Origin of the sequence: Paenibacillus sp. GCM10027630 (assembly GCF_042676305.1) — a bacterium.
Taxonomy (GTDB): domain Bacteria; phylum Bacillota; class Bacilli; order Paenibacillales; family NBRC-103111; genus Paenibacillus_S.
In genome coordinates, this window is the sequence record NZ_JBHTGY010000037.1 from 1 (window position 1) to 115,343 (window position 115,343).

Annotated in this window: 100 protein-coding genes and 4 pseudogenes; 21 read left to right on the top strand and 83 right to left on the bottom strand. The window is 43.7% G+C overall.

All coding sequences use genetic code 11. The annotated features are described in order from the left end of the window. Positions 1 to 700 precede the first annotated feature (700 nt). The 11 genes from ACFQ0C_RS19095 to ACFQ0C_RS19145 all read right to left on the bottom strand — a co-directional run bounded on the left by ACFQ0C_RS19095 (position 701) and on the right by ACFQ0C_RS19145 (position 11,984). A complete protein-coding gene (locus ACFQ0C_RS19095; protein ID WP_379368599.1) occupies positions 701 to 2,239 on the bottom strand; it encodes an alpha-N-arabinofuranosidase in 1,539 nt (512 codons plus the stop codon). Positions 2,240 to 2,255: 16 nt separating this feature from the next. Continuing rightward, the gene (locus ACFQ0C_RS19100) at positions 2,256 to 2,519 is read right to left on the bottom strand and encodes a DUF6171 family protein (RefSeq protein ID WP_379368600.1); all 264 of its coding nucleotides are present in this window, start codon (positions 2,517 to 2,519) and stop codon (positions 2,256 to 2,258) included. A gap of 19 nt (positions 2,520 to 2,538) precedes the next feature. Further along, on the bottom strand, positions 2,539 to 4,071 hold the full coding sequence (locus ACFQ0C_RS19105; protein WP_379368601.1) for an alpha-N-arabinofuranosidase: 1,533 nt from the start codon (positions 4,069 to 4,071) through the stop codon (positions 2,539 to 2,541). A 36-nt stretch (positions 4,072 to 4,107) separates the two neighbouring features. Beyond that, positions 4,108 to 4,953 (bottom strand): carbohydrate ABC transporter permease, encoded by an 846-nt coding sequence (locus ACFQ0C_RS19110; protein WP_379368602.1) that lies wholly within the window; start codon positions 4,951 to 4,953, stop codon positions 4,108 to 4,110. 2 nt (positions 4,954 to 4,955) lie between these two features. After that, a complete protein-coding gene (locus ACFQ0C_RS19115; protein ID WP_379368835.1) occupies positions 4,956 to 5,915 on the bottom strand; it encodes a carbohydrate ABC transporter permease in 960 nt (319 codons plus the stop codon). Between the two features lie 75 nt (positions 5,916 to 5,990). Then, complete coding sequence (locus ACFQ0C_RS19120) at positions 5,991 to 7,307, bottom strand: ABC transporter substrate-binding protein (RefSeq protein ID WP_379368603.1); 1,317 nt, start codon at positions 7,305 to 7,307, stop codon at positions 5,991 to 5,993. A 157-nt stretch (positions 7,308 to 7,464) separates the two neighbouring features. Beyond that, positions 7,465 to 9,102 (bottom strand): response regulator, encoded by a 1,638-nt coding sequence (locus ACFQ0C_RS19125; protein WP_379368604.1) that lies wholly within the window; start codon positions 9,100 to 9,102, stop codon positions 7,465 to 7,467. Next, on the bottom strand, positions 9,071 to 10,933 hold the full coding sequence (locus ACFQ0C_RS19130; RefSeq protein WP_379368605.1) for a sensor histidine kinase: 1,863 nt from the start codon (positions 10,931 to 10,933) through the stop codon (positions 9,071 to 9,073). Before ACFQ0C_RS19130 ends, ACFQ0C_RS19125 begins: the two co-directional genes overlap by 32 nt. 120 nt (positions 10,934 to 11,053) lie before the next feature. After that, positions 11,054 to 11,326: a hypothetical protein gene (locus ACFQ0C_RS19135; RefSeq protein WP_379368606.1), complete on the bottom strand. Its 273-nt coding sequence runs from the start codon at positions 11,324 to 11,326 to the stop codon at positions 11,054 to 11,056. Positions 11,327 to 11,521: 195 nt separating this feature from the next. Further along, entirely contained in the window at positions 11,522 to 11,593 is a 72-nt protein-coding gene (locus tag ACFQ0C_RS19140; protein ID WP_379368837.1) for a hypothetical protein, read from the bottom strand. A gap of 259 nt (positions 11,594 to 11,852) precedes the next feature. Further along, a complete protein-coding gene (locus ACFQ0C_RS19145; protein ID WP_379368607.1) occupies positions 11,853 to 11,984 on the bottom strand; it encodes a hypothetical protein in 132 nt (43 codons plus the stop codon). Positions 11,985 to 12,438: 454 nt separating this feature from the next. On the opposite strand from ACFQ0C_RS19145, the gene ACFQ0C_RS19150 reads away from it, so the two are divergent. Next, on the top strand, positions 12,439 to 12,798 hold the full coding sequence (locus ACFQ0C_RS19150) for a winged helix-turn-helix transcriptional regulator (RefSeq protein ID WP_076235745.1): 360 nt from the start codon (positions 12,439 to 12,441) through the stop codon (positions 12,796 to 12,798). Between the two features lie 87 nt (positions 12,799 to 12,885). Here ACFQ0C_RS19150 and ACFQ0C_RS19155 read toward each other — a convergent pair whose 3' ends face one another. After that, positions 12,886 to 13,449, bottom strand: a complete 564-nt coding sequence (locus ACFQ0C_RS19155; protein ID WP_379368608.1) for an NAD(P)H-dependent oxidoreductase — start codon at positions 13,447 to 13,449, stop codon at positions 12,886 to 12,888. 260 nt (positions 13,450 to 13,709) lie between these two features. On the opposite strand from ACFQ0C_RS19155, the gene ACFQ0C_RS19160 reads away from it, so the two are divergent. Then, entirely contained in the window at positions 13,710 to 14,225 is a 516-nt protein-coding gene (locus ACFQ0C_RS19160; protein ID WP_379368609.1) for a hypothetical protein, read from the top strand. A gap of 71 nt (positions 14,226 to 14,296) precedes the next feature. Here ACFQ0C_RS19160 and ACFQ0C_RS19165 read toward each other — a convergent pair whose 3' ends face one another. From ACFQ0C_RS19165 to ACFQ0C_RS19190, 6 genes are all read right to left on the bottom strand, one after another. Next, positions 14,297 to 14,560, bottom strand: coding sequence for a hypothetical protein (locus ACFQ0C_RS19165; RefSeq protein WP_379368610.1), 264 nt, complete (start codon positions 14,558 to 14,560; stop codon positions 14,297 to 14,299). A 6-nt stretch (positions 14,561 to 14,566) separates the two neighbouring features. Continuing rightward, on the bottom strand, positions 14,567 to 14,890 hold the full coding sequence (locus tag ACFQ0C_RS19170) for a hypothetical protein (protein WP_379368611.1): 324 nt from the start codon (positions 14,888 to 14,890) through the stop codon (positions 14,567 to 14,569). Between the two features lie 350 nt (positions 14,891 to 15,240). After that, complete coding sequence (locus tag ACFQ0C_RS19175; protein WP_379368612.1) at positions 15,241 to 16,416, bottom strand: MFS transporter; 1,176 nt, start codon at positions 16,414 to 16,416, stop codon at positions 15,241 to 15,243. 473 nt (positions 16,417 to 16,889) lie between these two features. Then, positions 16,890 to 17,153 (bottom strand): hypothetical protein, encoded by a 264-nt coding sequence (locus ACFQ0C_RS19180; protein ID WP_379368613.1) that lies wholly within the window; start codon positions 17,151 to 17,153, stop codon positions 16,890 to 16,892. 118 nt (positions 17,154 to 17,271) lie between these two features. Next, positions 17,272 to 17,742, bottom strand: coding sequence for a peptide-methionine (S)-S-oxide reductase (locus tag ACFQ0C_RS19185; protein ID WP_379368614.1), 471 nt, complete (start codon positions 17,740 to 17,742; stop codon positions 17,272 to 17,274). A 217-nt stretch (positions 17,743 to 17,959) separates the two neighbouring features. Next, positions 17,960 to 18,355: a DUF5071 domain-containing protein gene (locus ACFQ0C_RS19190; RefSeq protein WP_379368615.1), complete on the bottom strand. Its 396-nt coding sequence runs from the start codon at positions 18,353 to 18,355 to the stop codon at positions 17,960 to 17,962. A 336-nt stretch (positions 18,356 to 18,691) separates the two neighbouring features. Here ACFQ0C_RS19190 and ACFQ0C_RS19195 point away from each other — a divergent pair, with 336 nt between their 5' ends. Beyond that, the gene (locus tag ACFQ0C_RS19195; protein ID WP_379368616.1) at positions 18,692 to 18,961 is read left to right on the top strand and encodes a hypothetical protein; all 270 of its coding nucleotides are present in this window, start codon (positions 18,692 to 18,694) and stop codon (positions 18,959 to 18,961) included. Between the two features lie 95 nt (positions 18,962 to 19,056). Here the strand turns inward: ACFQ0C_RS19195 and ACFQ0C_RS19200 are convergent, their stop codons facing one another. The 6 genes from ACFQ0C_RS19200 to ACFQ0C_RS19225 all read right to left on the bottom strand — a co-directional run bounded on the left by ACFQ0C_RS19200 (position 19,057) and on the right by ACFQ0C_RS19225 (position 24,683). Next, the gene (locus ACFQ0C_RS19200; RefSeq protein ID WP_379368617.1) at positions 19,057 to 19,635 is read right to left on the bottom strand and encodes a hypothetical protein; all 579 of its coding nucleotides are present in this window, start codon (positions 19,633 to 19,635) and stop codon (positions 19,057 to 19,059) included. Positions 19,636 to 19,786: 151 nt separating this feature from the next. Then, positions 19,787 to 20,653, bottom strand: a complete 867-nt coding sequence (locus ACFQ0C_RS19205) for a hypothetical protein (RefSeq protein ID WP_379368618.1) — start codon at positions 20,651 to 20,653, stop codon at positions 19,787 to 19,789. A gap of 148 nt (positions 20,654 to 20,801) precedes the next feature. Next, on the bottom strand, positions 20,802 to 21,032 hold the full coding sequence (locus ACFQ0C_RS19210) for a hypothetical protein (RefSeq protein WP_379368619.1): 231 nt from the start codon (positions 21,030 to 21,032) through the stop codon (positions 20,802 to 20,804). A gap of 294 nt (positions 21,033 to 21,326) precedes the next feature. After that, entirely contained in the window at positions 21,327 to 22,508 is a 1,182-nt protein-coding gene (locus tag ACFQ0C_RS19215) for an ABC transporter substrate-binding protein (protein WP_379368620.1), read from the bottom strand. 443 nt (positions 22,509 to 22,951) lie between these two features. Beyond that, positions 22,952 to 23,128: a hypothetical protein gene (locus ACFQ0C_RS19220; protein ID WP_379368621.1), complete on the bottom strand. Its 177-nt coding sequence runs from the start codon at positions 23,126 to 23,128 to the stop codon at positions 22,952 to 22,954. Positions 23,129 to 23,735: 607 nt separating this feature from the next. Beyond that, positions 23,736 to 24,683, bottom strand: coding sequence for an AraC family transcriptional regulator (locus ACFQ0C_RS19225; protein ID WP_379368622.1), 948 nt, complete (start codon positions 24,681 to 24,683; stop codon positions 23,736 to 23,738). Between the two features lie 325 nt (positions 24,684 to 25,008). Between ACFQ0C_RS19225 and ACFQ0C_RS19230 the strand changes: the two genes are divergently transcribed. Both ACFQ0C_RS19230 and garR read left to right on the top strand, forming a co-directional pair. Next, positions 25,009 to 25,899: a dihydrodipicolinate synthase family protein gene (locus ACFQ0C_RS19230; RefSeq protein WP_379368623.1), complete on the top strand. Its 891-nt coding sequence runs from the start codon at positions 25,009 to 25,011 to the stop codon at positions 25,897 to 25,899. A gap of 52 nt (positions 25,900 to 25,951) precedes the next feature. Beyond that, entirely contained in the window at positions 25,952 to 26,836 is an 885-nt protein-coding gene (gene garR, locus ACFQ0C_RS19235) for a 2-hydroxy-3-oxopropionate reductase (RefSeq protein WP_379368624.1), read from the top strand. A gap of 138 nt (positions 26,837 to 26,974) precedes the next feature. On the opposite strand, the gene ACFQ0C_RS19240 is transcribed toward garR, so the two are convergent. From ACFQ0C_RS19240 to ACFQ0C_RS19285, 9 genes are all read right to left on the bottom strand, one after another. Then, the gene (locus ACFQ0C_RS19240; protein WP_379368625.1) at positions 26,975 to 28,363 is read right to left on the bottom strand and encodes an amidase; all 1,389 of its coding nucleotides are present in this window, start codon (positions 28,361 to 28,363) and stop codon (positions 26,975 to 26,977) included. Beyond that, positions 28,360 to 28,554: a hypothetical protein gene (locus ACFQ0C_RS19245; protein WP_379368626.1), complete on the bottom strand. Its 195-nt coding sequence runs from the start codon at positions 28,552 to 28,554 to the stop codon at positions 28,360 to 28,362. Before ACFQ0C_RS19245 ends, ACFQ0C_RS19240 begins: the two co-directional genes overlap by 4 nt. Positions 28,555 to 28,569: 15 nt before the next feature. After that, a complete protein-coding gene (locus ACFQ0C_RS19250; RefSeq protein ID WP_379368627.1) occupies positions 28,570 to 29,334 on the bottom strand; it encodes an HpcH/HpaI aldolase family protein in 765 nt (254 codons plus the stop codon). A gap of 24 nt (positions 29,335 to 29,358) precedes the next feature. Further along, on the bottom strand, positions 29,359 to 30,177 hold the full coding sequence (locus ACFQ0C_RS19255) for a carbohydrate ABC transporter permease (protein WP_379368628.1): 819 nt from the start codon (positions 30,175 to 30,177) through the stop codon (positions 29,359 to 29,361). A gap of 20 nt (positions 30,178 to 30,197) precedes the next feature. Beyond that, the gene (locus ACFQ0C_RS19260; RefSeq protein ID WP_379368629.1) at positions 30,198 to 31,061 is read right to left on the bottom strand and encodes a carbohydrate ABC transporter permease; all 864 of its coding nucleotides are present in this window, start codon (positions 31,059 to 31,061) and stop codon (positions 30,198 to 30,200) included. 31 nt (positions 31,062 to 31,092) lie between these two features. Next, positions 31,093 to 32,445 (bottom strand): ABC transporter substrate-binding protein, encoded by a 1,353-nt coding sequence (locus ACFQ0C_RS19265; protein WP_379368630.1) that lies wholly within the window; start codon positions 32,443 to 32,445, stop codon positions 31,093 to 31,095. A gap of 161 nt (positions 32,446 to 32,606) precedes the next feature. After that, positions 32,607 to 33,797, bottom strand: a complete 1,191-nt coding sequence (locus ACFQ0C_RS19270) for a response regulator transcription factor (RefSeq protein ID WP_379368631.1) — start codon at positions 33,795 to 33,797, stop codon at positions 32,607 to 32,609. Then, positions 33,775 to 35,556, bottom strand: coding sequence for a sensor histidine kinase (locus tag ACFQ0C_RS19275; protein ID WP_379368632.1), 1,782 nt, complete (start codon positions 35,554 to 35,556; stop codon positions 33,775 to 33,777). Before ACFQ0C_RS19275 ends, ACFQ0C_RS19270 begins: the two co-directional genes overlap by 23 nt. A 963-nt stretch (positions 35,557 to 36,519) precedes the next feature. Beyond that, positions 36,520 to 37,122 carry a TetR/AcrR family transcriptional regulator gene (locus tag ACFQ0C_RS19285; protein WP_379368634.1) on the bottom strand — a complete coding sequence of 201 codons (603 nt, stop codon included), beginning with the start codon at positions 37,120 to 37,122 and terminating at the stop codon, positions 36,520 to 36,522. 98 nt (positions 37,123 to 37,220) lie between these two features. Here ACFQ0C_RS19285 and ACFQ0C_RS19290 point away from each other — a divergent pair, with 98 nt between their 5' ends. Both ACFQ0C_RS19290 and ACFQ0C_RS19295 read left to right on the top strand, forming a co-directional pair. Continuing rightward, the gene (locus ACFQ0C_RS19290) at positions 37,221 to 38,237 is read left to right on the top strand and encodes an alpha/beta fold hydrolase (RefSeq protein WP_379368635.1); all 1,017 of its coding nucleotides are present in this window, start codon (positions 37,221 to 37,223) and stop codon (positions 38,235 to 38,237) included. A gap of 141 nt (positions 38,238 to 38,378) precedes the next feature. Then, positions 38,379 to 39,881 carry a serine hydrolase domain-containing protein gene (locus tag ACFQ0C_RS19295; RefSeq protein WP_379368636.1) on the top strand — a complete coding sequence of 501 codons (1,503 nt, stop codon included), beginning with the start codon at positions 38,379 to 38,381 and terminating at the stop codon, positions 39,879 to 39,881. A gap of 73 nt (positions 39,882 to 39,954) precedes the next feature. Here the strand turns inward: ACFQ0C_RS19295 and ACFQ0C_RS19300 are convergent, their stop codons facing one another. From ACFQ0C_RS19300 to ACFQ0C_RS19320, 5 genes and pseudogenes are all read right to left on the bottom strand, one after another. After that, a complete protein-coding gene (locus ACFQ0C_RS19300) occupies positions 39,955 to 40,047 on the bottom strand; it encodes a CPCC family cysteine-rich protein (RefSeq protein ID WP_379368839.1) in 93 nt (30 codons plus the stop codon). A 330-nt stretch (positions 40,048 to 40,377) separates the two neighbouring features. Beyond that, positions 40,378 to 40,748, bottom strand: a pseudogene (locus ACFQ0C_RS19305) (DMT family transporter). Between the two features lie 70 nt (positions 40,749 to 40,818). Beyond that, on the bottom strand, positions 40,819 to 41,343 hold the full coding sequence (locus ACFQ0C_RS19310) for a DDE-type integrase/transposase/recombinase (protein WP_379368637.1): 525 nt from the start codon (positions 41,341 to 41,343) through the stop codon (positions 40,819 to 40,821). 138 nt (positions 41,344 to 41,481) lie between these two features. Then, positions 41,482 to 41,721, bottom strand: a complete 240-nt coding sequence (locus tag ACFQ0C_RS19315) for a hypothetical protein (protein ID WP_379368638.1) — start codon at positions 41,719 to 41,721, stop codon at positions 41,482 to 41,484. Positions 41,722 to 41,724: 3 nt separating this feature from the next. Further along, positions 41,725 to 42,150 (bottom strand): DUF3102 domain-containing protein, encoded by a 426-nt coding sequence (locus tag ACFQ0C_RS19320; RefSeq protein WP_379368639.1) that lies wholly within the window; start codon positions 42,148 to 42,150, stop codon positions 41,725 to 41,727. Positions 42,151 to 42,565: 415 nt separating this feature from the next. On the opposite strand from ACFQ0C_RS19320, the gene ACFQ0C_RS19325 reads away from it, so the two are divergent. From ACFQ0C_RS19325 to ACFQ0C_RS19345, 5 genes are read left to right on the top strand one after another with little or no spacing between them, the layout of a single operon-like run. Further along, positions 42,566 to 43,114, top strand: a complete 549-nt coding sequence (locus ACFQ0C_RS19325) for an RNA polymerase sigma factor (protein ID WP_379368640.1) — start codon at positions 42,566 to 42,568, stop codon at positions 43,112 to 43,114. Further along, positions 43,107 to 43,814 carry a hypothetical protein gene (locus ACFQ0C_RS19330; RefSeq protein WP_379368641.1) on the top strand — a complete coding sequence of 236 codons (708 nt, stop codon included), beginning with the start codon at positions 43,107 to 43,109 and terminating at the stop codon, positions 43,812 to 43,814. Before ACFQ0C_RS19325 ends, ACFQ0C_RS19330 begins: the two co-directional genes overlap by 8 nt. Continuing rightward, on the top strand, positions 43,801 to 44,655 hold the full coding sequence (locus ACFQ0C_RS19335; RefSeq protein ID WP_379368642.1) for an ABC transporter ATP-binding protein: 855 nt from the start codon (positions 43,801 to 43,803) through the stop codon (positions 44,653 to 44,655). The genes ACFQ0C_RS19330 and ACFQ0C_RS19335 overlap by 14 nt, the downstream gene beginning before the upstream one ends. Before the next feature lie 10 nt (positions 44,656 to 44,665). Continuing rightward, positions 44,666 to 45,688, top strand: coding sequence for an ABC transporter permease subunit (locus ACFQ0C_RS19340; RefSeq protein WP_483875017.1), 1,023 nt, complete (start codon positions 44,666 to 44,668; stop codon positions 45,686 to 45,688). After that, positions 45,685 to 46,926 carry a hypothetical protein gene (locus tag ACFQ0C_RS19345; protein ID WP_379368644.1) on the top strand — a complete coding sequence of 414 codons (1,242 nt, stop codon included), beginning with the start codon at positions 45,685 to 45,687 and terminating at the stop codon, positions 46,924 to 46,926. Before ACFQ0C_RS19340 ends, ACFQ0C_RS19345 begins: the two co-directional genes overlap by 4 nt. Positions 46,927 to 47,143: 217 nt before the next feature. Here ACFQ0C_RS19345 and ACFQ0C_RS19350 read toward each other — a convergent pair whose 3' ends face one another. After that, positions 47,144 to 47,689, bottom strand: a complete 546-nt coding sequence (locus tag ACFQ0C_RS19350; protein WP_379368645.1) for a TetR/AcrR family transcriptional regulator — start codon at positions 47,687 to 47,689, stop codon at positions 47,144 to 47,146. A gap of 319 nt (positions 47,690 to 48,008) precedes the next feature. Here ACFQ0C_RS19350 and ACFQ0C_RS19355 point away from each other — a divergent pair, with 319 nt between their 5' ends. The 3 genes from ACFQ0C_RS19355 (at position 48,009) to ACFQ0C_RS19365 (ending at position 49,834) form a co-directional block, all read left to right on the top strand. After that, complete coding sequence (locus ACFQ0C_RS19355; RefSeq protein WP_379368646.1) at positions 48,009 to 48,845, top strand: SDR family NAD(P)-dependent oxidoreductase; 837 nt, start codon at positions 48,009 to 48,011, stop codon at positions 48,843 to 48,845. 278 nt (positions 48,846 to 49,123) lie between these two features. Beyond that, positions 49,124 to 49,537: a cupin domain-containing protein gene (locus ACFQ0C_RS19360; protein ID WP_379368647.1), complete on the top strand. Its 414-nt coding sequence runs from the start codon at positions 49,124 to 49,126 to the stop codon at positions 49,535 to 49,537. A gap of 24 nt (positions 49,538 to 49,561) precedes the next feature. Then, entirely contained in the window at positions 49,562 to 49,834 is a 273-nt protein-coding gene (locus tag ACFQ0C_RS19365) for a carboxymuconolactone decarboxylase family protein (protein ID WP_379368648.1), read from the top strand. A 40-nt stretch (positions 49,835 to 49,874) separates the two neighbouring features. Here the strand turns inward: ACFQ0C_RS19365 and ACFQ0C_RS19370 are convergent, their stop codons facing one another. The 4 genes from ACFQ0C_RS19370 to ACFQ0C_RS19385 form a co-directional block, all read right to left on the bottom strand. Next, the gene (locus ACFQ0C_RS19370) at positions 49,875 to 51,161 is read right to left on the bottom strand and encodes an IS110 family RNA-guided transposase (RefSeq protein WP_379368649.1); all 1,287 of its coding nucleotides are present in this window, start codon (positions 51,159 to 51,161) and stop codon (positions 49,875 to 49,877) included. A gap of 320 nt (positions 51,162 to 51,481) precedes the next feature. Continuing rightward, complete coding sequence (locus tag ACFQ0C_RS19375) at positions 51,482 to 51,610, bottom strand: hypothetical protein (protein WP_379368650.1); 129 nt, start codon at positions 51,608 to 51,610, stop codon at positions 51,482 to 51,484. Next, positions 51,607 to 51,771 carry a hypothetical protein gene (locus tag ACFQ0C_RS19380; protein ID WP_379368651.1) on the bottom strand — a complete coding sequence of 55 codons (165 nt, stop codon included), beginning with the start codon at positions 51,769 to 51,771 and terminating at the stop codon, positions 51,607 to 51,609. The genes ACFQ0C_RS19375 and ACFQ0C_RS19380 overlap by 4 nt, the downstream gene beginning before the upstream one ends. Next, a complete protein-coding gene (locus ACFQ0C_RS19385) occupies positions 51,758 to 52,462 on the bottom strand; it encodes an epoxide hydrolase family protein (protein ID WP_379368652.1) in 705 nt (234 codons plus the stop codon). Before ACFQ0C_RS19385 ends, ACFQ0C_RS19380 begins: the two co-directional genes overlap by 14 nt. Positions 52,463 to 52,686: 224 nt before the next feature. Between ACFQ0C_RS19385 and ACFQ0C_RS19390 the strand changes: the two genes are divergently transcribed. Then, positions 52,687 to 53,490, top strand: a complete 804-nt coding sequence (locus ACFQ0C_RS19390) for a LysR family transcriptional regulator (RefSeq protein WP_379368653.1) — start codon at positions 52,687 to 52,689, stop codon at positions 53,488 to 53,490. Between the two features lie 1,420 nt (positions 53,491 to 54,910). On the opposite strand, the gene ACFQ0C_RS19395 is transcribed toward ACFQ0C_RS19390, so the two are convergent. From ACFQ0C_RS19395 to ACFQ0C_RS19425, 7 genes are all read right to left on the bottom strand, one after another. Continuing rightward, positions 54,911 to 55,081: an SDR family NAD(P)-dependent oxidoreductase gene (locus tag ACFQ0C_RS19395; protein ID WP_379368841.1), complete on the bottom strand. Its 171-nt coding sequence runs from the start codon at positions 55,079 to 55,081 to the stop codon at positions 54,911 to 54,913. A gap of 7 nt (positions 55,082 to 55,088) precedes the next feature. Continuing rightward, entirely contained in the window at positions 55,089 to 55,970 is an 882-nt protein-coding gene (locus ACFQ0C_RS19400; protein ID WP_379368654.1) for a carbohydrate ABC transporter permease, read from the bottom strand. 12 nt (positions 55,971 to 55,982) lie between these two features. Then, on the bottom strand, positions 55,983 to 56,924 hold the full coding sequence (locus tag ACFQ0C_RS19405; protein WP_379368843.1) for an ABC transporter permease: 942 nt from the start codon (positions 56,922 to 56,924) through the stop codon (positions 55,983 to 55,985). 72 nt (positions 56,925 to 56,996) lie between these two features. After that, positions 56,997 to 58,685, bottom strand: a complete 1,689-nt coding sequence (locus ACFQ0C_RS19410) for an extracellular solute-binding protein (RefSeq protein WP_379368655.1) — start codon at positions 58,683 to 58,685, stop codon at positions 56,997 to 56,999. A 388-nt stretch (positions 58,686 to 59,073) separates the two neighbouring features. After that, a complete protein-coding gene (locus ACFQ0C_RS19415) occupies positions 59,074 to 62,499 on the bottom strand; it encodes a family 43 glycosylhydrolase (protein WP_379368656.1) in 3,426 nt (1,141 codons plus the stop codon). A 78-nt stretch (positions 62,500 to 62,577) separates the two neighbouring features. Then, complete coding sequence (locus ACFQ0C_RS19420) at positions 62,578 to 63,258, bottom strand: S-layer homology domain-containing protein (RefSeq protein WP_379368657.1); 681 nt, start codon at positions 63,256 to 63,258, stop codon at positions 62,578 to 62,580. 33 nt (positions 63,259 to 63,291) lie between these two features. Further along, positions 63,292 to 66,498 carry a carbohydrate-binding protein gene (locus tag ACFQ0C_RS19425; protein ID WP_379368658.1) on the bottom strand — a complete coding sequence of 1,069 codons (3,207 nt, stop codon included), beginning with the start codon at positions 66,496 to 66,498 and terminating at the stop codon, positions 63,292 to 63,294. Positions 66,499 to 67,031: 533 nt separating this feature from the next. Between ACFQ0C_RS19425 and ACFQ0C_RS19430 the strand changes: the two genes are divergently transcribed. Together ACFQ0C_RS19430 and ACFQ0C_RS19435 are read left to right on the top strand one after the other, a co-directional pair. Beyond that, complete coding sequence (locus ACFQ0C_RS19430) at positions 67,032 to 69,323, top strand: helix-turn-helix domain-containing protein (protein ID WP_379368659.1); 2,292 nt, start codon at positions 67,032 to 67,034, stop codon at positions 69,321 to 69,323. A gap of 164 nt (positions 69,324 to 69,487) precedes the next feature. Then, positions 69,488 to 69,922, top strand: coding sequence for a DUF2752 domain-containing protein (locus ACFQ0C_RS19435; protein WP_379368660.1), 435 nt, complete (start codon positions 69,488 to 69,490; stop codon positions 69,920 to 69,922). A 92-nt stretch (positions 69,923 to 70,014) separates the two neighbouring features. Here the strand turns inward: ACFQ0C_RS19435 and ACFQ0C_RS19440 are convergent. The 10 genes and pseudogenes from ACFQ0C_RS19440 to ACFQ0C_RS19485 all read right to left on the bottom strand — a co-directional run. Beyond that, positions 70,015 to 70,418 (bottom strand): annotated as a pseudogene (locus ACFQ0C_RS19440) (transposase); the annotation flags it as partial. 454 nt (positions 70,419 to 70,872) lie between these two features. Then, positions 70,873 to 72,639 carry a glycoside hydrolase family 2 protein gene (locus tag ACFQ0C_RS19445; RefSeq protein ID WP_379368661.1) on the bottom strand — a complete coding sequence of 589 codons (1,767 nt, stop codon included), beginning with the start codon at positions 72,637 to 72,639 and terminating at the stop codon, positions 70,873 to 70,875. A gap of 116 nt (positions 72,640 to 72,755) precedes the next feature. Further along, positions 72,756 to 74,294 (bottom strand): sulfatase family protein, encoded by a 1,539-nt coding sequence (locus tag ACFQ0C_RS19450; RefSeq protein ID WP_379368662.1) that lies wholly within the window; start codon positions 74,292 to 74,294, stop codon positions 72,756 to 72,758. 37 nt (positions 74,295 to 74,331) lie between these two features. Next, positions 74,332 to 75,240 carry a carbohydrate ABC transporter permease gene (locus tag ACFQ0C_RS19455; protein WP_379368663.1) on the bottom strand — a complete coding sequence of 303 codons (909 nt, stop codon included), beginning with the start codon at positions 75,238 to 75,240 and terminating at the stop codon, positions 74,332 to 74,334. A gap of 10 nt (positions 75,241 to 75,250) precedes the next feature. Then, positions 75,251 to 76,231, bottom strand: a complete 981-nt coding sequence (locus tag ACFQ0C_RS19460) for an ABC transporter permease (protein WP_379368664.1) — start codon at positions 76,229 to 76,231, stop codon at positions 75,251 to 75,253. A gap of 39 nt (positions 76,232 to 76,270) precedes the next feature. Next, positions 76,271 to 77,866 (bottom strand): extracellular solute-binding protein, encoded by a 1,596-nt coding sequence (locus tag ACFQ0C_RS19465; protein ID WP_379368665.1) that lies wholly within the window; start codon positions 77,864 to 77,866, stop codon positions 76,271 to 76,273. A 144-nt stretch (positions 77,867 to 78,010) separates the two neighbouring features. Continuing rightward, entirely contained in the window at positions 78,011 to 79,621 is a 1,611-nt protein-coding gene (locus tag ACFQ0C_RS19470) for a response regulator transcription factor (RefSeq protein WP_379368666.1), read from the bottom strand. 2 nt (positions 79,622 to 79,623) lie between these two features. Next, positions 79,624 to 81,366: a cache domain-containing sensor histidine kinase gene (locus ACFQ0C_RS19475; RefSeq protein ID WP_379368667.1), complete on the bottom strand. Its 1,743-nt coding sequence runs from the start codon at positions 81,364 to 81,366 to the stop codon at positions 79,624 to 79,626. Between the two features lie 1,660 nt (positions 81,367 to 83,026). After that, on the bottom strand, positions 83,027 to 83,179 hold the full coding sequence (locus tag ACFQ0C_RS19480; protein ID WP_379368668.1) for a hypothetical protein: 153 nt from the start codon (positions 83,177 to 83,179) through the stop codon (positions 83,027 to 83,029). Positions 83,180 to 83,721: 542 nt separating this feature from the next. Further along, positions 83,722 to 84,600, bottom strand: a complete 879-nt coding sequence (locus ACFQ0C_RS19485) for an SDR family NAD(P)-dependent oxidoreductase (protein ID WP_379368669.1) — start codon at positions 84,598 to 84,600, stop codon at positions 83,722 to 83,724. A gap of 193 nt (positions 84,601 to 84,793) precedes the next feature. Between ACFQ0C_RS19485 and ACFQ0C_RS19490 the strand changes: the two genes are divergently transcribed. Beyond that, a complete protein-coding gene (locus ACFQ0C_RS19490) occupies positions 84,794 to 85,258 on the top strand; it encodes a MarR family winged helix-turn-helix transcriptional regulator (protein WP_379368670.1) in 465 nt (154 codons plus the stop codon). 792 nt (positions 85,259 to 86,050) lie between these two features. On the opposite strand, the pseudogene ACFQ0C_RS19495 reads toward ACFQ0C_RS19490, so the two are convergent. From ACFQ0C_RS19495 to ACFQ0C_RS19545, 11 genes and pseudogenes are all read right to left on the bottom strand, one after another. Continuing rightward, a pseudogene (locus ACFQ0C_RS19495) lies at positions 86,051 to 86,217 on the bottom strand (RHS repeat-associated core domain-containing protein); the annotation flags it as partial. Between the two features lie 207 nt (positions 86,218 to 86,424). Next, positions 86,425 to 87,033 carry an aldo/keto reductase gene (locus ACFQ0C_RS19500; RefSeq protein WP_379368671.1) on the bottom strand — a complete coding sequence of 203 codons (609 nt, stop codon included), beginning with the start codon at positions 87,031 to 87,033 and terminating at the stop codon, positions 86,425 to 86,427. A gap of 272 nt (positions 87,034 to 87,305) precedes the next feature. Then, positions 87,306 to 87,656, bottom strand: a complete 351-nt coding sequence (locus tag ACFQ0C_RS19505; protein ID WP_379368672.1) for an RHS repeat-associated core domain-containing protein — start codon at positions 87,654 to 87,656, stop codon at positions 87,306 to 87,308. Positions 87,657 to 88,465: 809 nt separating this feature from the next. Next, entirely contained in the window at positions 88,466 to 88,954 is a 489-nt protein-coding gene (locus tag ACFQ0C_RS19510) for a transposase (RefSeq protein ID WP_379368673.1), read from the bottom strand. Continuing rightward, the gene (locus ACFQ0C_RS19515; protein WP_379368674.1) at positions 88,905 to 89,102 is read right to left on the bottom strand and encodes a hypothetical protein; all 198 of its coding nucleotides are present in this window, start codon (positions 89,100 to 89,102) and stop codon (positions 88,905 to 88,907) included. The genes ACFQ0C_RS19510 and ACFQ0C_RS19515 overlap by 50 nt, the downstream gene beginning before the upstream one ends. A 695-nt stretch (positions 89,103 to 89,797) precedes the next feature. Further along, positions 89,798 to 90,088: a hypothetical protein gene (locus ACFQ0C_RS19520; protein WP_379368675.1), complete on the bottom strand. Its 291-nt coding sequence runs from the start codon at positions 90,086 to 90,088 to the stop codon at positions 89,798 to 89,800. Positions 90,089 to 90,687: 599 nt separating this feature from the next. Beyond that, on the bottom strand, positions 90,688 to 93,345 hold the full coding sequence (locus ACFQ0C_RS19525) for a 3-keto-alpha-glucoside-1,2-lyase-like domain-containing protein (RefSeq protein WP_379368676.1): 2,658 nt from the start codon (positions 93,343 to 93,345) through the stop codon (positions 90,688 to 90,690). Positions 93,346 to 93,645: 300 nt separating this feature from the next. Then, positions 93,646 to 95,193: an extracellular solute-binding protein gene (locus ACFQ0C_RS19530; protein ID WP_379368677.1), complete on the bottom strand. Its 1,548-nt coding sequence runs from the start codon at positions 95,191 to 95,193 to the stop codon at positions 93,646 to 93,648. Positions 95,194 to 95,259: 66 nt separating this feature from the next. Next, positions 95,260 to 96,135 carry a carbohydrate ABC transporter permease gene (locus tag ACFQ0C_RS19535; RefSeq protein WP_379368678.1) on the bottom strand — a complete coding sequence of 292 codons (876 nt, stop codon included), beginning with the start codon at positions 96,133 to 96,135 and terminating at the stop codon, positions 95,260 to 95,262. An 11-nt stretch (positions 96,136 to 96,146) separates the two neighbouring features. Beyond that, a complete protein-coding gene (locus ACFQ0C_RS19540) occupies positions 96,147 to 97,103 on the bottom strand; it encodes an ABC transporter permease (protein WP_379368679.1) in 957 nt (318 codons plus the stop codon). Between the two features lie 329 nt (positions 97,104 to 97,432). Continuing rightward, positions 97,433 to 98,668, bottom strand: coding sequence for a glycoside hydrolase family 130 protein (locus ACFQ0C_RS19545; protein ID WP_379368680.1), 1,236 nt, complete (start codon positions 98,666 to 98,668; stop codon positions 97,433 to 97,435). An 88-nt stretch (positions 98,669 to 98,756) separates the two neighbouring features. Here ACFQ0C_RS19545 and ACFQ0C_RS19550 point away from each other — a divergent pair, with 88 nt between their 5' ends. Then, positions 98,757 to 99,587 (top strand): helix-turn-helix domain-containing protein, encoded by an 831-nt coding sequence (locus tag ACFQ0C_RS19550; RefSeq protein WP_379368681.1) that lies wholly within the window; start codon positions 98,757 to 98,759, stop codon positions 99,585 to 99,587. On the opposite strand, the gene ACFQ0C_RS19555 is transcribed toward ACFQ0C_RS19550, so the two are convergent. From ACFQ0C_RS19555 to ACFQ0C_RS19610, 12 genes and pseudogenes are all read right to left on the bottom strand, one after another. Beyond that, a complete protein-coding gene (locus ACFQ0C_RS19555) occupies positions 99,581 to 101,101 on the bottom strand; it encodes an FAD-dependent oxidoreductase (protein WP_379368682.1) in 1,521 nt (506 codons plus the stop codon). The two genes, ACFQ0C_RS19550 and ACFQ0C_RS19555, sit on opposite strands and share 7 nt — an antisense overlap. A 430-nt stretch (positions 101,102 to 101,531) precedes the next feature. Next, positions 101,532 to 102,716, bottom strand: a pseudogene (locus ACFQ0C_RS19560) (IS4 family transposase). A gap of 264 nt (positions 102,717 to 102,980) precedes the next feature. Further along, entirely contained in the window at positions 102,981 to 104,216 is a 1,236-nt protein-coding gene (locus ACFQ0C_RS19565; RefSeq protein WP_379368683.1) for an enolase C-terminal domain-like protein, read from the bottom strand. Positions 104,217 to 104,254: 38 nt separating this feature from the next. After that, a complete protein-coding gene (locus tag ACFQ0C_RS19570; protein WP_379368685.1) occupies positions 104,255 to 105,508 on the bottom strand; it encodes an enolase C-terminal domain-like protein in 1,254 nt (417 codons plus the stop codon). 46 nt (positions 105,509 to 105,554) lie between these two features. Then, positions 105,555 to 106,334, bottom strand: coding sequence for an NAD-dependent epimerase/dehydratase family protein (locus ACFQ0C_RS19575; protein ID WP_379368687.1), 780 nt, complete (start codon positions 106,332 to 106,334; stop codon positions 105,555 to 105,557). Positions 106,335 to 106,364: 30 nt separating this feature from the next. Beyond that, positions 106,365 to 107,363: a 3-dehydro-L-gulonate 2-dehydrogenase gene (gene yiaK, locus ACFQ0C_RS19580; RefSeq protein WP_379368689.1), complete on the bottom strand. Its 999-nt coding sequence runs from the start codon at positions 107,361 to 107,363 to the stop codon at positions 106,365 to 106,367. Positions 107,364 to 107,457: 94 nt separating this feature from the next. Further along, entirely contained in the window at positions 107,458 to 108,870 is a 1,413-nt protein-coding gene (locus ACFQ0C_RS19585) for an ABC transporter substrate-binding protein (RefSeq protein ID WP_379368691.1), read from the bottom strand. Positions 108,871 to 108,883: 13 nt separating this feature from the next. Continuing rightward, positions 108,884 to 109,945, bottom strand: a complete 1,062-nt coding sequence (locus ACFQ0C_RS19590; RefSeq protein ID WP_379368693.1) for an Ldh family oxidoreductase — start codon at positions 109,943 to 109,945, stop codon at positions 108,884 to 108,886. A 138-nt stretch (positions 109,946 to 110,083) separates the two neighbouring features. Then, positions 110,084 to 110,824, bottom strand: a complete 741-nt coding sequence (locus ACFQ0C_RS19595) for a response regulator transcription factor (protein ID WP_379368695.1) — start codon at positions 110,822 to 110,824, stop codon at positions 110,084 to 110,086. Between the two features lie 28 nt (positions 110,825 to 110,852). Further along, a complete protein-coding gene (locus ACFQ0C_RS19600) occupies positions 110,853 to 111,707 on the bottom strand; it encodes a carbohydrate ABC transporter permease (RefSeq protein ID WP_379368697.1) in 855 nt (284 codons plus the stop codon). Next, on the bottom strand, positions 111,704 to 112,594 hold the full coding sequence (locus tag ACFQ0C_RS19605; protein ID WP_379368699.1) for a carbohydrate ABC transporter permease: 891 nt from the start codon (positions 112,592 to 112,594) through the stop codon (positions 111,704 to 111,706). The genes ACFQ0C_RS19600 and ACFQ0C_RS19605 overlap by 4 nt, the downstream gene beginning before the upstream one ends. Positions 112,595 to 112,751: 157 nt before the next feature. Beyond that, positions 112,752 to 114,467 (bottom strand): cache domain-containing sensor histidine kinase, encoded by a 1,716-nt coding sequence (locus tag ACFQ0C_RS19610; protein WP_379368701.1) that lies wholly within the window; start codon positions 114,465 to 114,467, stop codon positions 112,752 to 112,754. Between the two features lie 140 nt (positions 114,468 to 114,607). Between ACFQ0C_RS19610 and ACFQ0C_RS19615 the strand changes: the two genes are divergently transcribed. After that, a complete protein-coding gene (locus ACFQ0C_RS19615; RefSeq protein ID WP_379368703.1) occupies positions 114,608 to 114,913 on the top strand; it encodes a recombinase zinc beta ribbon domain-containing protein in 306 nt (101 codons plus the stop codon). The last annotated feature ends 430 nt before the right edge of the window (positions 114,914 to 115,343 follow it).

Genomic DNA, 115,343 nt, shown 5'->3' on the forward strand with positions numbered 1-115,343 from the left:
CTCGCCTGTTTCATACACCATTTTCGCTTTCTCCAGAGCCTGGTTCTCCTTGTCCATGTTCGACACGTTCTCCTGCCTCCCTTTGTTTTAGGAAATTTTGTTTCCCTCTTACTATATTACGTCTGTCTGTCCTCAACACAATTCTAATCTATTTCAACTACCCTTACAGAACGGCTGCTAAGTTACAACAACATCCTGTTTTGGGTTAAACTGCCAGTTAGCTTAACGCGACCGTTAAATCATATCGGAAATCGGATCAAGTTCTTGACATTGCCGATTGACACTGCTGAGAACACACCCATAGAAAAACTCACATGCAAATATGCAATATTGGTGAAGAACTGAGACTAACTAACTCTGGAAAAAAACAATGTATTAGGCTGGATGTGTTGATCCCACGCGAGTTTTCGAATTAAAAATCTCATCAGATTTCGTAAATTAAGTATTAAGAAAAGCGCATATTTCTAATAGAGATCTACAATAGCTTATGTCATCTCCCATGACCCATTTGTCAAGCTTGCTAGGATCAATTAACGAAAATCCTAAAAAAAGCGATGCTCGACATCCCCGACAACCACATTTACCGACGCACGCTCAGGATCTACGTGCGTCGGTAAATGGAACAGCAGGATCGCTTGGAAGATGAAATATGAGAAGCAGAGATGCTGCGCTCCCTTTAGACCAAACATGGCTTATAGATTTACATTAACTGCTCGGCTGAAACGTCTAGCCTGACCAAAGCTACTGACGCCTTAGGAATTGTCACCGTAAGCTCCGAGCCTGCTGCCGATAAAGGCTGTTCCATCGGCGTAACCTTGTATGGCTCATCAAAGCTGTTGCCATCCTTGTGGCTGGATGAAGACAATACGACCATTGTCCCTGTGCCTGCATACTGGCCACCGTGCAGATTAAGCTTAACCTCCTGATCCTCCTCGACGGCTAAGTTCGCAAGTGTAACCGCCAGTATGCCGTCTTTGACCGATGCCGAGCAGGAGATGCTTGGAACGTAATGCGTCTCACTTTCTATTGTATAGGTGATGTCACTGCAATCGACTGCCGTTTTAAGGCTCATTCCATTCTGGTGAATTTTATACATATCGAACACGTAGTAGCTTGTAGTGGCCACACATTTGTCACCCTTGGCAAGAAACAGGGAATGGATACAGTTTACAAGTTGCGCCACGTTGGCCATGACAACCTTATCGCAGTGATTGTTGAAAATGTTCAAGGAAAGTGCCGCCAGAACCGCTTCTCGCATCGTACTCGGCTGCTCAAACAAGTATTTGCCCGGTAGTGGATGCCTGCCGTTCTGCAAATGCCACACCCCCCACTCATCGACGATGAGTCCAATGGATGCTCCGGGCATTGCAGCTTGAATCATGTCAAACTGGGATTGGATAAACGGCTCCATCTCCAGCCCGACACGCATCATTTCATACCACTGTGCATCGGTATATTCCAACTCCGAGCCCATTTTTCCCGTATTGGTCACATAGTAGTGAAGAGAATATCCAAACATGGGAGAAACCCGCCCCACTGTATACATCTCCTTATACTTGTCAAAAAACTTTTCCGTCCACTCCGGAATATTTTCGTACGGCCCGCATGCTATGTAATGAAGCTCCGGTCCGACACTTTTGCTGATAATACCGTACTTTCGGTAAATATGGCAGTAATCCTCGGGTGTCATGCAGCCGCCACCACCCCAATTTTCGTTGCCTAGCCCCCAGTATTTGACGTTGAACGGCTCCGGGCTTCCGTTCTTTTCACGTTCCATCGCTAGTGTGGTTGTTCCCCTCGGCATATTGCAGTATTCAATCCAGTTTCTGGCTTCCAATACAGTTGTTGTCGTAGCGTTTACCGCAAAATACGGCTCAGCATTCACAAGCCTACAAAACTCGATAAACTCATGAGTGCCGATCTGGTTCGATTCGAACTTTCCGTCGTTCATATACCACCAATTCACGGTTGTCGGACGCTGCTCTTTCGGACCGATCCCGTCTCTCCAGTTGTACGTCTCCGCAAAGCAGCCACCCGGCCAGCGGATAACAGAAGGTTGTATGGCCTTCAATTTCTCAATAAGCTCTTTTCTGAAGCCTTGGATATGAGCGACTTCGGAGTTCTCGCCTACCCAGATTCCATCGTATACGACTCCGCCTAAATGCTCTACGAAGTGTCCGTAAATGTCGGGATTAATGAGCCCTATCTCTTCTCCCAGCCTAATGTCAATTTTAGTCATCCTCATTCTCCTGCCCTTACCATTTGGGAGTCAAAGGATAGGGGCATCCCCTATCCTTTATTTTAGTCCGAATTTGCACAAAACAGCCGCAATATTTGCACGTCCCTCCGAGTGTATAACCTGTGCAACTGACACATTGAGCAAGGCGCCTGGTGCTTGTTTCCTCGTCGGCAAGCTCTACATGCCGAGAATCGCTCAGCATTTGCAGCATAGCCTTTATTTTCTCCGGTGTGACATGTATCGTTTCCGAACAATCCTTGCATGGCCCCTGTCTTGTCATCGGGGTACCTCCCTCGCGATTAAGAGATCGTCAGCACGACAACAGACATCGGTGGAATATCCGCATGGAATCCTTCTTCGTTCAACTGTACGCCCGTGAACAGCTCCGGCTTGACATCATTCGGATGTTCAAACGTATTATGGCTGTTCATCTTGGATGAGACCAGTATTCTACCCGTAACCTGCTTGCCGACGAATCCTTCCGTATAGCAATCCAGCGGCGCTGCCTGTTTTGGGTCCGTATTGCAGATGGTTATATTTAGCTTGCCTGCCGCATCCATGGAAGCGGACACGCTTAGCTGCGGTAGTTCTTCCCCATTGAACGTGTAGGTACCGCACTGAATCTCGATCGGCTGCATAACGGCATCCATGTGTACCTTAAACATTTCAAACACATGATAGGTAGGGGTCAGGATCATTTTTTCCCCTTCCGTTAAAATAACGGCCTGCAGCACATTGATCGTCTGAGCAATATTCGCCATTCTTACACGGTCACAGTGATTGTTGAAAATATTCAGGCTAATCGCCGCAGAAACCGCGTCTCTCATCGTATTTTGCTGATACAGAAAGCCGGGATTCGTGCCTGGTTCAACGTCGAACCATGTACCCCATTCGTCGATGATCAGCGCCACCTTCTTCTCGGGATCATATTTATCCATGATTGCCGAGTGCTTCACCACAAGCTCCTCTGTAAAATAGGCCGCCTTCATTATGCCAAACCATTCGCTTTCGTCGAAGTCGACGGCTTGTCCTCTCACCGCATCCGGTTTTTTCAAATAAATTCGGTTGCCGTCGGGATTTTCGATAACGATGCTGTGATCTCTTAACCTCGTGTAATAATGGAGCGCCAGTCCGTCCATGAAAGGTCCCGCTTCCCGCATGAGCACCTCCGTCCAGTGGTAATTGTCCCCCCTCGGACCAGCAGCGATTTTATAGATGGCATTATCTCCATAATCCCTTACATACGTGCTGTATTGCCGGTAAAGATCCGCATAATATTCCGCTCTCATTCGGCCGCCACAGCCCCAGTTTTCGTTGCCTATACCGAAATATGTCAGCTTCCAAGGCTTTTCTCTTCCGTTTGCTTGCCGCAGGTTCGCCATCGGCGATTCACCGTCGAAGGTCATATATTCGACCCACTGTTGCATCTCATAAACCGTTCCGCTTCCGACATTCCCGCAAATATACGGCTCGGTCTCCAGCAATTCGCACAAATCGAAAAATTCGTGGGTACCGAAATGGTTATTCTCAACGACGCCACCCCAATGGTTGTTAATCATTCGAGCTCTCGATTCCTGAGGCCCAATGCCTTCCTTCCAATGATATTCATCGGCGAAACACCCACCCGGCCAACGCAGCATCGGAATGTTCAAACCCTTCAAAGCCTGAACAACATCATTTCGGATTCCTCGCGTATTGGGAATACCGGAATCCTCGCCGACCCAAATCCCCTCATATATACAACGTCCCAGATGCTCGGCAAAGTGTCCGTAAATGTTTCGATCTATTTTGTGAACCGCCGCTTGCGTATTGATTTTAATGCTGCTTTTCATATTGTCAGCCTCCTGATTGAAATAATTTATGGTGGTTTAGCCTTTAACGCCGCCAGTGGACAAGCCTGAAATAAAAGCCTTCTGATTTAACAGGAACAAAATAATAATAGGAATGATCGCGAGCACGGCTCCGGCAATCAGCATGTCATAATTGTTGCCGTAAGGCGACATCAGTGAAGCAAGACCTATTGGAATCGTAAACATCGTATTGGTACGGAGCACGATCAAAGGCCATATAAAGCTGTTCCAGTTCTGCATTGCCAGCAGTATTCCCATTGCACCGAACGCTGGTTGCATCAAGGGAGCCATAATTCGGAAAAATATACCGAACTCCGAGCATCCATCGATCCTTCCCGCATCCATAAAGTCCTTGGAAATGCCCGTTACGTACTGCCGGAAGAAAAAGATCGCCATAGGCGAAACGACAAACGGCAAGATAACTCCATAATACGTATTGATTATGCCCATCTTCACCGTGAGCTTATAGAGAGGCAGCATCAAAATTTCAAGTGGTACCATCATAACAAACAGCACCAGCATAAAAATCAAGTTTTTCCCCTTGAAGTTATATGCCCCTAAGCCGTAGCCAACCAATGAGGAAAGCAACAGAGAGAATACGGTATGAAGAGCAGTTATGCCAAGACTATTTCTGTACCAGTACAAATAAACGCTACCCTTGCCTGAGAATAAAAGCTTATAGTTGTCAAGATTCATCAGGCTCGGGATAATCCTGAAATCCATACCGCTTCGGAATAGCTCCTTGGAGCTCTTAAAAGATGCCATAAACATGTAGTAGAGAGGAAATAGGACAATAAAGCATACGATGAGGAAGAAAGTAATCATTAATACCATTAACAACTTCCTTCTAGTATTAGTATTCACCGTCATTCACTCTCCTTCTTAAACAGTCCGAACATTTTCAACTGTACCAAATTAACCGTCAGTACGATCAGGAGCAAGGTAATGCCAATTGCGGACCCCATCCCCATATCATTTCGTTGAAATGCTTGCTGGTAAATAAACCTGACGATGGTAAGCCCGATATCTCCCGGCATGCCTTCGTTCCAGAACACATAGCTTTCTCCGAACATTCTGTATCCTTCAAAGATGCCTATCGTCAAGGTGTAGATGATAATGGGCTTTAAGAGCGGTAGCGTTATCCAGTAAAACTTGGAAAACACACTGGCTCCGTCCATTTCAGCCGATTCGTATAATTCCTCAGGGATGCTTTGAAGACCGGCCAGGTAATATACCATATTAATACCGGCAGTTCTCCATGTATTGAGAATGACCATCAGCATCATTCCCGTACTATAGTTAAGAATCCAATTTTGGGGAGAAATACCGAACTTGGCGATAACGGAATTAATGAATGCCGTATCTGCTTCACCAAACATAAGCCTGAAGGAAACACCGGCTACGATTACGGAGGTTAATGCCGGGATGAAAATGATCGACTTAAACAATGTTTTTCCTTTGGTCAATTTGGAATTCAGAAAAACGGCGAACACAATCGGGATCGGGATTAATAACAGAAGCGATAAAATCGTGTAGATCGTATTCGTTTTCAAAGCATTGAAAAAATGCTCGTCAAACATTCTTCGGTAGTTATCGAGACCTATAAATTTGCTGCTGTTAAGCCCGTGCACCTCTTGAAAGCTCATGCTGATCGTAGACGCTGTAGGGTACAAAAAAAAGATGAGAAACGATAAAAGAAATGGCGCTACAAAGAGATAAGGGGCAAACTTTTCCGAAAAAAATATTCTTTTCAAACTGAATGCTTTGTTTGACCTGGGCTTTTGGCCATAAACCTGTCGAACGGCTTCTTTATTCAAATACTTCATCTCCATAAGCATGACGGCTGTTGAAAGCGATTGCAAACTTCCGTTTCTGCAGCCGTCAGCAATATAATCTGCCTGCTACTTCTTCTGTTTGCGGAGCTCGGCTGCAGCAGCTTTTAATGCCTGTTCGGGAGTTTGTGATTGATCCTTCAACGACTTGAACATGACATTGGAATTGACCAAGTCCTGGGAAGCGGAGCTTAGCTCGCTCATATTCGGCGATTTGATCTCATCCTTCATGCCCAGAAGTACATTGAATATGACCTCATTGCTGAAATAGGGGTCGGGCTTCTGCAACTCCGGATTATTCCAGACATCCCATCTGATCGGATCGAACTTCAACTCCTGCCAAATCCTCACATTCGATTCCTTGGTCAGCTTCGCATACGCAAGGAACTTTGTGGCTGCGTCCTGGTTTTTGCTCTGCTTCGTAACGGCCGTGCCGGTTCCTCCCATACCTGCGGATCTTACGTTGCCATTTTCCCAAACAGGCATCGGTCGAACCAAAATTTTCCCCTTCAAATCAGGCATGTATTCCAAAAATCTGCTCATGTACCACATCGGCATGATCAGAGAAGCCGCTCCTCCCTTGTTCATAAATGTAAAAAATTCCTCCGCTCCAGTATTGCCACCCGGCATCGGGACTGCGATTTTGTCCTTATCTATCATATCCTTCATCGCCTGCAGCGTCTTGATATTGATTTCGTTGTCAAGCGTAACATCGCCCTTTTTATCCAAATAGTCGGATCCTCGCTGAATGATCATAGGCCAGAATGGTCTTTGACCTGTTACCTCGAAGGAGGTCATCGGCTTGCCGGTTGCAACCAGCACCTTTTTGCCGGCTTCGATATAATCGTTCCAGGTTTTTATGGTATCCGCATTTACGCCAGCCTTATCCAGAAGCTCCTTGTTGTAATACACGACTGTAGCGCCGACATGGAAATCGATCCCGTAATACTTTCCGTTTTTACTGTAAATATCGAATCGGGATTGAATGAACTTATCTTTCTCAGGCTCGATAATGTTGTTCAATTCTACCAGCTGGATATCGCCTTTAAGAAAGTTTTGAAAATAGTTAATGTTGATATCGCTAATGTCCGGTGCTCCTACTCCGGATTGAAGGGCGATGAGCAGCTTATTGTGCATTTCCGCATTGGGATACGTGTCAATCGTCAGTTCAATCGGCTGATTGGGATTACTTTTATTCCAAAGCTCCGCCGTTTTTTCATAATACTTCTTATGAAGCTCCTGGAAGGTCCACAATGACAGCTTAACCGGTTTCGGCGCACCCGGATTACTGTCCTTGGCCTGATTGGCCCCGTCACTGCTGCAGCCCGACAGAATGGTTGTCAACAGAACTGCGGATACAGCTGCAATAGAAGTTGCTTTTCTCATAGAATCGTTCCCCCTTAAAAAAGATGTTGTTAAGTAAACGAAATACGTTTGTTTACCTGTAACTAATTATAAAAACAAACATCACTTTGCCGAACTCCATTTTTTTATAAAAAACTATAAATTTTTGATAAATGAATCGATCCCGTCTATTTCTGCTTCACTTCCTACAGCTCTGCTCATATTCAAGGGGTGTCATGCCCGTTACTTCCCTAAACACTTTAAAGAAATAATTATAGTTATTAAACCCGACACTGCTGACAATTTCCTTTAGCTTAAGCTCGCCGTTCTCGATGCACTGTTTAGCATACTCTACCCTGACATGATTCAAATATTCAGCAAAGCCTATTCGGCATTCTTCCTTAAACAGTCTGCTGATATAGGAGCTGCTTGCACCCGCGAAATCAGCGACATCCTTCAAGGAAAAGTCGCTGCTGTAGTTGCGATGTATATACTCGACAGCTTTCTTCGTTATATTGCTTAGTCCACTCTCTAATTTCATTAGCCTTAGCATCGATATCAGTTTATCGTATAAATTCACGACCCAAGCTTTAATATCCATAAGGGTTTCGTACTTCTGTATCAGATTGTAAGGAATGTCCTCTGCCGTATACAGCCTGGCTATCTCGATTCCCGTGTCCTTGCAAATTTTGTTTACAATATTGATCAATTCGGCACATATCATCTGGGTAGATTTGCTACCCAGCCTCATACTCGAGATCTTGCCAAAAATGTCATCCAACCTGCTTTTCACCTCCTTCTCATCTTGGTTTTTTAAGGCTGCATATATGGCTTTTTCATCTTTTATATCCAAACAGAAAAAGCTTTCGTCCTTTTTATGAGGGGTACTCTCGATAAAAATACTGTTTTTTCCTTTGTAAAACTTGTCCCTCAATACGGTCTCCGCGTGGTTGTAAGCCTGAGGCAGTTTGGTCAATTCCGTGCAAACCTTGCTTACGCCGAAACATGCCGTTATATTCAAATATTTTTTAATTTCCGATCTCACTCGGTTTAGAATCGTATACAAGGTATTGTAGATATACATCGTGCTCTTCAACGGACCTAATGAGAAAATAATCGCAAACTTTCCTTTTGCCATATGCACGATGACGGATTTTTCCCAATCCTTTAGAATTTCCTTCGATATCTCCATGAAGGTGTGGAGAACTACGTCCACTTCTTGAGAAGAAAATTTTTCTTCAAGCAATCGAAAATCATCAATTTCGGCTATCGTCACCATTAAGTTTTCCGTCTCCAGCTTCACATCAAGAGCATGCAGCCTCCCTGTGATTTCCTCCACATCCGACAAGCTCCCCTCCAGCAGCTTCTGGATAAACGTTTGACGCAAAACAGCCTTGCTGGTCGTCAGCTCCTTATCGATATTGCTCTGTCTGTCGCGTTCATTCCAATACGAATGAATAGAGTTCCGAGCCGTATTCAAAATATTCAATAAAAATGACGCATCCAAACGATGCTTTAGCACGTAGTCCATAGCGCCATTCTTCATGCTTTGTCGTACATAATCGAAATCGTCATAAGCACTCAGTGCAATAATACTGATCTGCGGGAAGTTTTTTTCCAAATATTCGATCAATCCGATGCCGTTTAATCCAGGCATATTGATATCGGTAATGATAATATCGGGAGTTTCTTTCTCAATAAGCTGGATGGCATGGTTTCCGTTATGGGCATCCTCCATTATATAAAACCCCGCGCTCTCCCAATGAATCATCGTCTTCAAAACGGTTCTGGAAACCGCATCGTCATCAACTATGAGCACCTTCAGCATCTTTGACATCGTCTTCGCCTCCTGCGGTAGGAATTGTTATTTCAACAGTCGTAAACAGATTTGGCACGCAATGAATCGATAGTCCGAATTTTTCACCGAAGTACAGCTTTATTCTTTCGTCAACATTCCGAATCCCTATACCGCTGAATCTAGATTGATTAATCGTTGTTGTTTGCTGCAGCAGACTATTTAACGTATGTTCGTCCATCCCGACACCATTATCGGTAATCGTAATTTTTAATTCATTTTGAACCCGGTAACCTTTTATAATAATCAAGCCCTGTCCTTCCATAGGCTCAATTCCATGCAGCAGGCAATTTTCCACAATCGGCTGCAAAGCGAACTTCAAAATATGACAATCCAGAATATCCTCCTCAATCTCAAAATGCACCATGAACTTGTCATAATACCGGTAAGCCATAATGTTTAAATAGTTTTTGACATATTCGATCTCCTCTCTAATACTGATCAGCTCGCTACCTTTTCCCATACATCCGTGCAGCAAGCTGATCAAGGAAGTGATGAGGTTGGATATGTTGTTGGCCTTCTGTACATTAGCCAGCCATCTGACGGTATTCAAGGAATTCGATAAAAAATGCGGATTGATCTGTGCTTGTAACGATTTTAGTTCTGCAAGCCTTTTCAATTTTTCCTTCATTTTGACTTCATCAATCAAATATTGCAGCTCACTGACCATTTGATTGAAGTTTGTCGTTACTTTCCCCAATTCATCGCTGCTTCTATCGTCAATCTGGACGACTAAATTGCCCAACTTCACGTTATTCATCGAATCGATAAGACACTTTAGAGGAGAGGAGATGCTCTTGGATACGTAATAAGACAGAAGCAGCGCGAGCACAAAACAACTAATACCGAGTACCAATATATAAAAACTTATTTTTACCGATTCATGATCCAAATAAGAAAAGGGTATGGTGCTTACTACATACCAATCGGCACGTGGTATATATGTATACGCGATCAAATGACGCTTACCGGCAATCGTGGTGTTGAATGAGTATGTCTCGGTAACCCTATTCTGTTTAAGCTCATCAATCAGCGTGTCATCGGGGTAAGGCGTGGCGACCTTATGCTGCGGATTTTGACTCGATATAACGGTTCCTTTCCCGTTCACTATAAAAATATGGGAACCCGCTCCCAGAGTAATGTCTCTGAACTTATTGAATATATACTTCACGTCAATTCTCATGATCATATACCCAATTGGAAGTCCTTCAAACGACTTAAAGCTTCTGGACAACAAAATCCCCGCTTCCCCGTAATTACTGAAACGGGAGCTTGTATTCCGTGCAAGCTCTTCATTATCCTGATTTTGAATTGACCAGACGGGAACGCCATTTTTAATTATCGTTTCTTCAAATAGTTCGTTTAGATAATCGGATTTCAAATTAAATTTGAAGCTAATATCCCCGTAGGCAATCACTTTCTCCTTGTTTCTTGTATAAACTTGAACATCAGACACACTGTGAAAAAAAGAAAATCGTTTAGCCAACATTTCCTGGATCTTGATTTGCGCCACATTCTTTTCCCATTCGCTCATTGTATTGAAGCCACCCATTATTTGTTGAACGAGATCGGAGAATGCAATGTCAACGCTGTCATTTTCAAGCTTTATAAGTTCATTTACTATATTTTCGCTGACTTGGTACATCAGTTGGATGGAGGCCGTGCTAATTTTCGTTCTTATTGCATCGCTTGATATGTAATAAGAAAATATTCCAATTATGAGCATGGGGAGCAAGGAAAGAACAGCAAAGGAGATGAGCAGCCTGTTTTGAATCTTGATCTTACGGATTAGTTGGTTGATGTTAAATGTCATAGTCTCAGTCATCCTTATGTTTAGTAGATGGGGACGGCATTACATAAGCTGAAATAACCGCTTAACGGGAACTCATTCAGGAATAACTACAGAATAGCCTGCAGCAAAACGATATGACCATCAACGGTTTAAAAAGTTTCTATCGAATTTAGCTCCCCATCTTAATAATCGCCGAACAATTACAGGGGCGTCAACTATAAGTTGTTTTAATGTCTTCTCTTGCACTTTTGCACGTTGTAGGGAAATATTGTACATAAACAGCGCCAGCAAATTTGTCTGAACCAGTTTCTCTGTCAGTTGTACGTATATCAAAAATGTGAGAAAAATGCGTAATATTTCCCTTACTAAAATAGAAGCAGATAGCGCTTTCACATTATGCTTTTTTAGTTTCATGTACATCCCCCCGATACCCAGTTTTTAAAATATCAACATAGTGGTGCTGTATATGTTTCATTATAGGAGCCGCGCAGGAGTCAAACAATGTGCAGCTCTTTACTTTACTTACCAATTGTTGTCATAAAGTAAGCGTTATCAATGTGAAGGGCCGTACCAAAAAGTAGTTAATTACTTTTGGTACGGCCTTATTTTTCAAGCCTTTCTCATCCTGATGCCCATATATTGCTTACCCGGTAGCTCAATCTTGAACATACTTTTATAAATGCCCTCTAGCTAAACTGCCCTTCATCGAAATCAAAAAAAGAGCTGCATCAAATCAGCTCTGCATAATATGTAGATCCCCTTATATTAATAAATTTACCTTAAACTAAGGTCTTGATAATTTTTAATCTAAAACTTAATTATTTGAGGACACCGGGCTTTTAGTTAACATGGACGCCGACCTTTGTCCGTAAAACGACACGATTTTATCCTCGTAGCAATCTGCTACCGGGGGCATCAAAACGCAGAGGGCCTCTTACTTTTAAGCCATACTTGCCAGATGCTCCTCAAGAGATCCACCGCTACATGTAATGGAGTCCATGATGAAATAATTAACGAGACAGTGGGATAGTGCATCTTCTTGCTCCCAGAACTTTTTACTTGACCAGTCCAAGCAGATCCCCCCTAAAAATGTCAAATCATCATCAAATCTTTAACCTCTTTCTAGCAAAAATGGAATTCACTTATGAGCTAGTTAATTATGCTGTCATAGTTAAAAAACTATTTAGTTAAGGGAAGGTCGGCTTATTTGGAAATGGAAAGGACAGTTAAACCCAGTTCAGACATTGTCATAGAGGGTTATTTAGATACATTCTCCATTGTGAATCGAATATCTGAAGAAGTAACAAAAAGGTTATCTTTACTCAACTAACCGTTTCCTGTTTTGGCCAACACTCGCCCTCCGCGTTCGCGCTACCATCGTGTCCCATTCCGTTTCTAAAATTTATTCAAATTTAGGATATATCAAATTTTATAGCGATTTACATCCTTTCAATAAGATTGCATAATGATGTATTATAAAGTATGCATATTTATATCATATACTTACCAAAAGGAGAGTGTAACTTGTGCGCGAAACCTATATTCCAACTGGCGTGAAACTAAAAGAAACTGGCTTTGGATACACGTTGTCCTTAATAGGCGGTAAATATAAAATGATCATTATGTATTGGCTGTCTGAAAATAAGGTAATGCGGTTTAATGAGCTGAAGCGATGTATCGGTACCATTTCCTTTAAAACGCAAAGCATCATGTTAAAAGAGCTGGAGGCAGATGGGCTTATCATACGCAAGGAATTTCCCCAAATACCTCCAAAAGTTGAATATTCATTATCTGAACGTGGTCTTTCTCTCATTCCATTGTTAAATATGATGTGCGAGTGGGGAGAGAAAAACAGTTCGCCAGCTCTGGAGGCTGTACAGCGGTAGGCATAGTTGTTATGTTTATATTACAAAGAAGTATCTCCTGAACAGGGAAATACTTCTTTTTTATAGCAGTCTTAATAAAGCTAACTACTACAGATTGTCAAGAAAACTCAAATAATTTAGTGTGCTTTTTTCCAATTCGCTTATAGACGGCTCATTTTCTGTATCAGGCACATTTTCACCAGGCTCGTTTTCCGTACCATAATACGCAAAAAACGAACGATAATTTGCATTGCAGTATAGGAAGGTAGTTTCAAAAGGAGATAATAAATAATCAAGTACATAGTGATATCTTCCATCTTCACTATAATCTTCTTTTTTACTTCCGGCAGATACAGCTAAAGCAGCTTTGCGATTCTTTAATTTATCTCCTCCATTTGAACCATGAGCCCACCCATAAGTTAAAACATCGTCAAGCCATTTTTTAAGGAGAGGCGGACAATTAAACCAATATATAGGGAACTGCAAAACAAGATTACCATGTGATTCAACCAATTTTTGTTCTTTTTTCACGTCTATGCTTCCATCAGGGTAAGCCTTATGCAATTCGTGAACAGTATACTTTTCAGGATATTTTTTGAGTTCTTCTACCCATCGCTTATTAATTACGGATGTTTCTATGCTTGGGTGTGTCACGACAACAAGAGTTTTCAAAGATTTGTCCTCCTTATTTCTTATATAGCCTCTCGGCATTCGCCGAGGCAGACGGTGCAAGGGTTTCCTTGAACCGTTAAACTTGCTTCCCTCCTACTTTTCAGTAGGAGTTTTTTATTTTTCAGCTCAATGAACTGGGAAATAAAAATCACAATTTCGTACTTTAAAACACAAAAATTCACTTGACTTTTCTAAAGTGCCCAAGAAATTGCACCAGAAGGGGCTTTCCTTCCCTTACTACCAATAGATAGGTGATTCAATTGAAACCAGCGGTAATTTCTCACAGAGCGTTTCAGAAACAGGCCTTGTCTTTACTCAAAAAATGTTATGCTCCACCGACTGCCATCCTCGTTAAAGCAGATTGGCATCTCATCTACAAATTTCTCATTACCGACCTTTCCTATGCCACGACCATGCTCATGGATTCCTACAGTCCGAAAGGTCCTAAACCTCGTGCCCCCGCCTCTAAGCTACGTTCTTACTTGCTCTTCCTTATGACCAAGCCGGAAGTCGGCATCACCGAATGGATCAATGAAATGAAGCGATATCTGCTCTACGCTATTCTTAGTGGTTTTGATCCCGGTGATGTTCCCGGTGTCGGTACGTTTCATGATTTTCTTTCTCGATTCTGGGCTGCCGACGATAACAATCTCAAACCTAAGGTCTTACCCCGCAAGCACAAACCCAAGAAAGGAAAAAAGAAAGGCGAGAAAGCCCAACCACCTCTCCTGGCAAGGTACAACGACTCGTTGACCGGATTCTTAAGCAAGGTATGACGGCCAAAATCCAGCCTATGGATCGATTGTTTGAATTCTTCCAGTCCCAGTTTCTTGCTGTTTCTACAAGCTTAGGCTTGCTGGGGGACACAGCCGGATTCGATGTGGCTGGCGACGGCACTCCGGTCGAAACGGCCGCCTGGCCCCACAGCAAACCAACTTGTGATTGCCATGCCCGCGGCCTTACGAAATGCAACCATCCACGCGCTTATTCTCAACCAGATTGCAACTCTGGTTGGGATAGCTCTCGCGAAAAGTACTACAACGGATACCATCTGTACATGCTTACCGCTGCAAACAGCAAACATGATCTGCCACTGTATCCTAGGCTTCAACCCGCGTCACGCCATGATTCGGTCAGCTTTGTCGTCAGTACGGTCGAATTCTCGCAACGTTTTACCTTGGGCACGGTAGAAAAAATGCTTGCAGGCAAGAAAATGTAACCCTACGGCTTCGACCATGCCCAGAAGCGGCATAAGTGGATCTGCCCAATGATGCAAAACAGAACGACAAACACTTTCTTTACACCTTGCTCTGATGCCAAATACGGCCGAACCTTCCATACCTGCAAGATGTGGTACATCCGTCTTTACGGCATTATGATGTGCCAGCACATGGATGCTTGGTATCTTCATAAGCGTGAGGAACTTGAGACCAAACAGCACGATTTATTGCCTCAAATAGCTTAACTCGCATAGCCTCCCGGCAAATCTGCGACGGGCTTTTTTAACCTACGCGGAAGGTCGCATTGGAGGCGAGCAAGGTTTCCTTCAACATTAAGCGCCGTACTACTTTCAAAAAAGCACCGTTTTCTGGTATTGCAACGGGCTCAACGAAGTGACGAGCTTGAAATGTTTATGAAACGCCGACGTGCTTATGTTTACGGACTTTGCAAGCTGCCCGATCACGAGCGGACGGTCGTATTGCTTGTTAATCAACTGGATTGCTTGAATGATTTTGTGCGCGTTGACTTTTGCAGTTGGTTAAGCACCAATCTTTTAGATATTAGTTTCTTCTATATCTTTCTAAGTTCTGCTGGAGTTTTAGAGCGGGTTACTCGTAAATATACCATAACGGTTGTTGCAGCGATGGCAACAACCGCAGCTCCAATCCAACTAATCAAAGCTAAGGAAGCTTGTTCCACGACAACGCCTCCAATTCCTGCACCAGCACCCATAGCAAGCTGTAAAACTGAAGTATTCATACTAACCATAATGCCTGAAGCCGCCGGAGCAAGCGTCATTAAGTGATATTGCTGAGTTGGACTTGTTGACCAAGCGGAGAGAGCCCAAAATATGAGCACAAGGAAAGCGATAGCAGGCCATTGGGCTGATAATGACAGTAGAACTAAGGCTACTGCATGCAGTACCATACTGACAAATAAAGTACGAGGGAATCCCCATTTATCTGTACTATAGCCGCCAAACTTTGAGCCGAATAAGCTGGCAATCCCGAAAGCGAATAAAGCAATGATGACTGTTTTACTGTTCATCCCTGTAACCGACAGTAGGAAGGGAGAAATGTAGGTGTAGACAATAGAATAACCAGAAATCCATAAGAAAGTGATCATTAGGGCTGCCATTATTTTCGGTTGCTTAATTAAAGCAAGCTGTTTGCGCAAGGGAACCGATTCATCGCCATTTGAGCGTGGGATGACTAAGAGTATAACGATCATCGCAAGAATACTAAGTGCACCGATTCCTCCGAAGATTAATCTCCAATCATAAACGGAAGCAATAACTCTGCCTAGCGGAACACCGATAATCAACGAGGTGCTAAAGCCCATAAGGAGCGTTGCAATTGCACTTCCTTGTTTATCAGGTGGAGTCATCTTGGTAGCGACAGTAAAGGAGGTTACAACGAATACTCCCATGCTTAGTGCAAGAATAACGCGTGAGACTATAAGAAATCCAAAGCCAGGTAAAACCACGGCGATAATATTTCCAATCACAAATACGCCAAGTGAATAAACTAAAAGCTTGCGCTGCTCCATTCGTGCTGTAAATGCGATAAGGAAAGGTGTTCCAAAAGCATAGGCGAGTGAAAAAACAGTAATGAGCTGACCAGCAGCAGCGACGGAGACATTAACGTCTCTTGCAACTGTGTCAAGAATCCCTGCTATGATATACTCGGATGTTCCAACCAAAAAGCTAACAGCGGCTAATAAGTAAACTTTCCAGACATTTGACATATAATTATCCCTCTTTCTTAAGTTTCAATATTTCTAGGTGTATAGAAATTATTTATTTCATTCTTTGAGTATAAAGATTGTACTATAAATATGTAAGTACGCACTTTTAGTACAGGTACTGTCATAAAGGTGAGTGTTACCCTGAGCATATTAAATTTTGTTAACACCGTATTATGATTATTAAACTCCCTCGGGGAACTATAGTTCAACAATCGAAAGGGCTGCCGCGTGCAGCCCTTCGCTCAGCTAACAGGCAGCATAGTTTATTAATCTAAGATTGTTGTTGAAGTGATAAAAGTTCTTACCTAAGCACTGACGGTTGCTGTCCCGGCATACCGATTGCTGAATCCATACTTTATGAATCTCAAAACCAATGAAAAGGGATCCCGGTTCAAAATTGATTTATTCGCGACAAAAAAACGTGGACACTCATGAGGTGTCCACGTTTCTCATTGGAAATTTTAAAGCACGGATTACTTGGTACTTGGGGTTGATGACTTCAGTTGGTCGATTTGAAGTTGGCCTTTCCAGCTTCCCTTAGTCCCACCGATGCGATTCACATTGACTTGCAATACCATCTCTTGCGGCAGCTTATGACCAACCGTCATGAACGCGATTACCCCCTCTGGCTCGCCTTGATCTGCGACCCCTGTATCCAATTTATTACCTTTGGAATCCGTAAGGTAGAACGGCAGATTATCAGCGTTAGGAGTACCAAAATTTATGAACGTGCACAAGCCATACAAGCTTCCTTACAAAGATGCTTGAGTAAAAAAAGAGCCTAATTTACTTCAATGTGTTGTCAGAATATTAAGCAAAATTGAAGAATTAAAACCTAGTTATACAGATTCTCCCTTACTTATACCTACTTAATATTTCTTCTGGAATATGACAATAATCATTTGGACATCTAGCTAATCTAGCTTGATGTTCTTCTGCACTTCTCACGTAGTTTGTGAGAGGTAATACTTCAACAACTATAAGGTCATAATCATTTCTCTCACTAAGAAACGCCCTCGCCTCTTTTAAGTGTTCAGGCTTTTCACTGTACACTCCTGTTCTGTATTTCTCGCCAACATCCTGTCCTTGTTTATTTAAACTGTATGGATCAATGATTTCAAATAAATACCCCATTAATTCCCTGATCGTTACAACTGTCGGATCAAATCCTGTTTTTACACATTCGGCGTACCCATCATAATCACCCTCAAGTGTGTGACTTGTTCCATTAGCTCTTCCTGCTTCTGTAAACTTAACTCCAGGTAAAGTTTTTATAAAAGCTTGTACTCCCCATAAACATCCACCTGCAAAATATACTACTTCCATATTGACTCTCCTCTTCGTTTAAAAAACCAAAAAATTCATTCGGATCCTTGGCTATACTATACAAAAAATGAAAGTACTAAAGGAAGCAGTGACTTCCTGTGTAAGTACATTTTAACTATCGTGTCCGTTAGTTTAATCCTGAAATTTCTCTGCTAGACCGAGAGCAGAATGGCCTTAATCGTGAATCATCATATGATTGCCAACAATGATTAATAATTCAAACGCTCTGTAATCTCTGCAATACCTCTAGTGCTGTTAGGTGTACTTCTTCAAGTACTTCCCCTTTTGTAGGTTCGAAAGCAATTCTTCTAGTCTCTTCTTCAAAGTTCTTAATCAAATCTAGTGGTAATTCTAATACAAAAAAACGTAAACACCATTCTTTCCATATGTCATCGTGACCTCTCAGCACTCCAAATACATAGGGTATTGTTTGATGTGGAACTGTTAAAAGCAATTTTGAAATGGCTTCAGCAATTGGCCAGTTCATATCCTGTAACCACTCCAAGAGATCAGGTATGATTTTTTCTAGCTCTTTCTTATCCAAAACTTCTAGAGCATTTACTCTTTCAAAATCATGTTTATCTCGTGGTAGAAGATCATTTGAATTTTTCATTTATCTTCGTCCTTTTTATAGTTCTGCAATCATTCCTGGTAACGATGATGTTAGTAATTAATCCATCTCAAAATGTATTCGAGAAACGATTGAGCAATCCTGCCCATTGCCCATTACTTCAACGAGAGCGGCTGCCGATCGTTTGGCCGGCTGCCGTCATGTCTGATTGAAATTCTTATTTGTTGCTTATTAGAGGTATTTATACGATAATTTATTTGTATTTCACAGAGCTTTTCTAAGGAGAGGATTTCATGCAAAATCCAAATACATTCTTCCGTTAGTTGCGATGGTGACATGGTGCAAACCATAATCTAGCCCCACGCAACGGGGAAGAAAATGTTTGATAAAGAAGAAATCATGGCTTGGGAATGCGAAATTGCAAGTAAAAAAAATTTTATCAAGAAAAAACGCTATAAGGACCCTCGAGCTGAGAAACTAAAAGAGGTTCGAAAAGGGCTCAAAGCCTTTCACTACGATAAAGAAATAAAATCCTGTCGTAAAGATCATTACAGGATTTACAGAAACAAAATGACTCAATTAGTCCGTTCTGAGAAATTCGATAAGATTGTCGGTTACAAAAGAACAAGCGGATGGCTGACATGGTAATACTTACGTAACAACGAACCCGGCGTGAATGCCGGGTTTTCTTTTAATTCATTGTGCAGTTAAAGCTATAGAGTCCCAGTTAGATTAATCAATTGTCAACCAAGGTTCAGTCCTCCAGATAGACTTCCTGGCATGAACATTTCAGTAGGACAATCCTTATATGTATGAGACAAAAATTCAGGCAGAATGGCTGCATCAAATTCCCATATGTCTTCTTTTTCCCCAGATATTAATGCCTCCCAAGGTCTTCCATCTGAAACTTCGTTTGTGAAAAACACTCCGCTTTCTGTAAACTCTTTTGAGAACTTTTCCATCATTGCCCATACGAGGGGTTTGTGTTCATCTTTTATCTGTCCAATTCGATTTTCAATTTCTACTGTCAAGAACAGTAAACTAACTTCTATCCAAGTGTCTTGGAGTTCTTTTATTTCCTGTGGGGTCCATGCCGTCATATATGGGCGAATATGAAGTTGGGATCCATCATTATTAAATAACTGTTCTTCAGCGTCACCACCAACCAACAGAGTGTGTAAGAGTTCCGATTCCTGATCAGTTGTGAAGTATTTAGAATCAAGTCCCAAAGAGTTTAGCACTTCTGCAAATTGCTTTACAACGTCCTTGAAATTTTCCGGGTTACTTTTGATATAAGTTTGTATCTGAGAATATTCGGACATTAGACCACCTCTTGTCTGGTTATTAATACCCCATCATTTAGTATGTTATTTCCGGGTAATCACTAAGCTATGCTGACCATTAACGTGGAAAAGGCACCCGATCAGTCTGGCCGGCTGCCTTAGTATCTTTAATTCAGTTATCGTTCTCCGTTCAACGAATCGCACTTTTTAATGATCGCAATAAGGCATTTGAATTTATGGAGTAACCCCATCTCTTTTCGATTTGTTCAATTGAGACCTTTGTTCTCCATAACCCTTCAATTGTATCAGCGGATTCATACGTAGTTGTACAATCACGAACGATATTTGTCATATATCCAAAAGAGTGCATATTGTTTATTCCGTAATCGCTATGCATTACACACTCATCTGTTTCAAATCCCATATAAAAGAGGACTCGGATCCCACTATTACGAAGAATACGGTGGAACTGTCCTTTTGAATAAATTAACATGTCTTGGCCTTGGGGCCCTACTTCTTTGGGAATCTTTATTTGTGAGTACACTTCTGCCTGTTGGCTTGACCAGGGAAGGTTAAAGACATCATCCGAATGTCTTGCCATCCAACTTTTTCTCCATTCTAAATCGGGGAATGTACTACTTTCTCCAACCTCTACATTTTCTCCTATCACAATTGGATTGAGTGCATTCTTCCGTTCTTCCTCCGTTGTAGAACCAATCCATTGGGGATAATCCATTAAAAATGTAGCATGGTTACAATAGAATATTTGAATACCTAATTGTCGCAATTCATTTATGGTAGGAGCAATTTGCTTTATGATTATCTCTTTCTTCCTAAGAGCATGGGAAATTCCTCTTTCTGTACTTAATTCCCAATCTAAAGAGGCTGCCACTGGACCGTCTTTCCAGCCAAAATTCCACAAATCTACAAGTACGATACCTATCTCATTTGATTGAAATGAATAATTTGAAGAGGATCTTACAAAGCTTGATTCGGTATATGGAAATCCATTACGTGGCGACCTGAGGGTATACTCTAAATCAATTGTAAATTCCAACTAAAACACCTCCCACATGAGGTTTCGCCATTTAGAGATTGAATCCTTCTTTTTGACCACGCAAACCTGCCCATTAGCTTAACGCCCGGCAGTACATATGTATCAAATATCCTATTTGAAGAAGTAATCATCTTCATTCATTTATTAATCAACGTGGCCAAATTTGAAGTCTGGAGCCATTAGCAAGTACTGCAGCCTCTACATAACGTTTTTCATCGAGTCGAATCTCAATGCCGCCTCTTGTAAATTCAACAATTATAAATTTATCGGATTCTTGTTCAACACCTATGACAAAATCACCAATTAAGGAGCACAATGAATCTCGAAATCCCGGCTTATCAATACAGAGAGGTATTCCGTTTACAATTACAGTAGGCATTATTAATGCCGTCAGTATTGGGCCATTAAAATGCAACTGTAAATAATCTTGCACAAACTCAACAGAGAATAATTCCGTATTGACTAGACAATTTATCATGTTTCGTCCCTATATCCTTCCATTAATATAAGGTATATTTTACCATTAATAGAAATATATGAACTGTTTTTTGACATATGTAACAAATACCCTATTTTGAGAAGATGTAAAAAGGAGCTGCCATGGCAGCTCCTTGAGCGTGTTTGTATTGAGTCCTTTATTGAACCAACGTTCCCAGTTAGCTTAATAAAGCCATCAAAAATCTGCGTGCATTTCAGTGCTTAATTTCTCAAGAATTCGTGTTTCCATTATCTCAATTGCCTCGTCCCATTGGATTTTTTTCCTCACAGCTCGTTCCATTTCACTTCTAACAATATTTCCAGCCATATCCTCATATGGGCTTTGCGGATTTGCCCAACCTGCTTTTAGTCCTTGAAACACCCATTCTATGTTAGTTCCTGAGAAATTCGGATTATCCTGTCCATAATCCGCCTCGTATTTTCTGTCTGATAAGGAAGAAAATCGGCCAATTCTAGAAAGATAAAGTTGAATTTCTTCCGACACTAAATAAGATATAACCTCAAACGCCTCTTCCCTATGTTCTGAGCTAGGATGTAAGGTCAAAAACCATCCATAATCACTTAATGAAGGAACTATAAGATTATTATTAATCTGAGGGAAACTTACGGCTCCTAACTTAAATGAAAGCTTTTTGCTGAACATCTCAGGGGAGTCTATGGACATTGCAACAGTTCCATTTCGACGGAATGCCCTTCCGTATACGAATATACGTTCATCGGTATCTTGAACATTCCCCGGTATCCCATAGGCAGCTTTTATAATGTGGAAATATTCCATACAGTCACTTTCCCGAAGTTTTGGTCGGTGCGTTTCAGGATCAAGAAACCTAATTCCCAGCTGCATTTTTAATAAAGAATAATCCCCTATGTCCAATCCGTAATAAGGTATACCATCGATTGTCCCGGTTACTTTTGCTGCTAAAGTTATTACATCGTCCCACGTCATTTCATGTTCGGGGACTGGGACATTAAACTTCGCAAATATATTGTCATTATAAAAGAGTGCGTGCGTATAATTTGTTCCTGCACCAAAGGGTAGACCATATATTCGTTCTTCATTGGAAACCGACTTAAGTAAAGTTGGTATAAAGGATTGAAGTTTGACGTCAGATTTATTCAGGAAAGGTGTTAGTTCATAATCCTTTTTCTTAAAAGCCGGTTCATCACTAATATCCATTCGAATATCAAGACCTGTACTATTTTCCCAAGCTTCCCAGGCTTCCAAAGAAGTATGTCCTCTCGAGTCCTGTACATGAGAAAACATGACTTCTGGAAACTTCGACCTCAGCTTCGAAGCGATCATTGATTCAAACTCATGGTCAAACCATTTGGAACTAAAAGTAATTGTTTTCTTCAAATCAATACCTCCTATAAATTGGAAATGACATCGCCTCCATATTTTAGAACATACGTTCCTGATTGTATATAGGGTGTTATTACCTTATACCATTAAACTCTACTGCCCGTTACTTCAACGAGGCTGCTGTCGGTTGACAAGAACCTGATGTCATAAATGATAAGAACTTTATCTCATTCCCGACATTTCTAATAAAAAAAACATCGCCCCCCTGGCGATTTTAAATAGTCAACCTTTAATTCCCATGGCTACACTTAGAGGTGTGAACGATCTCATTTTTCGTAACGATTTCTTCATGCTTTTTGATCGAATTTTGCACTGAATGTCATTGATATTTATCATTCTTGCTTCTTTCTGTAAAATCACTTCTATGACTTGTTTCTTACGAACATCTGAATTGTGTTTGAAAATTACTTTGGGGTATACTCTTTTCAATCATTATCCTAACTTGATTCCAATTCGGAACACTTATCTGCTTCCCTCAGGATGTCTTTCTGATAAATCTTGTCGTAGAGTGCATGAAACCTGCGCTTCGGATTTTCCTTGGCGGCCAGATATAGCTTGTTTTGAAGTTCTTGAGCTTTTACTTTGGCGTAGTTAGCAGGTTGGACTGCATTCACTCACTCTTACCTCCTTCACTTGCTTGAACAAAGTAGGGGTTCTTCCCTCCATGAGGTTTTGTTGTCCTCACTTCATTGGTAGTACAACCCCCTCCGACTCCCTTCCCGCAGCTCGCCACTTCACCTTTTGGGCTTATAGGTCCGCTCCTTACGAAAAAAATTCCTTCGTGCGGGTTAGGGTCTCCCTAGTTCCAGGCACAACTTTCACAACATGCCGATCCCCATACACCGGAGAGTTCTTCCGCGCTGCACTTCCAAGGACTTCACGCGTTCCATGGTCTTCTCCTAACAAATCGAGGCTTGACTCTCTCTTGTCCCTTTCAGGTTCTTTTTGACGATGCGGTAGGATTCACTTCATGTTACGGCCTGCTGTTTTACTCGCTCCCCTCTCAGGGATACTTTGTCACAGGGCTCCAACCTTAGGATTTCTCCACCAGTAAGCCGCTCCTTCGGGCGCTGGCTGATCGGTATGCTCACGAGAATCGCCCATGCATTTCCACAGGCTTACGCCGTTCCTTTGATGATCTGTAATTCCCAGGTTCCTACAAAGTGGAGAAACCGCAGTGATCATCCTCCACAGATTATTATACAAACTAAAAATGCACACTTAATTCCTTCCGTTTGTCAGACATAAATATTGATGCATAGTCGCTGCTTCCAATTTATTTCCAACTACCATTTTACGAAATTTGCCGGGTGTGATTCTTAGAACTTCAACGAATACCTTACTGAAATAATGCACCGTTTCGTATCCGGACGCCTCCGCCACATCTTGCAACGTCATATCTGTAAAAGCCAGGAGATAGGCCGCCCGTTTGATTCGCTCCGAACGAACCAAAGAAGGAAAGCTTTGCCCCAACTCTACCGACAGAAGCCTGGAAAGCTGTCGATCCGATAAATGAATCGCCTGCCCTACTTCTTTTAAGGTAAGCTTATCGGAAAGATGAGCTACTATATAAGCTTTTGCGTTTTTTACCGGACTGGAAATAAAACCTACATCCGGTTCTGGTGACGTTGTTATAATTCCGCTATGCTGAGAAAATAGGGAAATCAACGAGAGTAAGAGGGCATGGGATAAACCAAATATCAATTGCGGAAATGGAATCAACCTTTCTGCTGCTTGAAGCACCAGAGATTTCCAGAGAAGTACTGGTGGCGTTTGTTCGGCATCAGGAATAAACAAATGATGATAATTCGTCAGCTTGTCTAACAGCTGAAAGACTTCACCGCACGTATCCTCTTCTATTATTTCAAAAGCAACAAACAACACCAGCATCCCTGCCTCACTTTGCAGTTGATGCATACCGCCAGGCTTGGAGCAATACAAGGTACCTCGTTGCAGCGAATAAGTCACCCCTTTATTCGTATAGCGGCCTTCCCCTTCTGCCACATAACAAATCTCGAAAAAAGGGTGCGAATGCATAACATTGCCGTGATGCTGGGGTTTACCTCCCCAATAGTGGACATAAAATGCAGCGGAATCAGCATGTAGCTTTGTCACATGCTGATTAAGATACATGCTGCTTTTTTGACAAATCTGCGGTGTCAGTTGCACTGGCTTCCCACCTCTTTAGCGAACTTCTTTCCTTTCAGCCATGTCTTAGGACCTCACCTCATTATAACCTAGAAAAACCCTACGGAATATTGTAAAAACATGACGGTTATTTATAAAGACCATCACCATGCCCTTGGGTACAATGGAATCACAGGGATGAAAACGTGTACTTCCTAATAAAGCTGCGAAGGAGGCGGATTACCGACCGGGAGAACAGTTCGCAATCCGCTGGAAAAAAGAGTTTTACCTAATTAGAACCCCCTAAACGAGTGTCGGAACTGTATACGGGAAGGCTTCGGACAAGGGCATAAAAGGAGATAAAAATATGGATACAAGTTTTATTCACGGAGTGGTTCCCCCGGTTATTACACCTGTCGATGCCAATGAGTGCGTGGAAGAACAGGGCTTGCGACGAGTTGTTGAGCATGTTATTGAAGGAGGGGTACACGGCGTTCTCGCGCTTGGAAGCAATGGGGAGTTTTTTGGGTTAGATCATGAAGAACAGCAGCGGGCCGTCACTATTATAATCGATCAGATCAAAGGACGAGTTCCCGTCTATGTAGGAATTGGGGCCATTACCACCAAAGAATGCATCAAATTGGCTAGACTTGCGGAACATCTAAAAGCACAGGCTATCACTATCCTGCCGCCCATGTTCCTTAGTCTCAATGAAGACGAGTTGTACCAGCATTTCCTTAAGATTTCCGAATCGACCTCTTTGCCGGTCCTTCTTTACAACAACCCTGATCGTGTCGGCAACAATATCTCAGCGAACTTATTAGAACGGCTGACCGACATTCCCAATATCGTTGGAGTTAAAGATAGCAGCGGTGATTTAACCTTGACCGCAGAATATATCCGAAGAACAAGAAACAAGGGATTTAAAGTCATGGCCGGCAGGGATGTTATGATTCTTGGCTCCTTAGCTTATGGAGCTGTCGGTTGCGTTGCCTCGACTGCTAATATTGTCCCGTCCTTGGTCGTGGAGATTTATGAGAAATTTAAGGCAGGCGATCTGCATGGTGCTTTGGAAGCCCAGTTTAAACTCGCTCCGCTTCGTATGGCATTTAATCTAGGAAGCTTTCCCGTTGCGACTAAGGATGCCGCGAATCTAATTGGACTTAAGGTAGGAAATTCGATCAAGCCGAATACCACTTGTTCGGAGACCCATTTGAATAAACTCAAGGACATACTGAAAGATATGGGCGTACTTTAATAAACTTTCAAATTCCCCAAGGATGGGTTAATAATCAGGAGGCTGTTAATTGATGAAAATTGGATTTATTGGTTTGGGAATCATGGGTAAGCCCATGAGCAAGCATCTATTACAGGCTGGATACAAGCTTGTCGTTCTTGAGAGAAGTAAAAGCGCCGAAGAGCTTGTTGCTGCCGGGGCTGAGGCTGCATCGAGTCCTAAGTCGCTAGCTGAGCAAGTAGACATTATTATTACCATGTTACCCAATCATCCTCAGGTGAAAGAAGTAGTTTTGGGCAAAGATGGCGTGATCGAAGGTGCAAAACAAGGCACTATACTCATTGACATGAGTTCTATTGCACCGCTCGTAAGTCAAGAAATTGCTAAGAAGTTGGCGGAAAAAGGGATAGAAATGCTTGATGCTCCTGTAAGCGGCGGTGAGCCTAAGGCGATTGAAGGGACCCTATCAGTAATGGTGGGCGGCAAAGAAGAAGTATTTGATAAATGTTATCTAATTATGAAGGCAATGGCTGCCTCTGTCGTGCACACGGGTGAGATTGGAGCAGGCAATGTCACCAAACTTGCTAACCAGATTATTGTGGCAATTAATATTGCCGCCATGTCTGAAGCCCTAGTGTTGGCAAGCAAAGCCGGTGTTGAACCGGAATTGGTATATCAAGCTATCCGTGGTGGCTTGGCCGGTAGTACCGTTCTTGATGCAAAGGCGTTACTAGTGATGGATCGTAAATTCGATCCCGGATTCCGCATCAACCTTCATATTAAGGATTTAAGTAACGTACTAGAAACTTCCCATGAAATAGGAGTGCCTCTGCCGCTTACAACTGCGGTCATGGAAATGATGCAATCTCTGAAGACAGATGGAATGGGTGATGATGATCACGGCAGCTTGATAAGATACTATGAAAAAATGGCAAAAGTTGAAGTGAACAGGAAATAAAATGAAAGTAGATGAAGAAAAATATAATCACCTACAGTAATTGATTAGTTCTATCATTGAAAGGACAGACGAATGATTACATTCGGCCTGTCCTTTCCTATTCATATACGATTCCTTAAAAGTCTTATCAGCAGTTTCCTAGAGATTGGATTGTTCCAGAGCAAAAGCAAACCGGTATAATTGTCCTTCATCAAAAGGGTTGCCTATAAATTGTATTCCGACTGGCAAACCACTTTTCGACATGCCGCCAGAAACAGAAATTGCGGGAAAACCGGTTGTATTGCTTGGACCCGTTAAGCGTGCAAGAATACGGGTATGTTCCTTCGTCCCATTAATATCTATTTCTCTCTGCCCAATATCGGTTGGGAGCGTACATAAAGTAGGGGTCATAATTACATTCACCTTGGATAGTGCCTCGTAGTGCATGATGATAGCCTTATGTTTAATTTTCAACATATTTATATACTCGCTTGCTTGAATGAACATCCCTACTATGGCCCGTCCTCTTACTTCTTCTTCAATCCGGTCGGGAACTTCCCTTAAAAGTTTTTCTAACGACGTGTAAGCCTCAGAAGCTAAAAGTATCTGCTGAGCCGCTAAAAGATCATTCATCCCAGGAAGGTCAATATATTCAATTTCGGCTCCAAGTTGTTTTAGTTTTTCCACCGTTAAGTCGAAAATGCGCTGCACTTCCGGATGAATAATATCAAAATAAAAAGAAGATGGAATCCCGATCTTTTTACCTTTAATCCCCGGATCTATCGCTTGAGTATAATCTTCCTTCACAGAATAAACAGAATATATATCTTTTTTATCATGACCTGCAATGACGTTTAACATTATAGCATTATCAGTGACGGTTCGGGTCATGGGGCCCAAATGGTCCAGAGTCTGACATAATGGTATGGCACCATATTTGCTTACCAATCCAAACGTCGGTTTCATTCCTACGATGCCGCAACAAGAGGCAGGCATTCGGATGGACCCCCCCGTATCTGAACCAATTGCGCCATAGCATAGAAAAGCTGCTACGGCAGCGGCCGATCCTGAGCTTGACCCCCCTGTGATTTTAGTTGGATCATAAGGATTTTTTACAGGTCCGAAAAAAGAGCGGTCCCCTGTTGTTCCGTATGCAAACCCGTGCATATTTAGCTTACCAATCATAATGGCTCCCGCATTCTCTAGTCGGGTCACAATTTCTGCATCATAATCAGGAACAAAGTCTTGATAAACTTCAGAACCAAATGTTGTTTTTATGCCCTTTGTATAGATTAAATCCTTTAATCCAATAGGAATGCCATGGAGATGACCTTTATAATTTCCATTTGCAATTTCCTGTTCGGCCTTTTTGGCAGCGTTTAACGATTGTTCCTCCAAGACCGTAATGAATGAATTGAGTTCTTTATCTTTTTGAGCGATGACGTCCAGACTGGCTGCTGTTACTTCCACAGGAGAAATGGCTCTATCCTTGATACTTTGGCTTAGCTCAGCTATACTCCATTCTAAAAAATGATTCGATGTGTTCATTGGTCCGTTCCCCCCCTTATCTGAACATGAGAAAAAATAGGGTCAGGATCAATCAAATGATCACTGGAACTAACTGATTCAATTTTCATCCTTATTGATTCGGCTTCTAAATAAAGAGATTGTAAATTGAAATAACCGGAATCAATACTATTCTTTTCAAGCATCATCGTAACATAGTTTGGAACATTCATACCTTCACTTCCTAACTAAATATTTTTAACGGACTTAAGATGGGCTTTTAGAGATTGGGTTAAATGCGAAGCATCCACCGCAGGCGTCGTTACAAAGCTTGCGCCCATGCCGAGGACTTCTTTTAATTCACTAGGTCTAAATGCCGGAATTCCCACCTTGATCCCTGCTTTGTTCGACTTGTCCATCACAACTTGAATAGCTTGCCTTACCTCCGGATGCGTTACTTGTCCAGGAAGACCGAATGAACCGGCCAAATCGGAGGGACCTATAAATAACAGATCCAATCCTTGAACTGTAATAATTTCGTCGATGTTTTCCACGGCTTCCACATCTTCAATCATTCCGATGACCAATACCCGTTCGTTTTCTTGTTTCATATGTTCTGTAATGAGCACTCCACCATATCTGGCTACTCGAGTCGAACCATCAATGCCTCGATGACCTATGGGCTGGTATTTGGCCATTCCGACGATTTTTTCTCCCTGCTGTTTGGATACGAGATGAGGAATCATCACAGCGTCAGCACCGGACTCTACTGCTCTGAGTATAGATCCATAATCATCCTGCGGTGTTCTGACTATGGATGAAATATTGGCAATTCGCGCCGCACGTATCATATGCTCCATCATTTGCAAATCTAATGCGGTATGTTCAAGATCAATCACAACATAGTCATAACCGACGTAACCCAAAATTTCGATAACAGCAGGGTCCTTCAGAGCGGAAAAAATACCGTAAGCGGTTTGACCGCCGGCTAGCACTTCTTTTAATTTATGCATTTCACATTCTCCTTGTATTAGCATTTATCCCTTGACAGAACCCAATGTAATCCCCTGAACGAAGCTTCTTTGGAGCAACAGAAAGAATAGTATCATAGGAACTGCGGCTATGGATGCCCCGGTCAGGGCAATTCCAAAATCAATTCTATTTTCATCATATGCAGCAGTAGCTATCCCTAGCGGTAGAGTTAACATTGCTTTAGATTGCAAAATAATAAGTTGCCATAAATAATCGTTCCAAGTATACATAAATGAAAATATGGCTAGGGCTCCAAGTGCCGGCAAAAGCAGTGGTAAGATGATTGTCGCAAACGTTCTCAATTCGCCGGCTCCATCAATAGTAGCTGCCTCAATAATTTCATCCGGAATCGACTTGGCAAACTGTCGAATGAGAAAGACTCCAAATGGATAGGCAATGGCAGGCAAAATCAACCCTAAATAGCTATCGATAAGTCCTAGATCACGACACAAAATGTAAAGCGGTACCAAAATCACCTGATGCGGCATCATCATTGTGACGATCACACAGGCAAACCATATTTTGTTTCCGGGAAACTTTTTCTTTGCATATGCATATCCGGCCATCGCGGAAAATATTAAAACAAATACAACTGTGACAAGGCAAGTAAATACACTGTTGAATATCCATGTCACTAACGGCTTTGTCTTAAATAGAAGGATATAATTATCAAAGCTGAATTTGTTTGGAAACCAATCTGGGGGCACAGCCCATATCTCAACTTGCGATTTAAAAGAGCCGGTAACCAACCAATACAATGGGAAAATAAAAATGATTGCCGCAATAATTAATATTAAATATTTGAAGATGACATTAATTTGCATTAGCAAAGAGTCTCCTTTTCTTACTCGCCTTTAGATCTCAAAATTCTAAACTGTAAAACTGCAATAAGCATAATAATAAAGAACAATACAACACTTTGAGCTGAAGCTTTGCCAAATTCCAAATCTATAAAAGCGGTTTGATATATAGTATATACAAGAGATTCTGTGCCATGAAACGGACCACCTTTGGTTAACAAATAGACGACTGTGAATATTTGGAATACACTGATCGTTGAAGTAATCACGATTAATATAGTCGTGTTAGCAATCAAAGGCAATGTAATCTTAACAAAGGTTTGAATCGAATTAGCTCCATCCAATTCAGCAGATTCAAACAGGTCTTTTGATATTCCGTCCATTGACGATAAATACAAAATAATAGGTTGGCCGATCATCCAAGTAATAACCACTGCGGCTAAGGCAAGAATAGCTGTAAGTTGATTGGAAAACACATCGATAGGCTGGAATCCAAGCTCCTGTAAAAAATAATTAAGTATGCCAAAGCTGGGGTTATAAATCCAAGCCCAAACCAAGGAAAGCACAACAGGCGTACTTACAACCGGCAAATAAAAAACAAGACGAAAAAAACTTTTGGCATGTTTATGAAATCCTTGCATCATTACGGCAAAAAGCAGGGAAATACAGACCGTAATCGGAACTATGATGATTACAAAGTAGAACGTATTTACAAACGATTTTACAAACCGCTCTTCATGAAACAAAGAAATATAATTATGAAATCCTACAAAGGCTTTAGAATAAATATCCGCTTCGAACAAACTAAGATAGAAAGTATGAAGTAGAGGATAGATTAAAAACAAAGCAAGAAAAAATAAGTTAGGCAATATGAAAAAATAACCCCAAGCTCCATTGCGAAATCTCATCAGTCATACACACCTCAGTGAACTATTTTCGTTATTTTTTAGAAGCCAAATTATTTGCGGTATTTACAAAATCATTTAAAGCTTGCTGTGGTGTTTTGGCTTTCAGGAAAGCAGCTTGCATTTCCGGATAGAAACTTTGTCTGAGCTTAGAATACCAAGTTACACCTCTACCTTGATCTATTTTTTCCAGTTTATTCATTTCGACAATCAGTTCAGCATAGTCCTTATTTGGAGCTGCATATGTGGATGAGATACGGGCAGGTTCAGATACTGCAGATTTACTTATAGCACTGATATTTTCGGGCTTTGCCAAAAATTTAATAAATTCCAGAGCCGCTTTTCTTTTTTCCGGGTCCTTCTGTTTAAATAGAGCAATTCCATTTTCAGAGTTAATCACTAATTTGGGGGTAACACCCTCTTTGTATACCGGAATAATTCCATAAGGTTCAACATTGGAAGCGATGGCTGATCCCTTCTTAATGTCTGCTGCTATGTCCATATATACATTGATCTGTTGATACATGGTTGCTAATTTTCCTTGTTCGAATAATTGTATGGTATCTATAGCCTCCATATTTGCAGTACCCGGGGCAACCAATCCTTCATCCGCCAGCTTTAACATAAACGTTAGTGCTTCCACACCCTCAGGGCCATTCAATAAATACTTGGAAAAATCTTCATTTGCCCATTTGGCTCCGCTGCTCATAATAAGAGATTGCATTAATTGGTCTTGCTGCTCACTTTTTGCAAAAAATGCGGTCCCATAGACGTTTTCGTCTGCAACCAACTTCATCGCATCTTTCCATTGCGTCCATGTCCACTTTCTGTCTTTTGGCAATAAATGCGTCAGATTTTTTTTATCAAAGATTGCTTTGTTGACAAACATCATTCCGGGACAACTGAATAGGGTAAGTGCATATAACTTGTTATTGTAAGTACCCAAATCTAAGTAAGATTGTTTCCAGTCGGCTTTATCCTCTTTTATGATTTCATCCAAAGGTTCTAATTGGCCGTTTTTGGCATGTCTTATCATACGAAGAGGGGTGTTATCGAGTAAAATGTCGGGTGGATTATTTCCTGCTACGGCAACGTTTACTTTTTGCTCAATATCTTTAAACGGAACGACTTCGACATTTACAGTTACATTAGGATGGATTTTCTTGAATTCTTCAGCTTTTGCTTTTTCCCAGTCTCCAAAGTTTGGACTATTGTAGCCATCAACATTTTTGAAAGCCGTTCCTGCCCAAAATGTAATCGTAATCGGCTTGCTGCCTTCTCCGTTCCTTGAAGCTTCATCCTTGGAATCTTCTTTCTCTGCACATCCCATTGTGAACAGGGTCAGAGTTAATAGCATAACTACACCTTTTAACATTGATTTTTGCATAGCGCACACCCTTCTTTTTCATTTATAAAACGCTTACAAAAAAATTATACCCGGATCTGGCTGCATACTAAATGAACGATTTATATAGCTTTCTGTCATTTATTCAGATTATTTCGTGCCATGTTCACTTTTTGAAGAGGGATATTCACTTTTTTAATAACTCATTTAAATTGTTGTCTATATTGACTAGGGTTCATTCCCGTTACTTTCTTAAAAATCCGGCCAAAGTAATTGATATTCACATATCCCACCTTTTCTGCAATGATATAGCTTGGAAGGTCGGTATTTTGCAAATATTCAACAGCCTTGTCGATCCTAATTTGGGTAATAAATTCTATGAAATTTTTTTTGGTCTCCTTCTTAAATACAAAGCTTAAGTATCCTTCACTCATGTTCACATATTCCGCAGCCCTCTTAAGAGATATATTTTCATTATAATGAATTAACATATAATCGATTAACTTCTGCACTTCATTCCTGTACGATCCTCGTCTTAAAGAACCCTCTGCCTGTTCATAGGCGGTTTTCATCCCACTTAAATGGCCAAAGGAATCACTGAAGCCAATGCTGATCGAAAGGTTCAAAAAACGTTTTACAGCCACGATCGTATCTTCTCCCAGTATGAATAATTCATTTTCTGTCTTTTTGAAATCTTCATCTCCAGAGGACATAATCACCATATACTCATTTTCTTTATATCGAAGAATGTGTCCATCCATCCATTTATTCATATACCCGATAGCCAAATTCATGAAAGTATATTCACTTGCTTGATCCATTTTATCAGCATCATATTGATGAATTTTCAGTAATAGAAGATAATGGTGGTTACAATCCTTCCATTGTAAGCTGTCAGCAACCTGCTTCAAACGGTAATCGTTGAGGGGCTCTTCCAACAACAGTCTTATCAAGACTGCTTTTCGAGAATCATCCTGTACGGGCTCTGCATATTTATCCATCAATCCTTCACGACTCAATACAATCTTCTTCGCGGTTTCTTTAAGTATAGTTAACAATTCTGAAGGCTTCATAGAGGTTTTGAGTATATAGTCCTCTACGCCAAGCTTCATTGCATTTCTTACATAATCATAGTCATTGTGACTGCTCAAAACTATGATTTTAATCAATGGATAGCACTGCTTTATTTTCTCGATAAGCTCCAACCCATTCATATTGGGCATCAAAATGTCAGTCAAAACGATATCCGGCACGGTTCGTTTGATCAATTCGAAGGCTTTCTCCCCGTCCGCAGCATCACCGACATATTGAAAGCCTTCTTCTTCCCAGTCAATCGACGATTTGATTCCAATCCTGACTAAAATTTCATCATCAACGATCAATATCTTCAACATAGGCTTTTTCCTCTTTCCGAACGTCTGCTGGAAGCACAATTTCAACGATTGTACCCGCAAACCTCTCACTATGAATAGTAATTCCATATTTTTTACCGTATTGCAATTGAATTCTATCATGAACATTCTTGATACCAACTCTTTTTATTTTCCTTACATCCTGCTTAGATGTAAAAGAATCCTTAATTTCTTCTAATTTAACCGGATCAATACCTAGCCCATTATCTTTAATTTGAATAACCAATTGATGATCCCGCCGGGTAGCGTCAATATGAATGACACCCTTACCCTTCATTTGATCTATACCATGATAGATGGAATTTTCGACGATAGGCTGCAGAATAAATTTAATTACTTCACACTGAAGCAGATCCTCAGGAATATCGTAGATGATGGAAAGCAATTCATTGTACTTGATCTTCTGAAGAATAACATAATTATGAATGTATGCTATTTCCTGTTTAAGTGTAATGATATCCTCGTCTCTACCAATACTTGCTTCCAAAATGACTGCCATACAGGATAACATCTCCGCTACTTCGTGGTCTTTTCTAATATACGCCATCCATTTTATATTATTAAGGGTATTAAGAATGAAGTGAGGATTAATCTGTGATTGCAGCGCCCTAAACCTCATATCTTCCTTTTGCTCATATTCCATTTTCAATCGATCCAACAAATCTTTAATCCGTTTTGTCATCTTATTATAGGTATGAATCAAACTGGCGATTTCATCTGTACCCTTGATATCAATTATATCGCTTGAGTCTTTGTTATCCATGTCTCCCATTTTCTTCTTTAGCAATTTTAAAGGCTTCGAAATTCGAAATGAAATCGAAATCGAAATCAAAAGGAACACTAAAAAAATAACTCCGACAATAAAAATATTCGCTTTTCTTATATTGAAAATTTCCTTAAATACCGTATCATAGGGAATAAGCTGAACAATCTTCCAATCTGTTTTAGGAATAGTCCTATAACTAACAATCATCTTCTTATTGTTAATTTCTTCAATCATTTGACCCATTTCCGTTTTGATCACTTTTTGGATATACGGTTCCCCCGACAAGTCCTTCCGAAAAAAAGAGGGCTCCGCGTGGGAGAGAACAATCCCGTTTTTGTCGATCAAAAAGACTTCACCTTCAAGCTGCATCAAAATTTTTCGTATATCACTTTCGACAATACTTATCATAACTATTCCAATATTATCATTAGAACTGGTATCCCTAATTAATTTTGCCACCGATATAAGCGGACGTGTATCCGTGAATGTGTAGTTGTCAGGTTGGTATATCCACAGGAACCTATCATTAGAATTTAGGATGTCCGTATACCACGAAGTACTTTTTAATTGTTCATATTTTCCGGGCAGGACATACCACGAAGTATACAATCCTCCTGAAAAATCCATGAAGGTAATATAATTTTCTGTTTTAATCAAGTAAGAGTTATGCAAAGTTTTCATCATATTGTTCGAAATACGAAATTTCTCATAATCGGTGTATTGGCTCGTTTTTTTTAACATAGACAGTATATTTTGATCCAACGAAATGGCCGTAATAGAATCCAACATCTTTTCCAATGTATTATCTATATTTAAACTGACCAAGTTCAAAGCATCCTGAATCGAGGTCCCTATTTTGCTTTCAATCGTTTTTTCTAATGGTTTATCCAAATAGAAAAAAGTTAGACAAAATGGAATGATCAGAAAGAAGAAAATGGAGACGAAAATTTTCCCTTGAATCGTGCGAAACCCCATAAACAATCACCTATTTTCATATAAGTACGTTACATGAATTCCTTTCAGTATCGTCACGAAAAAATATTAAATGTTCGAAAACGCTTACAGCAAAAAAAAGAAGAACAATACATTAGCTACTACATAACTTTCCAAGTGTAACCTCGCGATATTATCCAAAGAAACGAAAGCTGCCAGAACATATCATTATTATACAATAGTGTCATGTTCCTTGTCCTATTCAAAGAAAATACCCGTTTTTTAGACGGGTATCAAACGATTTGTGTTCTTATAGTCGACAGTTCTCATCACATCAACTACCAATAAACTATTCTGCTTGTGATATTTTGATATTCCATAATTAATTAAATTTTAAAGATTACATAAAAAATTAATTAAATTAAACAATAAGTGCATTATAATGTTCCTCTCTATCAATACATTGCTTACATTTCTCTGTGGAAATCAAGCTATCATTTTCACAACCAGGGCATTTCATCCCAAAATATTCTAGCATTCCAATGCACGCTCGCTCTTTTTTAATTTTGATACATTATTCGTTCCATTCAGGATCTACGTAGACTTCAACACCTTGACGCAATTATTATTGTCTATTTGTTACAATCACCATTGAAGCCTTTTTGGAGTGGCTGAAACTGGACATGTAACACATCCCGTTGAAGAAGTTCAGTAAATGTATACGGCTTATTTTCCTTTAGCCATCTCAGACGAGAACGCGCCGTTGGGTGCAAATCAAGCGAATTTTCAATTTCATAGCAGTTAAAGCGGTAGGTTCCCCCCATCCGAATCTACAACCATCAATATATCCTTGTTATCATCATAAAGAGATTGTTTTTTATTAATAAGCTAAATAAGTTGTTTAATGATCCCCTTACAAGAACCTTTCTCCTTATCGCGGTTCCATAGCTAATGCATCAGTCAGGGGGAGGCGATACAGTACACAGTCTGGGCTATTCGCTTAATCTACTTTTCCGTAAAGGTACATAACGCGGTCAAATGAGATTCAATGATATATTCCAGCCTTTCAACTGATAGCCGTTTCGGTTGCATAATTCTGTGCACAGCTAATCCGTCGATGAGCGCGTACAGTTTCTCCGTCTCCAACTCGATGTCCATGCCTGGTCTGGACAACTTATTCTTAATAAGCTCCTCCACAACGAAACGCGAAGCTTTATATAACCCATCCTGAACAGTCGAGCCTATCCTTCCCAATTCCGTATAGATCAGCGCTTTTGAATGAAAGGCAAACCATACCTCCGTTTCTAAAGTTCTCTCGTCATCAACGGGCAAAAACTGCAGCAACAGCCGCTTTAAATCCAACAGCAAAGGCCCTTCAAACTCGAAAGCTTCCAGCCTTTTCTCGACTCGTTCGATAAACAAATTCATACAAAAGGAAAACAGCTCCACCTGCGTAGAGAAATAGTGGCGCATGGAACCGGTGGACAATCCTGCCTCTTCAGCAATTCTGCGCACGGTGGCCTGCTCCAGACCCGACTGCCGGATCACCCTTAAAGCAGCTTCTGCGACTATACGTCTTTGAGTATCATGGTTCACGATTTTAGGCATGTTTATATTATATGTTCTTTTCTTTTTTAATACAACGTGCTAAAATCATTTTTATAATACGTTGTGCTAAATAAATGCAAGCTTGAGAGGAACCCTACATGAACAGAACCGAAAAGCGAAAGAAGAAGTCTAAATGGAGAAAGCTGAAATATGGATCTTTGATTGCATTAGCTAGCATGACCATTGCCATCGGCTCTGGTTTCACTTATGAAGCCATCGCTTCCAATCAAGGGGCAAGGGATTACCCACCCCCTGGCAAACTGGTGGATGCGGGCGGATATGAACTTCATCTTGTAAAATCCGGGGGCGGCTCCCCAGCGATTGTTCTCGAATCGGGAAGCGGAGAAACAAGCTTGTCCTGGCGCGATATCCCAAACGATCTCGCCACATACGCTACCGTTGTCACTTACGACCGGGCCGGATATGCTTGGAGCGAGATGGCGAGCAGCGAACGTACCGGAGATAACATTGTCCGCGAACTTTATACAGCATTGAAAAAGGAAGGTATACAAGGGCCTTACCTTATGGTTGGCCATTCTTTGGGTGGGATGTATGCCCGGCTATTCGCCCAAACTTACCGGGATGAGGTTATGGGTCTAGTGCTTGTGGATGCCAGACCTGAGGATGATGCTCAAGATACCAAAGCGATTCTGGAGGAGGAGAAATTCGCTGGAAATCCGCCTGCATCCACCCTCAAACTACTCAAGCAGTCAGGAATCTTGCGTCTGCTCCAGAACAATTTACTGAAGGGCTTGGTAGCGGAGGAAGACAGCGGGCAATTTATCAATATCATTGCTACCCCAAGCTACTTTAAAGCGAAGGAAGAAGAGGCAAAATTTGCTTATTCCACCGAAGATGCCATTCGTGGACAACGTTTAGGCTCGTTGCCAGTACGAATTATTGCGCGAGGCGTTCCGCAGGATTACACCCAAGCGGGAATTTCGGTAGCAGGCGGACGGAAGCTTGAGAAGATTTGGCAGTCCGGACAGCAAAAAATGCTCGATATTTCAACCGACAGCCATTTAATCGTTGCCGAAAAAAGCGGCCATATGGTCATTCACGACCAGCCGGAGCTGGTGGTTGATACGATACTCGGTTTATTGCCGTGGCGTTAGTCCGTTTCAAACCGCCCAGTGATCACACCGTTATCTCCATGCATGTCTCGCCGGCATCCTCCATTCGTTCGTTATCAAAGGTATTTGCAGAACATTTACTTCCTTGTTGAAAAGCATAAATATATCCGAAAGGAATGGATTATGAAATTATCTGTAAGAATTGTCATGCTTATGATGTTCGCTTTTATGCTGTCGGTTAGCGGTTTTACACCGATTACAGCAAACGCTGAATCCAATGAAAAAATACGGAAGATCGAACAGTTTATTGATGAACAAAGAAACACGAGTGAAATTCCAGGAATTTCGGTAGTTATTGTGGAGAAGGGTAAAACCGTTTATCAGAGAGGCTTCGGGTACGCCGATGTAAAATCGAAAACACCGGTGACCGCTAACACTTTATTTGAAATCGGTTCTACAACTAAAGCTTTCACAGGTGCAGCCATTTTACAATTGGAAAAGGAGGGTTTGTTAAAACGGACCGATGATGTCCAGCAGTATATACCGTGGTTGAAACTATCTTATAATGGGGAGCCGCAAGCAATTACGTTAGATCACTTGCTTCATCATACCAGCGGAATTGCTTCCAATACAATAGCTCTTATTCCTGAGAGTAATGCAAGTAACGCCCTTGAGTTGACTGTAAAAACATTGCAGGATCAGCAGCTAAAGCGTAAGCCGGGCAGCTCTTTCGAATACGCGACAATCAATTATGATGTATTGGGGCTCGTGATCGAGATTGTAACGAAAAAGCCTTATGATGTATATATGAAACAGCATATTTTAGACCCGATAGGAATGAAGGATTCGTTTGTTGGTCTGCATCAAGCCCAAACCACTCATATGGCTACCGGATATAAAATAGGATTTACGAAGGAGCAAGCTTACACACCGCCAATCTATCGAGGGAATGTACCGGCGGGGTATATTATCAGTAACACGAATGATATAGAGAAATGGATGAACCTTCAGTTAGGAAACGATTTGAGCAATTCTATCGACAAACAGCTAATAAACGATTCACATATCCCTGACCAGACCGTTGAGCCTTTCGATAAAAATACCCACTATGCTTACGGATGGGGAATCCTGAAAGAAAACAATAAAAAATATATTCTTCATGCAGGGGAGAATCCGACATTTTCGTCCTATTTCATTATGCAGCCCGATGAAAAATTAGGAGTAGCCATTTTGGCCAATATGAGATCAAGTTTTACGACGGCCATAGGCCAAGGAGTGATGGATCTATGGGAGGGGAAGAATGTAACCAATAATCATATGGATAGCTACCAAAAGTTAGATCAAATCGTCACGATAATATGTATGGTCGTCGGTTGTTTCGGTACATTGTTCATGTTGTTCACGATAAAAATTTTGGGGAAGCTCGCTAAAAAGCAACGGAATTGGACATCGTTAAATGGAAAAAGGCTTCTACTATTCATATTGCATACCTTGATCGTTGCAGCAAGTTGGACATTTGTGATAATGATTCCGAAAATTTTACTTGGGGGATTGCCTTGGGCATTTATAAAAGTATGGGCTCCAACTACAATCTCGCTGACTCTTTACAGTACCCTAGTTTTAGTCATCATCTATTTTATTTTTGGGTCATTGCTTGTGTTTACCAAGAAAACGAAGTTGCGGTAGAATAACACGGATATTTACTTGGTGAAATTCCCTTTACAAACACTGAAGAGTTTGAAATTTTCTCAGGCCTGATTTAATGACATATGGTTTGGTTTGCACCAATATTTCTATCAGGTTTCTCATGCGCAACAGCATCATAGAGCCAAAAGCAGACCTCACAAAATATTCACTATAACTTCAACTAGTAAAAAATCCGCAACAAGGGCATTGCTGCCTCTTCATATTCCTCTCTCTTTTCTTATAAGGCCTTTACAAGTGCGCACATTTTACAGCTTATTCATACTATATCACTCGCCTAGTATTAGCGTAATCTACCCGTCCCTCGGAGAAGGCAGCTGTTCAGATTGGATCAGCTGCCTTCCCAATTCTTTATTGAGCTATAGTGTCCCGTCAACGGAAATAAAAAAGGAGCCGCTACAAGCAACTCCTGCACTCTCGTGTCTCGTTATTAATGATCTTATCCCATATTTATGAAAAGGATCCCCCGTAACTTCTCTTAATTTTTAATAACTGAACTTGCCGTTTCTGTAGTACGCTTTGCCTCACCGTGCCCTGCACCGAATAAGTTCAAAACCACAACTCCAATCACGATTAAAGCTATGCCTACAATGCTTCCTGTATTTATTTTTTCTTTCCAGATCAGTACCGAAATAAGCGCCGTGGCAACAGCTCCTGCCCCTGACCAGATGGCATAAGTCATGTTTAAGGGTAGTGTTTTGAGAGTTAAAGAGATAAAAAAGAAAGAGATAATAAACGCAACGATAGTTAATAAGCTTGGATATAATTTAGTAAACCCTTCTGAATCCTTAAGCATTGAAGTTCCATCAGTTCACCAATAATAGAGATTACCAGGAAAAGATAGGCAATTATTCATCCTCCTTTATACTTGCCTTCAACTCTTCTATAACCTTTTGTCTGAGATCTGCTTTTGGAAGGGCTAACCAAACATTTCCGCGAACCATAAACCATCTATAGCTAAACGGACAATCGTAGAGCGAACAGGGTCTATTTCATCATTTTCAATTTTATCTTGAATTATACAGTATTCGTCCTGCAGCCGTTGCAGCATCTCAGGATTAGTAAAATGAGCTGCTGAAAGAGCGGTGTACAGATCATTCATATCGCTATCTCCGAAAAGCGATGTGTCCATATAGGACCGCGTCCACTTTCCTTTGGAATGATGATCATCTTTTGCCCTCTTATTAAACTCTTCAACAAACGATTCGATACAAGCATTATCATAGCAGTTGCCTTTACGACTTGTACGATCTATGCGATTTTGGTAATCAAGCGAAGTATACTGGCTGCCCCGATCAGAGTGATGCAGGACTTCACTTGTCGGTCGTTGGCGACGATACGCTTGATCGAGCGCATCTAATACCAGTGACTTGGACATACGGTCACTCATTTGCCAACCAACAATCTTACGGCTATATAAATCCATGATGCTCGCCAAATACAACCAGCCCCCATCCGGACTTGATTAGGAGCTTGCGCCACAAATTTCTGATTGAGTACGTTGTCATATACAGGAAGGTTATGCTTGAAGTTTGTTGTCGCTTTATATTTCTTCACATTCGGGATTTCAAGCCCAGCTCTTTCATGATACGGACAACCGTTTTATACATGAATGCCTTGCTTCTTCAATTCTAACCCAGAATTTCTTGCTGCCGTAAAGACGACGGGAGTCCAGAAAGATACGACGAATGCGTTGCTCTAACGCCTTACGACGCTTGCTTCTTTCACTTTCCTTCTGCTGGCTCCATTCATAATAACCGCTTCGTGAAACTTGAAATACTGTGCACATGAGGTAGACAGAAAACACATCGAACCTGCTCATGCTTTATAGTCCATCCTTATCGTATGCTTTGCTATTTTGCTTCTCTTTGATTAATTTCTGAAGCTCACGACTGGACATATTCGCAACATCATTCTCTTTGGCAAATAGTTCACGTTCTTTGCTCGGCACTCCCAGCAAGAGAATCGCCTTTGAATAGCTAAGACTTGCAAGTGTTGGAATATCGGGCATATCAGCACCATACTCCCTGTAAAGCCGCATAAGGTTATTTGCTGTTGAATGCGAATAATCAACTGAATTTTTCAGCCACTCACCCCATTCACCATGTGAAAGGACTTCCTTGGCTTCCACAAGTTTGCGTCCAATCTCTGCGCTGCTATACAAAATGACTTGCCCAGTCTGTCCCTTAATACTGTATATATCTGCTGCAATCATTTGTGGTGTTCTTTTTACATCATTTCGTTCACTCATATGTAGCCTCCACTTTCAATTTTAGTTAGAAATTTCTTGAAGAAAGCAAAAGACTTTTGATAGTCAAAAGATGTTGGTGTCATTGGTCATACATAAAATAATTGTGTTGCATTAAATTACCTGATTGTACCATTTGATAGAGTCTAGTACAACACAATTTATATTGTGTTGCAGACGATCCGGTGCTAAAAAAATCAAGTTTTGATGCGTTTAAACAGAAACAATTTGCTATAAAAAGAAAAAGAAGGTTTCGGCCGCAGTGCCCAAGGAATATTCTTTATACTGAGAAGACCATAGACAGGCGGCTTCGTTCTGAGCGGTAGACAAAATCTAAAATATTATTATTCCGGCGTTGAAACTATTTCTCTATCCACTACGAATATATAAATGGACAGACAAAAAGGAGGTGGTGCGGTTGGACGAGCTACGCCTAATAAAGAAAATCCAGCGAAACGGAGACCGCGCCGCCGCCGATGAACTGGTGCAATGCTACTATGACGAGATTTACGGCTTCGTGAGAAAACAAGTCTCAAATGCAGATATTGCTATTGAACTGACACAGGAGATATTTATCTCAATGCTCAGGACAATCGGGTTTTACGATATGAAGCGAGGTGCGGGATTCCGAACGTGGATGTACAGGATTGCCGCAAATAAGGTTGTTGATTGGTTCCGCTCACGTGCCTACCACGCGATGAACAAAACAATATCGCTTGACGAGGTGGAGCCGATTGATGAAGCAGATTTCACTCGGCAATTTGAAGACAGGGATTTCACGGAGAAGATATGCGCTTTTTTGGGCGGTTTGCCTCCGGATACGCAGAAAATCTTCCGGCTTCACATCTTCGGCGGGTACACGTTCTCTGAAATCGCAGGTATCGAAGGACTTCCAGAGGGAAGCGTGAAATCCAAGTACTACCGTCTTATCAACCTGATTAGAAAGGAGTTTGCTGATTATGGATAAGAAAACAAAGAATGCAAGCATTGAATATATCCTTTCGCAAGGCTTAGTCAAGCCGCAAACGGTGAGAGAACGGATTGCGGAAATGCTGCGCATCATAGGCTTCCGTTTCATATTTTGGGATACTGGGTATAGCTTGTTCTTCGCCGCCGTAACTCTCGCAGTTGTTCTCGTGCTATTCAGCTTTGCTCCTGATGATTACCGCTTCTCCGCCGCCATCGCCGTTGCCCCACTAGTTTTCCTATTGATAACCATGTTTGCCGAAACATCGGAGCGGACATGTGGGCTATACGGACTAAAACAGACTTGCCGCTACACCATCCAGCAGATAACCGCTCTGCGGGTGATTTGCTACTCGGTCTTCGGCTTTGTGTTCACCACGGTTATCGCGACAATCAGTACAGACAACGGATATGAATTCCTCTCACTGTTTCCAATTTGCCTGTCCGCCCTGTTTCTCTGCGCTACCTTGAGTATATCCTTTATGCGTTTTCTTCACGGCAAATGGGTAAATGCGGTGTTCTCGGCGGTGTGGGTGTTCGTAAATATCGTGATCCCATTTTCGTTAGGGCAAAAATGGGAGACAATATTACGCGAAATGCCGATTGCTTTTTCGGTTGTACTTGCCGTTCTCGGAGGGGCAGCACTTGCTTATCAAATCTCAAAAATGATGTCGGAGGTAAAAAAATATGCTATTTCTTAACAATTTGACTAAGAAATATGGAAATTTCACTGCTTTGGAGGATATCAACCTCGAATTCTCTGGCGGTGTCTACGCCCTGCTTGCCCCAAACGGTGCGGGCAAGACTACACTGATTAAAATGCTCACGACACTCATCTTCCCCACAAAGGGCGAAATCCTTTGGAACGGAGATGAAATCGTTGGGCTTGACGCTTCATACCGCGACATCATCGGCTATCTGCCGCAGGACTTCGGCTATTATAGGAACCACTCTCCGAGAGAGTTCCTGTTGTATATGTCAGCGTTAAAGTGTATCGATCGTGACAAAGCAAAGCGCAAGACCGACGAACTCATTGATCTTGTGGGCTTGTCGGACGTGCGAGATAAGAAGATGAAGAAGTTTTCAGGTGGTATGATTCAGCGCGTCGGAATCGCTCAGGCTATGCTGAACGATCCCAAAATCCTAATTCTCGACGAACCTACGGCAGGGCTTGACCCAAAAGAACGCGTCCGCTTTCGCAACCTTATCTCGTCACTATCCAAAGACCGCATTGTCATACTTTCGACGCATATTGTGTCGGACATTGAGACAATCGCAAGTAGGGTTATTATGTTCAAAAATCACAGATTGTTCACCAACGAGTCACCTGCGTCGATATGCAGGACGCTCATGGGCAAGGTCTATGAAACGGACGATATTGCTGATATCAATTCGCCTTATCTAGTGCTCACAGAACATCAGGAGAACGGCAAAACCGTCACGCGTTTCGCGAGTGATAGCGACTGCGGCGATATCGCGCGTAGTGTCAGCCCCAACCTTGAGGACGTGTTTCTATACATTTATCGAGATGAGGCAATGTGAGGTGAGATATATGCTATTCGGGTACGAGCTAAAAAAACTTGTGTTTTCACCCGCGATGGTTGGAATCGTTGCCCTATGCATCATTTTTAATGCTGTTATTGCGATAGTCGGCTACAACGATTATGGCTCGAATTACGAAGCAGAAGCTGTCAATATCTTTGAGGGATTTAAGACAATCGAAATCGGGGAGATATATATAAGGAAGTACAACATCACAGGCGAAAACGCCGAGAATATACGCAACAAGTATAAAAAACTACAACCTGTAATTGATCAGAAAGCCACTAACGGCGATGCTTTGTCAACTTACTTTGGTGGACAGACTCATTACCGCCACAGTCTGTTGTTTAAAATCATGTTTATGGCAATTATTGCGGAAAGCTGTTTGCTAGCGTTATTTGCCGCGCTCATATCGGTAACTTACGAAAACTTGAGAGGGACCGAAAATATTATCTGCGCTTCAAAAATTGGAAGACGGGTACTCAGGACAAAACTGAGTGCCTCGCTGATGGCGGCGGTAGCCATGACTGTCGTAATCCTTGGAGTGAGTTTGTGCATTTTTTTTCTCAGATTCAATTTTTCGGATGTGTGGAACGATAACGTATCAAGTATGTTTAACTACGCTGTGAATGAATACGGCAAGCCTTTCATCACATGGCACAGCTTCACTGTTGAGGGGTATCTTTGGGCAACAATCGGAGTGACCTTTGGTATTGCAGTTTGCTTTTGCCTGTTAGGATATGCAGCTGGGGTATTTGTTCGTAACAGTTACGGAGCATTTATCGCCGCTGCGTCGGTAGTCGGCGTCACATTCCTTGCTAAGCCCCTTTTTCCAATCGGTTCGGTTTCAAGGGGCATTTGGACCCTTACTCCCGTTTGGTTATGGAAAAATAGCGGAGCATGGTTCACCGACGGCGGAGCGGAAATTATATGGGCGAGCTTTGAGAGCGTGGGGCTTTTCGTTTCCCTTGCTGTGCTTTCCATCGCCGCATTCATTTCCACTAAAATATTCAAAAAAAGGGAGATATTATGAGAATCTTTGTATATGAACTCAAGAAGCTATGGAATTGGCGCATTCTTGCGCTTATTGCTGCAATTGCTACGTTGACATGGTTCGCATTTTTGAGCGAAGTACTGCGCTCATATGATAGTCTAACCACCCATGGTATTTACGGTTCCTATCAGAATGAGATGTTTGCACTTTACGGCGATACGCTTGAACCGGAAGAATTGGCCGACTATGATATCCCGGGTAAAAAGGTTGCCCTTATTTCTAAAATGGATGAAACTATCTCAAACGAGACGATTTTTACCGAAAACAATATCTACAGCTACGCTGAATATGAGGAATTTGCCGATAACGACTACTCCAGCGACCTAAGCGAGGAGGAAAAGGAAATCTTCAATGATACCATTTCCACAATGCAGAGCAAGCTGGATTTTGGCAATAGCGCACAAACCTTGGATGAATGGTATGCCTCGCCACTGATTAGGCTACAAACGCTCAAAGCGCTCGAACGCACATATGTCGACTATGAGGATTCTCTTCGCAGCTATATAGACAATGATTCCCGCCCCGTGGTGGTCCGCACCGCTGAGAAATTACTGCAAATGCGCAATGCAAACTTGATCCGCTATGACCTTTATATGGGATTTTCGCTTTATACCGCTGTTGTTGGGGTGTTTACCGTAGTTGCCGTAATCATTCTCATTGCCCCCTTGCTGACAACCGACCGCATGCGGAAGTTAAACCTAATGCAGTATTCGTCAACTATTGGTCGCAGGATTTTTAGGCTTCAATTTTCCGCAACTATTGTAAGCACACTCGCTTTATCTATCCTTTTGATTGCCGCAGCATATATTCCGTTCCTTGTATCGGGTGCAGGGAATTATTGGGACGCGGATATCATGTCGCTTGCTGGTATGGGGATGCAGCTTTATAATATTACCTTCGGGCAGTACGCTCTCATACTCGCGGGAATGATACTTGCACTAAGTGTCGGCACGGCGTGTTTCGCATTTATACTTGCGAGGTTCAGTGCGAATACTGTGATGATGCTGATTAAGGCCGTTCCGGTCAGTGCTGCGGTTGCGGGAATAGCCGTACTTTCAGTCAACATGGCATTATCGGATAATAACATCGTTTTCAATACTATCTTCCATGGTAGATTTGACGCACCAGAGGTTGTCGTATGTGGTTTCGTTGCCGTTGTCGGAATGATTGTGGCGATAGTTATATCGATACGGGAGAAGCGTGTTGATGTGGCTTAAGGCACAGGACGAAAGTCTTTGCACACAGCACTTATGTAAGGTAACAGATTCGCAGGGATTACCCTAAAAGTTGATCTTCCATAACGCTTGTACAAAAAAGCCGGATTTCCTTAGCGTACGGAATTTCCGGCTTGTTTGATTTAATTTCCGCTTAGCGTACGTTTTTCGCGTTTTGTTGGCGGTACCCCTTTAACTAAGTTATTCGTTAGCTTAACTCCTATAGATTCCTGTCTAAAAGAATTCCTACTTGTTCTGCTATGCTTTGAGGTGAATCAAGTATTTCTTTTTTAAAATACGACTCGACAATCCCTACTATAGCCGTACCAAAGAATTTTAGAATGACTTCTTTACTTAAACCTGAATTATTTCCTTCCGTTATATTCACTTCTTTTTCTAGTTCCTCAATGACAAAATCCAGGAAACGATTCCGAAAAAAAGGGGCTCCTTTACTCGATAACATTGCCGAAAAAAATGAATAGTGACTTTCAAAATATTCGAACCAAAGTGAATTGCCTTTTGTAAAATCCATATCTGATCCTAATTCGCACAACTTCCTAAGTTCATTGATATGTTCTTCGATTAGTTTATCCAGCAAGTCGTATTTGTCCAAATAATGATGATATATGGTTCTGCGACCGACATTCGCATTGTCAGAAATATCTTGCATCGTAATTTCATCGAATTTTTTTTCTGACATTAGTTTAATAAAAGCATTTTTAATTGCCTCTTGAGACTTTAGTATTCTTCTATCCACGATCGACACTTTAGTAATCACCATTCTTTTCTTAGAAGAATCGCACAAATTTAATCACCTTGTGCAATAAGGCACAAATCAAGTTTCTTTGATCATTGCAGACAACCCGAAGTTATATTATATTATACACAAATGTGCCATATCGCACTATTATGCATTTTAGCAGTTCATTAATTATCTGCTTTTCAATTAAATTAAAAAGTAATTCTGAATTAGAAAGAAGGAATATGTAGGTTTAATTCACAGGGTTTTATTTCCAAGAATAATCTTCGACTTTTCTTAAAATAATAATTTATTTTTAAATTAAATAAAACTGGAGGAAAACAATATGTCTGAACAGAAAGTTTGGTTTATTACTGGAGCAGGGCGCGGTATGGGCGTTGATATTGCAAAAGCAGCCTTGGCAGCAGGTCATAAAGTAATCGCTACTGGTCGCAATACAGATAAAGTAACTAACGCAATCGGCAAAGCTGATAATCTGTTAGTTGTGAAATTAGACATTACCAAACTTGAGGAGTCCGAATCAGCAGTCAAAGCTGCAGTTGACCGTTTTGAAACGATTGATGTTCTTGTCAATAACGCAGCTAGCTTCTATGCTGGTTTCTTTGAAGAGCTAACTCCGGCGCAAATCCAAAAACAAATCGACACCAACCTCATTGGGCCGATGAATGTCACCCGAGCTGTACTCCCTGTCATGCGCAAAGCTCGTTCCGGTCATATTATTTCAATTTCTTCGCTCGCTGGTTTAGTTGGTCAGGACTTTTGCGTTGCCTATTCCGCTTCAAAGTTTGGTCTTGAAGGCTGGATGGAGTCTCTCCATTTGGACGTTGCTCCATTCGGAATTCACACCACTATAGTTGAGCCAGGCTTCTTCCGAACAGAGTTGTTGGAGCCGGAGTCAACCAATTGGGCTGAGTTGAGCATTGATGACTATGCTAATCGTACAGCAGAAACGCGTACCGCTTGGGAATCAATGAACGGTAAACAAGGTGGTGATCCATCCAAACTTGCTAATGCTCTACTGACCATTGCCAGTGAGAAGCAGCCTCCAGTACGCTGGGTTGCTGGTGAAGATGCTGTCGTTGCTATCGAGCAAAAGGTGAATGACCTTCAGAAGCAGATTAATGCTTATCGTGACTTATCTACGTCTCTTTCATACGAGTAAGTTAAGCTTTAGGACCGGAATTTTTTGGGACAGCATGTATTGAGGGAGGAAATTAAGTGTTAGTTGCTGGGGTTTACACCGTTCAGACAAGATTTGAGGTAACGGTATAGCTTTTGATTTTAGAGGTATTTTAAATAATACTCATACAGCAGACTAAAGACATTACCTTTCCAATATTCAGAGATTAGCGTAGGATTATCGAACGAGGATCTAGAGCAAAACAGACAAAGCAAAATAAATGGTTAAAGAAATCGTAAAAAATATTGGAGGAAATCAAAATGGCAAAATATGAAGAAGTAAAAAATGGTGTTATTTTTCCAGTGGGAGAAAAAAATGATGCATATGCACAATTTTTCGTGGGTCAAAGTTATCTCAAATCATTGATTGCCGATCCTAAAGTGAATGTTGGTGTTGGGAATGTGACCTTTGAACCGGGATGCCGAAATAACTGGCATATCCATCGTGATGGATTTCAACTTTTGTTAGTAACGGGTGGTGAAGGTTGGTACCAGGAAGAAGGGAAACCTGCTCAATTCCTAAAAGCTGGCGATGTTATTGTTACTCATGATGGTGTAAAACACTGGCATGGTGCCACAAAAGATAGTTGGTTTGAACACATTGCAATCACTGCAGGAACGCCGGAATGGTTGGAACCTGTTTCGGATGAAGTCTACGAAAATGCAAAAAAATAAATTGTAAAAGATGAGGTCGAGAAAATGGTAAAACAAACAGCAGGACACGATATACTGGGAGATTTCGCTCCCAAATTTGCAGAATTAAATGATGATGTATTATTCGGTGAAGTTTGGTCGAGAGAAGATAAACTTTCAGCACGTGATCGCAGCATGATTACTTGTTCCAGTCTTTTATCGCAAGGCGCATTCCCACAACTTGAATCCCATATGAAAATAGCGAGACAAAATGGCGTGACTCGGACGGGTCTAAGCCCTTTTCGGGCAGGAACTCGGTTCTCCGTGCTTTCTTTGTAATATCCTGCGAATGAGTCAACCTACGTGGTATTCAAACGTTTTATGCGGCTTGAATAAGGATGTGACTTGCCTTCTCGGGCGAAAATGTTTCTCCCCTTTGGACGATGCTGATTAGGATTCGAGCTACTTTTCCCAGAAGTTTAAATACGGACCTCTGCTTCTTCATATGCTTAACTTTAATGTTATACTCATGTAACTCTCGAAAAACGGGATTGATACCTATGAGCTGTAGGGTAGCAAGAAACAGATATTTACGTAAGGTTGAATCCCCACGTTTCGATATGACAATCTGTCCTTTCCGTTTTCCCGACATACTTTCAGCCAGATTGAGACCGGCTTTTCTCAATAACTGACGTCCATGTGCATACTGCCTAAGGTCACCTGCACCAGCCAAAATCGCTGCAACAAAGATGGGACCAAGGCCCTTAATGGATCTTAGCTGATTCGCCATAGGAATCTCGCTAAGCAGTGTCAGGATTTGTGTCTGAATGCTCTCTAATATATCCACCATACGTTCATACTCTGCGATTAACCAACCTAAATCTTGTTTTGCCTCTTCTAAAGCCGTAACGTCTCCCACGCTCTTTTTGGCTGCTGCGATGAGCTCGGCCGCTTTATGAGTACCTGTGGAGCCGCCTGCTCGTTGCATATGCTTTCTCCACGTCGTAATCATCTCCGTGACGGACAGCGTTTCAATATCTTTGGGGGAGGGTAACTCTTTTAATGTGGCCATAGAACGTTTGCAGGACCAATCCTTAAACACCGATGCATACTCTGGGAAGCGAATATCCAACCAGCGGATAATCCGATTCTGCAACCGGACACTGTTTGCAACCCAGAACTCCCGGTCACTCATCAGGGTGCGTAGCCTTTGGAATACGTTAGTTTGTCGCGTATAGTCATAGTAATAACCACGGCTTACCACATCTGCGATGACTAGGGCATCCTTCGGGTCACTCTTGGAAGGGGAATTATCTCGGTTCTCTTTGTTTCTTTTGGTCGTGGCAGGATTCACTTGAACGACGTTATATCCTTTGTTTGTAAGCCAATTTGCTAAGTTCCACCAATAATGTCCTGTAGGCTCCATACCCAAAATGACGCTGTTCAAACGATGCTTTTGCTGAAGTCCTTCGACCCATCGTTGCAGTTTTTCAAACCCTTCTACGGTGTTACTAAACGAGAGATGACGATTTGAGAGCACGATCCCGCGATAATTCGTAGCTTGTGCCACATGAGTCTCTTTAGCCATGTCGATACCTACAACAAGATGAGATGTGCTAATTCGTTCAATACGTTGATTTTGTCCTTCTGTTTGTTTAAACTTCATAGTAAGAGCGCCTCCTTGATGGTGTTGGGTTTCGAACCCTTGGACAAACCCATCATACCGAGGCGCTCCTTTTTTGACAAAGACGATTTCTTAGCCTTAACAGGAATGTTTACGTCAACGAGGCTGCCAATTCATACCGGCAGCCTCGTCCTGGTTTCTTAATGAACAAACGTCATCCAATAAATTAGTCATTGAATCAAAAGGGTGTTTTCCAAAGTCAATCCAAACAACTGCTATTTAAATTAATAGGGCAGATACGTATGTCAGGAATACAAATATGCCAGCTTAATACACGAAGAAAGAGGGATTGCCGCCCCTCTTCACTTCTCCTCTTTCGGCCACTCGCCCCATATACCCATGCAATTGCCGTCTGGGTCGAGGAATTGGAACCTATAGCCGCCGCCTGGTTTATAGACCACCTCCTTGACGTTAGCGCCCTTCTGCTTCATCTCTTCGTAAAGTTCATGGATGTTATCCACTTGGAATGAGAAGAAAATTTTCTTTTCCCCTTGGCGGAGACAAATTCCATTTTTGGAACCTCATTCGTATGGATCAAACCCAAACCCAACCCCATCCCGTTCAGCCAAGCTTCCTCATCACGACCGCTCAAGCCTGTCCCGCTCCTCCTGGGACAGTTCGTTCAGATCGAAATCGTCGGCTGGAATTGTATACAAATAGTTCAAATGCACACCACACATATGCTCGTGGTCCACTTCGGCCAATGCCCTAGAAATGAATGCCCCCCAATCGCCACCCTGGGCACCATATCGTTTATAACCCAGCCGTCTCATCAGCTCCGCCCATGCTCGGGCGACCCTTTTTACGTTCCACCCCGACTCCTGGGTAGGACCTGAAAAACCTAAGCCGGGGATCGACGGGATGACCAAATTAAAGGCGTCGGCCGGATCCCCGCCATGAGACCTCGGGTCAACAAGCGGTCCAATCATGTCGAGGAACTCGACGATCGAGCCCGGCCAGCCGTGGGTGAGAATAAGCGGCAGCGCATCCCGCTCCGGAGAACGGACGTGCAGGAAATGAATGTTCGCCCCATCGATCGTTAAAGTATACTGCGGAAAGCCGTTTAACCAAGCTTTGTGTTTGCGCCAATAGTCCGCCAGCTTCCTGAGATAGTCGAGCGGCACTCCGTAATTCCAACCTTCTTCTGCCAATTCGTCCGGCCAACGGGTTCGGGCTAGCCGGTCCCGAAGGTCGTCGAGCTCACCTTGCGGAATCTCGATAGAAAACGGCCTTATTTCCTCATCGTATAATTCTGGGAAATCCTTTCCTTTTATAAACCCCATAAGATCAGCCTCCATTTTTAGCCTCAATTTTCTAGGATTTCTCCTCCCTTATTTTACAACCGAATATAGATAAAGGATAATATAGGATAATATATATTTCTCCATCTATTCATTGCATTAAATATATGGAAAAGAGGCGATTCCATTGGAGCTTCTGCAATTGAAATATTTCCGCACGGTTGCCAGATTGGAGCATATGACCAGGGCGGCTGAACAACTTCATATTGCACAGCCCGCTCTCAGCAGGACGATTTCCAGAGGAGGACCTTGGCATCCCGCTGTTTGATCGCGCAAACAGGCAAATTCGTCTTAACGCATTTGGCAAAGCCTTTCTCTCCAAAGTCGAATCGGCTTTATCCTTATTGGAAGAAGGAAAGAAAGAAGTGATGGATCTGGCGGGGCTAGAACGGGGGATGGTCAGCATCGCTACGAACACATTAAACTGTCTCTCGCCTGCTGTAGCGGCTTTTCGCGAGAAGTTTCCGGATGTCAGCTTCCGCATCAATCAGATTGCGCCTGCCGAGACGTACAGCATTGGGGAGCTTTTGAAGCAGAGCATTACAGATCTCGGGTTTGGACCGATATCTTTTCTAAAGCCAGGCATTCGTGAATTTCCCGTGCTGCAGACAGAGGTCTTCCTGGCCGTGCCACGCGGCCACCGGTTGGAGAATCAGAGCAGCATTACATTGGAGCATGCAGCAGACGCCCCGTTCATCGAATACAAGATCGGACATCCGTTTCGCCAAGTCAATGACGAGATCAGTCGCAGAGCGGGAATTCAGCGGACCATCATCTGTGAGGTGGATGAGCCCGCCGCTTTGGGCAGCCTGGTACAGGCAGGTCTAGGGCTTGCATTCGTCCCGGGATGCAAATGGAATGAAGTAACGCAATATACCTTGCTGCCTATCGAAGGCCCAGATAAGAAACACACCTTTTTCGTATCATGGAATAAAACGCGATATCTATCTGAAGCTGCGCGCGAATTTCAACATTTCCTTGTCGAGTATTATGCTGATAAGCAGGAGTGAGCTTCAGTCATTCTTACGGACCACCGGCCTTCATCAAATGGAAATGGAAGGCCCTAGTATTCTGATGGTATAAAGAGCCAAGAAATTTATCCCGGCATAAAAATTGAAAAAACTCAAGCGGCATTGCGCTTGAGTTATCTATGGTGCTCAGAATGAGCATCGCATCATTGACGATCACATGGTCAACGCTCCAGGGAGAATGTTCATGATTCTCCCTTTTTTCAAACCATCGACTGGGCAGCTTGTCCGTCAAGGTTAGGACAGTATACGCCGTCAATTGGCGGACAGTATGCTTTAGCAGTAACAGCATTAGACAGTTTAGAAACTAAAAAAGGACAAAGAGAAGGACATATCCTCTACATCTCTATCATTCTCATGATACATCCTTCTTCCATATCCCATCTAGCTCCTCTAATTTCCACTCCAGCTTCTTCATATACTCTAACATCTCATTCAGTGTTTCCATGGTAACGAAACCTGGGACTGAATTTTTTTCTACATTAATTATCTTATGAAACAACTCGCTTTTCTTCTCAACGCGGACACATCGAGAATTTTTAAATTGTTCAAGCAACGCTAAAAACCTTTCCCAATTTTCTAACCGATTTTGTAGCAACAAGAGATGATAATAATGATCACAATTATTCGTAAATGGATACTCAGAGTACTTCTTGTTTCTAGCAATTGCAGCTTTATAAGAATCAATGTTAGCAATCGTTTTCTTAATGAGTTCATTCATGCGGCAAAAGTTCAATAATAATCAGGTAAGTTCCTCTACCGATACAAATGTGGTTGAAAGGCCATATGCAGGGAGCCTAACACCTAATCAAATAGTATGTTGATATTACAATGACGAATGGTTCCAGAAAAAACTGGGCGACCTCTCCCCTGATTATTTTAGGGAAGCGATCGCCGCTTAATTTAGTACTTTTTAACTGTTTACTACAGGGATATGACCATCGTAGTCTTAACTGTTCTGTAATAAAATTTTTCAATTAAGCACTTTATGGTAGTGTACCAAGGTCCAACTGTTTTCGCTCCTCTTCAGTAAGCTTCTTAATTTTATCATTTGATTCTACTCCACTTAGGACAATATCGTATTTTCGCTTTAATAATTCATGGATCTCTTTCATGTCCTTTTCATTTAAATCAGCAAGCCCTTCCTTTCCTTTCAACCTACCTAGAATAATTCCGATTACTTCCCCCGCAAGTGAAGTGTTGGGTTGAATTCAAGCACTGCCATTCTTACCAGCAAGAATCACGTTACTGTACCCCTTCGGGATAAAAGAACGCAAGGGCATACCGTATTTATCAGGATCGCCAGAGTGTTGCCCCCCATGTACGATTGATAGTCCCCTGAAGATCAATAGGATATCCTGCGATACTTACGTTATCCCAAAACATCTTGCCACTCATAATATCAGAAGCTTGTATTACATATTCTGTTTGATGAACGAGCCTTACGCATTATAGGGAGAACGGCACGGGTGACGCTCATCGGACCGTAAAGATTAGTCGAGATCTGACGTTCAATCTGCTCTTGGGTCATCTCCTCGAAAAAACACTTTTTACTGCCCAGATCAAATACCATCGCAAGATTAACCTTTGAGCGCTCCAACCATTACTCCCTTAACAAAATACTTCTGCAAGAATGGATATGCTGCCAAGATAGGGAGTGTAGCAACCATAATTGTTGCATATTTTATCGTTTCTCCAATTGCTGCTCTATCCTGAGCTACTGTTCCGGACATCATTTCATCTGTACTGTTGGAAATCAGTATTTCCCTCAGCGCCAACTGTAACGGCCATAATTCTCTATTTCTTAAGTAAATCATGGCGCCAAACCACGCATTCCAGTGACCTACCCCATAATACAACACCATAACGGCAATGGTTGGCAAAGCCAGTGGCAAAATGATTTTAAATAGTATGATGAAATCATGTGCACCATCTATATGGGCAGATTCTACCAAACTGTCCGGAATTCCCTGGAACGCCGTTCTCATGATAATCAGATTCCAGGTTCCGATTGCTCCGGGAATGATCAAAGCCCATAATGAATCCATTAAACCGAGTTCCTTGACTAACAAGAAATTGGGAATCAGCCCGCCACCGAAAAACATGGTGAACACAATCATGATGGTAATCGGCTTTCTCCAGAAGAAATCTTTCCTGGAAAGAACAAAAGCTCCCATGGATGTCATAATAATATTGTAGGCCGTTCCCACCACTACAATAAAGAGCGTATTCATATACCCGGAATAAATGATTGGATTTTTTAACACAGCTTTATAAGCATTCAGACTCAAGCCCAATGGCTTCAGAAGTAAGCCGCTATGGGCTGTAAGCTCATCTGCACTGCTCAAAGATGCAAAAATAACATATACAAACGGATAGGCCGTTATCACAGCCAATGCTGCTAATATAATAAGATTCACCGAATCGAAAATGTAATCCCCAACTGTCTTTTTGACAACCATACCTTCCACTCCTTACCACAGACTGGTTTCATTAACCTTCCGGCTAACATAGTTTGCTGTTACGATTAAAATCAGATTCACTATAGAGTTAAATAGTCCCACTGCTGCACTGAAGCTGTAATTTGCCTCCACCAATCCACGCCGGTACACATAGGATGAAATGATATCCGCTGTTTCATAAGTGCTAGGATTATAAAGTAATATGACTTTTTCATATCCTTCACTCATCATATTGCCAATATTCATAATTAATAGGATCACGATTGTGGGAGCAATTCCCGGTAGAGTGATATGGACAAACTGTTTCCACCTTCCGGCTCCGTCGATGGTTACCGCCTCATATAGCTCCGTGTCAATAGCGGTGAGGGCAGCGAGATAGATAATCGACCCCCAACCTACGCCCTGCCAGATGCCTGTACCTACATAAATTGTCCTAAACCATCCTGCTTCAACAAGGAAGATGGTTCGGGAGCCTCCAAAATAAGCGATAATATCATTAATCAGGCCGTTTTTTGCGAAAAAATCGATAATCATGCCACAGATAACCACCGTTGAAACAAAGTGCGGTAAATAGGTAACGGTTTGGATCGTCTTTTTAAAATATTTTCTTTTGATTTCATTAAGCAATAACGCCAGAATAATGGGTGCCGGAAAAGCAAAGATAAGCTGATAGAAATTGATTAATAAGGTATTTCGGATGACTCTCCATGCGGAGATACTGTTAAAGAAATCATGAAAATGTTTTAGTCCTACCCAGTTACTGTCCCAGATTCCTTTTACGGGGCTAAATTGTTTAAACGCGATAATGACCCCATACATTGGAACGTAGTGAAACAAGATATACCAGGCTACTACGGGCAGGGCCATCAATATCAACCATTTATTTTTTTTATAATCTTTTTTTATTGCCTGAATGAGGCTTGGCTTTTTGTATATCAAATGTTGCGGCTGCATCCTTACTTGTGGCACTATTGGAACCTCCCTGTATTGTGAAATGGGGGAATTTCTTCCCCCATTTCAATCATGCTATTTATCAAAGGTGTCGCTGATATTAAACGATTGCGGATTTAATGCCTGAGGGAATTTTTTAATGAACCGATCATAGGCACCCTGTCTAACTTTGTTGATATCCTCAATACCCAGCTTTTTGATTTGCTCCACATATTTATCCCAAGTAGCATCCACATCCTCTTTTCCCATAAGCCACTTCAGGAACATTTCATCCTTATACGTGTTAATTTCATTTTGTTTGGTAGTGGTTTGAGAAACTTCATCCGGTGTCAAGGTTCCTCTATAGCTCTTATTAGCTTTAGTAACCTGCTTTGCATATTTTGTCCAGGTTTTTAGTGACTCTTGTTGCTGGGGTAACGCCATGTACTGCTCAAAATACCTTCGATCCTGTACAAAGGGTCCGTCTTTAAAGGCGCGGGCGTAAAACTGTCCCATGGTTGCGATGGGCTGTCCGTTGGGATTATTCGTAACCAGCTCCGTATATTTGGGATATCCTTTTTCCATCTTATAGCTCATGCCCTCTATACCGAAGTTATAGAGCATGGAGCCTTCCTTCGTATAACCATAATTCAGTAATGCGAGCGCTTCCTTCAGATTCTTCTTAGCTGCGCTGGTAACGTTCCAGGCGCCACCGCCGGTGGTAGGTCCATCCTTCGCCATAAAGGGATTGAAGTCACCCTTGTTAAGGACGAGATACGGCATGGCGACCAAGTCAAATTTGGGGTCCTTGTTCTTCATCAGCGGCAAGTATTTGCCAAGACCTGAACCGGTGTTTCCCACGGTTGCGCCGGCTTGATTTCCGGTAATTTTGGCATCGATGGTTTTGGAATTATTCGTAGCCAATTCGGGGTCTAAGATACCCTCCTTATACCATTTTGCCATGGTCTTGGCATATTCTTTAAACCTTGGGTCAATAGCTCCGTATACGACCTTACCGTTCTCAATGAAGTGATCCTGGTTAATCCCCCATGCTCCGGTAAAGTAGATCCCTTTGATATTTCCGACATTTCCGGTAAAAGGTGTCGTTGCACCCTTCTTTTCTTTGAAGGCTTTCAAGACCGTATACAATTCGTCAATAGTTTCCGGCACTTGTAGTCCCAGATCGTCCAACCAGTCCTTACGCAAATAGCCTCCAAAGTAAGTATACACACTCTCGTGACCTTTGAGGAAAGGGAAATAAAACTGCTTTCCATCCTCTGTCTCTACATCCATTAATAAATCAGGATAGGCTTCATAGATTTTGGCAAGATCCGGTGCATACTTGGGGATTTCTTTCTTTATGTCAACCAGTATTCCATCTTCGAAGGCTTTTTCCCTTCCTCCCGGATAGTCTCCAAAGGTGCCCACAATAAAATCGGGTATATCGCCGGACGCAAGCATAAGATTAAACTGCTCCTTCGCCGAGCCTTCTGTAGGATGAATATACTCAAGCGTAACATTCAGTCTCCTCTGCAGCTCTTTATTCAGTTCTGACTCGGCATAATTCTTCATAACAGCAAGAGCAGTGCTCGGCAGGGGCTCCCAGACGCGGAATTTTACCGGTTTCTCAAAAGGTAATTTTATTGCGGTATCAGTCGAAGTTGAACTAGTTGGTTCAGCCCCTTTTTCCTCTCCTTCACATCCTGCCATCACCGCAGATGACAAAAGCGCTATCAAGAGGGGACCGGTAGTAATCTTGGTAAAAACCTTTTTACTTTTCAACATTTCTTTCTCCCCTTAAGTTTCATGTTTTAGCTATACGCAATTGTAAACTGACTGCAAGCATTCACACTTCATCAACAATTACAATTGCTAGGGCAAGTGTAGTATTTCTATCAACCGTAAATCAATCTCCATCCAACAGAATGCGTATTCAAAAACCCCAAAGTCAATATTAAATATGGAAAAATCATCATCAAAAAACAAAAAGCGGTGCAAAATCGCTGACGGAACTCGAAGATATCCTCCGGTAGGAGTTTTTCTCTTTCTATCCGATCAAACCCTTAGTTGCTGCACCAAGCTATAAAGCGCGCGAGCATAGTGTATACTTCGGCCCGGGAGATAAACTACAGCAGGGTTGGACTAGCTCCATGTCACAGCCTTGTTATCCGCGTCAGCGGGCTCCGCTTTTGCAGTAAGCTGGACTGTTGAACTCCCAGAGATGGTATACAGTAGGGCGCTGGTCTGATTCAAGCTTGCCGGTGACAACCTTCGGTTGTTTGTAGGCAACAATGGTCAACTCCGCATGGGGACTGGCTTTATGGGTATCGGTCTCACGGTATCGAACCCAATAAGTCCCGGGCGATAGATTCGGGATGGTATCACCTGTTACACTCGACCAGGCGCTCCCATTGTCGGCGGACCATTCCATGGATGCGTTAACGCCGGTAATGCGTCCATCATTGGCGATAACCGCTGTTTCATTGATATGTCCAAGTCCTTCTGGCGCAACCTTCGCTCCTCCCGCAACCATAACTTTGAAATCATCGAAGTCGATGGAGGCATTGGAGAATTTGTCGATGCCTAACACCTGGCCAATCAGCTTGGTACCGCCTGTATGGCGGAAGTTATAGTCAGTGGCCACCTCAACATCATCAATATAGACGGTATAGGTCCTGGCCCCCCAGTTGACCACCATCTTGATTTTATACCATGTATTGAGTGAAGCGGGTTGGACTGGGACCTTATTAGTAGGCCCCTTCTGCACTAAAATGTTACTCTTATCAAATGCCGTGACCATGGAATAATTGCTCGCACCGCTGTCATTTCTCACCATGGCGCCATTGAAGTACCCGGTGCCGACGTTTATTCTGGCGCGATATTCGATAACGATGCGCTGATCCGCTTCAGCCTTCGCCTCGCCTGCAAACGGCAGGAACAGGTTTGCCTTGGGTTCCGTAGTAGCGGGTGTGGCCAGCCGCAGGAATTTATTCCCGTCCTCTTCCTGCACAGTGGCGGTAGAGCCCTTGGTCAGGGCTTCGATCGTAATCCCGAACGGGTACTTGCCAGTCTCATCGTCGGAGAAATTCCGGTAAGCGTTATAGAACACGCCATTCTGTGTACCGTTGAACGAACCTAACAGATCTGCTTCCGCTTGAGCAAGGGTGCTCTGTGCCTGGTTAAGCTGCTCTTCTGTCAGGTTGGCGTCTGCGGATAGTTCCTCTGTATGGTTCAACTGAGCCAGGAGGGCGTTATACACCGCTTGACTATAGCTTCCCAAACCTTTGTCCAGAGGGTATGAGGAACTGTCTATCCTGCTCTTAACTTGATTCACAATTTCATCAAGACCCAATCCCAGGACAACCTCTACGGAAACGGCAGCAGGAATCTTCTCCCCATTCAGTGTCAGCAGAGCAGGTACCTGAACAGTGCCTAGCGAGTTGAAGTTGATTCCTTCCAGCTTCCAACTGACCCCGGCAGTGCCTCTCTCCCCCTTGTAGATGACATCCACAGCACCAGGAAGCCTGGGTGTCACTCCGGATGGAGTCTTGAGTTGAGTAATAATCTGAGGAAGCAGAGACGGATCAGGAGTTACCGTCAAGTTGAACGTTGCTTCCTTGCCGTCATATACGGCTTGAATTACCGTATACCCCGGTTGAGTATCATATATCTGACCGGTGACCGAAACCTTGGCCACGCCGGGATTGCTGCTGGAATATGTGGTGCTAGCCGTCACATCCTGCACTTCATAGGTGTTGTAGCTTGCTGCTACCCGCATCTGCCCTGTCTGCCCTCTGGTCAGGACGTTGTTCAATCCGCTGATGGCAATGGACTGCAAAGACCTAGATTCAGCGAGAACCGTAACCGTCGCTGTGGCCGTTTTCCCGTCATATGTCGCGGTGATCGTGGCGCTGCCCTCCTTGACCCCCTTAACCTGATCCCCCTCAATAGCAACGACATCTGTGTTGGAAGTACTGAAGGAAACTCCGCTCTCAACTGGGGAATAGGTAGTGCCTGTTACCGTATACACAGGTAAACTGCGACTTTCGTCCACCCCCAGCGTATACCCCGGAGAATCGAATAGAATTACCGGCGCAGAATTGAGTTCAAATACATCCATACTATCAATTTCAGCAAGGTTGGTACTTGCTGAGAAGCGGATGATATTGTCGCCCTGCTTGAGGAGGACTTTCGCTGTGGAGATTCCCCAATTATTCCAGCCGGAATGAATGATGTTCAATTTGGTGCCGGAACTGCCGTTGACCGACAAAATTTGGGTCGCCGCCGTCCCACTTGCTGAGCCGTTGGCATTACGCAAGGACAGCACATAAAACCCCGCCTTCGGCACGTTAACTATAAACTGGGCATAATCATTGGCGTTCTTGATATTGGCAATCTTCATCCCGCCGGAAGCGGTGATCTCTGGCCGGACAGCAGGGCCGCTTTCGCCGCTAGGGTCTTTCACCAGCAGGGCATCTTCCGCCTCATAGCGCTTCCGCACCGGCTCCCCTGAAGGAACGGCAATCGGTGTATTCCGATCGACGGGTTCTCCCAGATGTGGTGTATTGTCTTCGTTCCAGGTGAATTTCTGTGTGCGGATACTTCGGTTCCACCCTGCACCTTCCCAGCGGGCGCCATGGTAGACGATCCAGTCCTCCTTGCCATCAGGAGAAGTGGTGAAGCTGTGGTGACCCGGGCCGATAACGCCATTGGCGCTGGAGAAGATCGGCTTGTTCCGCTTGTTCCAGGAGCTGATCTTCATCAAGTCGGCGTCAATCTTGGCCGTGATCAGCCCGAGGCAGTAAAAGTCTGTCCAGCTGCCGTTTGCGGAATAGACCACGTTGATGGTATCTCCCCTTATCGCGATTTGGGGACCTTCATTGATCTTGCCCGGGGATGTTTCCCAGGGATACTCAGGCTTCGAAAGCAATAGCCGTTCCGAGCTGATGGTTTTGGGATCGCTCATCTTGGCAATGTATAAGTTCTGGCCTAGCCCCGACTGATCACTTGCCCAGCCAGACCAGATGAAATAGTGTTGATCATGTACCGTCAGCACCGTTCCATCGATCGCCCAGAGGTCGGTGGGATCGGTAATTTGTCCTATGAACTTCCAGTTTTCTGTCATCGGATCAGCATTGTCGTTCTCCAGCACGTACATGCGGTGATTTTTTCCCTCTCCGTTGTCAGGCGAGAAGTAAATATACCATTTGTATGCGCCATCGCTATCTTGGAGATAGTGAATTTCCGGCGCCCACACATTGGAACTGTACATGGTACCCGGAACCGTTCTCCAGACAATTACCTTATCGCCTGCATCAATACCGGTAAGCGTCTTCGATCTCCAGAGTGTGACATTCCCGCCGGTTGTATGGGTGTAGTAGTAATAGCCGTCTGTGTGCTTGTAAGCAAAAGGATCGGCTCCGTTCTGAAGGATAGTATTGTAGAAATTAGACACTTCGGACCCCCTCGTTGTCGATGCGGATATCGAATCTGTCGTATCTGGCGTCGGCTGTGCAGTCGCAGCTGCTCCAGACCATTGCGGCAGCATCAGCAGCACTGCGAGATAAAGCAGCAGATGCATGAATCTTTTTCTGATCATGTGCAATCCTCCCGGGAATCATTAGCCTCTCGGCTTTCACCGAGGTAGATGGGACAAGGGATGCCTTGTCCCATCTTCCTACACAAATTGCTTTTGAAGAAGCCTATAAATAACAACTACGGTTTCCGCTCTTGTAGCAGTTCCCAGAGGGTTTATCTCGTTGTTGCTACCTTGAATAATGCCGCTGTGAATCAGTTCAGCAACCGCAGCTGCACCATAATCACTCACCAGGGATACATCGGTGTACCCGCTGATGTTGCCAAGCGATGCACGCTCCAGGCTCTTTCCCGTTACTTTCAGTGCTCGATTGACAATGACCATCATATCCTGTCTTGTGATCGGGCTTTGAGCACCGAAATGGTTGTCATCCTCGCCTTGTACAATACCGAGGGTTTTTGCAATACCTACTGCATCATAATAGTAGGCAGTCTTGCTGATATCCTCAAGGTTGGTAGCGAAATCGGCCTTCAGCCCCAATGCCCGGACGATCATAGTAATAAAGTCAGCACGAGTAACATTTTGGGCGGGTTCAAAGTTGCCATTGCCGGTTCCTTTGATGATACCTTTTGCGGCTAAATCCTCGATCGCAAATTGTGCCCAGGAATAGCTTGCTCCTACATCATTGAATTTGGTTGTTGGGGGAACGGTACTCCCGCCTGTGGCACTTCCTGTGTTTCCACTTTCTGTGCTTCCAGTTCCAGTGCTACCGCTTCCGGTAGATCTGGAACCACTGCCGCCGGAGGAATTGGTCAACGTCATGTTATTGTTGCCGCTATCGCCGGTGACCGTGACCTAGATGGTTTTGCTCATATAACCGGAGCCGGAAGCCTGGATCGTATAGTTGCCGGTCTGGTTGACCGTAAGCATATAGTCTACCGTCGTTTGACCGGCAGGAACAGTATAGGTTGCCGAAGTTACCGTACTGGTGCTGTCTAGAATACTAACCGTTACAACACTGGAGGCATTCAGTCCCCCGATCGTTCCAGAGATATGATATGCCGTAGGGGATACAATCTCCGGAGTGAGTTGGATGATGCCCAAACCCACATCATGTCCGTTCACATCAACGGTTGTTGTGTACGGCTTATAGACGGCTTTTTGGACGGTTAAGCCGTATGAACCGTTCGCCAGGCTTGCAGCGAATTTTCCTTGTCCATTCGTATAATAAGTGCTTCCTCCAATGGTTACCCGGGCCGCGTCAATCGGAATGGTTGAGTCTTTAGCGTATACGGCTCCTGTCACTGTGTGGGCGGGAGAACCCGAAAAAGGCGCTACCAGGGTTAATGTAAACTTATCAAATACAAGGCTATAGCTTGAGCTCAAATCATTTTTACCCGTGATCCTGAATTCCAGCGTTTGGTCGCCTGCTTGAGTGAAAGTCACGTCTCCATAATCTACATCCGTGTAGAGGAATGGTCCGTATTCATCGACTGTATTCCCCGTTGCCGCTCCATTCACATAAAGCTGGGATATACCTTTGTCATCGTCCTTTTTGAGCAATGCCTTTAAGTTATATGTTCCTGCCGACGGTACATGGATTGTGTACTTTACCCAGTCGCCTACAGCATTGGCTTCATATACCACTGCAGATCCTCCTGCTGCCGGAGCTTCTGAAACTGTGCTGTAGTTGTCTCCCGAATTCGTTTGGGAAAGTGATTTTGCCTGGTACTCATAGGTAGTACCGGGAGTTACTTGCACGATATATGCCGTATCGGTTCCCATCGTTGGTAAAGCGATAGTTAGGGCATTATCGGTAACTGCATAATTGCCTTCCAGTTCAATTTTTGTTCCCTGCTGTTCTTTACCATTTTTTGTTTTTGTATTCTCTACAGATTCAACTCTGATATGAACCTTTCCGGCATTCTGCAGGTAAGCCGGGATATCCTTCAGGTTTAACGGGGTTTCGTAACGAATCGTATTATCGGGATTTCCCAGAAGGATAATGGATCGTTTCGCTTCGCTGTCGCTGGTCGCGAAAGCCTCCACCTGTTCTTTGTTCTGGATGGTTTTTACCTTCCTGCCCGTAGCATGACCATACCAGTAATACAGATACCATCGGCTTGTAGGCTCGGACAGTGTGGCGGAATCCGCCAATTCATCCAAACCTGCCCTGAAGTCAGGATTATCACCTTGCCATTGAGTATTTCCCTTCAGGGCATAAAGCAGACCGTTCTGCTCTGATCTCTCCAGCCTGGCGATGTAGTTGACTGACAATCCGGGATCATAACCCTGGTTGATGTCGCTAAGCTCCCATGGCCCTTGATATTCGGTAATTGCCAATGGCATTGGAGTGATCCCGTTTTCAAGCATCCAATTCTTTATCTCCAGTGTATGTCCTTCAATGTCTAACGGAGCACCGGACAATTCGTGCCAGCTCAATATATCCGGCAGGGCATTATTCACTTTGCAATATAGCAGAAAGTCCTTCAGGCCCTGGAAATCATATCCAAGATATTCCGGCGCCTGAACTTTGTTATGTGGGTCCCAATTCTTGATGACGTTATAAGCCCTTTTGTGTGTCTCATTGTAGTACTCCATACGGTCTTTCCATTGAATATTGGGCTCATTCCATGTGATCCATGAATGTATATCATAATTCTTTTCTTTAGCTTCATCCAGAAGCTTCCGTACATAGTCTTCCCATTCCTCACAGGTCGTGAAAGGTCTGTCATTTACGGGTCTTCCGGGCCACTTTGTTTTACCGTCATCAAATTGAAAACCATGATACGCATTGATCATGATTTTTGCTCCTGTAGCCTTGACACGGTTATAGGTAGCAGGGTCAAACAGGCTCGGCAGCCGCTCATGGTAGGTAGCACCCCTGACCGTCCTCACGGTTAACGGATCAATTAGCTTCTGGGCCGGATCAATTTTCCCAATCCCATGCAGGAAACCGCTTGCCAATTGAGTGGCTTCTCCCCAGTCTTCGGAATAGTCAATGGTTACAGCCGTTGCCCTCACAGCATCTGTACTTTGATAAAGTCTCAAATTGTCAAGATTAGGGCCTTCATTGACGGTGGTCCCCAGTTTTATAGTGTTATTGCCGGCCAGAAGAGTAGCTGTTCTATGAACCCTTTTCCACGTTTTCCAATTAGCGGTTGCAGGGAAGGGAAGAAGGCCTGGGTCCGGGATACTATTAACTTCCACTATAAGAGGTCTCTCGCTATTAGTATTTTTGTCGTTGGAGTATCTGATTTCTAATAAGTAGGTTCCTGCGACAGGTACATTCACTGTCCATGTTATAGAACCGCCGGGTTTGGCATGGAAATCTACAAATCCGCTGCCTTGAAAATCTCCATTGTTCTTGTTGTTATCGACCTTCGCATTAACCAATTCAGCGTCTTCAGCTTCGTATACTGGAATCTGGGGAACTTGGCTTACTACAGCGTTATCAAACTTTGCAGATTGATTGAATGTAGCAAATCCGACTTTGCCCGTTGTAAAGGATGCATCGGACACGGAAAGCTTTCGTTCACCGTTTACGAATCCTTCTATCGTACTACTGTTAACAAGGATTTTCAGATTATACTCTGTATCATTCATCAGTGGATTGGATATGGATTGCAGCACGATCCATGTACCGGCTTCTTTCTTCCTCAGAGCGAGTGTTTGGTCAGAAGAAGTATATGCGAGCTCATAATAGTTATCATGATCGATAAACCTTGCCATGAGATGTACCGAATTGGTTGTATAACTGTCCAATGACTCTACATTTACATCGGCACTAAATGAATAGTTTGTCCAAGAGGGTTCTCCTGCTACACTTTGAGCAGAGCCTGACAGACTGCTTTGCCTGTAAGCCCTGTTTCCTGCATTCATATAAGTCCCCCAGGTTCCGCCCTCAACAGTCCAATTTGCTGTTGAAGCGTTTTCAAAATTGTCAGATAAGAGATACACAGGTACCATAGACTGGGTGGCAGCGAATGAAGCTGCAGGCATCAACAGCAAGGATAAAACCAATAAAAGGGACACAAACAACGTTTTCTTACTTTTATCCATGTGTCACTACTCCATTTCATGATTTATTTTAATTCCTAATTAAAACTCCTGCAAATCCTCCTTTCCCATATTTTCTGATGCTTCCGGGAAACGTGGCATGGCTCCGCCATTGTCACAAACATCAACAATTGCTAGAGCCAGTGTAGTATTTCTATCCGCTATAAATCAATCTCAAACCAATAGAATGCGTATTCAAAATTCCCAAAACCAATATCAAATATGAGCAAATCATCATCAAAAACAAAAAAACGGTACAACGCCTGACGATGTCTGCTTCCTGCGGCATTGCTGGAGTGCCGGCGGTCCGGCAGCACAGGACGGGCATGCTCCAGATGGTCATATAAAGCCCGAAGGAAAATTGTGGAATTTCATTTGTAGTGTATTGTAGTATAATATTTAGGAACGTAGGCTCTCCAAGATCGGTAATCCCTGCTTGCGGAGCGTGGGGACGAACCTTCGAATGCGGCTGAAGATCCGGGTACCCTCCTCCGTGCGGAATTTTGTTACCCTAATCATAATAAAGAGGAGATCTCATGAACGTAAAGAGAGTTTTGAACACTAGAAATAGTATCATTTTCACCCAAATTTTATCTTATATATTGATTCTGTTAATTCCTATCATTTTCACTGGAATCGTTTATTTTGTTACTGTAAGGACCATTGAGCAAGAAACAAACAGGGCAAATCTTGCTATGCTGAAACAAGTTCAGCTGAATATGGACAACATCTTAAAGGATGCCGAGCGCTTAAGTTTTGATATTGCCTTTAACCCGGATATTCAATTGCTGGCCACTTCGCAGGAAACGAACTGGAATAACAAACAGTATGAGGTTTCTCAGATACTAAAAGATTTCAAAAGGATGAATATAACGAATGGCTACATAAATAATTTTTATGTATACCTTAAAAACTTGGATGCTGTGATTTCTTCAACAGCAGCTTCAAGGAGTAATTATATGTACTCTGTTCTTGTCAATAATGACATAAGGTATGCACAATGGATAGATACTCTTCAAAATGTGTACAGCGGCAGATATATCTCAATAGGCAATAAGACAAACTCAAATGAGGATTCCGGAGCGCTCGCTTACATGCGTTCAATCCCAATATCAAATTCGGAGAAGTCTCTTGCCACAATCGTCATCTTGTTTAATAAAGAACGATTTACTGAAATGATTCAAAATATACAATCGGCGCAGTATGGAAGTATCTTTATTTTAGACAAGGATAACAACATTCTTACGTCGACTGCTTCTTTTCATTTATCGGATATCTTGCAGGTGGATGAGCTGAGCGATAGCGATAATATGTTGGTGAAAGGACAAGGAAAGGATTCGTTAATCATATCCTATACGAAATCCGATGTATCCAAGCTAAAGTATGTTTCCATTGTTCGGCGAGAGATTGTGATGGAAAAAAGTGAGTTTACAGAAAAATTAATGATAGCAAGCATTATACTATGTTTAATTTTTGGAGGAGCAGTATCGGTTTTACTTACATGGCGTAATTATAATCCGGTTCGTAATCTCATCCGTATCGTCCAAAATGGGAAAATAAAGAACTCTTATGACAGATCCAGTAATGAATATCAGTTTATTTATGAGGCAATTCAGGATGCTCTTCAAGAAAAGGAAAAAATAAACCTGAAACTTAAACAGCAAAGCAGTGTTGTGAGAGCGGATTTTCTGCAAAAGCTTTTAAAAGGGAAGTTTGGCAATATATCTGTACATCACAATGCATTTTACGCTCTTGACATGCAGTTTATATCCGGAGATTTTATAGTAGTGCTCCTATCCATAGAAGATAAGGGCAAGCTTATTTCCTTAGGGATTGGAGATGATTTTGAAGCGAAGTCAAAGCTCCCCAGCTTTGTGATCACCAATGTTTTTGAGGAGCTCTTGGGTCAAAGGTATAAGAATTTTGTTACAGAGATTGATGAGAAAATAGTATTCCTAGTGAACCTGCAGGATCCTGAAGCGGTAGATCATGTGCAGGAATTGGTAAACATTACAGAAGAGCTTCAAAGCTTTTTTAGAAAATATTACAATTTGATCCTTACAGTTTCCATCAGCGATGCCCACACGGGTATCCATGGCATGCAGGAAGCATATCAGGAAGCCGTAGAAGCCCTGGAATACAAATTGATTGCCGGTAACGGAAAGATCATCAGCTTCCAAAGTCTGAAATATAATGTCAGAGATTATTTCTACCCTCTTGAAAAAGAGCAAAAATTAGTGAATTGCATCAAATCCGGAGAGTTTGAAAAAGGAAAGCAATTACTTGATGACATTATTCGCTCCAACTTTATTGACGGCACTCCCACTGCTGAAATGACAAGGTATTTTATGTTTGACCTTGCAAGTACAGTCGTAAAAACAGTAAAAGAAATATCTGCTGCTGAACCGGTGGAAAAATTGTTTGAATGTGAAACCGTAGCTGAACTGCAGGTGGAGATTACAAATACACTATCATCGGTATGTAAACTCATTCAGTCAAAAACCGGTAATCGTTCCTACGAATTAACCAGGTGTATTATCGAGTTTGTTAATAGCCACTATGGAGAAGGTACCTTAAATCTAGCGATGATTGCAGAAAATCTGGGAATTACTCCAAACTATATGTCCAAGCTCTTCAAAGAGCAAACCGGAGAAGCCTTGCCGGATTATATCAATAAGGTAAGGCTGGAAAAAGCGAAAGTATTATTAAGGGACGAAAAACTCAATATCTCCGACGCGGCTGTCAAAGTAGGGTATTTAAACAGCAATGCGTTGATACGTAGTTTTAAAAAGTATGAGGGAGTTACTCCGGGAAAATATAAAGAGTGATGATCCTTTTATTCCAGCGGACCCGGAAGGGTCTGTTTTTGTGAGGAAATGAAATAAAGGATAGAGTTTCTATAAACAATGTGCATGTCAAAATGATGATTTTACGATGAAAAGGAGGATAAATACTATGCTTCTAACGGGGTGATCCTGGACTGAGGGAAGAAGTGGTTCGGTCAGATATTACCGTGGTCGGAGGCGGTCTGGCAGGGGTTTGTGCGGCAGCCAGGCTGGCATATATTGTGGGATTCATCTCTTCCCTTGGCATCGGAGGGTTATTGTACCTAAAAATATGGATACCGGTGACAAGAATCGAGGTTCCTTGTGTATCTCACGAGTTGACCGGGTTTTATTGTCCGGGATGTGGAATTACGAGGGCTGCGCTTTCTTTTCTGACATTGGATTTTTATCAGGCTTTTAGATATAACCCTTTGGTGTTTTTAATTTTTCCTTTGTATATAACTTACACAATAACAAATAAGAAACAGCTGTCGAGGATAAGCAATGTGATTATGACTGTAATGTTGATAGTGACCATTGAATCAGGACTTCTGAGGAATATTCCTGCTTTTGTTTGGTTGGCTCCAACAGCAGTTCGTTAAAAAAAACGTAATGGCCGAATTTGCCGCCAAGGATTATTCGGTCACTGTTTTGGTTATTCAATCTTGTTTGGATTAATCCTAAGAAAGATTCCTCATAAACGGATGCACAGCCTATCAACAATCTTCATAGGATCCTTGCTGATTTCATCCATAAAGGATTTTACTGCCGTACGTATTGCATTGATTGTAGAGAAAAAGACACTGTACATTACCGATTTCTTTAACCACCCCCACAGTCCTTCTACGATGTTTAACTGTGAACTGTATGAAGGTAAAAACACAAGTTCCAAACGCTCCTCATGTTTTGTAGAAAAGATTGGATGAGATTAGCGTGATGAATTCGTGCATTGTCTAAGATCATAACGGTCTTTCCTTTGGTGGATGTGGCGACTACATTCTTCAAGAAGGACAGAAACACTTCAGCATTGTATTGCTCGTGCTCTTCCCCATGAATTTCTCCGGATACGTAGTCCACCGTCGCCAACAGCTCGGTGCCGTGATGCTTCCTATACTATAATCATTCTGTGACAAAATTTTTCTTATTAAAGTCACCCGCATTTTGCTGCAATGATGAACGATCTTCAATAATAAAAATTTTAGCAACAAATGACCCATAATTTTACCACTTTGGCAAGCGTATGCTTCCATTTTACCGTGGCAGACTTATGCTTCCAAAACTAAGAAAACCTTAATAAAAGACTTTAACAGACCGTTAGCCGGTTCCAGACTGTTAGAAAAATTATTCATATGCGCTTCTCTCTCCTACTGCTTCATATCAGAGTATCCAGTATCCGTCCTTCGAAAAAAAAGATTCGATGTCGAGTAAGTTTCCTGGGATACTTCGTGATCAAAAGGGGGCTTTTTGAACAATCTCTTAAATTGAAAAAGAGCCCCTTAAAGTTAAAGGGAGCCCCGGCATCTTATAGCGAGTGTTCTAACAACCTCTTCTACTAATTGTCTTGGTTCATTTCGGGCTTCCTGCCCTCATTGATTTGTTTAATCCACTCCAATGGAACTTTAGGCTTACGGTCATAAGTAAGCAAGCCGTTAATTTCTTGTTCCACATCCGTTAGCTGGGTATAACAAAAGCCTTGAACAACGGGGGTTTTCAGCAATGGATGCACAACTGCCGCTAGCCGGTTAATGAAATCCTCATCATCGGCCGCTGCCGAATACCCCCAGCCTTCCCAGTCACTCTTACGGAATGAGATACCACCGAATTCGGAGACGAGAACCGGCTCATTCTCATATTTGTAACCCGGTACATAGATCCAACGGCGTGCGGGCTTCGAGCCTATGGCTTTGTCGACTGTGCTGTACCGCTCGGTCAATACTTCCTCTATGCTTTCGTAATCGTGAATAGTACACAGGTCGGATTTTACATGCTCCCATCCGTCATTCGATATGACCGGACGGGTCGGGTCCAACGACTTCGTTAAGTAATACATTGATAACGCATGGTACTGCTGCAAAGGATCCACGAGAATATTCGGCACGCCCCAGCTCTCGTTGATCGGTACCCAAGCTACGATACACGGATGGTTATAATCTCTGTCGATGGCCTCTATCCACTCGTTCGTCACTTTCGTAACATATTGCTCCGAGTAGGCATACGCGTTAGCCATTTCACCCCATACGAGCAGACCCAACTTGTCGCACCAATACAAGTATCTGGGGTCTTCTATCTTTTGATGCTTACGGGCGCCGTTAAAGCCCATCGCCTTCGTTAGCTCCACATCTTGCCGGATGGCATCATCAGACGGAGGGGTCAGCAGACCATCCGGGAAATATCCTTGATCCAGAACCAGCTTCATATAATAAGGACGGTTATTCAAGCACAGCTTACCGTCGATGACAGATATTTTCCTCATGCCAAAATAGCTCTTTACCCGGTCTTTCTCTTGACCGTTGACTGTTAAAATAAACTCGATATCATACAGATTCGGTTTGGCAGGTGTCCACCAACGGCCCAAGCTGTGATCGTTAAAATCATGCAGCTTTATGCTTCTGGCCTCTTCCCCGTTGCGTAAAGTGATCTCATCCTCCGCAACCGTTTCTCCGCCGAAGGAAATGACCGTTGTCAAAACAGTTTTAGCTTGACTAACAGGGCCATCTACAAATGCGCGGACATGAATTTCATTGCGGTCAATGTCCGGGGTCAGCTTGGTCTTAGTCAAATGGATCTCATCCACCGGCTCCATCCATACCGTTTGCCAAATCCCGGTCGTGCGGGTATAAAAAATGCCTCTCGATTTCTCTTCCCAGTACTGCTTGCCGCGGGGGAGGGTTACGTCCTTACTATAGTCCTGTGCCCGTACAACAATTGTATTGTTACCCTTCTGCAAGGCATTCGTCACATCAGCAGAGAAAGGAGTGTGCCCGCCAAAGTGAGAGGCAACAAGTCTGCCGTTAACCCATACTCTTGCCTCATAGTCGACAGCTCCGAAATGGAGCAGTACGGTTTTTCCGTCGAATTCCTTAGGGAGGGTAACCTGTTTCCGGTACCAAACGATATCGTGAAACTCGGTCTCACCGATTCCGCTTAATTCGCTTTGATAGCAGAATGGAACCTGTATACGTCTTGCCAAAGAACCGCCCTCATACCAACGGTCCCTCTCTCCTTCATTGTTGTCGTCGTAGGCAAATTCCCATTCACCGTTCAAATTCAACCAATTGCTCCTTACCAATTGCGGACGCGGGTATTCTGCTCTTAACATATCAGCACCTCTATTACATTGTGATTTTATAATGTATATTTCTATATTGCAATGATACAATGTATATTTAATATTGTAAATATGCATTACTACTTTCCGATGTAAGCAGACAACTGCTAAGCGCTGCCGTTCTTTTTCACATCGGCATAATTCAGCTTTACCGTGCGGTTAAGCGGTGCACGGTCCTCATTGGCTATCGCCCAATACAGCAGCTTACGTTCCAAATCCCCCTGAATGTATCCGTAACCGGAATCATTGAATAAATTGCAGAGCTCGTCCGGGTCGTTCCGTAGATGGTAAAGCTCCCCCTCCCCATTGGCATAGATGTTAAGCTTCCAATCATGAGTACGGATGCATTTGCCTTTCCCCATCCATGCTTCCCGGTATGCGCACCATACGAAATAGCTCTCATCGAACGGATGCCCAGGCCGAACCGTAATATCCGATACCCGGATCGGTTCCCCTTCCTCCCCGCTCTCGATCACCGCGAATTCTCTCGGAACGAACGCCTCCTCTTGCCGAAGGTAAGGCGCCAAGCTCTTTCCTTGCACTCCGTAAGGAACCGGAACTCCGCCCAGCTCCAGCAATGTTGGCATCACGTCGACCAATTCAACGAGATGCGGACTCCGTTTCGGTCCCTGGTATCCGGGAATTGAGACGATAAAAGGAACCCGTGTAAACGAATCATAAAAGGCGTTATGCTTTTGAATTAACCCGTGTGCGCCCATAGAATCGCCGTGGTCCGAAGTAAACACGATAACGGTGTTTTCCGCTAAGCCGAGCTGTTCCAGCTTTGCAAATACACGCCCAATCGTATCGTCGATAAATTGGATCATGCCATAGTGTATAGCTCTGACCTTACGGATCAGGTCATCATCCGCCATATCCATCGCATCCATCAGATGAGCGACCTTCTGCCTTTCCGGCTTGCCGGAAAGGGCGTCCTTGGGCGGCAGCGGGACCATTGCCGGATCATAAAAGCTAGCGTAAGGCTCCGGAGCCTGGTACGGCGTGTGCGGATCCGGAAACGACAGCCACATGAAAAACGGCTGCTCCGGCTTCCGGCTGTGCTCTAAATAATCGATAGCCGTTTCACCCAGCAAATGCGTACCGCATTTTTCCGGCGGCGCCGGATTCGTTCCATGCCCCAGCGGGCTGCTCCAGCAGTTCTGCTTCGCCCACTCATGGGCAGCAAGTACGCCTTCATCCTCCTTGTAGCCATCCACCAGATGGCCGTGCTCCGCCAAACGCACATAGTCAAACACGTTGTGCAGCAAGCTCCCCTCCCGCGCATCGCCGCCCGGATAATAATTAGCTGCCGCTGAGGTCATAAACGCGTGGTTTTTCCCGATCAGAGCCGTTTGATATCCGTTCTCCTTCAAAACCTGAGGCAAAGTCGTTTCAGACGGATTGATGAGCATATGGTTAGCATGGCACCGTATAGTTGAAGCATATCTTCCTGTATGCATGGATGACCTTGAAGGAGAACATGCGGGATAATTACAGAATGCGTAGTCAAATACGGCTCCTCTATCCGCGAGCGCCTCCAGAGCTGGCGTCCGGACAAGCGGATTTCCGTATAAAGCTAATGTTTCCGCAGATTGTTGGTCTGTCTGAATGAGCAAGATGTTAGGTTGAGATTGAAAACCACCCATTAAATACGCCTCCGTTCATTAAATCTTCATTAGCCTGCTAGCCTTTTATTGATCCTATCATGACACCTTTTACAAAATATTTTTGGACAAACGGATATACAAGCAGTACCGGTAAGCTCGAAACGATAATCACGGAGTATTTGATGCTTTCTGCAAGCAGGACGCGCTCGGCCATACCCGCTCCCTCAAAGCCCATATTCTCCGTCTGATTCAAGATCAATATTTCACGTAAAATCAATTGCAGCGGATACAACGAATGGTCCTTTAAATAAATAAGCGCATTAAAATAAGCATTCCAATGTCCTACCCCATAAAACAATACCATCACGGCAATGATCGGCTTCGATAAAGGAATAATAATGCTGAATAAAAGACGGAAATACGAGCAACCGTCCATTGAAGCCGATTCCTGCAGCTCAAAAGGAATACTGTTTTGGAAAAACGTCCTCATCACGATGAGGTTATACGTTGCAATAGCGCCGGGAATTAACATAGCCCATACGGTATTGTTCATACCTAACGCTTTAACTACCAAGTAAGTCGGGATTAACCCGCCGCTAAAAAACATCGTCAGCATAACGATGAACGTAAACAACTGGCCGCCCGGCAAATCCCGGCGCGAAAGCGGATAAGCGGCAAGCAAGGTCATCACAATGTTGATGGCCGTTCCAGCTACTGCATAGAAAATCGTATTTGCATACCCGCTCCAAATCGATTTATTTTCAAATACGCGTACGTACGGATCCAATGTCACTCCTTTGGGCAGCAGCCACACGTTACCGGCAATTACTTGACCCGGATCGCTGAATGAAGCGCTTACTACGAACAGCAGCGGGTAAATGACAATCAATAACAGAACTGCAGCTATTGTATAAATAATCGCGTCAAACCATTTGTCATCGGCCGACTGCAGCTTTTTTGCAGTTGCAACTCGCACAGGCTCCACCTTGCCTTCCTCACCATAAGCTGGTATCTGTCTTCTTCCTTGCCATCCAGTTAACGAAAATCAGCAAAATAAAATCGATCACCGAGTTAAACAAACCTGCCGCCGCCGTATAGCTGAACTGCCCGCCCTGAATCCCATTTTTATAAACAAAGGTGGCGATGATATCGCTTTTGCTGGCATTTAACGCATTTTGCATCAGTAGCGCTTTTTCAAAGCCAACATCCATCAAATTTCCGATCTGCAGGATAAACAAAATGATGATTGTCGGCATGATCCCCGGAATGGAAACATGAATGACGCGCTGCAGCCGTGTAGCCCCGTCTATCTTTGCCGCTTCGTACAACGTCGGATCGATTCCGTTCAAGGCGGCCAAATAAATGATTGAGCCCCAGCCCATATGCTGCCATACGCCCGAAGTGACAAATATAGACTGGAACCATTCCGCTTTGCTCATAAATTGAATCGGATCTCCCCCGAAAAAGGAGATCAACTGATTCAATTTCCCTGTTTGCGGATGCAAAAAAATGTTCAGCATGCCAACGATAACTACCAACGATAAAAAGTGCGGAATATACGTAACATTTTGCAGCCATTTTTGAAACCATTTCTTCTGCAGCTCATTGATAATTAAAGCGAGCAAAATCGGAACGGGAAAGCCTACTGCAAGTGAATACAAGCTGAGAGATAATGTATTCCATACCAAATCCCAAAAGTAGGATGATTCAAAAAAACGTTCAAAATGTTTAAGTCCCGCCCATGAACTGCCCAAAATACCGCGAGTTGCGGAAAAATCTTTAAAAGCAATAACGATTCCATACATCGGGATATATTTGAAAACGGCATACCACAGCAGCGGAAGAAACAGCATTGCATATAATTCATAGCGGACCCGGATACGTTTGAACCATACGTTTTCGGGTTTCCATGCAACCGCTGACGCCGGTTCTGTTCCTGTTCCTGTTCCTGTTCCTGTTCCTGTTCCTGCTTTCATATTGATGTCACCCCTTCTTATCCGGTCCCAAGCTGCGCGTTATTTTTTGTTGATCGTGTCATACGCCTTCTGATAAGCTTTTTCGAGCTCGTCAATCTTCATTTTTTTCAAGGTAGCCGCATATTCGCTCCACTTATCGAAGCTGAGCTCGCCGATGATGAATTTGGCAACAGACTCATTGATATATTTGTCGATGTCGGTCTTGATCGGCACAATTTGGTCCATAGTCGCTTTATCAAATATTGGCGCACCGTAGATCGTTTGCGGAATGTACTTTTCGACGAACTTGCTGACCTCTTGGGTTTTCTCGTTCTCAACAATATTGCCTGTTTTATCCGTTGTCAGGTATGGAAATGCTCCCCCCGGAACGAGATTGACTTGACCCAATGCCGCCATGAGTCCGCGAGAATCATTTTTGATCGAGTCGTTAATGGCAGGTTTTCCGTCTTTCATCGTGAAGGTTTGGCCTTCAATACCGTATTGATAAAAAATGCTGCCTTCCTCGCTGAAGAAATAGTCGACCCAACGGATCGTCGCTTCCGGGCTCTTGTTCTCCTTCGTAATAGCGAATGTGCCGATAGGCGATGCAAGCGGCCCAGAGGCGCTGTAGCTCTGGTCTCCGTGCGGCCCTTTAATCGGCGCCATTCCGGTAAATTGGCCTTCCACCTTGGTGAACGGGTCTGAAGCTTGAATGAAGAACATGCCGATCTTAGCCTGCGAGAGATTGCTCCGCCATTTTGGAAGATCGCCTAAGTAAAAATCTTTATACAGCAGCTTTTCGCTATACAGCTTGTTCAGGAACATAAGCAGCTCCTTAAACCGGTCGTCAGCGAGCCAAATATGAACCTTATCATCTTTAATGTTAATGTTGTAGCCCATTTGTCTGTCAAGTCCCCAAGAGCCGCTAAATGTACTGAACACCATTCCCATATCCCGCAGCCCTAACGGAATCTCGTCCTTCTCTCCGTTTCCGTTCGGATCCTGATCGCGGAAAGCTTGGAGCAACGTAACTAATTCGTCGGGAGTTGTTGGAGCCTTCAGGTTTAATTTATCCAACCATGTTTTGTTGATCCAAATTTTATCGGTTCTGCCCGAGCTGAGTAAGCGGATCGACGGCAACGTGTAGATGTGCCCGTCCGCTGCCGTCACCGATTTCTTGACATCGGGATATTTATCGAACAAGCTTTTCAGGTTGGGCGCATATTTGTCAATAAGCCCCTCCAACGGGATCAGCATGCCTTCCTGTGTACCGTAACGGGAAATGTCCGTGTTGCTCAGGTTAGCTCTTAGAAACACGTCAGGCAGCTCATTTGCCGCAAACAGCAGATTCCGTTTCTCATCGCAGCCTTGAGTCGGTGTCTCCTCGTACTGCATGTTTATATTCGTTTTCTTCCCGTACTCCTTTAAAACAAGCACGTCCTTCCAATCCGCATGGTTCGGATCCTTGCAGCCGAATACTTTTAAAGATACCGGCTCTTTGACAATCGGGAAGCCGCTTCGGTTAAATTCCCCTTCAGCTTTGGCTGAAGCAGGATCGCCGCCGTTTTCCGGTTGTTGGCTGCAGGCCGACAATAATCCGGTCATCGCGATAGATGCTGCGAGCAGTATGGACCCTGTTTTTTGGTAACCCCTCATTTTGTTACAACCCCTTTGGTTTAAAGTTTTTCTTTCCCCGATCCTTTTGAAAAGGCTTTCAATGGGGATTGCTTTTAGTATAGTCCGGGTTGGGAGGGCGATGAGTTGCACATTTTTGCACAATCGTAGCAAATATTTGATATCTCATGTTCTCGTCCGTTTGACATAGTTATACGGCGTCTCACCTGTGGCGTCCTTAAACACTTTAATAAAATAGCTGTAGCTGTTGAAGCCGACTCTACTGTAAATTTCTTTGACTGTACAAGTACCGTCGCGAATGAGCTGCTTGCTACGCTCGATTCGGTACTCCGTCATATATTCCGTGAAGGTACAGCTCATTTCCTCTTTAAATAAACGGCTTAAATAGGCAGCCGTAATTCCGAGCCGCTCCGCTGTCTCTTCCAAGGTCAAGCCTGCTTTATAATGCAGCTGAATCAGCTCAAGTGCTTGCCCGACATAGCGAGAATGTCCGGCACCCGCTTTGACCTTGCGGAGCTCTTCAGCCAAGCGGTTATAGACACCGGAGACCGCTTCCAACGCCCGGCCCGCATGAACCGGCTGCTTCTGCAAAGCTGCCATCTCAAGGAAGACCCAATCGGCGGCGGCGCCTGCCTTTTTCGCTATCTTAGCGGCGGTTTGCAGCAGCTCCGTAACCGCGCGCTCCTCCGCTAGCATGACCTGATGCTGGCCAGCCGGCAAGCCGGCAAATACCTCGCGGACAACATTAACGGCATCGCCGGAATGGAGGGATTCCATGGCGGCGAGCAGCTCCTTTTCCTGTCGTATGGAGACGTAAGGAACAGCCGGACCTGTATCATCCTGGCTCGGGGCATCTCCGTTCCAACCTTCCAGCTTGCGCAGAAGTGACTGATAGGTATGGGAGAGGAGGCTGATATCATGCAATACCGGACTTTGTACGAAGGCAACGGACAGGTTGAAGTACAGCTCCATCGACTTTTCCAATCGCGATATTCGTCCACCTGCATACTGCTGGAGAGTGTGCTCGCTCCGCTCGTTCTCTAGTGAAAGCAGAATGGCAAATTTCCCCCGTTCCATATAAACCGTACATCCTGAGCCCGATTCCTCGATAATTTGCCGGCAAAAACCGGTGATCGAACGGATAAACAGCGTCAGCTCCTGCTCCGTCATTCTGGCCGAGATTAACTCATAATTAAAGCACTGCATCATGAGAAGCACAAACCTCTGATTACCCGGGCCCGGGCCGAATACCATTTCATAAAAATGCTCTTGAATAGTCCGGAGGTCGGGAGAGATGCCCAAGAGCAGCTCGCGCATATAATTTTGAGCTAAAGCGGGGCTTGCGGTTTCCCATTTCTCATTCTCTTTCACGCGCTGCTGCATATGCCTCGCGTCCGCTTCAAGCACGCTTCGCACTTTATCTAATACTGCGGTTAAGGCTTCGGCGTTCAGCCTATGCTTCAGTAAGTAATCGATTGCCCCGAAGCGAAGCGAGCCTCTAACATAATCAAAAGAATCATAGCTGCTTAATGCAATGACTTTCGTGGAGGCATGGTGTATCGATATATGCTCAATGAGTTCAACGCCGTCGATTCCCGGCATATTCATATCAACAATGACCAAGTGGGGTCGCTGCTCTTCGATGATCCTCTTCGCTTCCGTTCCGTCTCCTGCTTCGCCGCAAAGCACAAACCCATGCTGCTCCCAGCGGATTAAAGACCGCAAATGATTCCGTACCAATAGTTCGTCATCAACCGTGACTACTTTCCACTGCATCGTTATACAAGCCTCCTTTGCTGAGGTACCGTCAATTCTACCGTTGTAAATACCCCTGGCTGGCTGTACAAGGACAGTCCATACATGTCGCCGAAAGCAAACTTGATCCGCTCGTTCACATTTTTAAGCCCGATACCGCTGTTGGACGGTGATTGAGCTTCTCCTGTCCTGGCTCTGCCACTCAAAATGTCAGCAATTTGTTCTTCCGAAATCCCTGCCCCGTTATCAGTAACATCCAGCTTTACCCGTTCCATGCCCTCCCCGTAAATACGGATCGTTACCGTACCATCAACCCCTGATCCGCCTAATCCGTGATGCAGCGCATTTTCTACTACAGGCTGCAAGGTCAGCTTAGGGATCAAGCAATCCAGCACACTCTCCTCCGTATCCGCAATTACTGTAAGCCGGTCCAGAAATTTAAACTTTTGTATGCTTAAATACCGTTTTACCTGATCCAGCTCCTCGCGTATCGTGATCATTTCACGTGATGGATCAATGGCAAACCGCATGATCTCAATTAAAGATTCTGAAATTTCTTCGATGTTGCGCGCGTGCTGGATGCCGGCCAAATACTTAATCGTGTTTAACGTGTTGTATAAAAAGTGAGGTTTAATCTGCGCTTGCAGCGCTTTATACTCAGCCTCGCGCTTTTGCCGTTCTCTGGTTTGCGTCTCGTTCATTAAGTCCTGTAAGCGGCTCATCATCGAATCGAACATTTCACTCAGCTGCCCCACTTCATCATTGGACCGGATTCGCGGCCTCGCGTTCAGATGCCCTTCCCGGACCAGTCTCATCGCATTCCGCAGCCGCTTGATGTTTCTGGTTATTTGATTAGACAGCAATATGGATACAAGCAGAACGGTGATAAGTACAATAACTGCAATCGTAAAGATCTGGTCCCGAATATTATGCACTTCACTCAGCAATGAACGGAGAGGGACCATCCCGACAGTTGTCCAGCCTGTAAACTCGGACGAAAATTGAACGGTTAGATAGGAGGTTCCGTCTACTATTACCAGCTTATTTTCAAATCCGGTTGATTTAGATTGGATGATCTGGCCTAAGCTTGTCTCACCTGCTTGCCTGCGGATGAATTCCGGGTTCGTGTGATACATAATGTTGCAGAACTCATCCAAAACAGCAACCATACTGTCAGCAAGCGGTTCGATATCGAACACCTTCTGCACGATACCCCGATCAAATTCAACAATGCAATACCCAATGACTTGACTCCCTGAACTAATCGGACGGATCAGCATAATCTTCCCTTCCACGGATGAATCGAACCGCAGATGCTTTTTATTTTGCATAAGAGACGGCTCGCTTTTCAGCATTTCTATGACCCCCGGGTCAATCCGCCTGTTTCCGGTTTGATACAGCTTCCCATTCGTGCCTGCTACCGTGATTCGTTCGATAAACGGCTTGTAGGCGGCCATCGAGCTCAAAAAGTCCTCCATTGCTTTTTTTTCCATAAACCACTCGTAGGAAGGGGCTTCCGTGCCGCTCAAAATGCTGTTCTGAACGTTATCCTTGTTGCTCACAATCACTTTGCTTATTTTATCCGCATCCTCAATCATTGCCTGCAGATCATTATTGGCGCTGCTGATTCGTTCGGAGATGTAAGCGATAGCATTCCGTTCTATGACTTTAGACGAATTCCAATAAGCGCTATAGGCAATCGGTACAATGGCCAAACAAATGACGACGCTGAAGGCAATAAACATTTTTCCTTGTATGGTGCGCATAGGAACCTCCACTCGGTTTCAAATGGGAAAAGAGGGAGAAATAATATCTCCCGTTTCTTGTCATTATATATGATCCTTCGACTCCGGCAACTAGGGCGCACAAAATTTTTAAAACAAAATCCAGTTACTCGCCTAGCCTCATATTCATCTTAACCGGCATTTGGGTTATCATTAGGAATAGACATCTGCAGGAAAAGCTCCCGCAGCTGCATCAAATGAAAGGGATTACAATTTATGATTGTGATTGGCAGCATTGCTGTGATGAACCGTAAGATTCGTTCCTTAATTATCAGGAACACCAGTTTTGACTATGCACATACCTCAGATTTTATTTCCGTCTGAAGTCTTCAGATTAACTTGTCGAATGAATAACAGGAAAACATCACTAGCGTTGTATCAAAACTGCCTGGCAGGAGAAGGTGAATATTTTCACGAAGTATCTCTTTTTATAATGCAAAAAGGCTTTTATTTGATAATAAATAAAGGCAGGCGATTGTGTGTCACCGTCTGCCTCGCTGTATATTTATTCACACAAATGTAATCTAACGAATTCTGCAACAACCCGTCTAACAAACCGCCCGCATAAAAAATAGGTATGTGTGAGCATGATTATTGAGAAATTTAAAGCATAAAGGCCCAAAATAATCATGCTTTTTCGCGCAGTTATTGAGAATTAATAAGTCAATTTTCCAATGTTGAATCACTAATAGCATAATTAATGCGAAATCCTCCGTTGAATCACTTATAGCATAATTAATGCCTAATACTCCAAGAACTAGGAATGGTCATTGTATAAATATACATGAATATACATGAATATTCATGTATATTCATGTATATTGATCTATATTGTTCTGTAATCTTCTATAGCAAGATATGTGTTATTAAAGTCACCGCGGTAGCTATAAATTGTTTCGCTGTCTCGATGTGCGATCTTCAATAATTCTGACACTTAACGTATGAGCATGCTGCTTTGGCAAGCTTTTGCTTCCTCTTACCATGTCAAATGCAACTAGAATAAAAAGTGGAGTGGGGCAGGATAATCAACTTAACGAAGAAAGAGGTGTCCTTATATGGGAAAACAACGATAACGGGATGTAACAGACGGTGAAATATATTCACGAGCAATCCAAAACGGTGGAGGAGATCGTGGGCGTATTAAACACTCAGTAGAGTCTGGCCAGCAAAGTAAAATTAATCAATTAAATATTGGGTTTAGCATAAACAAAACAAATCAATATGGCAGCAAACTATGATCTGTTTTAAAAGTTGCAGCTTGAAGCTCGTAACCACTGTGAAAACAACAAAATTGGTTTGAATCACTCAACACAACTCCAACAAACAGCACGAACTCTCATTTCAATTACCTACATTCTACTCCGTAAAACACAGCACCGGAAGCGCCACCTTCGTCTAAGGGTGAGAAATCCACCGTCAGTAACAGCGAAAGAAGCGTTGTCGTGATGAGGGTGCTTGATGCCCTACGGTTATCTATGAAAAATAACGGTAAGCAAATCATGCTTAATTAGGGCTTGCTGAACAAATCGCTTTTTACATGATCACAGACAAACGGACTCCTAGGGCCGACCAAAGCCATTGAAGAAAATGCAAAAGAGAACCCGGAGTCTCTTCTCGAGATTCATGAACAGTAGCAGTCCAATCACGCACTCGTTTGTCGTTTGAAGCCCGCTCGAATAAGGCTGGGCCCGTACCAGCGTTTGCCTTCGCCGAACTTACCCTCCATCGAGTTTCGTGCGGCTGCATCTTTCTTTTGTCCTTGCTGATCGGCAGACGATCGCCCCAATCCATTCATTCATTCAATTGATCCAGGAGCTTCTTGTAGGACAAGAACTTGACCCCTTTCAACATACCGTTTAGAGAGAAATCCTTTTGGCGAATTGACCCACATCTCGCTCATAACAACATTTTGGGGTTGCTTTATGGCATAGACAACTGCTCTGGCAATATAATCTGCGTTTAAGAATATCGGTCCTATTGCAGTATGCAGCATTTTGAGGAGTGAAAATTGGGGAAAAGCAAAACATCTAAATACCGAATTTCTCATTTTTTCTGATAACAGCAAAGATCATTTGAAGGCTTCCTCCACTAGCTCAAGGGAATTCCTTATTTAGCAGAGCAGATCTATCAATAAATGTTTGCCGTAGCCTGAAAATTTAGAACAATTGCACATGTTATAAAAAAAGGATAGTTACTATGGCTAAATAGCTCTATCGTTTCGGAAAATGGTCGTTGGATTGTTGTTGCCAGTACGGTTAGGTAACGATGGTTATCTCGATTTAGTCTCTAGATTCAATGGTATAATTTATGTGACGAAGCGACTTTAAATTAAGTCATTTATTCAAGCAGGAAACCTCTTTGTTGTAATAATTCTACAGTAGTATTCCACAGTTTTTTTTGCATAGCGATATCTCCACCAGGGTATACAGGTGTAATTGGCTTACCAGTTCCAACTTTGAAATACCCACCAGTCTCCTCATGATATTCCGGCTCTAAAGCTAAACGAGTAATAATGTCAGCTCCTTTGCGTGGATCTCCTATACGCAAAAATTTCAAGAATCTCTCAAGTATAGATGCAAACCAGAGTTCACGTCCGAGACCTGTTACATTAAACCCTGGATCTAGTGCATTAACAGAGACTCCAGTTCCAGTCAATTGACGTGCAAGTTCAGCAGTAAACATAATATCAAGTAGTTTGGTTTTTCCATAAAGCTCAGACGAACCTCTGATATTAAAAGTAGATGTATTGGTCAAATCCTCGGGTAGCTTAAGTTCACCATGTCTTCGTGAAGCTTCTGATGCAACATTAACGATTCTGGCATTCCCTGATTTTACTAAAGAATGCTGTAATGTATGCGACAATAACCATGGCGCCAAATAGTTCACTGCTATCATTTCTGCAAGACCCTCGGAAGTTATTCGCTGTTCAAATGCATGCAGTCCTGCATTATTAACTAATACATCTATTTTGGGATATGCAGCTGTAATCTCATTTCCGACTCGTCTAACATCTTCCAATAAGGATAAATCCCCGTAAAAAAAGTCTACTTCTGATTTTGGCATAATCTCCTTTAACATTTTCTTAGTCATCTCAGCTCGATTCTTGCTCCTAGCTGTCAATACAAGATGAGTACCACGCTTTGCTAATTCAACTGCAACTAATTGCCCCAAACCACTAGTTGCGCCAGTGATTACAACAATAGGAATAGCCGTCATAATAATTCTCCTTTGCGATAGTTATTCGTGGTCAGTTCAGATGGTAACACTTTACATAATTATACCCATCTCAAACTTTTGACATGCAACAGATGCAATTATATAATTGACATATATCAACTATATAATTTTAATTGATATATGTCAATTAATTTTGTTGTAGGCATAAATACTATGAATTGAGGTGAACCCTATGGATGATTATGATCCATACAACTACACTCCGAGAGCACGATTGGAACTGAAGCTAGGTGAACAGATAAGTGCACTCATTAGTGCCTCGCATGCACTTAATGTCAGAGCTGCAGAACGATTCGATTCAACATTACAGCCTGCTGCTTTTCTACTTATCCGTTGGCTCTTCTCATTTGGTCCTACAAGTGCCACCATTTTAGCGGAATCAACAGCTATGGATCGCAGCTCAGTAAGTCGACTTGTCAATCAACTCAAAATCTTGGGTTATGTGAAAAGTGAAACTTCTCCTGATGATCGTCGTGGAGTACTTTTATCTCTGACTGAGCTTGGAAGACAAATGACTATTGAAGCTCTAAAAGAGAAAGAATCCGTCTTTTATGATCGCATTTCAAATTGGAAGGATGAACAACTTATTATTTTTATCGAAATGCTCAGACACTTTAACGGTTACGATCGCGACTAAAGAGTAATTCCTTATAGCGGGACGTAGCTTCATGCAATTCTGGTACTGTGATACGGTTCACCGCGAATGATCTTGAACTATTCTGCCAGTTCGCTTAACGCGCCCTTTAAATCTTGTCGGCAATCGGATAATGTTCTTGTCACAAATAGGCAATCGGATCAAGTTCTTGACATTGCCGATTGACAAGAACTTAATCCGATTAATTAAAAAGCCCGCGATTTACGCGGACTTGATTCGGACTATGTTCTTGTCATCCGACAAAAGTGCTTGCTTGCATTGGTACCTCTGAATGGTATCACCAGTACTACTTGATAAAAACCCTTTCTACAGTAGCCCCATATGCCTCCATAATGAGTTCCTTATTAACGATTATTGTGGATTGTAATTTTTCTATCTCTCGCTCAATGTCGTTTTCTCATGTTTTGTAAATGCTGTTCTAAAGCCAAGGTCATCTAACCTGAAATCAGGCATGCTTTTCCTTCTAATCGTAGAACCACAATTGTTTTCAACTTCTTCTATAGTTCCCATATCGTTCAGTATCATAAAGATCCCAGAACCAAGAATTGTTGCAAATTATGATGATCTGAAATATTGTTCATTTTCATTTAAGTTTCGCAATTCAATATAGTTAAATTCTGTATTTCACAGTTCACCATGTACTCTTCTAGCACCTTCGGCAATCGCTGAGCCGAATGGTATGTACCCGAATGCAGTTAACATACCATCAAAAAACTCCAAGGATGACATATAATAATATTTTCCTTCATCCTTGTAATGTATATAAGCTGGTCTATTACCACTAGGATCCACATACTTCAACGGATTATTTTGAACATACGTATACAAATTCAATCTCAGCGGATTCGTGATATCCCCTTTATACGTATCCTCATTAATAAACCGTCCTCACTTGGTTCATACCATCTTGACCGCAAATATTGAAACGAGGTTGCGTAGTCCTCGGTTTGCCACATTACCAAGGTCCCCGTTACGGTCTGAGTCGTAGAACCAATAGCTAGCATTTGAATCGATACCCTTCCAAACGCATGCACGCACCTCCGCCATGGGCGTTTACCGGCTCGTGCTTCGCGTGATACTGCGGATCTTTTAACATTTGCAGCGAGCAATCGCTCCGCTGACTTTATCGACGGTCTCGCATACACGCCCTAGCGTGGAAGTGAAGTCCATATTGCTCTCTCGATCTGGCTTAGTTTATTGAATTCTTTGCGGGTCAGTTTCCAATTTATTGTGGCTGCATTGACTGCTGCCTGTCTTGTATTTTTTTCACCTGGAATCGGGATTACTCGTGGATTGCTTGCTAGGAGCCAGTTGAGAGCTACCTGAGAAATTGTTGCATTATACTTATTGGAGATTTCATGCATAAGTTCAAGCAATGGTTCAAGCTTTTCGCGTGCCAGCATATATGGATTTGTAAAGAGACGCCGCATAAGCGGCGAAGGTTCTCCTTCCTTGAATATATCAAGTTGTGTGACCAAAGCAATCGAACGCATAGCGGAAGGATAGGGATCACCTCCAACCCTATACTTACCCGTAAGCACCCCTTCTGCCAGAGGGAGGATGGCAATAAGAGCAACTTCGAGTTCTTCGCATGCTGCAAGCATGCCATTCGTTTCAGGAAAACGGTATAACAAATTGTATCCGATTTGGTTGGAAGCCAGTCGAATATTGTGCTTTGCAAAATAATCATGCGCATGCTTCATAAGTTCCGTATTGAAATTACTGACGCCGACCGCTTTTGCCTTACCGCTTTTCACGGTATTATATCCCTCCACATCTCTTTCACCGATACAGGAAGAAGCCATAAAGCATTCCGGAGTCCCTCATGAGCAAATTGACTTCGTTAAGGATTTTTCCGAGTTTGTTGGATATACGATAAGATACTTAAATGAACAAACCGTTTAATCCAACTCACTAGTGAGAAAAAAATCGGCTTGGCAGCGCATGCTATCGCCGTTCACGCGCACAAGAAACGCTTCGAGGCTAAATACTTTTCCTCATTCATAAACCTTCCTACCGATGGATTGTATCAGCCAGCCCGCAGGTTCTGCAGCTTAGTCGTGCCGTCCCAATATTCACCACTATGCCGAAACGGATTGTGTACAGTTCCCGAGGATGCAATCTCATTCCCCCACATATCGTGCGTATAGCTGGCTTGAATGACTCCCGTTGCGTCTCTAAGCTGTGTTACATCCCCATGTCCATTGTGCATGTAATACAGCTGCTGCCCGTTTGCCTGCTGCGTCGATACCAGACCCTTGTCGCGGATATAGCGGGCTAAGTAGGAAACACTCGCACCGTTTACTTTTCCCTCTGCGATGACGTCAGCCCCATCGTTGTAGTAACGGGACGTTTGGCCGTTTTCCGTACGCCCAACCAATAAGCCATCTCCGTTGTACGTGTAGAAGCACAACGCAACTGCCGATACATGCCGGCAGTTGCGTTGTGGCTTTATATTGAACTATCGTGTCCCGTCCCTCGGTTTTAAGGGTTTATCTCACTAGCGTTGCATCAGACCTTGCACATCATCAACTTAGTAAATCATCGTGCGAAAATTCACAAAGTTTTTCCATGACATAGTTAAAACACAACTCCACCTAAGCGTAGGTGCTTATTTCCAGAAATTCTATTTACCTTTACCTTTTCCTCTTCTTCGGTTGGTGAATCTGCACGCCGGGTGTCTCTTTAACTTGCCGCGGCTCCGGCGGACCTTTCTTCCGCTTGCCTAGGCTGAATTTACTTGGTCCCCTATGCAGCTCTCTTAAGGAACTCGACCAGCTCTTTGTTGCATACAAACGTATCATTTCAAGTACATGCCATATCGTTTGCTTTGTTCCAAGTTTGACGATATGAACACGAAGCGATGTAAGATGTTTTTAGAATCGTGATGGATGACCTTGACGAATAAATTCACAGAAATTCGGGTTGTGTTGCAAAGCTCTAAGTCATGATAATATCATTGAAATTAAGTCATGAGAGTTGCCAGCTCGCTTTGTAAATCAGGGCTGTTTGTTCGGCCGTTATTCCCAAGAAATCCGTGACGACACGAATTTCTCTAACCTCAAAATCACGGAAGATGACTACACGGTGACGCTTCTCGGATCGACACTGAGGCGTGCCCAGTTGACAAGTGATATCGCGAATCACAGAAGAACCTTCCGCGACAAGACGTCTCAGTGCGTGTGGTTTCTATAAATGAACATTGTCGCGAAGCCGAATCACAAAGGATTGTCCATCTTTTTTATAATGATCCAAACGCTCCAGTTTACCATAAGCGCGATCCATGACCCTAATAAAATCGGTGTTTTCTAACGATTCGCATACCAACCCATCGTGCTTGGAGCCAATCGTTTCTGTGACTTTAAGCGGCTGCATATTTCGATCCTGTAAGGCTACATGCAACTTAATCGCAGCACGTTCTCCATGATAGGGAGCCCAAGGCAAACGTGTTTTCCCTACGGTCATGGTGGTGGAGTCAATAAGTAGCAATTCTTTGGGGAAGCGAAGCTTCCGCCTGGTTTCCCGGCTGCATTTACGGACAATGAGATGAAAAAGCGCCTTAAAGACAGCAAACGGCACATCTGCTGCTTTGCCTGAAAAACAGGAATAATGAACGTTAGGCAAGCCGCTACGGGCAGCCCGATCCGTTACCGAAACGATACCCAGACCATTCTTCACTTGCCGCGGCGCACCAATATTGGAGCAAATGATAGACCGTGAATTTTCGAGCCGTATCCACGTAACCAACCGCTTGGACAACGAGAGCTATTTCTTCCGATGGTAGGATGGATTGAAGGATCGATGGAATCGTGATAGACTCTTTCATGGAGTCGTCACCTTTCGGTTTGTTTGTAGGGGTACAAACATTTTACCGAGTTGACGACTCTTTTGCTACCATTTTGTGGTTAATCAACAGGCCTGATATTTTCTAATACTTTATTTTTCCAGTCTAATGGTCTATTTTCTTTTAACATTTATCCTTAATAATTTTAGCTTCAACGTCCATATCAACGCGCATAGTGTCAGAAGCAAACATGATAGAATCCTTCGTTTTTGCTGCTATAATTAGTGTCATTCATTTTCCCCCCTAAATTTTCAATTTGGGTTACCATTTGCCTGTAGAGCTCGCCGTCGTTCAATCTTGGCGCGCAACTCTCTTTGACGCTGCCATAAGTTCTCCCAATCATTCATTATCGCCTTAAAATCTTCCTGCTCCTCTATTGCTAATCTATCTAGTGGTCTTTCCAACGGTGTGTACGGGTACTCCTGTAAATACTGAAATACTTTAGCAATTCTACTATCTTTGGAAAATGTTTTGTTAACCATTCCTTCCAGGGTTTCTTCCCTCGCCGATCGTTACAATCGTGACAAGCTGGCACAACATTACCAATTACATAATCACCGCTCTACGCGGCTGCAATCAGATGATCGGGAACCAAGCCATTGCGGGAGTCTCCAGTATCCGTTATCCCACAATACGCGCAGTGATGATCAAAAAACTGTTTAATAGTGTACCAATCTTTATGAGATAATTCTTGTAGAGTAATTAATTCCATCATGCCCCGTACAATCTGGTAGTTCATTCTTGAAAACATGCGGGGTACCTATTGTCTTTTTCTTACGGGCATGTTTAACGGGATTCTTGCCACCCACTTTTAAATCCCCTTTAATAAATGGTGCTTTTTTATATTTATTAACAATGTTATACGCAAATTGATATCTGATCCCCATAATTCTTGCAATTTCCGCAATAGGCACTCCTTTGTCATGCAAGTTTCGAATCTCCGCAGATTTCGTATTATTTTTACTCATTCATAGACACCTCACTAATAATATTAATATTTACTCTATCTTAACGCATTTTGGATTACAGCATAAGTAATTGAAATATGTGATAAAGAGTGTGTTAAGAATGATGGTGGTATTCTTCGCTAATCAGTAACAAGATTTAGCTACAGGACAATACTTCCGCGTCTTCAATTATTGAAATAAGAAAATAAAACGGCTTCATCACACCTCGTTGGATACGGACTAAGGACTTCTTCCTCCTCCTCTCTCCATACACACAAAATTAAATAGGCGTTCACCCAAAAATAGAGTGAACGCCTATTTAACAAAATTTGTTGGATGATAAATTGGTATTGAAATGAGGAAAGCCAGCAAACACAAATGTTTGCTGGCATTTCATGAAAATAATAATGACAAATAAAGTGTTGAAATGGATTTCTGGGTAAATTGTTTAAATTACAAATTAGTTTTGAAATATATCTGACAAACTTTTGAAAACAAAAGTCTCCTCTAAGTTCTTTGATTAAGTCACCATAGCCCGCTATTCGACAATGAGAAATTACAAAGCTGTTCCTCTCAGCCGTTTCATGGCTTTAGGGACAGATCCTTTTGGTCACCGAACGTTACTGGTTAGAAGACAGAACCAACGCGTCATCAAAAGATACATCTACAGAGGTGGTTCTGAATCCGATTTTCCCTGTTGTCAATTCCGTCACAGGATTGGTCCATTCCGTCTTTAAAGCTCCATCCACATAACCTTTTATGGTATTGCCTTGAATGGAAGCCTTGATCGTATACCACTGGTTCGCCTGAGCTGTGAAAGGAGTGCTGGATACCAGGGTCAGTTGTCCATTCACAGCTTTATGCAACTCCAATTTTTGATTCCATACATTTATGCGATACATATAATAATTATCCGCATTCTGCACCCTGAAGACGATGCCCGCATTCGCATTGGTGATGGGCATTTTCACTTTACCCTCATATGTATAGTCCGTCCAAGAATCACCGGCTGTAATAAGCCCAGTAGTCGAAGCACTCTGGAACAAGGTTTTCGTACCCGCTGTCACCACACTCCATGAACCTGAAGATGACGTCCATCCTGTCATATTTCCATCTTCAAAATTATCGTCCAATCGAATGATTGGGGACACAATGGCATCGTCAAAATGGACGACCATCGAGGTGGTGCGGAATCCGATCCCACCTGTGGTCAATTCCGTTACGGGATTGGTCCATTCCATTTTTAATGTTCCGTCCACATAACAGGAAATTTTGTTCCCCTCTATAACCGCCTTAACTGTATACGACTGCTTCTCAATGGCTGCGAAAGGAGTGCTCGTTACAAGCGTCATTTGTCCATTGACGGATTTATACAACTCCAACTTCTGATTGGATGAATTAATTCGATACATATAATAATTATTAGCGTCCTGAACCCTGAAGACAATGCCTGCATTGGCATTGGTAATGCCCATTTCCACTTTGGCTTCATAGGCGTAATCCGTCCATGAGCCGCCAGGATTGGCGACAATAAGGGATGTTGTTGTCTGACTGCCGCTGGACAGCATTTTATTCTTGTCGACTGTCGGTACGGTCCAGTCACCTGAAACGGATGTCCATCCCGTCATATCTCCGTCTTCGAAATTGTCACTAAACAACGGCTTGGTATTGGCAAACATGATGCCACTTACATTGTCATTTAATACGCTAACTTTCAAGTCAGTTAGGTTTGTTGCGAGCTTGCCTTTCACATAAACATCTGAGAACATGACACCGTTAACCATTCCGCCTTTGGTGACATTTCCGGAAAGTCTGGATTGCTCAGATCCTACCTCGCGAAGATTAATGTTCTTTAATACAACATTGTTTACATTGCCGGAAGTACTAGTAGAAACTGTAAGCCAATGATTCCCGAATTGATTGATACCGACTCGTTCAATATCGATATTTTCAAACGTAATATTTTGAGCGTAACCTTCCTCCGGAAGCGTATTATTTGTGTAACCATGATCAACCAGCAATGCCCTTGCGCTTTGATACACATATGAATTTCGGACGGTCACCCCGATCTGCGCCTGGGCTACCCCCTGGCCAATTTTGAAAGCCGCGCATCTTGTCCATGCAAATGCGTCATCAAAGACTACATTTTCCAAATGTTCAAGCGCTCCAGGCCATCCGCTAGACATTCCCGTCTGCAACCAGGTTTTCGTAGAATAAGTGTCATCATCCGATATGGCAATTGAATGTTTAACAAGCACATTCTGACTCTCGTTTATATCGATAACATCATTTTCGATTTTGTATAAATCCTGGAATCCCTTGAGATTTTTTATTGTAACATTGTCGGAACGAACAACCATGAACGACCAGAAACCGGCATCCCGCAATATTAAACCATCAAAAGTAAAATTTGTGGTTGCGAGCGGGACCAACAGGTTATTCAATAATCCTTCATTTTTATTCGGTGCTGGCATTTTTCGCTCTCGCATCGCTATGCCTTTTCCATCAATAGTCCCCCGTCCCCGTATGGTGATATCACTGGAGTTTACGGCAGTACGAATAAAATACGTTCCATCCGCATTTCGTGAATCCTTCCGAAAATCAATCCCATAGTCTTCGCCCATGCCAGTGCCGACAATGACAGCGCCTCCTGCCAGGTAAAAGGTCACATTGCTTTTCAAAGTCAGGTTCCCGCTCTTATAGACACCGGCTGGAATGAATACAATGCCACCGCCAGCTTGATAGGCCGCATCGATAGCCTGCTGAATCGCGTTCGATGCCATCGATGTCCCCGTATTATCAGCGTTGTATGGCGATTGGGTCACATTATAAATCCCGGCACCTGTGGACGGGGGAATATTCGTCTCCAAGGGATCTGCTGCGATGACAATTCTCTTCGTCTGGTCATTGATTTTTACGATCACATAGGTTGAGGAAGAAAGCGTAAACGTTAGCTTGTTCCCATTAACAGTCCCCTCGATGTTCTTGGCCATTGGACTGATGGAATAGGATGTAATCGGCACATTAGAAGTAACCTCAATACTGACCGTGCCGGCAAAAGAAAATTGAGCGTAGTCATAGTCATCCTTATAGTTGATCACAGGAATTGATTGGTTATCCGCTTTCAATGAAAATACACTGGATGCGGTATAGATGGATGGCATCGGGTAATTCTGAATCGTAGCTGGAGCTGCTCCAACCGTTCGGGGTAACAAACCTATGATTATGATGGCAAGCACTACCAACAGGCCGACTAATTTTCTTGTCATTGTAAACATGAATATACCTCCTTAAGATTATTCACTGCCCACCGATAGTAAGGCAGCGAAGCTTCGTACGCCAAACAAGGTCCTTGCTTGCGAATTATTGAAAGCGCTGACATTTTTCGCAATAACAAACAAATCTATTTTGCGGCATTCTCTCCCCTTTCATGAAGTAATTATCTTATTTGTTTAGGCATGGCCCAATAAGATCGTTGAATAACTATCGTCTATATAGATGAAAACACAGACAAGAGGAGATCCTACGTCAGTCGTGCAAGCAAGTTCTCCTCTTATTGTAAAATAATGATGAATTACTTACTTTTTCACAGTTGCATACCAGTCATTGACTTCTTTGTAGCTAGCGTCTCCGCCTGCTGATTTGAATTTGGCAATGAATGCATCAATCCCCGTAAACGGCTCAGCACCAAAAATTAACTTGGTTGTGTAATCGTTAGATTGCGTATTTAGACTTTGAAAGTTCTTGGAGAATTCCACCATATATGGTGCGTAACCTAGAAGATCAGTTACTTTGGTAGGTTCAGGCGCTAATCCATTCAATGAATTCCAGGCATCGTACAGACGCATATCCTTACGTACACGTGCCTGCCAATAAATTGGGTAGTTCTTATCGTCCGTTCCCGTTAAGAAGTTATTCGCTTGATTCCGCTCATCAGTAAATATCGGTTGGATCGGTGAATATGCACCATCTTTGAGCGTGTAATGTTTATTTTCTTCCCCAATAGCCATCGTTCTAAACGTATCTTTCTCCAGCTTCGCATTCATCCATTTAATCGAATCTTCCGGATGTTTGGATGCTTTTGGGATGAAAGTAATACGGTCAAAGCCTTTTGAAGCAGATAGGCCCGTTTTACCATCTTTACCTTTCACTGCAGGGATAAACGTTGCTTTCGCAGTTGGGATATTTTTCGTTAATGCATCAGCAATCGTAGGGACATCCGACCAGTTCATCATAAGGATACCTGCTTTACCGCTTGTAAATTTCTCTTTCGTAGTTGCTGCCTTATTGGCAGCAAATTCTTTATCAATTAAGCCTTGTTTAAATAAATCAGCTACAAACGCTGCATAATCCTTGAAGGCGGGATCCAACACACGAGGTGTTAATTTACCATTCACATCATTCCAGAAATTCGGCATGCCGAAAGCACCAACAATATTTGGAATAAAGGATGAATCACCACCGACGGTTAAAGGAATATTCCCATCGCCATTCCCGCCTGGATCTTTTTCTTTAAACGCTTTCAGAACTGTAACAAGTTCATCAAGTGTTGTCGGCATTTTCAGTCCGACTTTATCCAACCAATCCTGCCGAATGTATAAATCTGTATTAACAGTCTTGGTGCTTTTCGTTGGAATGGCATATAGCTTCCCATCTACCTTGGCAGCTTCTAAAGCTTCAGGATCAATGACAGCTTTAATGTTCGGCCCGTATTTATCAATTAGCGGTCCAAGATCGACTAATGCCCCCTTTTTCGCATAATCGGAATAAAGCGCTTTAAAATCTGTGGTTCCTGTTATAGTCACCGCATCGTACGGCTCTCCTGAAGCGATCAGAATATTCAGCTTATCTTGGGGTTTATCCTGTGGAAGCATATCATACTGAACTTTATAACCCGTAGCTTTTTCCAAATATGTAGCAACTGGGTATGTATTATAATCATCCTTTTGCCAAATTTGCAGAGACTTTAGTTCCGGCTTTACAGCCGCTGCAGTCGGTGCAGCTGATGCTGCTGGTGACGTGGTGCTACTTGAGCTGGTCCCACCTGAGGAACAAGCAACGAGCGATGAAGCTGACAAACAAGCTGTAAGCGAAACGAGCATCATCTTTTTGTTTTTTTTCAACATACAAAAACCCTCCCTAGTTCATTGTGTAATAATATCATTAAGCCGTAGTTGGCATTAACGCAAGTTCTAGCCTTTCACTGAGCCAATCAGAACACCTTTGACGAAATGCTTTTGGAGAAACGGATAGACGAGCAGCATCGGAATAATAGAAGCAATAACTGTCGCCGATCGTATACCTTCAGGCGAAATCTTCATTATATCGTCCACACTGCTATTCAGGGCAGTCGAGCTATCTGCATCCATGACAATATCCCTTAGATATAATTGCAATGGTTTCAAACTTGCTTTCGAAATATACAGCATAGGATGAAAGTAGTCATTCCAGAAATACACCGTATAGAATAGCGCGATTGTGGCAATAACCGGCGTACTAAGCGGAAGAATGATACGGAAAAGAATCGTAAAATTGCGGGCGCCATCCATTTTGGCTGACTCCTCTAACGCTTCAGGTAAAGATTCATAGTAGCTCTTAATTACCAGTAGATTAAACACGCTGATCAGTGCAGGCAACATTAAGGACCACAAACTATTGATGAGGTGGAGTTCCTTCATAAGTATGTAATTCGGAATGATGCCACCATTAAACAACATCGTAAAAATGAACATGATCAAAACAAATGGAATTCCGGGTAGATGCTTCTTAGATAAAGGATAAGCCGTCAAAGCCGTCAACGTAATGGAAAGCACCGTCCCCAAAACCATGACAATAAGGGATACCGAGATTGAATGTAAAAACTGACTTGAAGATACAACATATTTCATCGTTTCTAGTTGAAATCCTACAGGCAGAATGCCTACCTTACCCGAGATAACTGCTGATTCATCACTTAATGCTTTAGATAGAACGTTAAGCATCGGCAATAGCGTAAGCACGCTAGACAATAACAGCGCAGCATATACGCATATATCTAAGGACCAATCGCCAATTGTTTTCTTTTTCATAGCTGCACCTCCTACCAAATGCTTCGCTTGACCACTTTTTTGCTGAGCTCATTACCCAACACGATCAAGAGAAATCCAATAACTGAATTGAACAAACCCACTGCTGTACTAAAACTATAGTCTTGCTGTCCTAGACCTATTCGATAAACATAAGTCCCAATAACATCACCAGATTGATAAACTACGGAATTATACATGGTCAAAATTTGTTCTGTACCTGCTTCGAGTAAGTATCCAAGACGCAAGACAAGAATCAGGATGATTGTAGGCACGATACCCGGCAGGGTAATGTGCATCATCTGGCGAATTCGCCCAGCCCCATCAATGGATGCTGCTTCATATTGCTCTTGCTCAATGCCGGCAATCGCCGCAATAAAGATAATCGCGTTCCATCCAGATTCCTTCCAACCTGCGGTAAACACCAGCACGCTTCGGAAATAGTGATTATCAAGAAAGAACGATATCGGTGTACCACCCAAAAACTCAATCACATTGTTGACCAAACCTCCGCTTGGGGAGAGTATGGTAATGAACAGTCCGGAAATAATAACCCAAGACAAGAAATGCGGCAGAAAAATAATAGTTTGAATCGAACGCTTGAACCAGCTCCTACGTACTTCATTCAGCAATAGCGCGATAATAATCGGAACTGGAAAGAGAAGCACAAGCTTGTACAAACTGATTAAGAGTGTGTTGATAAATACTTGCATAAATTCTTCCGAATGGAGTAATTTCTCGAATTGCGCCAAACCAACCCATTTACTTCCCGTAAACCCATCGAAAATGTTGAAATCCATGAACGCAATGATAATTCCATACATGGGCGTATATTTGAATAATAGTAAAAATAATAGTCCAGGAATAAGCAAAACGTAGAGATCTAAGTTTGTGAGAAACAGTTTCCACCTATTCTTACTAACCTTCACCGTTCCGACACCTTGTTTCACTTCCAATGTTCTAACGCTCATATCCCGTTCACCTCCAAGTTGTTAGATTTTAATCTTAAAGACTACTATCAAGTTCGAAGCACCGGCTATCGAGACGTGATCTCTGCGGCACTAGCCTACAAACACTATTATAAAACGCTTTCCTGATTGGCGAGAATGATGGATCTTCCTTTTATACTTGATGAATCTTACTGTTTTTATGAGAAGGTGTTTTGGATAAATGAAAGAGCACTCCTCACCAATCGAAAAATACTAAAAGGCATGAATTCGGCACTGTACCGGACTCATGCCTTTTAGCTTTACCGATAGATATGTAGTAGCTGATGCTGTTAGTTTTGTTACCCTTTTTCTCAATCTTGCTTAGAATATGTTTTAATGGCACTACCGTTCTCGTCGAAACAACGGATGTAATCCGTTAACTCTTTAAAGTTGACCCAAGAAATTCCTACTTTCTGATCAGCAGCACCGTATGACATGATCAGCTCATCTCCCACGACGATACCAGCTGTGGTAAATAAGCAAGGCGTCGGATAATCGGAAGGCATCTCCCACTCTCTTTCTGCGAACATCAGCCGCTCTGAGCACCGATGTGTTACTACCGGGAAATCGTTCGGCTGCTCCTTCACAATCATGAAGGACTGCGTGTAGCCAAACACAACGTCTTTCTTTCCATGATAAGATACGAGCCATTCGTCGTCCGAGACACGGATTGGCGGCCAACTTGCACCAATGCGGTTATCCTCCCAGTGAAAGACACTCGTCGCAAGCAGACGATGCGTTGCTTTCGGAGAAGCGAAGTCCTCAATCGTATTTGCAGCTGCTATGTAGATAGAGGGTTTCTTAACTTCAGCTCCTCGCTCGAACGGTAACACGTTCATTGGACGATGAAGCATCACATATTGTGAATTCCCTTGAATCATCATTTTGTCAGGAAAAAGAAAAACGTCCCGATTATCGCTAACGTGCCCTTCCGTCAGTGGGCCTATATAATGGAATGCTGCGCTATAGTTACGCATTTTCAACTGCTGCAAATCTAATTTATATAGAACCGTGACAGTATCATTGGAGCGCGCTGTTTTAATAAAAGGGTCTTCAGCTTCACTTCCATTGAATATCCACTCTGGTACATATTCAAATCTCGTCTGGACATCCGACAGCCAATAAGGGCCCGGAGGAAATGGACGACAAGCCACACTAACGTATAGCTCCCCTTCAATTGGGAAGATACGCGGATCTTCCATACAGCCATTCGCATAATTGCGTACGCGATTTCCATGAATATCTGCAATGTAAAGTTCGTGTTCTTCATAGCCTAACGCCGGCGATAGCGCTGGCTCACTGAAATCGGCTTCCCATGTTTCCCCATTATCTTCGCTAGTAGCATAGCCTAGGAAAATCGGGTATGGGTCGTGGCAGCCTTCTCTCCGCTTTTGTGCCAAAGGACCCGTTGCCCTGAACAACATATGCAATGTGCTCGACTCTGGATCTTGCACGATGGCAGGATTCAGCACCATTTTGCTGGCCCAGTCACAGCCTGGTACCGGTTCTAATGCCGGCTTATTTAAATATTTAAAATTTGGTTTCATGATCCGTTTTCCTCTCTTTTCTCTGTCAATCTCAACGAAGAAACTATATAATCGGAGCAGAATAGTTATTTTCTGGAGGAATCTTCCTATGACGAGGTCAGTTCAACACCAATCCAGCGTCATTTATGCTAATTATTTCACCCACACTAAGCTTCACTCCGTTACGTATAAAGACGGGCTGAACTTCTACATGTTCCGGCTTCAGTCAGAAGGATCCTGTCGCGCACTGGTGGGAGGGAAATCCGAGACCATCATCCCCGGTGACCTGCTCATCTATCCTCCGGATCAGCCATACGAACTCAATGTGCAGCCCCGAAGCGCTCCTGATTCGGGTGCGGTTCAACCTGTCGGCGACTATTTCCTGGCCGGTAACGGGGAATGGCTGGACTCGTGGTGGAAAAACAAAGACTTGCCCACTAAAACAAACATTGGCTTTGACGATACGGTCATTACCCTATGGAAGCATATTATCAGCGAAAAGAAAAAAGTCATGCAGAACCAAGAGGAGATCATGGACTACCTTCTTAGAACGCTTTGTTTGACACTGGAGCAAGTAATTAAGAGCAAACAACGCACCAAAGGAGCAGATATCGCTCATAAACTTAAGCTATTTATAGAAAGTCATGCCAATGAACCTCTTAGTTTAGAAAAAATATCGGCCTCTGTCGGATTAAGCGTCTCACGCTGCTCATATCTGTTTAAAGCCGCTTTTGGCCAATCGCTGTTCGCCTACTGTATTGACGTTAGGCTAAAGCTTGCGCAGCAGCAGGTGCTCTACAGCAATCTTGCGCTGGAACAGGTTGCTGAAAAGACAGGTTTTGAGAGTTACCCTCATTTTTGCCGAGTTTTCCGCGAACGATTTGGACATCCCCCAGGCGAATACCGGCGCAAATTTGGATATGGGTTCAATCCTTATTGATGCGTGCTTAGGAACTCTACGTATAATACCTGATTTTCTTGAACGAGCAGGGGATGAAGCTGCTCATACTTTACATTTTGAACGATACCATCCGTATCAAGTGCCAGAACGGCAGCAGCCGCAGCCGATTGCCCCAGGATCATAAATACGGGCTCCATCCGGATCGAACCGTAGGCTGCATGGGTAGCCGAAACACATACCGGCACAATTAGATTGGTGCACTCTGTCCGTTTTGGCACAATTGCTTGATAGCTTATCGGATAAGGGGCTTTTAATTTTACGTAAAATCCGCCTTCCGTGCTAACATGCCCGTCTTCGTTTACATAATATTGCGTGTGATGTGAGTCCATGGCAAAGGAGCCCATTCCAACGGAATCGAGCACAGGTTTTTCCAATCTGACCACATGCTCGGTCACAACATAGTCACTAATCATTCTGCGGGATTCTCTGATGTATAACTGTGGAGTCCAGTGACCTGTCTCGATAAATTCATCGAGCGGCAAGCCCCATGGCTTGTAGACCGCCCGAATTTCCTCCGGCACTCGCGGATGATTTTGAATGGTCCACACATAGCCTTGCTGATAGAGGCGATGAGCATGCCACATGTGTTCCCGCTCAAGATAGTCCGCCTCTGCATAACTATGGTTCATTCCGTTATAATCCGTAGAAATGCCACTGTTGTTATTGGAATCTGTCTTATCCGAAGTTACCATATTCAATTTAAAAAATTTCGAACTTTGCCCTTGCTCGATGGCCCGGAACAAAATTTCATAATCGGCTTCGTTATATCCCTCAGGCTTTTCGATCTCCAGGCGGTTGTCCGGATTATTCGTCAAACACATGCGGAAGTTATAAGCTTGAAGCTTTGTGTCTCCATCGCCCATGTTGCCTCCTCGGTGAGGATTGACTCGCAAAAGCAAGCCGCTCGAGGGCACCCCTTTAATGACATATGGATCGATCCCGCTGGGTAGTTCATTGAGTTCATTGCCAGGATGAATGCCGTTTAATGTCTCCCCATATTGTGAATTGGACTCCCGGCCGACAAAATAGGATACGCCCGATTTACCCATTAAATCCCCTTCATAAGTAGCATCAATAAACACTTTGCCTTGATAGAGGTTCCCGGATTCCATACAAATGGAGATAATTTTTGAACCTTTCTTTGTGACCTCGTCTTTTAGACGTAGCCTTTCTCCGTATATGACTTCGATGTTATGTTCCGCCACCAAATCTTGCAAAACCTCGAGCGCTACTTTAGGTTCAAACAGCCAGCAAGCTCCGTCATGTGAATATTTCTGAGCTACCCGTTTGTAAAACTCCAAGGATAAGCCCCCGATAGCTTCCTTCATCCCGAAGTCCGTATCTCCCAGGCCTCCAGTGGTCAAGCCCCCAATTCGCTGACTTGGCTCGATCACGACTGCATTTTTACCCATTTTTTTTGCTTGAACAGCGGCCATAATACCTGCCGCAGTCCCTCCGTAAATTACAATATCGTACTGTTTCTCCTGGTACATTTTATTCCTCCTCCTAATTACGTTTACGTTTATTATTATAAGCCTATCCTTAATCTATCGAGAATGATGGATCTTCCTTTTTAACTTGATACATCTTACTTTTTTAGCATTACTACCATTTGATATAAATGACCCGGAGGGTGAACACTTTTTTTAAAAGTGTTCACCCTCCGAATCACAGTAGAAAATCAGTAGTTTTATAAATCGGAACATTATCTATATGTGCATATGGCATGTGTAACTGCTCAGATATTTCTATTGTTCTTTTTCTTGATTACTCAACTTTCGCAGCTAATAAAGCACTCTAATCGCTTGCTGCTGTAGGGGTACAGAAGGAAAATTTCCACTATTGACAGAAAAACACCCTTCTTGTTTGGTATCATGGAAGTGTCGAGCAACCATGCAAACAAAGAAAGGTGTTGTAATTCACTCAACTTTCGCAGCTTAAATCTATGAACAAACCTTTGATGTAGCAAGGTAAACCGACTATCCACTCGCGGAGTTGACAAAAAACATTGGACTTCTCCCGTTTTGTCTTGGCTTCGGCCATTTGCTGGAACAATGCCATCAGTTGTTGCAACGCGGTTTGGTAATCCAGGTCCCTTACTTCATCAGCAAATAGGAAGAAAAGACCGCCCAATGACTTGGCATCATTCGCTTGCCGGCGCTCAAACTCCATGACTAAATAACGGCTGAATACCACAGTCGTATGGCAAATAAGCATGTCAAAAGAGCGGCCCTGAAACTCAGTGCCCAGTTTAAGATAGCTTTTGGTGAATTTGAAAAAGGTCTCAATGCTCCAGCGCATCCCGTAGACTCGAACAAGCTCGTCTGCAAGTACCGTCAGGTCGGTACTGAGAATGGCTAGCCATTCCCGGAGTTTATTACGGTTTTGAACGAAAACCAGCTTAACGGGTAACCCACAAGATGTTTCAGCAATGACAGAACCTAAGATCTCTCTATTCTTGTTCTTAGGTAGGGTGGCGTACAGTTCTTTCAAGGTCATCAACTTGCCATTCAAGCGGTAGCGTTGCTTCATCTCTTTGATCATACCAATGACCGGAAGTCCCATTGCATGGAGCTGGCGAAGCAACGGTGCTTGAGTAAACCAACTGTCCAACAAATCCGATTCACCAGTTTAGCCGAAGAGATCATGACAAAGTCAATCGGAGCAAAGCTATATCCATCTGACCACCCGAGTGTTAACATGGTAAAACCCTTGGTGAACCGGCCAGTCGTATGGTCGAATACACGAGCCAGTAGTTCGGCTTTTTTACTGCGATTACGGTTTAAGACTGAATCGTCGATAATGAAAACACGCGTACGCGAAGAAGCAGAGCGATTCAAAGTGCTGAATGATCTTTAAAGCAAAACTATGAAGAAACTTCCGCCAAGCGAACGTACCTTGATTAAGAAAACGATAAATAACGTCTTTTCCAGGTAGCGACGTACCTCGCTCACTCTCCAAGAGACGGAACCAGTTTCGGCCTTCAAACACAAGAGAGAACAGGATCTGAAACACATCTAAACTAGAAGGACCAAATACCTTGTTAATTCCAGCTTTTCGTCCCTTCTCTTCTAGACTCCTCCCACAATGGGATGAAATCCTGCGAATAAGCGAGTATTCGCGAGAAAATTAAATCGTACCGAGGGAGCTTAATGGCCATGTGAATATCACCGCGATTATGCACATATGTATGTGTCGCAAAACGATTATGCACCTATGTTTGTGTCGTGACCTCGTAACACGAACATAGGTGCTTTGAAATAAAAAATCCCCGATTGGCGGGGATCTAAGAGCACTCATTTTTGTATCGCCGGACACTCGTCTTAACGATGGGTGAGCATGAATGTATCGATAGTCTACGCCTTGCAAGTCCTACTCCTCAATAATCCGGTGCCGCTCAATGTAGTCGTAGTTTATGTTCATGCCGAGGCCCGGTCCCTGAGGAACTGAGATGAAGCCCTCTTCATCCATCGGGTCGATCATCTCGTTCAGCCAAGGAGGTTTGACGTCGTAATTCAGGAAGGGGTGCAGCAGCCCGCGTTCATAGTATTCGCCGGGGATGCTCATAGCGGCGATAGCATGCAGCGTTCCGACCCCGGGACTGTGCGCCTCAAGCGGAATGCCGAAAGCTTCGGCCAAATGGACGATTTTCATAAAAGGAGTCAAGCCACCGACGCCCATAACGCCCGCTCGCAAAATATCGGCAGCTTTGCGGATCACCCATTCGGTTCGAGCATAAATTTTGCCCGCATGGGATTCCGGCCCGATGACCGGGATGTCCAGCTGTTCGCTGAGCCATGCATAAGACGACACGGAATATTCGTTCATCGGCTCTTCGAGCCAGTAATAGTTCAGCTTTTCAAGCTCTCTCCCGATGGTCAGCGCCTGCTGGCGGGAGTAGGTGTGGTACGGATCGAGCATAAGCACCATATCGACGCCTACACGTTCCCTTACCGCACGGCAAGCCTCGACATCACGAAGAAGATCCGGAGTCGCCGTGATCGTCGAAGGCGTCCACACCTCGTCCATCCACGTATGCAGCTTAAACGCCTTATATCCCTGTTTCTTGCACACCTCGGCATAATCCGCATATTCTTCCGGCGTGCTGAGGCCGCCCTTATAATGATCTCCTACCATCGTGCTGGCATATGCCTTTACCTTTTCCCGGTGACCGCCCAGCAGCTTATAGACCGGCAGCTTGCTGACCTTGCCCGCCAAATCCCAAAGCGTCAAATCAATCATCGCTAAAATCCGGTCAGTCAGCTTCGGAAACGACCGCTGCAGCCCGTTGAGCTTCCGCCATATGCGTTCCCGACAGACAGGATCCTCCCCAATCAGATGCGGGCGCACCGTCTTGAGCAGAACATCCCACGAGTTGGAGTTCACTTGAAAGCTGCCTTGCCGGCCTCCACCCGCTGACAAATCCACCAGACGTTCAAACGGAAACTTATCTGTGGGCTCAAAATGACGCTGTGAGCTGACATACACACCCTCCGCACCTTCGTCCGTCACAATGCGAATCAATGCTTCCTCGGACCAGCGTCCGGATACCGGATGCTGATGGCCATCCACGTTAAAGCCGTTATATGCCGGAACTCGAAACCGCACTACCTGTAGATCGACGATTTTCAAACGTAGCCCTCCTTTTATAGCTTATGCTCGCGAATATAATCAAAGTTAATATCCCAGCCAAGACCCGGTTTGTCAGGCACATGCACGTAGCCTTCCTCACCCATATGCTCGACCGATGAATTCAGCCATACAGGCACATGATCATAATTAAGGAAAGGATGCAGCATGCCGCGTTCATAATACTCACCCGGAATCGTCATTGCGGCCATCGCATGCAGGTTACCTGGCCCAGGGGAATGAAGTTCCAAGCGGACGCCAAACGCTTCGCATAAGCCGACGACTTTCATCAGCGGCGTCAGACCGCCGACATTCATCACGCCGGCCCGGCAAATATCGCTGGCTTTACGTACAATCCATTCCGCCCGCGAAGCGAGCTTGCCTTTATGCACCTCAGGTCCGATCACCGGAATATCGAGCCGCTCAGTCAGCCAAATATAGGATGACAACGAGTATTCATCCATTGGCTCCTCCAGCCAGACGAAGTTCAGCTTCTCTAACTCCTTGCCCAAATAAAGCGCCTGCTCCCGGTTATAGTAGTGATAAGGGTCCAGCATCAAATCCATGTCGTCACCGACCCGCTCCCTGACCGCTCGGCATGCCGCAATATCCCGCTTCGGATCGGGCGATGCGTTAATCGTCGACTCCGTCCACTTGCGCTCGGCCCATGTGTGCAGCTTGAATGCTTGGTAGCCTCTATTTTTGCACACTTCGGCATAATCGGCGAACGCCTCCGGTGTATTCAAGCCGCCTTCCAGCGTGTCCCCGATCATTGTGCTCGCGTACGCCTTCACCTTCGTGCGGTGACCACCCAGCAGTTTATACACCGGCTGCTTGAATGCGCGGCCGGCCATATCCCACAGTGCCAAGTCAATAAAGCAGATCAATCTGTCGGTCAGACGCTTGCTGCTCCGCTGCATGACCCACAATTTATTATGTATTTTTTCACGCGCCATCGGGTCTTCTCCAATGAGCAGCGGCTTGATCACTTTGTCAACGACACCTTGAATCGGATCGTGCTTCGGGTCCGACACAGGCTTATCTGAAAATTTCTCAGGCTGCTTCGCTTCCGCTCCGAGCAGCTCATATTTCTCATTCGGAATCAGCTGCTGGTAAGGGATATGGTACCCTTCCGCTCCGTCGTCCGTAACGATGCGAATCATCGGATGAGCGATATCGTGCTCCCGGCCGGGACCTTGATGGCCGTCTTTATTGCTTCCTAACCACGACTTCGCGCGAAACGTCACCACTTCAACGTCAACAATTTTCATTAGCGTCCCTCCTGTATGGCTAAATAGTTAACCTAACCACGTCAATCTAATAAACAGCGGGACGGAAAGCGCCGATGCCGCCTTGGTAGACAAGCTCTTCCGGATTGAACTTATCCGGCGGGATGCTCCCTTCATAGGCGGATCCATCGTCCTGCGGGTCGTAACCGATTAAGTCCTTCAAATAAGCAATATCCCAATATTTGTCCCGGTTGTTGGAGATGCCGAATAAGTTTAGGAACTTCAAATCAGCATCGGCATCAACACAGCATTTCATCAGATGAATCAAATCTCTACTGCTGATCCATGTGCTTAGGTCCCTTTTCGAACTCGGAGGTACTCCGAAGAAGGTGCCGATTCGTACATTGATCGATGAAATACCGCACTTGTCCGAATACAGCCTCCCCATTAACTCTCCATGGCATTTCGATAGCCCGTATAAATTGCTTGGGCGATAAAGCGAATCGTCACCGACCGCTTCATCTGCGAGATAACGGCCTACAGTATGGTTGGAGCTGCCGAAGATCACTCTGCCGACCCCGCGCTCTCTGGCTGCCTCATAAACATGGTGCATGCCCAAGTAATTAACCTGAAACGCATCGGCAAGGCTCGGATGCTTCATGCGGAAAGCCATATGAATGACCGTATCGACGCCTTCCATCCAGCGCAGGCAGCTTTCGTAATCCGTCACATCCATCGTTTCGATGCCTAGGCTTGGATCTGCCAAAATATCGGTGCCGATCACCTCGTAATTGGGATCATCCCGCAAGCTTAGATAGATACATTTGCCAACTGTTCCGGCAGCTCCAGTAATCAGTACTTTTTTCAACCCAATCCCCTCCACAAAGCCGAAGCCTTCTTAAGCGTCAAGCAGCGATTGCCAAATTTGCGGATCGACAGGAATTCCATTGCATATATTATCGTCCCGTCTGCGCAGCGTGTCTTCTCCCGGATACCGGACGTCGCGGTGTCCTTGAGCCGGCATCGAGCAATGAAGATCATCGATAACATACTCAAGCTTCTCCTTCAGCATGTTCCGGTCCAAAAGTGCCCTCGTATCAAACGCCAAAAATACTTGTGAAACCGCCTGCTCGCCCTCGTCCAAGCCGACCTCGTAAGTAGAACGCCCACCGGACAGCATCATGGCAATGAGATCCAGCAAGATTGAAAGCCCCGAGCCCTTCCAATAGCCGATTGGCAGTAGCTTCCCGCTTGCCAATATTTGATCCGGATCATTCGTCAAACAGCCTTCCCCATCATACCCGCCCGCAACCGGCAGCGCTTCCCCGCGTGACGAATAAGTGTTCAGATTACCATATGAAAATTGGGACATCGCAATATCGAGAATAACCGGTCCTTTTTCCCGCGGCACAGCCAGCACAATCGGATTGTTGCCGATCTTCCGTTCTTCCGCCCCCCAAGGCACCAGGTTCGGCAGCGTATTCGTCCAGCATATGCTGATACAGCCCGCCTCCGCCGCCTGCCAGCCATAGCTGCCCGCTCTCATCCAATGGTTCGTGTTTTTGATGGCAACACAGCCAATACCGTACGTACGTGAAAGCTCGATCGCGTGTCCCATGCTCAGATAGGCATTGATATTGCCCGGTCCTCTGCGTCCATCCCACCTCTCCACAGCCCCCATGCCCTCGACTTTTTCCGGAGTCGCGTGGATATCGATAAAGCCTTTGCGAATGTAATCAAGATAGGTCGGAAAACGGTTGAGCCCATGGGTATAAAACCCGTCCCTGCTGGCCTCGGCAAATAATTTTGCAGAAAGCTCCGCTCTGTCTTCGGTAAAGCCTTCCTTCAACAGCACCCTTCGGAGCTCTCCATACAACTGTTCAAAAGGTACTCTCATCCTCAGAAACCTCCCGCTGCACATTGTTGATCTACTCTTGCTCGAATGCAGTTGAGCCAAGGCTAACCTTGACCCAATGGTGACGATCATTCAATCACTTTTTCATTGTTTTCACGATGTCATTGATCAGCTTCATCGAGTCGTCCGTCACTTTATTGATGCTGGCGTTCGGATACGCTACGATCTCAACCGCATTTTCCAATACTTCAATAATCTCACCGTTTGTCGTAGGTCCGTTATCGCCGAGGCCCATATTTTTCATGCCGTATTCATGGCCCTTCAATACAACAGGATCATATAGCTTACCGGCGCCTACAGCGTCAGCTACAGGCTTAACTGCGGAAATGGAACGAGTGTCCTTCAAAATTTTATTTGCTTCAATATCGTTCAAGAAGAAGTTAACGAACCTCACCGCTTCGTCGATATTTTTGCTCTTATTAGAGATTGCAACCACTTGCGGTGGTTTGACGATCAAAGCCGTATTCTTAGCGCCTTCGCGGACCGGTAGAGCGAACGGTACGAATTCGCCTTTAATACCGTTTGTATAAGGCGATACGGTCGATGTCCAAGAGAACACCATAACCGCCTTGCCGTTGATCCACTTCGGATTCGTCTGTGCGGCATCGTTAAACACCTGTGCATCGGATGCCGGAATCGCGACTTTATCCTTATACAGCTTGTTGATGTAGGTCAGCGCTTCCGCCAGGTCGTCTCTTGTAAAACCCAACGAGTAATCGTCGCCGATCATATATTTGCCTGTCTTTTGCACAATATAACGCTTGAGGACAAACTCAACCATACTGCCGATATCCATGTTCAGCATATACGATTCGGGATCCTTCTGATTGACCGTTTTCCCGTATTTGTAGAAGTCGTCCCATGTCCATTTGGTATCGAGCGAGGATGGGATGCCGAACTTGTCAGCCACCGTTTTATTCATGATACCAATCGTCGCGTTGACGCCCATCGGAAGTCCGACCAGCTTATTGTTAAAGACACCGTTTTCTTTCAAAAATTGCGGGTCAATGCTGGACAAATCGATCAGATTTTTCTTCGTGTTGAAATCGACGAAAAAGTCGGAGTTTCTTGTAAAGTCCTCCATCCACGGTGGGTTCAGCTGCGCGATGTCGGCAATACTGCCGCCGGCAAGACCGGTAGCGATCAATTCCCGTTCAGACTTGCCGCGATATTCCGCCTTAATGGTGACGTTCGGATTCTTCTTCATGTACAAGTTGATCACGTCGATCGTTGCTTTATGGCGAACCTCGTTCCCCCACCAGGAAAAGCGGAGCGTAACATTTTCCTTCGGTGCTGACGATGCCACAGGTTGAGCCGCTTCGCTTTTCCCCGCTTCTTTAGCGGCGCCAGAACCGGAAGAGGTGGCGGAGCTGCTGCCAGAACCGGAACCCGCGCTTGGAGCCGGAGCGGATCCGGTGCCGGAGCATCCCGACGCAACAGCCAGCGACAAAATACATGACAATAATGAGATCTTTCTTTTCGATATCATGGAATTTTCCCCCTTAAGATCTGTAATTGATTAGCGGTGAAATTTCCAGCCTGGCGGCCGCTACCGCTAATTTCTCCACCAGACCGCTTTCTAAATCGATCGTTCCTTTACTTAACATACCTGCTTTTCTTCGGTAGGAGCCGTGCCCTGGGATATGTACACCGGGTGCAAGCTTGTCGGCGCGGTCAAGTAAAGTCGACGTCCGCTGCTTAAACGTGGCCATATCCAACATCGTATCCGGCTTAATCACAAGCGCCGTATGCCCCCAATGATTGTCCACAACTTCTTCGTCCGGTGCCTGATCCATAATCCAGCCTCCGGTAAACACGCCGCTTAACACTTCTCCCAGCATCGAGAGCGCATACCCTTTGTGTCCGCCGATGGGCAATCTTGTACCCTCCAGCACTTTAGCCGGGTCAGTCGTCGGCTGTCCGTCCGTGTCGACGCCCCACCAGGGCTCAATCGGAATACCTTTGGCCGCACGCGCGCGAAGCTCCCCATGCGATGCGTAGGCGAGGCATGCGTCGAATACAACAGGAGGAATATCGGAGCCTGCGCTAAAGCCGAAGCCGAGCGGAAGCGAGCCCATGCAGTTTTCTGTGCGTCCTGTCGTTCCCATGTTCATGCCGCCCTTGCACAGCAGCAAGGAAATGTAGCCTTCCTCAGCAGCTTGCTCGACATAAGGAGCAGCCGCGAGAAAATGATTAGAATTCCGGATAAAACACATACCGATGCCGTAATCGTCAGCCAGCCTTTTCGCCCGCTCCATTGCAAAGCAGCATACAACCTCACCGAGTCCGCGGTCGACATCCCATGCTTCCATCGTCTTAAACACGCTGAGCTGCTTATACTGCGGTTTCGCGTTAATTTCACCGCTGAGCAGCCGCGAGATCCGGGACGGTAAATCGTAAATATCGTGGTGCCCCACTCCCCGCAGCGTCGCCCGCATAAACACGTCAACGGCTTTCACGCAGTCCTCCTCAGGTACCCCACAAGCTGCAACTGCTTCATAAATAAACCTTTCCAGCTCGACTAGTCCGACCGTTCTCATTTTTGGAATCATAGCCTCTCGCATGCCGACCTCCTTTAAGTGATTCGCATTGCATAAAATATAAAGCGCTTTCTTTTCAAAGAATAGCATCCCTTTCTCCAAATAAACAGGCGCTCATCTTATGAAAAGGTATCAGTTTCTACCCCTTTTTTTGACACAAATTCACCTGTACTCCCGCGGAGAAATGCCATGGTACTGCTTAAACGCTCTGGAAAAATTTTTCGGATTGTTATAGCCGATTGCCGATGAAATGTGGTAAATTTTAAGATTGATATCGGCCATCAGCTCCTTGGACTTGATCATTTTCATCTCGAATAAGTAATCGGAGAAGTTTCTGCCGGTATTTTCTTTGAATATTTTTGATAAATAATTCGGGCTCATATTGACCTGCTGGGCAGCTCCTTCGAGCGAGGCGTCCTTTATATGCACAACCACGTAAGATTCCACGATGTCAATAATTTTCTCATAATATCCGCTGATCGCATCGGCAGAATTATCCGTACGCACAACTGCTTCCGGCTTGCTTCGTTCAATCAGCTCCTGCTTGATCAAGGAAAAAACGGATACGATTTCGGCGAATTTGACCGGCTTCAATATATAATTTCGAACGCCGTGAAGGAGCGCTTGTCGAGCATACTCAAAATCGGCATAACCGCTCAGGAAGACTACGATCGGGCTTAATCGCTGCTCACGAATGCACCGAGCCAGCTCCGTTCCCGTGAGCACCGGCATTCTGACATCGGAGAGAACAACATCGACAGGATGATCGTATAAATAATCCAAAGCCGCCTGACCGTTCGGGAAACTTCCTACGACTTCAAACCCCAATTCCACCCAAGGGTAATGCTTCTCCAGTCCTGATCTGATTTTCGACTCGTCATCCACGATAATTAACTTGTACATAATGCCGACCTCCTTCGATCGGATATAGTTAGCCTTTGAGCCCTGTTGTCGCGATTCCTTCAACGAAATACCTTTGCGCGAAGAAAAAGATCAGCACAAGCGGCAGCACTGAAAGCAGACCCATTGCCATAACCACGTTCCACTGCACGTCAGACGCGGTATCCATCGAAATACGCAAGCCGAGCGCCAGCGGATATTTTTCCACACTGTTGACATAGATCAATACATCGAAAAATTCGTTCCATGTCCACATAAACTGAAACAGTCCCGCCGAGAAAAGAGCCGGCTTCATGACAGGCAAAAGCACTTTGAAGAGAATGCCTCCGGCTGAGCAGCCGTCCATCTTGGCGGATTCATCCAGCTCACGCGGAATCCCTCTGATGAATTGTACGAGCATGAAGATGAAGAACGGAAAGCAGGCGAACAGCGCCGGAACAATAAAAGGCAAGTAGGTGTTCAGCCAGCCGAGCTTGTTGAACAGCAGATAACGGGGGATGACAATGACCGCATTAGGCAGCATCAAGGTCGACAGCATGACGGCGAACCACAGCTTTTTGGACGGAAAGTTAAATCTTGCAAAGCCGTAGGCAACCAGCGAGCAAGAGATTATCGTAAACAGAACCGTGGGCACCGTCATGACAATCGTGTTCCAATAAAAATCGCTAAACCCGATTTCCGTAAGTCCATTCCAGCCCGCTTTATAAGCGGCAAACGGGTTATCGAACGGAAACTTCTCCGGCAAAATTCTGCTTGAGCCGAAAATTTCGGCATTTTGCTTGAAGGTTGCGAACAGCATCCACAAGAGAGGGTAGATCATGATCAAACTGCCGATAACAAGGACGGCATGACTGACCCATTGAGAAACGGTTCTTCCTTTCATCATGCGCTCTCCTCCTTATCGTTATAATGAACCCAAGCGTTAGAAGATTTAAAGATCAAGAGGGTAATAAGTAAAATAATAGCAAACAATACCCATGAAATAGCCGAAGCATAGCCCATCTTAAAATTGTTGAAGCCTTCGTTGTACAGCTTCATCCCTACCAGATAGGTCGACTTGAGTGGACCTCCGCCTGTGATGACGAATGCGGACGTAAACGCTTGCAGCGCATGGAGCGTCTGCATGATCAGATTGAAGAAAATAATAGGCGTAATGAGCGGAATCGTAATTCTGAAGAAGTTGGACCCCCACGAGGCTCCGTCCACCGTAGCCGCTTCATACAGCTCCTGCGGAATCTGCTTTAGCGCCGCCAGGAACAGCACCATCGACGATCCGAACTGCCATACCTCTAACGAGCTGATGGTGAACAGCGCAATATTCGGGTCTCCCAGCCAGTCGGGTGCAGGAATACCGACGCCATTGAGCATATTGTTGACTATACCGTCCTTCATGAACATAAGCCGCCATAGTGCGGACAACGCGACGCTGCCTCCGAGAATGGAAGGCAAGTAAAACAGCGTCCGGTAAAAGCTCATACCCTTAATCTTGATATTAAGCAACAAGGCGACGATGAGAGCGAAGCCAAGCTTTCCCGGTACCGCCATCAGCGCGTAGGAAAAAGTGACCCTAAGCGAATGTAAAAAATCTTTATCGCTACTAAACATGCGGATGTAATTGTCAAACATAACGAATTTCGCCGACCTGAGAACGCTGTAATCGGTAAACGAGTATACAAAAGAAGCAACGAGCGGATACAGCTGGAAAGACAGAAACCCGATCAGCCAGGGAGAAATGAAGAGCAGCCCTATGTACTTAGTGTTCAGTTTAGCCAAAGAAATGAAACCTCCCTACAGAATGTTTTTGTAATTCCGATTGTGGAATGTAAGCGTATTCTTCGGCTTTATTATAGCATTTTGCACCAATTCATTTGTATGTACCGGACTTATGAAGAGGTATCATTACTTACGATTCTGAAGAGTAGCGGTCTTTCTAGCTCTTTATTCTAAACGTGACGGTTACCCCTTCGCCGGGGTTGCTCCGGATGGACAGTTTGTACTCGTCTCCGTATTTTAATCTTAATCGTGAATTGATATTCCGCAAGCCGATATGCTCGGAGATGCCATAGTCGGGCTCGGATTGGAGCGATGCAGCCACTTCGTCAAGCCGCTGCTCCGACATGCCGGGTCCGTTGTCAGTAATCTCAAACTCAATGTCATCCCCGTCCCTTTGGATCGTAATATGGCAGTAGCTGCCTTCCTTGCATACTCCGTAATGGACGGAATTCTCAATAATCGGCTGCAGCAATAACCGGATCGTGCTGCATTCCAAGACGTCCTGCTCATACGTCCAGATAACTTTGAATGTGTTGTCGAAGCGATAGCGCTGGATATCGATATATTTCTTGGTGATCTCGATTTCTTCCCGGATGGTAACCATATGAAGCGGACTGTCGAGCGAATAACGGAGAATCTCGGACAACTGCTCGATCATCGTGTTAGCGAAGGTAGGCCTCAGAGTCACATTCAACACCTCAAAATTGATCGATTGCAGCGTATTGAACAGAAAATGAGGATTGATCTGGTATTGGAGCGCCGTCAGCTCGGCCAGTACCTGCCGGTACTTCCTTTCTGACAATTGCAGATTCATACGGCTCTGATTGACGAATGAATTGATCGTATCGTTCAGAATCAGCGAATAAACGTCGTTTTTCTTCTTTTCTACGACGTTCGGCAGCGTCATGCCCGCTTTGGCCAGCTTGAAAATCTTCAATATTCTCGCGATTTGCCTGTAATTGCGGATGGAAAAATAATAGGCCAGCAGTGAACTGATCAAAAGAGAGACAATCGCCGAATACAGTGTCAGCTTGATGATCAGGATCGCCGAGCTATAGATCGTCATGGTCGGAATAACGGAAACGTATTTGAAACTATAATGCTCCGAGGACATTTCCACTACACGGTAGCGATCGCTTCGGAGCAAATCGGCAAAAAGTGTAGTTTCGTCAGTATGGCCGCCTCCGTCCGCCGATTCCAACAGCTGCCCCATATCTTTATTTGAAAATAGCAACTCCCCCTTCTCGTTCAGCACCGCCATATATTGGTCATCGTATGTCGTTATGGAGTCCAGCATTTTATTGAAGTACTCCTGCCTTACATTGATGACAATGACACCGTTCAGCTTGGTCCGCTGGTAGATGCTTACAACGTCCAGGTCTCTGATCCTCCGCTTTTCCGTCCACAGCATCGTATCCCTGCTTTGTTTCTTAAAGCTCTCATACCAGGCGGTGTCGTAATAGTCGGTGATCGATTCCTTATCCCCGTTCGCCAAAAAGTATTTGCTGTCGCCAACTTTAACGTAGATTGAGTTGATATACATTCTCGAATAGCTGGACGATTTGAGCGAAGGCCGAATGAGCTTCAGCGCCGTCGTATCCTCATGGGTCACTAAATCCGTGCTTAAAACCCTCAATAAAGGCAAGCTTATTTGAGGGTTGTAGTCAATAAGTATTTTCATACTGTTCATATCTGAGAAAATGAGCTCTACCGTCTCCTTGGACATATTTAACGCTTTATGCGTATTGGTGTCTATTTCTTCTTTCAACGAAGATTGAAACACGTTCATAACCATCAAGCTGAAAATCAACACTGGAATGGAGACCGCAATAATAAAGGTCATGAAGTTTTTAATAAAAAATTTCTTAAGCACGCCCTGACCCCCTTTATCCTAATACCACCAATAATAACCATAAAGATAAATTGTGTCATTAGATAATATATTTCAATTAACTAAATCCCCAGGTCCACTTAAATTGCGGATAATGTACCTGCTGAGCGGACTGATCGTTTGTGGGGAATGCCTTAAGAACGTCGGCATCGCGATCTCCATTCAGCGGGCGCAATAAGCTCAAATATGTCACCTACCGCTGCGGAAACCGGGACCGGACCAAGGAGTGCAAGAACCCAGAGCTGCGCCAGGAGTACATCGAAAGCTACGTCTTGTCCCAACTTCAGGAGAAAATCTTCAATGACGAGGCCATTCCCCTGCTCGCAAAGCAGCTAAACGATTTTCAGCGGTCAAAGGTAACGGGCATCAAAGGCAAATCTCGAACATCGTCAACGCGATCGCTAGCGGCGTTTCCAACGCCACGCTGATCGACAAGCTGGAGGAATTAAAAAAGCAGAAGTTTGACCTTGAGCAGAAGCTGATAGAGGCTCGGACACAAAACGAAAAAGCAGCCATCACATTGGATACTCTGCGACAACTGCTTTCTCAGTTCGGAAACTTTCGCAAACCGCGATCTTCCGGAAATCAAGAAGTTCATCGGCAGCTATGTGGAAAAGGTGATTGTCTACGAAAAACATGTAGAAGTCATCTTTAAGTTCCCGTTGTGGACTTACCATATGGAGACGAGGGAGTCGAATCCCTGTCCGAAGATCACGCAACATAAGCGCCTATGAGTGTGGTTGTCTATATTGGCTAGCCGCAAATATCCCATTAAAGCCAGATCATTTATCCCGCCTCATGGGCGATGGAAGAGGTAAGAGTACTCCAGCAGATTCTTAGGATGCTAAAGAAACAGGA

Excerpts from the sequence above, each read along its gene's own strand:
- ACFQ0C_RS19375 (WP_379368650.1), bottom strand. The coding sequence starts at position 51,610 with ATGAAGCAGAAGGGCGCTAACGTCAAGGAGGTGGTCTATAAACCAGGC.
- ACFQ0C_RS19600 (WP_379368697.1), bottom strand. The coding sequence starts at position 111,707 with ATGATGAAAGGAAGAACCGTTTCTCAATGGGTCAGTCATGCCGTCCTT.
- ACFQ0C_RS19315 (WP_379368638.1), bottom strand. The coding sequence starts at position 41,721 with ATGAGCAGGTTCGATGTGTTTTCTGTCTACCTCATGTGCACAGTATTT.
- ACFQ0C_RS19255 (WP_379368628.1), bottom strand. The coding sequence starts at position 30,177 with ATGCAAATTAATGTCATCTTCAAATATTTAATATTAATTATTGCGGCA.
- ACFQ0C_RS19545 (WP_379368680.1), bottom strand. The coding sequence starts at position 98,668 with ATGAAACCAAATTTTAAATATTTAAATAAGCCGGCATTAGAACCGGTA.
- ACFQ0C_RS19195 (WP_379368616.1), top strand. The coding sequence starts at position 18,692 with ATGTTTGATAAAGAAGAAATCATGGCTTGGGAATGCGAAATTGCAAGT.
- ACFQ0C_RS19370 (WP_379368649.1), bottom strand. The coding sequence starts at position 51,161 with ATGAAGTTTAAACAAACAGAAGGACAAAATCAACGTATTGAACGAATT.
- ACFQ0C_RS19330 (WP_379368641.1), top strand. The coding sequence starts at position 43,107 with ATGGATAAGAAAACAAAGAATGCAAGCATTGAATATATCCTTTCGCAA.
- ACFQ0C_RS19175 (WP_379368612.1), bottom strand. The coding sequence starts at position 16,416 with ATGTCAAATGTCTGGAAAGTTTACTTATTAGCCGCTGTTAGCTTTTTG.
- ACFQ0C_RS19550 (WP_379368681.1), top strand. The coding sequence starts at position 98,757 with ATGACGAGGTCAGTTCAACACCAATCCAGCGTCATTTATGCTAATTAT.
- ACFQ0C_RS19460 (WP_379368664.1), bottom strand. The coding sequence starts at position 76,231 with ATGAAAGCAGGAACAGGAACAGGAACAGGAACAGGAACAGGAACAGAA.
- ACFQ0C_RS19420 (WP_379368657.1), bottom strand. The coding sequence starts at position 63,258 with ATGACGTTGACCAATTCCTCCGGCGGCAGTGGTTCCAGATCTACCGGA.
- ACFQ0C_RS19265 (WP_379368630.1), bottom strand. The coding sequence starts at position 32,445 with ATGCAAAAATCAATGTTAAAAGGTGTAGTTATGCTATTAACTCTGACC.
- ACFQ0C_RS19290 (WP_379368635.1), top strand. The coding sequence starts at position 37,221 with ATGAACAGAACCGAAAAGCGAAAGAAGAAGTCTAAATGGAGAAAGCTG.
- ACFQ0C_RS19530 (WP_379368677.1), bottom strand. The coding sequence starts at position 95,193 with ATGTTGAAAAAAAACAAAAAGATGATGCTCGTTTCGCTTACAGCTTGT.
- ACFQ0C_RS19490 (WP_379368670.1), top strand. The coding sequence starts at position 84,794 with ATGGATGATTATGATCCATACAACTACACTCCGAGAGCACGATTGGAA.
- ACFQ0C_RS19335 (WP_379368642.1), top strand. The coding sequence starts at position 43,801 with ATGCTATTTCTTAACAATTTGACTAAGAAATATGGAAATTTCACTGCT.
- ACFQ0C_RS19250 (WP_379368627.1), bottom strand. The coding sequence starts at position 29,334 with ATGCATAAATTAAAAGAAGTGCTAGCCGGCGGTCAAACCGCTTACGGT.
- ACFQ0C_RS19480 (WP_379368668.1), bottom strand. The coding sequence starts at position 83,179 with ATGAATGGATTGGGGCGATCGTCTGCCGATCAGCAAGGACAAAAGAAA.
- ACFQ0C_RS19520 (WP_379368675.1), bottom strand. The coding sequence starts at position 90,088 with ATGAGTAAAAATAATACGAAATCTGCGGAGATTCGAAACTTGCATGAC.
- ACFQ0C_RS19410 (WP_379368655.1), bottom strand. The coding sequence starts at position 58,685 with ATGTTGAAAAGTAAAAAGGTTTTTACCAAGATTACTACCGGTCCCCTC.
- ACFQ0C_RS19200 (WP_379368617.1), bottom strand. The coding sequence starts at position 19,635 with ATGTCCGAATATTCTCAGATACAAACTTATATCAAAAGTAACCCGGAA.
- ACFQ0C_RS19585 (WP_379368691.1), bottom strand. The coding sequence starts at position 108,870 with ATGATATCGAAAAGAAAGATCTCATTATTGTCATGTATTTTGTCGCTG.
- ACFQ0C_RS19470 (WP_379368666.1), bottom strand. The coding sequence starts at position 79,621 with ATGCAGTGGAAAGTAGTCACGGTTGATGACGAACTATTGGTACGGAAT.
- ACFQ0C_RS19105 (WP_379368601.1), bottom strand. The coding sequence starts at position 4,071 with ATGAAAAGCAGCATTAAAATCAATACGCAAGCGGCGGTTCACAAAATA.
- ACFQ0C_RS19365 (WP_379368648.1), top strand. The coding sequence starts at position 49,562 with ATGGTAAAACAAACAGCAGGACACGATATACTGGGAGATTTCGCTCCC.
- ACFQ0C_RS19400 (WP_379368654.1), bottom strand. The coding sequence starts at position 55,970 with ATGGTTGTCAAAAAGACAGTTGGGGATTACATTTTCGATTCGGTGAAT.
- ACFQ0C_RS19595 (WP_379368695.1), bottom strand. The coding sequence starts at position 110,824 with ATGTACAAGTTAATTATCGTGGATGACGAGTCGAAAATCAGATCAGGA.
- ACFQ0C_RS19295 (WP_379368636.1), top strand. The coding sequence starts at position 38,379 with ATGAAATTATCTGTAAGAATTGTCATGCTTATGATGTTCGCTTTTATG.
- ACFQ0C_RS19095 (WP_379368599.1), bottom strand. The coding sequence starts at position 2,239 with ATGACTAAAATTGACATTAGGCTGGGAGAAGAGATAGGGCTCATTAAT.
- ACFQ0C_RS19285 (WP_379368634.1), bottom strand. The coding sequence starts at position 37,122 with ATGCCTAAAATCGTGAACCATGATACTCAAAGACGTATAGTCGCAGAA.
- ACFQ0C_RS19405 (WP_379368843.1), bottom strand. The coding sequence starts at position 56,924 with ATGCAGCCGCAACATTTGATATACAAAAAGCCAAGCCTCATTCAGGCA.
- ACFQ0C_RS19275 (WP_379368632.1), bottom strand. The coding sequence starts at position 35,556 with ATGGGGTTTCGCACGATTCAAGGGAAAATTTTCGTCTCCATTTTCTTC.
- ACFQ0C_RS19515 (WP_379368674.1), bottom strand. The coding sequence starts at position 89,102 with ATGAAAGAGTCTATCACGATTCCATCGATCCTTCAATCCATCCTACCA.
- ACFQ0C_RS19135 (WP_379368606.1), bottom strand. The coding sequence starts at position 11,326 with ATGAAACTAAAAAAGCATAATGTGAAAGCGCTATCTGCTTCTATTTTA.
- ACFQ0C_RS19425 (WP_379368658.1), bottom strand. The coding sequence starts at position 66,498 with ATGGATAAAAGTAAGAAAACGTTGTTTGTGTCCCTTTTATTGGTTTTA.
- ACFQ0C_RS19445 (WP_379368661.1), bottom strand. The coding sequence starts at position 72,639 with ATGTTAAGAGCAGAATACCCGCGTCCGCAATTGGTAAGGAGCAATTGG.
- garR (WP_379368624.1), top strand. The coding sequence starts at position 25,952 with ATGAAAATTGGATTTATTGGTTTGGGAATCATGGGTAAGCCCATGAGC.
- ACFQ0C_RS19485 (WP_379368669.1), bottom strand. The coding sequence starts at position 84,600 with ATGACGGCTATTCCTATTGTTGTAATCACTGGCGCAACTAGTGGTTTG.
- ACFQ0C_RS19450 (WP_379368662.1), bottom strand. The coding sequence starts at position 74,294 with ATGGGTGGTTTTCAATCTCAACCTAACATCTTGCTCATTCAGACAGAC.
- ACFQ0C_RS19260 (WP_379368629.1), bottom strand. The coding sequence starts at position 31,061 with ATGAGATTTCGCAATGGAGCTTGGGGTTATTTTTTCATATTGCCTAAC.
- ACFQ0C_RS19100 (WP_379368600.1), bottom strand. The coding sequence starts at position 2,519 with ATGACAAGACAGGGGCCATGCAAGGATTGTTCGGAAACGATACATGTC.
- ACFQ0C_RS19230 (WP_379368623.1), top strand. The coding sequence starts at position 25,009 with ATGGATACAAGTTTTATTCACGGAGTGGTTCCCCCGGTTATTACACCT.
- yiaK (WP_379368689.1), bottom strand. The coding sequence starts at position 107,363 with ATGAGAGTACCTTTTGAACAGTTGTATGGAGAGCTCCGAAGGGTGCTG.
- ACFQ0C_RS19540 (WP_379368679.1), bottom strand. The coding sequence starts at position 97,103 with ATGAGCGTTAGAACATTGGAAGTGAAACAAGGTGTCGGAACGGTGAAG.
- ACFQ0C_RS19590 (WP_379368693.1), bottom strand. The coding sequence starts at position 109,945 with ATGCGAGAGGCTATGATTCCAAAAATGAGAACGGTCGGACTAGTCGAG.
- ACFQ0C_RS19320 (WP_379368639.1), bottom strand. The coding sequence starts at position 42,150 with ATGAGTGAACGAAATGATGTAAAAAGAACACCACAAATGATTGCAGCA.
- ACFQ0C_RS19245 (WP_379368626.1), bottom strand. The coding sequence starts at position 28,554 with ATGAATGTTCCAAACTATGTTACGATGATGCTTGAAAAGAATAGTATT.
- ACFQ0C_RS19340 (WP_483875017.1), top strand. The coding sequence starts at position 44,666 with ATGCTATTCGGGTACGAGCTAAAAAAACTTGTGTTTTCACCCGCGATG.
- ACFQ0C_RS19475 (WP_379368667.1), bottom strand. The coding sequence starts at position 81,366 with ATGCGCACCATACAAGGAAAAATGTTTATTGCCTTCAGCGTCGTCATT.
- ACFQ0C_RS19270 (WP_379368631.1), bottom strand. The coding sequence starts at position 33,797 with ATGTTGAAGATATTGATCGTTGATGATGAAATTTTAGTCAGGATTGGA.
- ACFQ0C_RS19570 (WP_379368685.1), bottom strand. The coding sequence starts at position 105,508 with ATGAAAATTGTTGACGTTGAAGTGGTGACGTTTCGCGCGAAGTCGTGG.
- ACFQ0C_RS19125 (WP_379368604.1), bottom strand. The coding sequence starts at position 9,102 with ATGTCAAAGATGCTGAAGGTGCTCATAGTTGATGACGATGCGGTTTCC.
- ACFQ0C_RS19395 (WP_379368841.1), bottom strand. The coding sequence starts at position 55,081 with ATGGTATTTGATCTGGGCAGTAAAAAGTGTTTTTTCGAGGAGATGACC.
- ACFQ0C_RS19120 (WP_379368603.1), bottom strand. The coding sequence starts at position 7,307 with ATGAGAAAAGCAACTTCTATTGCAGCTGTATCCGCAGTTCTGTTGACA.
- ACFQ0C_RS19525 (WP_379368676.1), bottom strand. The coding sequence starts at position 93,345 with ATGTTTACAATGACAAGAAAATTAGTCGGCCTGTTGGTAGTGCTTGCC.
- ACFQ0C_RS19210 (WP_379368619.1), bottom strand. The coding sequence starts at position 21,032 with ATGCCTACTGTAATTGTAAACGGAATACCTCTCTGTATTGATAAGCCG.
- ACFQ0C_RS19190 (WP_379368615.1), bottom strand. The coding sequence starts at position 18,355 with ATGAAAAATTCAAATGATCTTCTACCACGAGATAAACATGATTTTGAA.
- ACFQ0C_RS19535 (WP_379368678.1), bottom strand. The coding sequence starts at position 96,135 with ATGAAAAAGAAAACAATTGGCGATTGGTCCTTAGATATATGCGTATAT.
- ACFQ0C_RS19115 (WP_379368835.1), bottom strand. The coding sequence starts at position 5,915 with ATGAAGTATTTGAATAAAGAAGCCGTTCGACAGGTTTATGGCCAAAAG.
- ACFQ0C_RS19185 (WP_379368614.1), bottom strand. The coding sequence starts at position 17,742 with ATGGAAGTAGTATATTTTGCAGGTGGATGTTTATGGGGAGTACAAGCT.
- ACFQ0C_RS19360 (WP_379368647.1), top strand. The coding sequence starts at position 49,124 with ATGGCAAAATATGAAGAAGTAAAAAATGGTGTTATTTTTCCAGTGGGA.
- ACFQ0C_RS19385 (WP_379368652.1), bottom strand. The coding sequence starts at position 52,462 with ATGGGGTTTATAAAAGGAAAGGATTTCCCAGAATTATACGATGAGGAA.
- ACFQ0C_RS19345 (WP_379368644.1), top strand. The coding sequence starts at position 45,685 with ATGAGAATCTTTGTATATGAACTCAAGAAGCTATGGAATTGGCGCATT.
- ACFQ0C_RS19465 (WP_379368665.1), bottom strand. The coding sequence starts at position 77,866 with ATGAGGGGTTACCAAAAAACAGGGTCCATACTGCTCGCAGCATCTATC.
- ACFQ0C_RS19240 (WP_379368625.1), bottom strand. The coding sequence starts at position 28,363 with ATGAACACATCGAATCATTTTTTAGAATGGAGTATAGCTGAGCTAAGC.
- ACFQ0C_RS19355 (WP_379368646.1), top strand. The coding sequence starts at position 48,009 with ATGTCTGAACAGAAAGTTTGGTTTATTACTGGAGCAGGGCGCGGTATG.
- ACFQ0C_RS19555 (WP_379368682.1), bottom strand. The coding sequence starts at position 101,101 with ATGTACCAGGAGAAACAGTACGATATTGTAATTTACGGAGGGACTGCG.
- ACFQ0C_RS19415 (WP_379368656.1), bottom strand. The coding sequence starts at position 62,499 with ATGATCAGAAAAAGATTCATGCATCTGCTGCTTTATCTCGCAGTGCTG.
- ACFQ0C_RS19430 (WP_379368659.1), top strand. The coding sequence starts at position 67,032 with ATGAACGTAAAGAGAGTTTTGAACACTAGAAATAGTATCATTTTCACC.
- ACFQ0C_RS19130 (WP_379368605.1), bottom strand. The coding sequence starts at position 10,933 with ATGACATTTAACATCAACCAACTAATCCGTAAGATCAAGATTCAAAAC.